The sequence below is a fragment of the Gordonia sp. NPDC003424 genome (genome assembly GCF_053588655.1).
The window spans coordinates 1-101,158 of the sequence record NZ_JBSFQJ010000020.1 but is presented as its reverse complement, the minus strand read 5'-3'; the positions used below and the strand labels follow the sequence as shown (position 1 = coordinate 101,158).

General features: G+C 68.0%; 91 protein-coding genes and 1 tRNA gene. 54 read left to right on the top strand and 38 right to left on the bottom strand.

Features of this window, described 5'->3' with window-relative positions; translation table 11 throughout:
* Positions 1-1,242, top strand: a 1,242-nt coding sequence (locus tag ACWDTI_RS22945) for a DUF222 domain-containing protein (protein WP_449740428.1), incomplete at its 5' end; no start/stop codon positions are given.
* A 14-nt stretch (positions 1,243-1,256) separates the two neighbouring features.
* Here the strand turns inward: ACWDTI_RS22945 and ACWDTI_RS22940 are convergent.
* The 6 genes from ACWDTI_RS22940 to ACWDTI_RS22915 all read right to left on the bottom strand — a co-directional run bounded on the left by ACWDTI_RS22940 (position 1,257) and on the right by ACWDTI_RS22915 (position 8,129).
* Entirely contained in the window at positions 1,257-2,222 is a 966-nt protein-coding gene (locus tag ACWDTI_RS22940; protein WP_449740427.1) for a PDR/VanB family oxidoreductase, read from the bottom strand.
* Complete coding sequence (locus tag ACWDTI_RS22935) at positions 2,215-3,243, bottom strand: Rieske 2Fe-2S domain-containing protein (RefSeq protein ID WP_449740426.1); 1,029 nt, start codon at positions 3,241-3,243, stop codon at positions 2,215-2,217. The genes ACWDTI_RS22940 and ACWDTI_RS22935 overlap by 8 nt, the downstream gene beginning before the upstream one ends.
* Positions 3,244-3,573: 330 nt before the next feature.
* Entirely contained in the window at positions 3,574-4,335 is a 762-nt protein-coding gene (locus ACWDTI_RS22930) for an SDR family NAD(P)-dependent oxidoreductase (protein ID WP_449740425.1), read from the bottom strand.
* A complete protein-coding gene (locus ACWDTI_RS22925) occupies positions 4,335-5,870 on the bottom strand; it encodes a C45 family autoproteolytic acyltransferase/hydolase (protein WP_449740424.1) in 1,536 nt (511 codons plus the stop codon). Before ACWDTI_RS22925 ends, ACWDTI_RS22930 begins: the two co-directional genes overlap by 1 nt.
* A complete protein-coding gene (locus tag ACWDTI_RS22920; RefSeq protein ID WP_449740423.1) occupies positions 5,867-6,664 on the bottom strand; it encodes a polysaccharide deacetylase family protein in 798 nt (265 codons plus the stop codon). The genes ACWDTI_RS22925 and ACWDTI_RS22920 overlap by 4 nt, the downstream gene beginning before the upstream one ends.
* Positions 6,657-8,129, bottom strand: coding sequence for an APC family permease (locus ACWDTI_RS22915; protein WP_449740422.1), 1,473 nt, complete (start codon positions 8,127-8,129; stop codon positions 6,657-6,659). The genes ACWDTI_RS22920 and ACWDTI_RS22915 overlap by 8 nt, the downstream gene beginning before the upstream one ends.
* A 240-nt stretch (positions 8,130-8,369) precedes the next feature.
* On the opposite strand from ACWDTI_RS22915, the gene ACWDTI_RS22910 reads away from it, so the two are divergent.
* Positions 8,370-8,825 (top strand): Lrp/AsnC family transcriptional regulator, encoded by a 456-nt coding sequence (locus ACWDTI_RS22910; RefSeq protein ID WP_449740421.1) that lies wholly within the window; start codon positions 8,370-8,372, stop codon positions 8,823-8,825.
* Between the two features lie 30 nt (positions 8,826-8,855).
* Here ACWDTI_RS22910 and uraH read toward each other — a convergent pair whose 3' ends face one another.
* Genes uraH through uraD (ACWDTI_RS22895) form a run of 3 tightly spaced genes read right to left on the bottom strand, consistent with a single transcriptional unit; the run spans position 8,856 to position 11,714 of the window.
* Entirely contained in the window at positions 8,856-9,182 is a 327-nt protein-coding gene (gene uraH, locus ACWDTI_RS22905; protein ID WP_449740420.1) for a hydroxyisourate hydrolase, read from the bottom strand.
* Positions 9,179-9,715 carry a 2-oxo-4-hydroxy-4-carboxy-5-ureidoimidazoline decarboxylase gene (gene uraD / locus ACWDTI_RS22900; protein WP_449740419.1) on the bottom strand — a complete coding sequence of 179 codons (537 nt, stop codon included), beginning with the start codon at positions 9,713-9,715 and terminating at the stop codon, positions 9,179-9,181. Before uraD (ACWDTI_RS22900) ends, uraH begins: the two co-directional genes overlap by 4 nt.
* 10 nt (positions 9,716-9,725) lie before the next feature.
* Positions 9,726-11,714 carry a 2-oxo-4-hydroxy-4-carboxy-5-ureidoimidazoline decarboxylase gene (uraD, locus tag ACWDTI_RS22895; protein ID WP_449740418.1) on the bottom strand — a complete coding sequence of 663 codons (1,989 nt, stop codon included), beginning with the start codon at positions 11,712-11,714 and terminating at the stop codon, positions 9,726-9,728.
* A 194-nt stretch (positions 11,715-11,908) separates the two neighbouring features.
* On the opposite strand from uraD (ACWDTI_RS22895), the gene ACWDTI_RS22890 reads away from it, so the two are divergent.
* Positions 11,909-12,475, top strand: coding sequence for a nucleotidyltransferase family protein (locus ACWDTI_RS22890; protein WP_449740417.1), 567 nt, complete (start codon positions 11,909-11,911; stop codon positions 12,473-12,475).
* 71 nt (positions 12,476-12,546) lie between these two features.
* Here the strand turns inward: ACWDTI_RS22890 and ACWDTI_RS22885 are convergent, their stop codons facing one another.
* The 9 genes from ACWDTI_RS22885 to ACWDTI_RS22845 all read right to left on the bottom strand — a co-directional run bounded on the left by ACWDTI_RS22885 (position 12,547) and on the right by ACWDTI_RS22845 (position 21,694).
* Entirely contained in the window at positions 12,547-12,915 is a 369-nt protein-coding gene (locus tag ACWDTI_RS22885; RefSeq protein WP_449740416.1) for a hypothetical protein, read from the bottom strand.
* 13 nt (positions 12,916-12,928) lie between these two features.
* Positions 12,929-14,731, bottom strand: a complete 1,803-nt coding sequence (locus tag ACWDTI_RS22880; protein ID WP_449740415.1) for an acetyl/propionyl/methylcrotonyl-CoA carboxylase subunit alpha — start codon at positions 14,729-14,731, stop codon at positions 12,929-12,931.
* Positions 14,732-14,836: 105 nt separating this feature from the next.
* Complete coding sequence (locus ACWDTI_RS22875) at positions 14,837-16,360, bottom strand: condensation domain-containing protein (protein ID WP_449740414.1); 1,524 nt, start codon at positions 16,358-16,360, stop codon at positions 14,837-14,839.
* A complete protein-coding gene (locus ACWDTI_RS22870; RefSeq protein WP_449740413.1) occupies positions 16,357-16,809 on the bottom strand; it encodes a SufE family protein in 453 nt (150 codons plus the stop codon). The genes ACWDTI_RS22875 and ACWDTI_RS22870 overlap by 4 nt, the downstream gene beginning before the upstream one ends.
* A gap of 10 nt (positions 16,810-16,819) precedes the next feature.
* Positions 16,820-17,716 carry a sulfurtransferase gene (locus ACWDTI_RS22865; RefSeq protein ID WP_449740412.1) on the bottom strand — a complete coding sequence of 299 codons (897 nt, stop codon included), beginning with the start codon at positions 17,714-17,716 and terminating at the stop codon, positions 16,820-16,822.
* A gap of 128 nt (positions 17,717-17,844) precedes the next feature.
* Positions 17,845-19,173: a condensation protein gene (locus ACWDTI_RS22860; RefSeq protein ID WP_449740411.1), complete on the bottom strand. Its 1,329-nt coding sequence runs from the start codon at positions 19,171-19,173 to the stop codon at positions 17,845-17,847.
* Between the two features lie 13 nt (positions 19,174-19,186).
* Entirely contained in the window at positions 19,187-19,804 is a 618-nt protein-coding gene (locus ACWDTI_RS22855; protein WP_449740438.1) for a Maf family protein, read from the bottom strand.
* Positions 19,805-19,811: 7 nt separating this feature from the next.
* Positions 19,812-20,048: an acyl-CoA carboxylase subunit epsilon gene (locus tag ACWDTI_RS22850; protein WP_449740410.1), complete on the bottom strand. Its 237-nt coding sequence runs from the start codon at positions 20,046-20,048 to the stop codon at positions 19,812-19,814.
* Between the two features lie 17 nt (positions 20,049-20,065).
* Positions 20,066-21,694 carry an acyl-CoA carboxylase subunit beta gene (locus ACWDTI_RS22845; protein ID WP_449740409.1) on the bottom strand — a complete coding sequence of 543 codons (1,629 nt, stop codon included), beginning with the start codon at positions 21,692-21,694 and terminating at the stop codon, positions 20,066-20,068.
* Positions 21,695-21,831: 137 nt separating this feature from the next.
* On the opposite strand from ACWDTI_RS22845, the gene ACWDTI_RS22840 reads away from it, so the two are divergent.
* Positions 21,832-22,611 (top strand): biotin--[acetyl-CoA-carboxylase] ligase, encoded by a 780-nt coding sequence (locus ACWDTI_RS22840; protein ID WP_449740408.1) that lies wholly within the window; start codon positions 21,832-21,834, stop codon positions 22,609-22,611.
* A 17-nt stretch (positions 22,612-22,628) separates the two neighbouring features.
* On the opposite strand, the gene ACWDTI_RS22835 is transcribed toward ACWDTI_RS22840, so the two are convergent.
* Complete coding sequence (locus tag ACWDTI_RS22835; RefSeq protein ID WP_449740407.1) at positions 22,629-23,180, bottom strand: DUF6069 family protein; 552 nt, start codon at positions 23,178-23,180, stop codon at positions 22,629-22,631.
* Between the two features lie 81 nt (positions 23,181-23,261).
* On the opposite strand from ACWDTI_RS22835, the gene ACWDTI_RS22830 reads away from it, so the two are divergent.
* From ACWDTI_RS22830 to ACWDTI_RS22820, 3 genes are read left to right on the top strand one after another with little or no spacing between them, the layout of a single operon-like run.
* Positions 23,262-23,846 (top strand): PH domain-containing protein, encoded by a 585-nt coding sequence (locus tag ACWDTI_RS22830; RefSeq protein WP_449740406.1) that lies wholly within the window; start codon positions 23,262-23,264, stop codon positions 23,844-23,846.
* A complete protein-coding gene (locus ACWDTI_RS22825) occupies positions 23,843-24,520 on the top strand; it encodes a response regulator transcription factor (protein WP_449740405.1) in 678 nt (225 codons plus the stop codon). The genes ACWDTI_RS22830 and ACWDTI_RS22825 overlap by 4 nt, the downstream gene beginning before the upstream one ends.
* Before the next feature lie 24 nt (positions 24,521-24,544).
* Entirely contained in the window at positions 24,545-25,879 is a 1,335-nt protein-coding gene (locus ACWDTI_RS22820; protein WP_449740404.1) for a sensor histidine kinase, read from the top strand.
* Here the strand turns inward: ACWDTI_RS22820 and ACWDTI_RS22815 are convergent.
* Complete coding sequence (locus ACWDTI_RS22815) at positions 25,851-26,411, bottom strand: GtrA family protein (RefSeq protein ID WP_449740403.1); 561 nt, start codon at positions 26,409-26,411, stop codon at positions 25,851-25,853. The two genes, ACWDTI_RS22820 and ACWDTI_RS22815, sit on opposite strands and share 29 nt — an antisense overlap.
* Before the next feature lie 138 nt (positions 26,412-26,549).
* On the opposite strand from ACWDTI_RS22815, the gene ACWDTI_RS22810 reads away from it, so the two are divergent.
* Together ACWDTI_RS22810 and purE are read left to right on the top strand one after the other, a co-directional pair.
* The gene (locus tag ACWDTI_RS22810) at positions 26,550-27,746 is read left to right on the top strand and encodes a 5-(carboxyamino)imidazole ribonucleotide synthase (RefSeq protein WP_449740437.1); all 1,197 of its coding nucleotides are present in this window, start codon (positions 26,550-26,552) and stop codon (positions 27,744-27,746) included.
* On the top strand, positions 27,743-28,282 hold the full coding sequence (gene purE / locus ACWDTI_RS22805) for a 5-(carboxyamino)imidazole ribonucleotide mutase (RefSeq protein ID WP_449740402.1): 540 nt from the start codon (positions 27,743-27,745) through the stop codon (positions 28,280-28,282). The genes ACWDTI_RS22810 and purE overlap by 4 nt, the downstream gene beginning before the upstream one ends.
* A gap of 21 nt (positions 28,283-28,303) precedes the next feature.
* Here the strand turns inward: purE and ACWDTI_RS22800 are convergent, their stop codons facing one another.
* Genes ACWDTI_RS22800 through ACWDTI_RS22785 form a run of 4 tightly spaced genes read right to left on the bottom strand, consistent with a single transcriptional unit; the run spans position 28,304 to position 32,286 of the window.
* On the bottom strand, positions 28,304-29,131 hold the full coding sequence (locus tag ACWDTI_RS22800; RefSeq protein WP_449740401.1) for a dienelactone hydrolase family protein: 828 nt from the start codon (positions 29,129-29,131) through the stop codon (positions 28,304-28,306).
* Between the two features lie 14 nt (positions 29,132-29,145).
* Complete coding sequence (locus ACWDTI_RS22795) at positions 29,146-29,520, bottom strand: nitroreductase family deazaflavin-dependent oxidoreductase (RefSeq protein WP_449740400.1); 375 nt, start codon at positions 29,518-29,520, stop codon at positions 29,146-29,148.
* 28 nt (positions 29,521-29,548) lie between these two features.
* Positions 29,549-30,295 (bottom strand): TIGR03089 family protein, encoded by a 747-nt coding sequence (locus tag ACWDTI_RS22790; protein ID WP_449740399.1) that lies wholly within the window; start codon positions 30,293-30,295, stop codon positions 29,549-29,551.
* A complete protein-coding gene (locus ACWDTI_RS22785; RefSeq protein ID WP_449740398.1) occupies positions 30,295-32,286 on the bottom strand; it encodes an LCP family glycopolymer transferase in 1,992 nt (663 codons plus the stop codon). The genes ACWDTI_RS22790 and ACWDTI_RS22785 overlap by 1 nt, the downstream gene beginning before the upstream one ends.
* A gap of 204 nt (positions 32,287-32,490) precedes the next feature.
* On the opposite strand from ACWDTI_RS22785, the gene rfbD reads away from it, so the two are divergent.
* Genes rfbD through ACWDTI_RS22770 form a run of 3 tightly spaced genes read left to right on the top strand, consistent with a single transcriptional unit; the run spans position 32,491 to position 35,435 of the window.
* Positions 32,491-33,402, top strand: coding sequence for a dTDP-4-dehydrorhamnose reductase (rfbD, locus tag ACWDTI_RS22780; protein ID WP_449740397.1), 912 nt, complete (start codon positions 32,491-32,493; stop codon positions 33,400-33,402).
* Positions 33,403-33,457: 55 nt separating this feature from the next.
* Positions 33,458-34,351, top strand: a complete 894-nt coding sequence (locus ACWDTI_RS22775) for a glycosyltransferase family 2 protein (RefSeq protein ID WP_449740396.1) — start codon at positions 33,458-33,460, stop codon at positions 34,349-34,351.
* On the top strand, positions 34,341-35,435 hold the full coding sequence (locus ACWDTI_RS22770; RefSeq protein WP_449740395.1) for a sugar phosphate nucleotidyltransferase: 1,095 nt from the start codon (positions 34,341-34,343) through the stop codon (positions 35,433-35,435). The genes ACWDTI_RS22775 and ACWDTI_RS22770 overlap by 11 nt, the downstream gene beginning before the upstream one ends.
* 22 nt (positions 35,436-35,457) lie before the next feature.
* Here ACWDTI_RS22770 and ACWDTI_RS22765 read toward each other — a convergent pair whose 3' ends face one another.
* Positions 35,458-36,117, bottom strand: a complete 660-nt coding sequence (locus ACWDTI_RS22765; RefSeq protein WP_449740394.1) for an O-methyltransferase — start codon at positions 36,115-36,117, stop codon at positions 35,458-35,460.
* A gap of 234 nt (positions 36,118-36,351) precedes the next feature.
* Here ACWDTI_RS22765 and sigE point away from each other — a divergent pair, with 234 nt between their 5' ends.
* The 4 genes from sigE (at position 36,352) to tatB (ending at position 39,724) form a co-directional block, all read left to right on the top strand.
* The gene (gene sigE / locus ACWDTI_RS22760) at positions 36,352-36,966 is read left to right on the top strand and encodes an RNA polymerase sigma factor SigE (RefSeq protein ID WP_449740393.1); all 615 of its coding nucleotides are present in this window, start codon (positions 36,352-36,354) and stop codon (positions 36,964-36,966) included.
* Positions 36,967-37,152: 186 nt separating this feature from the next.
* On the top strand, positions 37,153-37,722 hold the full coding sequence (locus ACWDTI_RS22755) for a hypothetical protein (protein WP_449740392.1): 570 nt from the start codon (positions 37,153-37,155) through the stop codon (positions 37,720-37,722).
* 111 nt (positions 37,723-37,833) lie between these two features.
* Positions 37,834-39,264, top strand: a complete 1,431-nt coding sequence (locus tag ACWDTI_RS22750; protein WP_449740436.1) for a S1C family serine protease — start codon at positions 37,834-37,836, stop codon at positions 39,262-39,264.
* Between the two features lie 46 nt (positions 39,265-39,310).
* A complete protein-coding gene (gene tatB, locus ACWDTI_RS22745; protein WP_449740391.1) occupies positions 39,311-39,724 on the top strand; it encodes a Sec-independent protein translocase protein TatB in 414 nt (137 codons plus the stop codon).
* A gap of 8 nt (positions 39,725-39,732) precedes the next feature.
* Here tatB and ACWDTI_RS22740 read toward each other — a convergent pair whose 3' ends face one another.
* The 4 genes from ACWDTI_RS22740 to ACWDTI_RS22725 all read right to left on the bottom strand — a co-directional run bounded on the left by ACWDTI_RS22740 (position 39,733) and on the right by ACWDTI_RS22725 (position 44,198).
* A complete protein-coding gene (locus tag ACWDTI_RS22740) occupies positions 39,733-40,878 on the bottom strand; it encodes an Mrp/NBP35 family ATP-binding protein (RefSeq protein WP_449740390.1) in 1,146 nt (381 codons plus the stop codon).
* 47 nt (positions 40,879-40,925) lie between these two features.
* Entirely contained in the window at positions 40,926-42,089 is a 1,164-nt protein-coding gene (locus tag ACWDTI_RS22735; RefSeq protein ID WP_449740435.1) for a lytic murein transglycosylase, read from the bottom strand.
* A 226-nt stretch (positions 42,090-42,315) separates the two neighbouring features.
* Positions 42,316-42,891: a DUF1003 domain-containing protein gene (locus ACWDTI_RS22730; protein ID WP_449740389.1), complete on the bottom strand. Its 576-nt coding sequence runs from the start codon at positions 42,889-42,891 to the stop codon at positions 42,316-42,318.
* Positions 42,888-44,198 (bottom strand): magnesium transporter MgtE N-terminal domain-containing protein, encoded by a 1,311-nt coding sequence (locus ACWDTI_RS22725; protein ID WP_449740388.1) that lies wholly within the window; start codon positions 44,196-44,198, stop codon positions 42,888-42,890. Before ACWDTI_RS22725 ends, ACWDTI_RS22730 begins: the two co-directional genes overlap by 4 nt.
* 69 nt (positions 44,199-44,267) lie before the next feature.
* Here ACWDTI_RS22725 and ACWDTI_RS22720 point away from each other — a divergent pair, with 69 nt between their 5' ends.
* The 5 genes from ACWDTI_RS22720 to ACWDTI_RS22700 all read left to right on the top strand — a co-directional run bounded on the left by ACWDTI_RS22720 (position 44,268) and on the right by ACWDTI_RS22700 (position 49,615).
* Positions 44,268-44,759 (top strand): general stress protein, encoded by a 492-nt coding sequence (locus ACWDTI_RS22720; protein ID WP_449740387.1) that lies wholly within the window; start codon positions 44,268-44,270, stop codon positions 44,757-44,759.
* A gap of 276 nt (positions 44,760-45,035) precedes the next feature.
* Entirely contained in the window at positions 45,036-46,439 is a 1,404-nt protein-coding gene (locus ACWDTI_RS22715; RefSeq protein WP_449740386.1) for an ABC transporter substrate-binding protein, read from the top strand.
* Positions 46,436-47,602 (top strand): carbohydrate ABC transporter permease, encoded by a 1,167-nt coding sequence (locus ACWDTI_RS22710; RefSeq protein WP_449740385.1) that lies wholly within the window; start codon positions 46,436-46,438, stop codon positions 47,600-47,602. Before ACWDTI_RS22715 ends, ACWDTI_RS22710 begins: the two co-directional genes overlap by 4 nt.
* A 3-nt stretch (positions 47,603-47,605) precedes the next feature.
* Positions 47,606-48,436, top strand: a complete 831-nt coding sequence (locus tag ACWDTI_RS22705; protein ID WP_449740384.1) for a carbohydrate ABC transporter permease — start codon at positions 47,606-47,608, stop codon at positions 48,434-48,436.
* A 3-nt stretch (positions 48,437-48,439) separates the two neighbouring features.
* Entirely contained in the window at positions 48,440-49,615 is a 1,176-nt protein-coding gene (locus tag ACWDTI_RS22700) for an ABC transporter ATP-binding protein (RefSeq protein WP_449740383.1), read from the top strand.
* A 4-nt stretch (positions 49,616-49,619) separates the two neighbouring features.
* Here ACWDTI_RS22700 and ACWDTI_RS22695 read toward each other — a convergent pair whose 3' ends face one another.
* Both ACWDTI_RS22695 and ACWDTI_RS22690 read right to left on the bottom strand, forming a co-directional pair.
* Positions 49,620-50,477 carry a chromosome partitioning protein ParB gene (locus tag ACWDTI_RS22695; protein WP_449740382.1) on the bottom strand — a complete coding sequence of 286 codons (858 nt, stop codon included), beginning with the start codon at positions 50,475-50,477 and terminating at the stop codon, positions 49,620-49,622.
* Positions 50,467-51,141, bottom strand: a complete 675-nt coding sequence (locus tag ACWDTI_RS22690; RefSeq protein ID WP_449740381.1) for a metallophosphoesterase family protein — start codon at positions 51,139-51,141, stop codon at positions 50,467-50,469. Before ACWDTI_RS22690 ends, ACWDTI_RS22695 begins: the two co-directional genes overlap by 11 nt.
* A gap of 40 nt (positions 51,142-51,181) precedes the next feature.
* Here ACWDTI_RS22690 and ACWDTI_RS22685 point away from each other — a divergent pair, with 40 nt between their 5' ends.
* Positions 51,182-51,757 carry a suppressor of fused domain protein gene (locus tag ACWDTI_RS22685; RefSeq protein ID WP_449740380.1) on the top strand — a complete coding sequence of 192 codons (576 nt, stop codon included), beginning with the start codon at positions 51,182-51,184 and terminating at the stop codon, positions 51,755-51,757.
* Between the two features lie 9 nt (positions 51,758-51,766).
* Here the strand turns inward: ACWDTI_RS22685 and ACWDTI_RS22680 are convergent, their stop codons facing one another.
* Positions 51,767-52,843 (bottom strand): magnesium and cobalt transport protein CorA, encoded by a 1,077-nt coding sequence (locus tag ACWDTI_RS22680; RefSeq protein ID WP_449740434.1) that lies wholly within the window; start codon positions 52,841-52,843, stop codon positions 51,767-51,769.
* Positions 52,844-53,009: 166 nt separating this feature from the next.
* On the opposite strand from ACWDTI_RS22680, the gene ACWDTI_RS22675 reads away from it, so the two are divergent.
* Positions 53,010-53,627 carry a MarC family protein gene (locus ACWDTI_RS22675; protein WP_449740379.1) on the top strand — a complete coding sequence of 206 codons (618 nt, stop codon included), beginning with the start codon at positions 53,010-53,012 and terminating at the stop codon, positions 53,625-53,627.
* A gap of 36 nt (positions 53,628-53,663) precedes the next feature.
* The gene (locus tag ACWDTI_RS22670) at positions 53,664-54,623 is read left to right on the top strand and encodes a glycine betaine ABC transporter substrate-binding protein (RefSeq protein ID WP_449740378.1); all 960 of its coding nucleotides are present in this window, start codon (positions 53,664-53,666) and stop codon (positions 54,621-54,623) included.
* Positions 54,624-54,626: 3 nt separating this feature from the next.
* On the opposite strand, the gene ACWDTI_RS22665 is transcribed toward ACWDTI_RS22670, so the two are convergent.
* Both ACWDTI_RS22665 and ACWDTI_RS22660 read right to left on the bottom strand, forming a co-directional pair.
* Positions 54,627-55,460: an SDR family NAD(P)-dependent oxidoreductase gene (locus ACWDTI_RS22665; RefSeq protein ID WP_449740377.1), complete on the bottom strand. Its 834-nt coding sequence runs from the start codon at positions 55,458-55,460 to the stop codon at positions 54,627-54,629.
* A 30-nt stretch (positions 55,461-55,490) separates the two neighbouring features.
* On the bottom strand, positions 55,491-57,020 hold the full coding sequence (locus ACWDTI_RS22660) for a flavin-containing monooxygenase (protein WP_449740376.1): 1,530 nt from the start codon (positions 57,018-57,020) through the stop codon (positions 55,491-55,493).
* A gap of 153 nt (positions 57,021-57,173) precedes the next feature.
* Between ACWDTI_RS22660 and ACWDTI_RS22655 the strand changes: the two genes are divergently transcribed.
* Complete coding sequence (locus tag ACWDTI_RS22655; RefSeq protein WP_449740433.1) at positions 57,174-57,752, top strand: TetR/AcrR family transcriptional regulator; 579 nt, start codon at positions 57,174-57,176, stop codon at positions 57,750-57,752.
* Between the two features lie 224 nt (positions 57,753-57,976).
* Here the strand turns inward: ACWDTI_RS22655 and ACWDTI_RS22650 are convergent, their stop codons facing one another.
* The 4 genes from ACWDTI_RS22650 to ACWDTI_RS22635 form a co-directional block, all read right to left on the bottom strand.
* On the bottom strand, positions 57,977-61,822 hold the full coding sequence (locus ACWDTI_RS22650; protein ID WP_449740432.1) for a multifunctional oxoglutarate decarboxylase/oxoglutarate dehydrogenase thiamine pyrophosphate-binding subunit/dihydrolipoyllysine-residue succinyltransferase subunit: 3,846 nt from the start codon (positions 61,820-61,822) through the stop codon (positions 57,977-57,979).
* Positions 61,823-62,079: 257 nt separating this feature from the next.
* Positions 62,080-65,931, bottom strand: a complete 3,852-nt coding sequence (locus ACWDTI_RS22645) for an ABC transporter ATP-binding protein (RefSeq protein WP_449740375.1) — start codon at positions 65,929-65,931, stop codon at positions 62,080-62,082.
* Entirely contained in the window at positions 65,928-66,689 is a 762-nt protein-coding gene (locus tag ACWDTI_RS22640) for a hypothetical protein (protein WP_449740431.1), read from the bottom strand. Before ACWDTI_RS22640 ends, ACWDTI_RS22645 begins: the two co-directional genes overlap by 4 nt.
* 1 nt (position 66,690) lies before the next feature.
* Positions 66,691-67,743, bottom strand: coding sequence for a glutathione S-transferase family protein (locus tag ACWDTI_RS22635; RefSeq protein ID WP_449740374.1), 1,053 nt, complete (start codon positions 67,741-67,743; stop codon positions 66,691-66,693).
* Positions 67,744-67,841: 98 nt separating this feature from the next.
* On the opposite strand from ACWDTI_RS22635, the gene ACWDTI_RS22630 reads away from it, so the two are divergent.
* The 29 genes from ACWDTI_RS22630 to ACWDTI_RS22490 all read left to right on the top strand — a co-directional run bounded on the left by ACWDTI_RS22630 (position 67,842) and on the right by ACWDTI_RS22490 (position 100,937).
* Complete coding sequence (locus tag ACWDTI_RS22630) at positions 67,842-68,486, top strand: PadR family transcriptional regulator (RefSeq protein ID WP_449740373.1); 645 nt, start codon at positions 67,842-67,844, stop codon at positions 68,484-68,486.
* The gene (locus tag ACWDTI_RS22625) at positions 68,483-70,009 is read left to right on the top strand and encodes an MFS transporter (protein WP_449740372.1); all 1,527 of its coding nucleotides are present in this window, start codon (positions 68,483-68,485) and stop codon (positions 70,007-70,009) included. The genes ACWDTI_RS22630 and ACWDTI_RS22625 overlap by 4 nt, the downstream gene beginning before the upstream one ends.
* A gap of 111 nt (positions 70,010-70,120) precedes the next feature.
* Positions 70,121-71,317, top strand: coding sequence for an exonuclease SbcCD subunit D (locus ACWDTI_RS22620; RefSeq protein ID WP_449740371.1), 1,197 nt, complete (start codon positions 70,121-70,123; stop codon positions 71,315-71,317).
* Entirely contained in the window at positions 71,314-74,286 is a 2,973-nt protein-coding gene (locus tag ACWDTI_RS22615) for an AAA family ATPase (RefSeq protein ID WP_449740370.1), read from the top strand. The genes ACWDTI_RS22620 and ACWDTI_RS22615 overlap by 4 nt, the downstream gene beginning before the upstream one ends.
* Before the next feature lie 55 nt (positions 74,287-74,341).
* Positions 74,342-74,417: transfer RNA gene (locus ACWDTI_RS22610), tRNA-Arg, on the top strand.
* A 133-nt stretch (positions 74,418-74,550) separates the two neighbouring features.
* Positions 74,551-75,207: a hypothetical protein gene (locus tag ACWDTI_RS22605; protein WP_449740369.1), complete on the top strand. Its 657-nt coding sequence runs from the start codon at positions 74,551-74,553 to the stop codon at positions 75,205-75,207.
* 228 nt (positions 75,208-75,435) lie between these two features.
* On the top strand, positions 75,436-77,268 hold the full coding sequence (locus tag ACWDTI_RS22600) for a hypothetical protein (RefSeq protein ID WP_449740368.1): 1,833 nt from the start codon (positions 75,436-75,438) through the stop codon (positions 77,266-77,268).
* 156 nt (positions 77,269-77,424) lie between these two features.
* Positions 77,425-79,077, top strand: coding sequence for an arginine--tRNA ligase (gene argS, locus ACWDTI_RS22595; protein WP_449740367.1), 1,653 nt, complete (start codon positions 77,425-77,427; stop codon positions 79,075-79,077).
* Positions 79,074-80,495, top strand: a complete 1,422-nt coding sequence (gene lysA, locus ACWDTI_RS22590; protein ID WP_449740366.1) for a diaminopimelate decarboxylase — start codon at positions 79,074-79,076, stop codon at positions 80,493-80,495. Before argS ends, lysA begins: the two co-directional genes overlap by 4 nt.
* On the top strand, positions 80,492-81,808 hold the full coding sequence (locus ACWDTI_RS22585) for a homoserine dehydrogenase (protein ID WP_449740365.1): 1,317 nt from the start codon (positions 80,492-80,494) through the stop codon (positions 81,806-81,808). The genes lysA and ACWDTI_RS22585 overlap by 4 nt, the downstream gene beginning before the upstream one ends.
* A complete protein-coding gene (gene thrC, locus ACWDTI_RS22580) occupies positions 81,801-82,880 on the top strand; it encodes a threonine synthase (RefSeq protein WP_449740364.1) in 1,080 nt (359 codons plus the stop codon). The genes ACWDTI_RS22585 and thrC overlap by 8 nt, the downstream gene beginning before the upstream one ends.
* 17 nt (positions 82,881-82,897) lie before the next feature.
* Complete coding sequence (gene thrB / locus ACWDTI_RS22575) at positions 82,898-83,863, top strand: homoserine kinase (protein WP_449740430.1); 966 nt, start codon at positions 82,898-82,900, stop codon at positions 83,861-83,863.
* A 389-nt stretch (positions 83,864-84,252) separates the two neighbouring features.
* Positions 84,253-86,181, top strand: coding sequence for a transcription termination factor Rho (gene rho, locus ACWDTI_RS22570; RefSeq protein ID WP_449740363.1), 1,929 nt, complete (start codon positions 84,253-84,255; stop codon positions 86,179-86,181).
* A gap of 191 nt (positions 86,182-86,372) precedes the next feature.
* A complete protein-coding gene (gene rpmE / locus ACWDTI_RS22565) occupies positions 86,373-86,600 on the top strand; it encodes a 50S ribosomal protein L31 (RefSeq protein WP_449740362.1) in 228 nt (75 codons plus the stop codon).
* A 183-nt stretch (positions 86,601-86,783) separates the two neighbouring features.
* Positions 86,784-87,860 (top strand): peptide chain release factor 1, encoded by a 1,077-nt coding sequence (gene prfA, locus ACWDTI_RS22560; RefSeq protein ID WP_449740361.1) that lies wholly within the window; start codon positions 86,784-86,786, stop codon positions 87,858-87,860.
* Positions 87,857-88,744, top strand: coding sequence for a peptide chain release factor N(5)-glutamine methyltransferase (gene prmC, locus ACWDTI_RS22555; protein WP_449740360.1), 888 nt, complete (start codon positions 87,857-87,859; stop codon positions 88,742-88,744). The genes prfA and prmC overlap by 4 nt, the downstream gene beginning before the upstream one ends.
* A 21-nt stretch (positions 88,745-88,765) precedes the next feature.
* The gene (locus ACWDTI_RS22550) at positions 88,766-89,425 is read left to right on the top strand and encodes an L-threonylcarbamoyladenylate synthase (RefSeq protein ID WP_449740359.1); all 660 of its coding nucleotides are present in this window, start codon (positions 88,766-88,768) and stop codon (positions 89,423-89,425) included.
* A complete protein-coding gene (locus ACWDTI_RS22545; protein WP_449740358.1) occupies positions 89,422-90,651 on the top strand; it encodes a serine hydroxymethyltransferase in 1,230 nt (409 codons plus the stop codon). The genes ACWDTI_RS22550 and ACWDTI_RS22545 overlap by 4 nt, the downstream gene beginning before the upstream one ends.
* Positions 90,652-90,712: 61 nt before the next feature.
* Positions 90,713-91,891 (top strand): glycosyltransferase family 4 protein, encoded by a 1,179-nt coding sequence (locus tag ACWDTI_RS22540; RefSeq protein ID WP_449740429.1) that lies wholly within the window; start codon positions 90,713-90,715, stop codon positions 91,889-91,891.
* Between the two features lie 344 nt (positions 91,892-92,235).
* Positions 92,236-92,652 (top strand): hypothetical protein, encoded by a 417-nt coding sequence (locus ACWDTI_RS22535; protein WP_449740357.1) that lies wholly within the window; start codon positions 92,236-92,238, stop codon positions 92,650-92,652.
* Entirely contained in the window at positions 92,649-93,431 is a 783-nt protein-coding gene (gene atpB / locus ACWDTI_RS22530; protein WP_449740356.1) for a F0F1 ATP synthase subunit A, read from the top strand. The genes ACWDTI_RS22535 and atpB overlap by 4 nt, the downstream gene beginning before the upstream one ends.
* Before the next feature lie 100 nt (positions 93,432-93,531).
* The gene (locus tag ACWDTI_RS22525) at positions 93,532-93,792 is read left to right on the top strand and encodes a F0F1 ATP synthase subunit C (protein WP_187589202.1); all 261 of its coding nucleotides are present in this window, start codon (positions 93,532-93,534) and stop codon (positions 93,790-93,792) included.
* A 46-nt stretch (positions 93,793-93,838) separates the two neighbouring features.
* Positions 93,839-94,321, top strand: a complete 483-nt coding sequence (locus ACWDTI_RS22520; RefSeq protein ID WP_449740355.1) for a F0F1 ATP synthase subunit B — start codon at positions 93,839-93,841, stop codon at positions 94,319-94,321.
* Positions 94,322-94,325: 4 nt separating this feature from the next.
* A complete protein-coding gene (locus ACWDTI_RS22515) occupies positions 94,326-95,678 on the top strand; it encodes a F0F1 ATP synthase subunit B/delta (RefSeq protein ID WP_449740354.1) in 1,353 nt (450 codons plus the stop codon).
* 62 nt (positions 95,679-95,740) lie between these two features.
* On the top strand, positions 95,741-97,369 hold the full coding sequence (gene atpA, locus ACWDTI_RS22510) for a F0F1 ATP synthase subunit alpha (RefSeq protein WP_449740353.1): 1,629 nt from the start codon (positions 95,741-95,743) through the stop codon (positions 97,367-97,369).
* Positions 97,370-97,411: 42 nt separating this feature from the next.
* On the top strand, positions 97,412-98,344 hold the full coding sequence (locus tag ACWDTI_RS22505; protein ID WP_449740352.1) for a F0F1 ATP synthase subunit gamma: 933 nt from the start codon (positions 97,412-97,414) through the stop codon (positions 98,342-98,344).
* A gap of 35 nt (positions 98,345-98,379) precedes the next feature.
* Positions 98,380-99,831: a F0F1 ATP synthase subunit beta gene (gene atpD / locus ACWDTI_RS22500; RefSeq protein WP_449740351.1), complete on the top strand. Its 1,452-nt coding sequence runs from the start codon at positions 98,380-98,382 to the stop codon at positions 99,829-99,831.
* Positions 99,832-99,840: 9 nt separating this feature from the next.
* Positions 99,841-100,221, top strand: a complete 381-nt coding sequence (locus ACWDTI_RS22495) for a F0F1 ATP synthase subunit epsilon (protein WP_449740350.1) — start codon at positions 99,841-99,843, stop codon at positions 100,219-100,221.
* Positions 100,222-100,493: 272 nt separating this feature from the next.
* Positions 100,494-100,937 (top strand): DUF2550 domain-containing protein, encoded by a 444-nt coding sequence (locus tag ACWDTI_RS22490; RefSeq protein WP_449740349.1) that lies wholly within the window; start codon positions 100,494-100,496, stop codon positions 100,935-100,937.
* Positions 100,938-101,158: the final 221 nt, after the last annotated feature.

Sequence of the window (101,158 nt, the reverse complement as noted above, 5' to 3'; positions counted from 1 at the left end):
CACGAGGCGGTAGCGCTGCGGGATCGTCTGCCGCGAGTCGCCGAACGGTTACGGCAGGGCCGGATCAGCGCCGAGCGGATCGGGAAGATCATCGCCCGTACCGACCTGATCGACGGCACCGACTGCGCAGCCTTGGTCGATGCCGAGATCGCCGCCGAACTCGACGCCCACCGCGGTGGGTGGTCGGCGCATCGGCTGCAGCTGATGGTGGACCGCATCGTGTTCCGCCACGACCCCGACGCGGTGCGCGAAGCCCGCCGCCGCGCCAAGAATGCGCGCCGGTTCTGGACCAAACCCACCGCCGACGGGATGGCGCAGGTCGCGGCGACCATGACCGCCGAGGACGCGCAGATCGCCGCCGCGGCGGTGACCGCCCTGGCCGCAACCGGGTGCGCACACGATCCCCGCACGATGCAGCAGCGCACCTCGGACGCGGCATTCGCCCTGCTGACCGGCAACGCGTTCGAGTGCCTGTGCGGCCTCGAGCAGTGCACCGCTCAGATTCCCGAGCCAGGCACCACGCCGCCGTCGACGGCGGTGGTCATCCACGTGGTCGCCGACGCATCCACCGTCGCCGGCACCGCCCGGCACGCCGGGTTTATCGCCGGAGGCGGCCTGATCTCCGATGAGCAGGTGCGCGACCTGGTGGCCCGCCCCGACGCGGTCATCCGGCCGCTGATCCCGCCGGGCACCCCGGAGAACCCCGACGGCAGTTTCACGCTGCACGCGCACTCGGCGGACAACCCGTACCGGCCCTCCACCGCGCTGGACACCTTCGTGCGCATCCGGGACGGCTACAGCGTGATCCCCGGTGACGCCACCTCGGCATTCGACGCCGACCTCGATCATGTCGACGAATTCGACCATATCGACCCGGCATTCGGCGGTCAGACCACCGCCGAAAACATCAATGCCAAAGGCAGATTCGGGCACCTGCTCAAAACGTTCGGGATGTGGGTCGACGACCAGATGCCCGGCCCCGACGGCACCACCATCACCGAGTTCACCACCCCAGAAGGCCTGATCATCCCCGGTGAGCCGGAAACCCTGGAGAACCTACTCCCCGGACTCCGGCGCATCAGGTTCAAAAGCCCACCGGCGAAAGAGGATTCGGAGGAACGCGGTACACCACCGGCGACGTCCCTACCGCCCGCTCGCAGGCAGAGCCGGGTGGCGAACAAACACGCCCGACGCCGCCAAGAACGAGAACGCAACCGGCGGCGCCGCGAAAACGGGGCATGAGCGGCGCGTTCTGCTCACACGTCGAGCACCAACCGCGCACAGGCGGCCCGGGAGACACAGGGCATCATCGTTGCGCCGGCGGCCTTTTCGTCGTCGGTGAGCAGGTCGTCGCGGTGATCGACGGTGCCGGCGAGCACCTTGACCTCGCAGGTCCCGCAGAAACCCATCTCGCACGACGACGGATGGTCGACACCGGCGGACCGAATCGCATCGAGGACGGAGACGCCGTCGTCAACTGTGACGGTCGTGCCGCTCTGGGCGAGTTCGATCTCGAAGGTCGAGGGATTCTCCGGGTTCGAGTCGGTGGGCACGGGTGCCGCGGCCGCGAATCGTTCGCAATGCAGGTGCGCCCCACGGCCAACGGCATCCAACTTGTCGGCCAGCGCATCCATCAGCGTCACCGGCCCGCAGCAGTAGACCTCGGATTCGGTTGCGGTCGAGACGATCTCGTCGAGGTCCAGCGGCCCCTGGACGAGGTGCGCCTCCCCGCCGGGCAGGATCGCGATCTCGTCCCGGAAGGCGAAATGGTCGCCGGACCGCGCCGCGTAGAACAGGCTCCACGACCGCCCGGCACGCGCGGCAGCGGCCATCATCGGCAGCAGGGGAGTGATCCCGATCCCGCCCGCGACGAAGACGTAGTCGGCGTGATCGGCGAATGGGAAGTTCTGCCGCGGACTGCCGACGTGAACAATGGTGCCACAGCGCAATTCGCGGTGTGCCTCGATCGACCCGCCGCGCCCGTCGGGCAGCTCGAGCACACCGATCCGGTAGCGGTCGATGCGCCCCGGATCGCCACACAGCGAGTACTGGCGGACGGTACCCGACGGTAGGTGCACGTCGATGTGCGCGCCGGGTTCCCACGGGGCAAGCGCCGAGCCGTCGGGGGAGGCCAGTTCGAAGGACGTGATGCCGGCGGCTTCGCGGCGGGTGGCCTCCACCCGGAGTGGGATGAGACCGTCCGGCCGCGGTCCGTCAGGCACTAGCGGCGACATCGGCCCGACCCTTCACGAGGTTCATCAGCTCCATGAACGAACGCCGGTAGTTCAGCGTGAACATGTCGGCGGGCACTGAGAACTCCTGCACCTCGGCGTCCCACGGGACCTCGCGGGGAACGACGTTCTCCACGATCGGCACATCCTCGAGGTAGACGATCTCCTCGAGGCGCAGATTCTCTTCCAGGGACGCGCCCTTGAAGCCGACCTCGTTGGCGACTCCCCAGAAGATCGTCACGTGTTCGTAGCTGATCGGCGACGGGAATCCGGCGACGACACGCTTGCCGAGTTTGTCGTAGTGATACGTGATGGAGGCGAAACCCGGTGCGCCGCAGTGGTAGCGCATCATGCAGTTGCCGTCGCCGGCCCACTCGCCGGTGCCCGCGTTCAGCGGCCGGTCCATCCAGACCTCCAGTCCGTCGCGCTGCACCTGCAGGGGCTCGACCACCTCGGGCGTCGGGCCCATGGAGACCTTGTGTACGAACGGGAAATGGGCGACGTCGCGGAAGTTCTCGATGGACACCGCCACGCCGACCGGCGAATCGATGGGCGAGGCCGCGGCCCACTCGAGGTCCACATCCTGCCACTCCTCGGGGTCGTAGAGGTCGCGGATCGGATCCTCGAGCACCGTCCAGACGTGGCCGAACCGTTCCACCGCAGGGTAATTGCGGATCGCGGCCTTCGGCGGAATCTTCGACTGGTCGGCCAGCGACGGCACCCGCACGCAGGCACCGTTCTCGCTCGCGAACTCCCAGCCGTGGTAAGGGCAGCCGATGGACCGCTCGTGCACCTCGCCCTGCGACAGGTCGGCACCCCGGTGGGGGCAGCGGCGATCGGATACGGCGACGCGACCACCCTTGTCGCGATACACGACGAGGTCGACGCCGAGCAGGGTGGCGCGCTGGGGAGTGTCCAGGTCGACGCTCCTCGCGACCGGAAACCAACTGTGGCGCATGGCCTCTTCGGCCAGTTCGCGTTTGGTGGCGGTGCGGATGTCGGTGATGGTCATGGTGGGCTCCTTGGGTCTGGGTGGGGTGTGCGGGGGTCTCGATGCGCGGCCTCGCAAGCTCGGTCGCTTACTCGACCAACGAGGGGTGGTGCGCCTGCGCTGGCCTGGTCGGTTGCTCGACCGGCGAGGAGGTGCGCCTTGCGGGGGTCTCGATGCGCGGCCTCGCAAGCTCGGTCGCTTTACTCGACCGGCGAGGGGTGGTGCGCCTGCGGGGTCTCGATGCGCGTCCTCGTAAGCTCGGGCGCTTACTCGACCGGCGAGGAACGTTCGCCCCCGCTGATCGAGTAAGTGAGGCGCGCTAGCGACGAACGCATCGAGATCAGAACATGTTCAGGCGGAAGGGATGTGGGCGCCGCCGTTGACGGCGAGGATCTGTCCGGTGATGAAGGACGCCGCGTCGGAGGCGAGAAAGACGACGGCGTCGGCGATCTCGTCGGACTCACCGAGGCGGCCGAGGGGGACCGCGGCGAGTTCGACCTCGTAGACATCGTCCGGAACCATCCGGGTGTGGATGGCTCCCGGCGCGATGGCGTTGACCAGGATGCCTTCGCCGACAAGCTCTTTGGACAGTGCCCGCATGAAGCCGAGCTGGGCCGACTTGGCGATCATGTAGCCGTAGGAGTGACCGTCGGGCTGCTGGCCCCACTGCGAATTGATGAAGATGATCCGGCCCGCGGTGCTGCGCTCGAGCGTCGGGAGCAGAGCGCGGGTCAGCCGATACGGTGCGAGCACGTTGACAGCCATGTACGGCTCCAGGCTCTCGACTCCGGTCTCGCGGAAACCCTTCCAGTCGTGCATGATTCCGGCGTTGTGCACGAGGATGTCGAGTGTGCCGCCGGCGCGCTCGACGATCTCGGTGACGCGGCCGTCGACAACCGGGTCGGTCAGATCCGCCACGAGCGTGGTCACGCTTCGGTTCGTCGCCTCCCGGATGTCCTTGGCGGTCGCCTCCAACTCTCCGCCGTCGAGGTCCGTGATGATCACGTCGGCACCCTGGGTGGCAAGGGCTTTCGCGTGTGCGGCGCCCATGCCGCGGGCAGCGCCGGTGATCAGCGCGAGCCGCCCGGTGAGATCGGCTCGCAGGGCACTCATCACGCCTCCCGCGCGACGTGCGAATCGGTCACGTGCGGTTCGGTGACGTAAAGCATGTTGCCGTCCGGGTCGAAGAACGGGCGGTAGCGGTACCACGTGCCGTTCGGGTGCTTCCACTCGATGCGCTCGGCAACCCACTCGACCTTGCCGTCGAGCGCCGCCTCGGCCGCGTCGAGATCCTCGACCTCGAACGCGAACGAGTCCATGCCGGGAGCATTCTCGGAGTTGATGGCCGTGCGCCGCGGCGCGTGCTCGCCGACAGTGGATTCGAAGATGTAGAGCGTCACGTTCCCCATGTCGATGGCGGCCCAGTTCTCGTCGCGCTCGTAGGGCAGGAAGAAGGGCAGGCCGAGGGTCTCGGTGTAGAAGCGGGCGAGGCGGTCGACGTTGTGGCTCAGGATGTCCATGTTGTCGATGCGTTTGAGGGCCAGGGGTGTGGTCATGATTGCGTTCTCCTGTGCTGTCGGGGTATCGGGGTGGATGAGTGGATGGGTGCAGGGGCCGCCGCGGTGGGTCGAGAGGGTTCCGGCTGCCACGTCGAGGCTGACGGTGGCCAGCGTCTCGAACTGCGCGGTGTCACCGAGGGTGGGATCGGAATGAGCGCAGGTCGCGCCGCCCCCGAGGAGATGGGAGTCGAGCGCATGCAGCGCACGATCCTCGGACAGGACACTCACATCGGCGAGGGCTCGGCGCACCATGTCGTATCGGACGACGGTGTCCGGTCCGGTGACCAGCTCGGTGTCGCCGAGATCTGCGGGTGCACTGAGGAAATGGTTGGTGTGCACCAGGATTCCGCGGGCATCCGGCAGGGCGTAACCGATCTTGGCCGGGTTGACCTCGACACTGATCGCGGCGGCCTCACCGCCGCGGTGACCGACAAGAGTCATGCTGGTGGACGCCGAGACCCGCGTGCCGGCGATGCGCAGCAGCGCCTGGTTGAGATCGGAGGCCTCGTCGAGCACCGACCGCGCCAGCACGTGCACCGGCACGCCGATCCCGTCGCCGTCGGCGCGGTGGTGAAGGATGTTGAACAGCAACCCGATTCCGCGGTCGTTGACGCCGATCTTGCCGACGATGCCGTACTCGGTCACGGTCGTGGTGCGCCGGCCGTCGGGATGCACGATCTCCCACGTCAGCCAACTGTCGGCGAGGGAGTCGTACCAGTCCCAGCACTGGATCGCGACGGGCGCGGCGCCAGGGCGCAGGCCGACCACCGTCGTGCATTCGGAGGTGCGGTGGCCCAGTGCGGCAAGGACTTCGGTGCGTGCGTTGATCGCGGCCACCGACTCGACCGGCAGGCCGGCCCCGTCGGCGATGCCTCGGATCTCGTCGGCCAGGCCCGGCGCGTGGCGCTCGATCTGGACCTGTGCTTGTCGGCCCCACGCCGTCATATCGACCGATGCGCCTGCTGCGGTGTCGAACAGCGACTGGTAGGCGGCGACCGTGCGGGTCACCTGGGGTGCGTGCGCGGTGCCGAAGACCAGGCCGCGCTCGTATGCGGTGGCCTCGGTCGAGCGAAAGACCCTGGCGCTCATGCCGCCTCCCGAAGTTCCGGGCCCGCCAGGGCCGCCACCTCGTCGAGCCGGGCGAACTGGACGTCACCGGCGGACACCATGTACTCGATGAACCGTTCGAGTTGGGCGAGGCGATACGGCCGACCGATCACCTCGGGGTGCATGGTGAACGACGTGTGCCGCGATTCGGCTTGCGCCGAGTCGAATTCGGCACTCCAACAACGGAACAGCTCTTCGGCGTCGGCGACGTTGCCGCCGCCGTCGATGTTCCAGCCGAACCGCGGCCAGTCGTCGAGCGACCAGTGCACCGGAAGTTCCAGGATCGACCGTCCGCCAAAGGTTTCCAGATACGGGCGGTCGTCACCCATGCAGCTCGAGTCGTACGCGAACCCGCGGTCGATCAGCAGATCGAAGGTCTCCGGGGTGAGTTCCCACGACGTGGAGCGATACCCGGTGGGCCGGGGTGCACCGAGCCGCTCGAGGGCGGCGAGGCCCTTGTCGATCTCCTCGGTCTGGACCTGCGCCGAGACGTGATCGCTGCGGACGTGCATGTGGCCGTGGTGGGCGATCTCGTGTCCGGCGGACAGCAAGACGTCGATCAGGTGCGGATGGAGTTCGGCGGTGTGACCCGGGACGAAGAACGTCGCCGGAATGTCGTGTCGGGAGAGCAGATTCAGAATGCGGGGGATGCCGCGGACCACACCGTAGCGCCCTTCGGAGAGGATGGTCAGGCGTCGGGCGTACTCGTCGCCCTCGCCGAGCCAGCCGGTTTCCGCGTCGACGTCGAAGGTGACGGAGACGGGGATCTCAGACATTGTCGGCTCCTTCCATCACGGCCGGCGCGGTGGCGGCGGGTGTCGCCGGAATGCGCCACTGAAACGTCTTCTTGTCCTGCACCACCTGGCGGTAGAAGTACGCGATCACCGAGAGTGAGAGCACGCCGACGCCGATGAAGATCTCCTTCGGCCCGCCGTACCCGGTGATCGAGGAGCTGAGCACCCCGACGACGAGGACCACGGCGTCGATGGCGGCAAGCACACCGGCGATATAGACCCACTGGCGGCCCAGCTTGATCGGTCGCGGCGCGTCGGGTTGATCGCGGCGCAGGTGGATGAAGCCGGTCAGCGACAGGATGTGGCAGATCAGATAGCCCATGATGCCGGCGACGATGACCGCCATGGCCTCGCCGACGAAGACGATCAGGATGACGTTGACGAGCAGGTCCAGCGACATGGCGCGCCCGGGCATCCGGAACCGGTTGAGCACACCGAGCTGCCGGATGGTGAGGCCGTCGATCGCGCTGCCGTGCAGGACGCGGCCACCCGTCGCGGTCGTCATGACCATCATCAGCATGAGACCCGCGATGAGGCAGATGGTCATGAACCAGTCGGAGCCGGGGATGATCGAGTCGAAGGCCTGCAGGTAGAAGGTGACCGGGTTGGCGGCGACGTCGGCCTGATGGGTGAGGCCGCCGACCCCGAGTGGGACGAGGAAGTAGACGGCGAGGACGAACATGCCCGCCAGGCGCAGCGCTCGGCGCGAGTCGGAGACGGTGTACTTGAACTCGGGGACGAACGCGGCGACCGCCTCGATGCCGTAGACCGACCACGCCATGACGAACATCCAGGCGAGGATCGTCTGCCAGCCCGGATGGCCGCTGGCGGCGAGATCCCAGTGCAGGTTCGACGCGTGCCACTGCCCGCTGAAGAACGGCACGATGGCGAACACCAGGATCGGGATCAGGATGACCACGCCGGTGACGTACATGATGCCCATCGCCGGACGCATGCCGAGGATGTTGAGGACCCAGCCGAGCAGCAGGACGCCGAGCGCGACCATGTGGGGGAAGCCCAGGGTCGCCAGGCCGGTGGAGAAGGTCCAGGTCTGATCGGGGAACCATTCGGCCTGGACCAGCGTGCCGATCTGCAGGCCGTAGATGGCCAGCGAGCTCGACCAGCTGAACCAGTAACCGAAGGTGGCCACCGGCCCGACGATGGTGCTCCTCGAGCGCCATCCCTCGTTGGCGTACATGGAGATACCGCCGACCTTGTCGCCGAACATGCCGGCCATCTCCGAGTAGATGAAGTTCTGCAGGCAGGCGATGACGGCGACGAGCACCGCGATGGCGATGGCCGTCCAGGCGCCGATCGCGCCCATCGCGTACCCGATCACGATGAACAGGGCGGCGGGGATGGACAGGCTGATGGTGAACCCGTCCCACCATCGCAGGTTCTTCTCGTACGCAGGCATTCCTGCGAGTTCGTCGTGGGCTGCGGTCACGTCGTGCTCCTTGACTGTGTGGATCGTGATGCCGTGGATCGTGCTGCGCATTGACAAAGCTCTTGATCGTTTCGTGTGCGCATTGTCACAACACAAGAAGGCTAGCGCTACGCAATGCGAGGCACAAGAGGGAATCGGCAACTTTTGCGAATGAAACACAGGGTTTACAGATCGCAACACGCAGGAAGGCGCTATGTCGGATTCGCATTGCGTGGACTCTGAGCCATTTATGCTTCGGGCATGTCCACCTACTCACTCGATAACCTCGACCGCGGCATCCTCCGGGAGCTCGAAGAAGACGGTCGCCGTGCGTTCCGCGAGATCGGTCGCATGCTCGGGACGTCCGAGGCCACGATCCGAGCCCGGGTGAAACGCCTGCAGGATCTCAACGTACTGCGGATCGTGGCGTTTGCGGACCCCAATTCACTCGGCACCACGCAGTTGGCGCTGGCCTTTCTCGACGTCGACCCGGCCGAGCACGAGAAGATCGTCGACGCGGTGTGCGCGCTGCCCGAGGCGACCTACGTGTCGACGATCATGGGACGGTTCGACATCTGCGTCGAGTTGATGGTCACCGACAACGCCGCGTTGTGGACGCTGATCAACGAGAAGATCGGCCGTATCCCGGGCGTGCGCAACGTGGAGACCAACGCGATCATGCGGGTGCACAAGCTGCGGTACGCGACGCCGGTGTGAGGGGTGCGGTGATCTCGATGCGGCCGGCGCTCAGCTACCCCGGTAGGTCGAGTAGGCGAACGGGCTGAGCAGCAGGGGCACGTGATAGTGCCGGTCCGGGTCGTCGACCTCGAAACAGATGTCGACCTCGGGGTAGAAGCCGTCGATGTCGTTGTCGGCGAACCAGTTTCCGGTGTCGAACACCAGGTGGTAGATGCCGGGCACGAGGGCCTCGGCGTTCACCTGACCGATCCGGCCGTCGACGTCGGTGGTCCCCGACGACACCTCGGTGCCGCTCGCATCCTGCAGCGACACGGCGACTCCCGTTGCCGGAGAACCGGTTACCGCGTCCAGGACATGGGTGGAGAGACCGGTCATGCCTGTGCGGCCCCCTCATCCTGGTAGATGCTCGCCGGGGTGAGCATGCGAATCAGCCTGCTGCGGTTGATCTTTCCCAGCTCCTCGCGCAGCACGCGACGTTCCGTCGCGGGGTCGTTGTCCATCCGGTCCTTGAGGATGCCGAGCAGCACGTCGGCCGGCCGCCCGTTGGCGAACACCAGATAGACGTGGCCGAAGCGGTCCTCGTAGGCGGCGTTGAGCTCCTTCAGCTCGGCGAGCACCGCGGCGTCCGCGCCGGCGACGCCGGACTGTTCCCGGGCCGACGACGGGTTGTCGGGTCGGTCCCCGATCCGCGGATGCCCCGCCAGTGCCTCGTCGAGATCGCGGTCGGTCAGCTCGGCGAGGATCGCATCCGCGTAGTCGAGCATGGCGTCGTCGTCGGAAAACGGACGCCCCTTGGCGACCCGCAGCGCCCAGATCGACGAACTGCAGCACTCGTAGAGCTGATGGATGGCCTGGCGCTCGGAGAGCCCGTTGAAACTGGGCAAACCTCGCCAATCGACTCGACGCATGCCACCTACCCTAGGAGAGTTCCGGCTGGCGGCTGAACCGGGCGGAGGTGATCGGATTGGCATCGGCGACCAGATCGTCGAAGCGGTAGTTGGCGATCTTGGCGATCTCGATGAGCGCGAACGACTTCTCGCTGGTCTCCGAATTGTCCATGCGCGCCCAGCCGTTGCGCAGGATGCGGTCGTAGCGCTCGGTTTCGCGCGCACAGATCACCAGGGGGAACCCGAACTGTTCGCGGTAGGCCGCCGACAGGTTGACCACGTTCTCGTGCTCGCTCTCCTCGAGATGCGAGAGCCCCTTGTGATCGACGGCGGTGAGCTCGCCCGTCTCCTCGTCCTCGGCCCCGAGGTTGGGGAACGCGCGGATCAACTCCAGTTGTTCGGCATCGCTGCCGGTGAGCATGGCCTCCTGGAACGCGCTGCGCAGGTCGTGCACATCCTCGAACGGGCGCTGGTCGAAGGCTCGGTCGACGACCCAGTCGACGTTCTGCACCAGACCGCCGAAAGTGTCGCGGAACTGCTCCTTGGTCATCGTGTTGACCTCGTCGAGTGTGATGGACCCACCGCCGGCCACCGCCGGGCCGCGTCCTCCGACGTGGAAGAACAAGAGATTCAACAGGATTGCGGTGATGGCGCCCATCGTGATGCCGGTGGAGAACGGGATCTGCAGGAAGATGTTGGGCATGGCCTCGTCGACGCCGGGCAGTGCCGGCACATCCACGTGGGCGCCCGACTTCTCGATCACGGTGGTCGGGGTCGCCGACTGCGAGAACTGCACGTAGAGCGCGACCGCGAGCGACGTCGCCGAGATGATCAGGTTTCGGTGATCGGTGAAGTCGACCGACGTCAGCGTCTGGATGCCGACGATCGCGACGGTCGCGAACATGATGAGGGCCGCACCGCCGAGCACCGGTGCCGGGATGGACTCGACGATCTTGGCCAGCTTGGGCAGCAGGCCCAGGAGGATCATGATGACGCCGGCGCAGGCAACCACCCAGCGGCTCTTCACACCGGTCAGGCGGACCAGACCCACATTCTCCGAGAACGCGGTGTAGGGGAAGGAGTTGAAGGAGCCGCCGATGACGGTGGCCAGACCGTCGGCGCGAACGGTCGCGGCGATGTCGTCCTTCTTGATGCGTCTGCCGACGATCTCACCGGTGGCGAACACCGACCCGGTGGATTCGACGGCGACCACCATGAGCACGACGATCAGGGAGACGATCGCGACGATGTCCCAGCGCGGCCAGCCGAATGCGAACGGGGGAGTGAAGCCCAGCCACGACGCCTCGCTCACCGAGGAGAAGCTTGCATCGCCCAGCAGCCACGCGACAAAGGTGCCGATGACCAGGCCGAGCAGCACGGCGATCGTCGCCATGAAGCCGCGGAAGAACCGCTGCATCAACACGATCAACAGGATGGTGCCCAGCACGTAGCAGACCCATCGCCAGTTGGCGGAGTCGTGCAGGTGACTCGCCGGATCGCTGACCGCGTCTCCGGCGCCGACCGGGATCAGGCAGATACCGATGATCGTGATCAGCGTCCCGGTGACCACCGGCGGCAGGAAACGGATGAGCTTGGCGAAGAACGGTGCGATGAGGAAGGTGAACACGCCGGCCGCGATGACCGCGCCGTACACCGTCTGCAGGCCCACGCGTCCGCCGCCGTGATTGTTGGCGATCTGGATGACCGGTGCGAGGGTGGCGAAGGTGATGCCCTGCAGCAGCGGCAGACGCACGCCGATCTTCCAGACGCCGACCGACTGCAGCAGCGACGCGATACCGCAGGTGAACAGGTCCGCGGTGATCAGCATCGTCAGCGCTTCGGAGTCGAGATCGATGGCGCGCGCGATCAGCAGCGGAACGAGCACGGCGCCGGCGTAGAACGCCACCACGTGCTGGGCGCCGAGCGCGATCAGTTTGCCGGTGGGCGGGACCTGGTCCACCGGAGGTACGCGTCGCCGCTTCTTGGGTACTTCGGCCGGAGCGGTCGATTCTGTCGCCATGTCCCTCTCACCTTTTTCTGCTCGCACGTCAGGGGTTCCGAGGCGATGACACGCCCACGGTGGCAGGTACATAGTGGACCTTGGTGCGGTCGTCTGCTGTGCGGCGGATCGTATATTTCAGTGGCGTAACAGGGACAAAGCGGACGGCGGGAGGTGCGGGTGAGAACGCGGGTGCCGGCGTGCGGGGGTTCCCGGTGAACGGTGATCGACGCACCGGCCCGGTCGGCGGGGTGGTCTTGGCCGCCGGCGCCGGGTCGCGCTACGGCGAGCCGAAAATCGTTGCGCACCAAGGGGAATGGTTGCAGACGGCAGTGCGCGCGCTGTCTCTCGGCGGGTGTGACGAGGTTGTCGTGGCGATGGGTGCGCGGGCGGTCGACCCGCCGCCGGGGTCGTCGGCGCTCCATGTCCCGGACTGGCATCGGGGACTGTCGGCCACGGTGCGCCGTGCCATCGGCCTCGGCATCGAGCAATCCTGGGCGGCAATGGTTTTACACGTTGTTGACACGCCCGACGTCGGGTCCGAGGTGGTGGCCAGGGTGCTCGCCGAGGCGAACGCGGATCCGGCCGCCGTCGTACGCGTGACCTATGGCGGGCGGCCCGGCCATCCGGTCTACATCGGCGCCGATCACTTCGCCGCGGTCGACGCGACACTGCGTGGTGACACCGGCGCCGGACGGTACCTCGCAACGCTCGGTGATGACGTGCGGATGGTCGAATGCGGTGATCTGGCCTCCGGCGTCGATCACGACCACCGCGACTGAACCGACGAGCCTGCTGATCCGGTTGTCCTGTTGCCCGGATTCCGGGCAACAGCACAACGTCGTGCCGCAGGTCAGATCGTCGGGATGCTGTCCGTCAGGCCGGAGGGTGCGGTGAGTCCGAGTGCGCCTTCGGCGAACCGTGTCACCGGGCCCACCGCGGCGTCGAGCGCGTCGTCGTGGCCGCGGCGGCAGCAACCGGAGAGGATCGCCTCGCCGTCGTCGGCGCGGACACCGATCACTGCGACGAGTTCACCGGTGGTGGGGATACAGACCGCCCAGACGAACAGCGTCTCCTCGGACCATCCGCGCGCGACGACCTCGGTGTAGCCGAGCGGATCGGCGACACCGAGGTCGGTGAGCGCGGGGACGTCGGAGATCCGGTCGTCGGCGCGCAGCGCACGCAGATACCAGGTGCCTGCGTTGATCTCGACCGGTTCCACGGCCGGTGACGGGCTACTTGATCTCGAGCAGGAGGGTGCCCTGGGTGACCGCGGCGCCGGCCTCGACGGCCAGGCCGGTGACCACACCGTCCTTGTGTGCGGTGACCGGGTTCTCCATCTTCATGGCCTCGAGCACCACCACCAGATCGCCCGTGGCGACCTGCTGGCCTTCTTCGACGGCGACCTTGACGACGGTGCCCTGCATCGGCGCCTGCACCGAATCGCCGGACGCCGCGGCGGCCGCACCCTTCTTCCGGGCACGGGCCTTCGGCTTCTTGCGGACGACACCGTTGCCGCCACCGCCGCCGAGTGCGAGATCGCCCGGCAGCGACACCTCGACCCGCCGACCGCCGACCTCGACGACGACGTTCTGCCGCGGCAGCGACTCGTCCTCCTCGATGGCCTCGCCGCCGGTGTAGGGCTCGATCGGGTTGTCCCACTCGGTTTCGATCCACTTGGTGTAGACGTCGAAGGTCTCCTCGCCGTTCTCGTCGGTGTGACCGATGAACGCCGGGTTGGACACGATGTGGCGGTGGAACGGCAAGACCGTCGCCAGCCCCTCGACCTGGTACTCGGAGAGGGCGCGCCGGGCCCGTTCGAGGGCCTGCTCGCGGGTCTCGCCGGTGACGATCAGCTTGGCCAGCATCGAGTCGAACTGGCCGCCGATGACATCACCCTGGACGACACCGGAGTCGACGCGCACACCGGGGCCGGTCGGCTCCTTGTAGACGGTGATCGGGCCGGGTGCGGGCAGGAAGTTGCGGCCGGCGTCCTCGCCGTTGATGCGGAACTCGAAGGAGTGGCCGCGCGGGGCCGGGTCCTCGGAGATCTCCAGCTTCTCGCCGTTGGCGATCCGGAACTGCTGGCGGACCAGGTCGATGCCGGCGGTCTCCTCGGTGACCGGGTGCTCGACCTGCAGTCGGGTGTTGACCTCCAGGAAGGAGACCAGTCCGTCGGCGGCGACCATGAACTCGACGGTGCCGGCGCCGTAGTAGCCGGCCTCGCGGCAGATGGCCTTGGCCGACGAGTGGATGCGGGCGCGCTGCTCGTCGGTCAGGAACGGCGCGGGCGCCTCCTCGACCAGCTTCTGGAAGCGACGCTGCAGCGAGCAGTCGCGGGTGCCGGCGACGATGACGTTGCCGTGCTGGTCGGCGATGACCTGCGCCTCGACATGGCGGGCCTTGTCCAGGTAGCGCTCGACGAAGCATTCGCCACGACCGAACGCGGAGACCGCCTCGCGGGTGGCCGACTCGAACAGGTGGGGGATCTCCTCGAGCGTGTAGGCGACCTTCATGCCGCGTCCGCCGCCGCCGAAGGCGGCCTTGATCGCGACCGGTACGCCGTGCTCCTTGGCGAATGCGACGACCTCGTCGGCGTCCTTCACCGGGTCCTTCGTGCCCGGCGCCATCGGGGCGTCGGCCTTGAGCGCGATGTGACGGGCGGTGACCTTGTCGCCGAGGTCGCGGATCGACTGCGGCGACGGTCCGATCCAGATCAGCCCGGCGTCGATGACGGCCTGGGCGAAGTCGGCGTTCTCCGAGAGGAAGCCGTATCCGGGGTGGATCGCGTCGGCGCCCGACTTGGCGGCCGCGTCGAGGATCTTGTCGAAGACCAGGTAGGACTCTGCGGAGGTCTGGCCACCCAGGGCGAAGGCCTCGTCGGCGAGCTTGACGAACAGCGCGTCGGCGTCTGGTTCCGCGTAGACCGCGACACTGGCGTAGCCGGCGTCCCGGGCGGCCCGGATCACGCGGACCGCGATCTCACCGCGATTGGCGATGAGGACCTTGGAAATGGTGTTCGCAGAGGTACTTGGCACTTGTTCTCCTGGGCGTCACTCGTCATCACGCGTCGTCAGACGTTTCAGGGCACTACCCTAGCCCACCGAGCAATTGTTCGGTTGACCCCACCTCGGTAAGTCCCGTTACTCGTGGGTACCAAAAGTGCTGGTGTCGCCGATCTTTCGGATGAGCTCGGCGAAATCCCGCAGGTAAGCGTGTACCGGCCCGATTTTGCCGCCGTTTGCGGTGACGACGGGATGGTCGTCAGTGGGATTGTTCACTGTGCTGTTGGCGGCGACGGGTTCGAGTTGCGGCGCGGCCGGCTCGGGTGGGAAGCGCGCGGAGACCCGGACCCCACCCGGTGTCCGATTGATCCAGATGTAGACCTCGTGCGGCGCGTAACTGTGGCTGCGCAGCACCTTCGCCCGTCCGGCGTCGGCCTCGGCCGCCCCGGGCGCATACCGGGTGTCGATGAACGAGATCACGAATCGTGGTTCGCCGTGCGCGCCGATGAGTTCGGCGACCCGCAGGAACGGCAGCGACGCGCCCTGCCTCGACCGTTTGAGCTCCACCGTCGCCCGGACCACCACCTGGTCGAAGGTGGGTGAGTCGGACATGTCGATGCAGAACGGGGCGACCGCGACGAACCAGCCCAGCGCGGTCAGCCACTGGGCGTCGTCGCGCGTGTGGCGGGGCAGCACACAGCGGAACTCCGGATCACCGGTGTGCTCGTGGTAGATGACGGCGAACGCGGCGAGCACGCCGGCGGTCATCGTGCCGCCGGCCGCCGAACACACTGCGGTGAACCGGTTGGCGGCGTCGTTGTCCATGATGAGCCCGTACAGCGAGTCCTGGGCGATCGCGGACTCCTCGCTGGGATCGGGCGCGGGCGCGTCGAGGTCGGGGACCGGGGCGGTCTCGTCGCGGCCGATATCGAAGCCCGGCATGCCGCCACGTCCGGCGCGCAGGAACCTCGACCAGGTCGCCACCGCCGGATGATCGGCACCCGTCTGATCGGCCAGACGACGTTCCTGGGCGCCGAAATCGACGTAGCTGCCCACCGGCGGCAATTCGGCCTCGGCGTGGTCGCGGGCGGCGCGATAGAGCGTCACCAGCTCGTGCTGGGCCATGATCAGCGAGTACCCGTCGACCAGCGAATGGTCGGCGGCGAACAGCAGCGTGAACGATTCCTCCCGGCCGACGGTCGCGAACATGTAGGCAGGCCAGTGCAGCGGGGCGGTCGCACGGTCGAAGGCTCCGGCGATCTGGTCGACCAACGGCCCGGGGGAGGTGTACCAGCCGATCCGGCCCATCTTGAGCTTCACTGTGCCCGGCTTGGTCGACAGCCGGTGCAGGCCGTCGCCCTTGATCACCACGTGGCTGCGCAGCACCTCGTGCCGGTCGATCCACCGCGTCAGCGCGGTGCGGACCGCCGGGATCGACAGTGGCTCGGCGAACTCGATGGAGACCCCGAGCCACGACTCCCGGCCACCCTCGCGGCGGGTTCGCAGGCGGTATTCGAACGCCGAGCGCACATGCTGCTCGTGGTTGTGCGACGTCAGCCGTGGGTCGGAACTCCACGTTCCCAGCCCGCCGGGCACATAGGGCATCCATTCGACGAGGCCACCGGGTTCGATCGGTTCGTCGCGGATCTGGATGAACTTCATGCGCCCGGCGGCGACGAGTCTTCGGGCGCGCTGGTCTGCGTCCGGACCTGACTCTTGATCCGTCCGAGCATGCCGGCCATGCCGCGCAGACGCAGCAGGCTCACCGCCGAGTCGAGGCCGAGATCGTGGTAGAAGTCGCCGGGCACCTCGAGGATCTGGCCGGCCGACGCTCCGTCGAGTCCCTGGTGCAGGATCGACGCGAACCCGCGGGTGGTCGGCGCCTCCTGCGGCGCGCTGAAGTAGAGCCGCACCGCTGCCGCATCGGTGGCGTCGACGGACAGGAACACGGGGGACTGGCACTCCGGTACCGGTTCCATCGCATCCTCGCGGAGGTGATCGGGCAGTTCGGGCAGTTCGCGGGAGAACTCCAGCAGCAACTGCACCTTGTCCGAATCACCAAGTGCGCCAAAATCTTCGACGATCTCGGCGAGTGCGGCAGGCAGGCTCATGCGGGTCGGGTCACTTCGTGGCGGGAGCCGCGCCGGGCTCGGGACCGATGGCGATGGGCACCCGCACCGCGTTGCCCCACTCGGTCCACGAGCCGTCGTAGTTGCGGACGTGGGAGTAACCGAGCAGGTGGGTCAACACGAACCAGGTGTGGCTCGAGCGCTCGCCGATGCGGCAATACGCGATCGTCGGGGTGTCGGGGTCGAGGCCGCCGTAGATCTCGTCGAGTTCGGCCCGGCTACGGAATCGGCTGTCCGGCGCGGCGGCCTTGGCCCACGGGATCGAGATCGCGGTCGGAATGTGTCCGCCGCGCAACGCACCTTCCTCCGGGTAGTCGGGCATGTGGGTGCGTTCGCCCGTGTACTCCTGCGGGGAGCGGACGTCGACGAGCGGCTCGGTGCCGAGTGTGCCGAGCACCTCCGCCGCGAACACGCGGATCCGGCTGTCGTCGCGCTCGACGACCGGATAGTTCGACCGCGGGTAGTCGGGCACGTCGAACGACGTCTCGCGGTCCTCCGACATCCACGCGTCCCGGCCGCCGTCGAGCAGTCGAACGTCCTCATGGCCGAAGAGGGTGAACACCCAGAGTGCGTACGCGGCCCACCAGTTGCTCTTGTCGCCGTAGACGACGATCGTGTCGTCGCGTTCGATGCCCTTGCTGCGCATCAGTTCGGCGAACTGCTCGCCGTCGATGTAGTCGCGGGTGACCGGATCGTTGAGGTGCAGATGCCAGTCGATCTTCTGGGCGGTCGGGATGTGGCCGACGTCGAAGAGCAGGACGTCCTCGTCGGATTCGACGATCTTGAGTCCCTTGGTGCCGAGGTGGGCCGACAACCACTCGGTGGTCACCAGCCGCTCCGGATGGGCGTATGCGGCGAACGCGGGGTTCGGGTCGGTCGGGGCGCTCAACGGTGGTCCCTCCAAGGGTGTCGCGGTCGTCGGCCCGCGGGCACGGCGACCGGGTTGTGGTGTCGCGAATGACACTACCGACTCGGCGGGTTGCGCGGTGTTCGGCGTGCCGCGTCGCCGCAGGTGGATCAGGACACGTGTCGTGCCCCACCGAGGCTGGTGGGGAGGTCGGTGATGAATTGCCCGAGCGCGTCGAGGACCGAGGTCATGGTCGCCGTGGCGACGGCGGTGTCGGGGAACCGGGTGCGCAGGTGGATGCCGTCGGCATCGCGCCAGAACCACCACTGCGCGGTGTCGGTGTGCCGGTTGCCGGAGATGTGGCGCATGCTCATCGTCGGGAGGTCGAGGCGGCGATAGTCGAGGTAGGACGCCATGAAGACGTCGTGCCGGACGGTGCGCATCCGTGGGCCGTACGCCGCGATGACCGGCACCAGCCCGATCTCGGCCAGCGGCAGCGCCTCGCCGAGACGGCGGGTGGTGGTCCGCAGCCCCTCGCCGATCGTCCCGTGACCGATCGTGGCGGTCATCGGCGCGTTGCCGACCAGCCAGCCGACCGTGCCGTCGGCGCCGGTGCGCCGCAGGTGCACCGGAATGATGACGGGCAGGTCGACGGGCCCGCCGCAGTCGCGCACCGCGACCGCGACACCCGTGAGCAGTGACGGGAAGGTGCGGGCGTCGGTGGCGTGCACGGCGCGCTCGAACGTCCGGCCCCCGGCGGCGCTGAGCAACGTGCGGACGTCGGTGCGTGCCGGTGCGGTGTCGCCGGGTTCCACACCCAGGTCGAGCGGGAATTCCGGGACCTGCCACGCGTTGTCGTCGAAGAATCGGCCCCAGGCGACCAGACGCGGATCGTCGGACGGAATCGGTGGCGCCGACTGTTCGGCGCGGCGGAGATCGAGGAAGCTGTCGGCCGTGCCGATGCGTCGGCGGCCGAAGGTGTCGACGATGGTCGACGCGATGATCGCGAGCGAATAGGCATCGACGTAGACGTGGTCGAAGGCGCACAGAACGGTCGTCGACGACGGGGTCCGGATCGCCGCGACATAGTGCGAAACCGACTCGAAAGGCGAACAGCCCGAGGATATTTCGGAGAACACGCGCGCCGACGGGGATAGGGTCGACTCGCCCGGCGCAGCGTCCACGGCGACCGAACCCGCCGGCAGCAAGACCCGTCGGTAGTCCTCACCGTCGACGAGAAAGTGGCTGCGCAGGATGTCGTGGCGGTCGAGCACGGCACGGACCCCGGCGGTGATCTCGGTGACCTCAACCCAACCCGGAACCTCGACGGCGATGGCGAGCCATCCGGATCGCCCGGTGCGCCGCACGGAGTCGAGATGGAACTTCTCGTTCTCCGACGGGGTCACGTCCGACGGGTGAGCGGCGGCCGTGGGCCGCAGCGTCCATCGGATCAGCTCACCGGACGGGAGGGTGACGTCGTCGACACTGCACAGTCTCATCGTCGCCCCCTGCTCAGCTCCACAGATCGCTCACGCACACGCCGACCTCGTCGAGCAGCGACCGCAGCAGGGGCAGGCCGATGCCGATCACCGACGACGGATCGCCGTCGATGCGGTCGACGAGCCATCCGCCGTAACCGTCGAGGGTGAACGCGCCCGCCACCTCCAACGGCTCGCCGGTGGCCACGTAAGCGTCGATGAGGTGATCCGGGGGATTACCGAAATAGATTGTGGTGGAAGATGTTCCACTGGATTCCCGGGTCGGGGCGCCCGGATGTGTGCGGATCACGTGATGGCCGGTCAGCAACTCGGCCGCCCGGCCGCGCATCTGCCGCCACTGCGCGGCCGCCACCTGCGCCGTGTGGGGTTTGCCGAGCAGCCGGCCGTCGAACAGCAGCATCGAATCGCAGGCCGCCACCACGGTGTCGACGGTGTCGTCGCGGACGGCCACCACGGCCCGGGCCTTCGCCTGGGCCAGCGCCCGCACGACCTCGGCGGGGGGCGTGTCGGCGGGCAGTGCGGCCGCGGCCGCATCCTCGTCGACGTCGGAGACGTGCACGACCGGGTCCACCCCGGCGGCGCGCAGCACCCGTCGACGGGCCGGTGACGCCGAGGCGAGCACCAGGCGCATGGTCACGTCAGAAACGCAGATTGGGGAAGCTGCCCGGACCGCCCCATTGCGGCCGGAACATGTCCTCGGGGCGGCCCCACTCGTTGCGTGGTTCCGCCGATGACGCGTGGTCGCCGCCCGGTCCCGACGCGGCGGCGACGAGCGTCACCAGCACGGCGATCTCCTCGTCGGACGGATTGCCCTTGACGATCCGCAGCAGCGGGGCCGTGCTCTCTGCGCCGATAGCGCTCTCTGCGTCGCTCACTGTGGTCTCCGCGTCGCTCACAGGGGGATGTTCCCATGCTTCTTGGGCGGCGTGTTGACCATCTTGCGTTCGAGCAGCTTGAGCGCCGTGGCGATCTGCCCGCGGGTGTGGCTCGGCGGGATGACCGCGTCGACGTAGCCGCGCTCGGCCGCGACGTACGGGTTGACCAGGGTGTCCTCGTACTCCTGCTGCAGTTGCAGCCGCAGTGCGTCGACGTCGTCCCCGTTGGCCTCCGCGTCCTTGAGCTGTCCGCGGTAGACGAACCCGACCGCACCCGAGGCGCCCATGACGGCGATCTGCGCCGTCGGCCACGCCAGGTTGACGTCGGCACCCATGTGCTTGGAACCCATGACGTCGTAGGCGCCGCCGTAGGCCTTGCGGGTGATGATGGTGATCTTGCCGACCGTGGCCTCGCCGTAGGCGTACAGTAGCTTCGCGCCGCGGCGGATGATGCCGTTGTATTCCTGGTCGGTGCCGGGCAGGAAGCCGGGCACGTCGACCAGCGTGATGATCGGGACGTTGAAGGCGTCGCAAGTGCGCACGAACCGCGCGGCCTTCTCCGATGCGTTGATGTCGAGGCAGCCCGCGAACTGCGTCGGCTGGTTGGCGACGATGCCGACGCTGCTGCCGTCGACCCGACCGAAACCGACGATCACGTTCGTCGCGTACTCGGCCTGCACCTCGAGGAACTCGTCGTCGTCGAGGATGCGACGGATGACCTCGTGCATGTCGTACGGCTGGTTGGGGGAGTCCGGGATCAGGGTGTCGAGTTCGAGGTCCTCCTCGGTGAGGGTGTCCTCGATCGAGCCCGCGGCGGGCTGCGCCACCGGCAGCTTCGGCGCCTCGGCGCGGTTGTTCGACGGCAGGTAGCTGAGCAGGTCCTTGACGAAGTCGAGGGCGTCCTCCTCGTCACCCGCGACGTAGTGGGCGGTGCCCGACTTCGCCATGTGCGTGTGCGCGCCGCCGAGTTCCTCCATCGTGACCTCTTCACCGGTGACGGTCTTGATGACGTCCGGACCGGTGATGAACATCTGGCTCGTCTGGTCGACCATGACGACGAAGTCGGTGAGAGCCGGCGAGTAGACGTGGCCGCCCGCGGCGGCACCCATGATGAGCGAGATCTGCGGGATCACGCCGGAGGCGCGGACGTTGCGGTAGAAGATCTCGCCGTAGAGGCCGAGGGAGACGACGCCCTCCTGGATGCGTGCGCCGGCACCCTCGTTGATGCCGATCAGCGGGCGACCGGTCTTGACCGCGAGGTCCATCACCTTGACGATCTTCTCGCCGTAGACCTCGCCGAGGCTGCCGCCGAAGACGGTGACGTCCTGGCTGAACACGCAGACCTCGCGGCCGTCGATGGTGCCGTAGCCGGTCACCACGCCGTCACCGAGAGGGCGGCGTTCGGCCAGGCCGAAGTTGGTGCTGCGATGGCGTGCGAGTGCGTCGAGTTCCACGAACGAACCCTCGTCGAGCAGGTGCGTGATGCGCTCGCGGGCGGTGAGCTTGCCCTTGGCGTGGGTCTTCTCGACGACCGCCTCGCCCATCGGGTGCTTCGCCTCGTCGAGTCGATTGCGCAGATCGGCGAGCTTGCCCGCCGTCGTGTGGATGTCGGGAGCAGCGTCGTCGTCACGCGAAGCAGTCGTCATGGTCATCGATGCTAACGACAGAACTGTGAGCCACGTCAACCGGATCAACGTGAGATTGGCCTCACGTTTCCGAGCGATCGGTCGGCGCTTCCGGATATCGCTCGCCAACCGACGCCGGAGCAGTAGCGTGATCGGACATGAGCATCGACGAGGACACCCTGCGCACCGGACTGGACGGCACCCGCTGGCACACGATCGAAGTGGTCGAGTCGACCGGATCGACCAACGCCGACCTGCTGAGTCGCGCGGCGGATGAACAGGTCGCCGGGACGGTGCGCCTGACCACCGACCAGACCGCGGGGCGCGGGCGCCACACGCGCGTGTGGGAGGCGCCCGCAGGAAGCCAGATCGCGATGTCGGCGGCGGTCGACGTGGGCGGCCGCACCGAACATCTCGGGTGGCTGTCGCTGATCGCCGGTCTGGCGGTGGCCGGGGCCGTCGAGTCGGTCGCCGGGGTCCGGCCGACGCTGAAGTGGCCGAACGACGTCCTGATCGACGATCGCAAGGTGTCGGGCATCCTGTCCGAGTATAGCGGCACCGGCACCGCGGGTGTCGCGGTGATCGGTGTCGGCGTCAACACCACGATGACCGCCGAGCAGCTGCCGGTGCCGACCGCGACGTCACTGCAGATCGTTATCGGCGGCGACGTGCCCGTCACCGAGTTGGCCGCGGCCTACCTGCGCGGGCTGTCCGACCTGTTGACGCGGTGGCCCGACGACATCGAGGGGCTCGCCGCGATGTACCGCGATCGCAGCGACACGGTGGGCCGTCGGGTGCGGCTCGCACTGCCCGGCGACCGGGAGATCGTCGGGACCGCGACGGGTATCGACGAGTCGGGCCGGATCGTCGTCGACGCCGACGGCCGTGGAATGGTCGTCGCGGCCGCCGACGTCACACATCTGCGGCCCGCCGACTGAGATCCGGCCGCGCCGGTTCAGGGCCGTCGAATGCTCTTGTGTCCCATGGCGGGGATCAGTGAGAAGATCGGCAGCCCGATGACGAGGTGCACGATCGCGGTGGCGATGCCGACCGAGAACTGCGCCGACAGCAGCAACGGGACCAGCACCGATGCGGTGATCAGCAGACCGACGATCCACCGGAAGAACTGATCCGGGGACGGCGTGACCAGTTGGAGCACGTACCAGAGAGCGGCTGCGGCGAGCGCGCAGAGGAAGCCGACGACGGCGAACCAGATCTCGTCGCGGGCCACCGGGTTCCAGACACCGAACCGGCCGGCCTCGTTGACGCGCTCGACGATGGTGCGCAGTACCCACGCCACCAGCCAGGCGGCGAGCCCGGTCACCACGCCGGTCATGACGACACCGCCGACGAACATGGTCGGGTTGATGTCGGGACCGGGACGCTGTCGTGGGGCCCGCTGCCGGTACGGCGCCGACCGGCTGTAGGCCTGGGCGTCGGCGTCGTATCCCGGCTCGTACCGCGCGGTCCGCGGATCGCGCGGGTCTCGGGGATCCTGGTAGCTCATGCTGCCTTCCTCGCATTGGTCTGCGAGCAGTCTACCGATCGCCGGAACCGGGACGCCCGGCACGAACGTAAGCTGACAGCCATGTCCTACCCACGGGAGAACCTCGCACCCGGCGAGGAGATCGTGCTGCATTCCCACCCCCACTGGAAGTGCCTGATCGGGCCGTTTCTGCTGTTCGTCGTGATCACCGCGATCGCCGGTGTGCTCGCGGGCATGGCCACCGGTTCGACGATCGGGCCGGGCGCGACGATGGTGCTGCTCATCATCATCGGTGTCCTCTGGCTCCTCGGGCTCGTGTGGTTCTTCGTGCGCCCGCTCGTGTCGTGGTCGTCGACGCACTTCGTGCTGACCGATCGGCGGGTCATCTTCCGCAACGGCATCCTCACGCGCTCGGGCATCGACATCCCGATCCGGCGGATCAACACCGTCGAGTTCCGGCACGGGCTGATCGACCGGATGCTGCGCACCGGGACGCTGATCATCGAGTCGGCGTCCGACGATCCGTTGACGTTCGACGACATCCCGCAGGTCGAGCGGGTGCATGCCCTGCTCTATCACGAGGTGCTCGACCTGCAGGACGACGACCTGGTATCGCATGACGAGAACGATTCGGTGATCCGGGACGGCCGCGATCACCGCCACGACGACGAGGGGCGACGACGGTGACCGATGTTCTGCTGGCCGAGGACGACTCCGCGATCGCGGAGCCGCTGGCGCGGGCATTGACCCGGGAGGGTTACGGGTGCGAAGTGGTGACCGACGGTGCCGCGGCGCTCGAACAGGCCCGTGACCACCGGTTCGAACTGCTGATCCTCGATCTCGGACTGCCGGAGATCGACGGGCTCGAGGTGTGCCGTCGCATCCGGACCGAACGGCCGCAGTTGTCGGTGCTGATGCTGACCGCTCGCACCGACGAGGTGGATTTCGTGGTGGGGCTCGACGCGGGCGCCGACGACTACGTCGGCAAACCGTTCCGGCTGGCCGAACTGCTGGCCCGCGTCCGGGCTCTGCTGCGCCGGCAGCAGAGCGTCGACGAAGTGCTCGACGGCGGTGACATCCAGCTCGACACGCGCGGGCGACGGGTGCTGGTCAACGGCACCGACCTGGTGCTCGCCAACCGGGAGTTCGACCTGCTGCGCTTCCTCATGGAACGGGCGGGCCAGGTGGTCAGCCGTGACGAGATCCTGACCGAGGTGTGGGGATCGGCGACCGACCTTCGGTCGTCGAAGACCCTCGACATGCACATCTCGTGGCTGCGCCGCAAGATCGGCGACGACCAGCGCGACCGCCCACGGCACATCGTCACCGTGCGCGGCGTCGGGTTCCGGTTCGATCCGTGATGCCGACCCGCTGATCCGCCCGTCATGCGCCGCCGGATTCTGAACACGATGATCGCCATGCTGTTGGCGGTCGGTCTGCTGCTGGGTGTGCCGCTGTCGGTGATCGCCTGGTGGTGGGTGGCCGACAACGCGCATCAGTCGCTCGACAGCCGCCTCAAGCTGATCTCCGCCCAGCTGATCCGGCAGGAGGGGGAGCAGGGCCGGATCGAGCCGGGGTCGCTGGATGCGGACGCGTTCCGGGTGCTTCTCCCCGAGGGCGGCCGGTTGATGATCCACTATCCGACCGCCGCCGGAGACGATGCGGTGACGGTGATCGGCGGGCCCATCGAGGGCCCCGCGATGGCCGACTCGCTCGGTCTCGGCAACGCGGGATCGCTGGTGCTGGAGATCCCGTTGTCGCAGGTGCGTGACGACCAGCTCGCCGCGGTCGGCATCGTCGTGCTGGTGGTGGCGAGTTCGATCGCGGCCGGCACGATCGTCGCCGCGGTGACCGCCGGGCGGGTCGCGGACCCGTTGATCGATCTCGCGGGCCGCGCGGCGGCGATGGCCAAGGGCGACTTCCGGTCGGAATGGAAGTCGTACGGGATCAGCGAACTCGACCGCTTGTCGACGGCCCTGGGCGACGCGAATGCGGAGATCGCGCTGCGCCTCGAGCGCGAGGGCGAGATCGTCGGCGACGTCTCGCATCAGCTGCGCAGCCGTCTGACCGCGATCCAGCTCCGCCTCGACGAGCTGTCGTTGCACGACGACCCGGCCGTCGTCGTGGAGGCCGAGGCAGCGCTGGAGCAGGTGGAGCGCCTGTCGCGGGAGCTCGACGAGATGGTCGCCGCCTCACGCAACGACCCGGGTGTACCCGCCGAGATCGACGTCGACGAGATGGTGCGGACACTGGTCGGCGATTTCCGGGCCGCGTTCGCCGCGGCCGGCCGCTCGATCACGGCACATTTCAGCGATCAGCCGACGGCACTGAGCGCACGGCCGGGCCGCCTGCGCGAGGCGGTGAGCGTGCTGGTGGACAACGCGCTACAACACGGTGGTGGCGAATGCCGGATCGCGGTCGACGGTCTGCCCTCGGCCGACATGCTGCGGATCACCGTCGCCGACGACGGTGCCGGTGTCGACGACGAATTGGTGGGGCTGATCTTCCGCCGCGGATTCTCCGCCGGACGGGGTAACGGGGTGGGCCTGTCGCTGGCGCGCGCGTTGGTGGAGGCCGACGGAGGCCGGCTCGAACTCACCTCTCGCCGGCCGGCGGTGTTCTCCATCGTCGTGCCGTCGGCGCACGCACCGGCTGCCGACGGGGTCGACGCCCGACCGACGCCGTCACCGGTCAGGCGTGACCGAGTTCCTCATCGTTGAGTTCCTGCAGGGTCGGATGCACGTCGGTGGACCCGGCCTCGGCGCCGCGCAGCTTTTCCTCGGGAAACGCGAACTTGCGCAGCGCCCAGAACCGGAAGGCCATCTGCAGCAGGTTGCCGATGACGAAGCCGAGGACGAAGTCGAGGACCGCGATCTCGAGCCGGTTCCCGGAGGTGCGCATGTCGAAGACGTTGTTCGCCAGCCACAGCGGGGCCGACGCGAGGACCACGCCGATGCCGCTGATCACGAAGAACAGCAGCGCCTCGTGGCTGCGTTCGCGGCCGCCCCGGTTGCGGAACGCCCATTCCCTGTTCAGAACGTAGCTGAGGATCATCGCCGCCGTGCCGGAGATGACGCGCGCCACCACCGGCTTGGCCTCCAGGATGGTGAAGGTCAGCAGGTAGAAGATCGCCAGGTCGAAGACGAAGGTGGTGCCGCCGACGAGCGCGAACTTGATGAGCTCGTTGTGTTTGAGAGCCAGCCGACGAACCGGCGCGGGCAGTCGAGCGACCAGCTCGTCGATGAAGGGCACAAGGTCCGAGTCTACGAAACCGAACCTGTGGGTAACTTCAACGGGCGGTCATGCGAATGATGTCCGTGTCGTGCCACGATGTGTCGCGTGAGCACCAGCGGCCGTGAACCCGGCGTACCCACCCGGTCGGAGACCGGCATGCCCACCGTGACCATGATCGGTGGCGGGCAGTTGGCGCGGATGACGCATCAGGCGGCGATCGCGCTGGGCCAGTGCCTGCGCGTGCTGGCGGCCGGTGAGAGGGATCCGGCGGCGCAGGTGAGCGCGGATGTGGTGCTGGGATCGCACGACGACCTCGACGATCTGCGACGCGCGGCGAGCGGTGCGGTGGCGTTGACTTTCGATCACGAGGGTGTGCCGTTGGCGCATCTGCAGGCGCTCGAGGCCGAAGGCGTCACGGTGCTGCCACCGTCGAAGGCATTGCATTTCGCCCAGGACAAACTGGCGATGCGGACTCGGCTGGCCGAACTCGGGCTACCGATACCGGACTTCGCCGACCTCACCGGCGATCGGGAGTCGGCGCGCGCGGCGCTGATCGAGTTCGGTGACGCGCACGGCTGGTCGATCGTCCTGAAGGCCATCCGCGGGGGATACGACGGTCGCGGCGTGTGGCTGCTCGACGACCGCGACGAGGCGCTGGCCGTCTTCGACGCGCAGCACCCGGCCGGTGTCGGGCTGATCGCCGAGCAGATGGTGCCGATGCGGCGGGAACTGTCCGCGATGATCGCGCGGTCTCCGTTCGGTCAGGGCGCCGCGTGGCCCGTGGTCGAGACGATCCAACGGAAGGGACAGTGCGCGGTCGTGCTCGCGCCGGCGCCGGGGTTGTTCGACGATGTCGCCGGCGACGCCCAGCAGATGGCGTTGCGGCTCGCCGACGCGCTGGGCGTCGTCGGGGTGATGGCGATGGAGTTGTTCGAGACCGTCGACGGCGGGCTGCTGGTGAACGAACTCGCGATGCGTCCCCACAACAGCGGTCACTGGACGATGGACGGCGCGGTGACCTCGCAGTTCGAACAACACCTGCGGGCCGTCCTCGACTATCCGCTCGGGGCGACCGCGCCGCGCGCACCGATCACGGTGATGGCCAACATCTTGGGGGCCGAGCAGGCGCCGTCGATGTCGATGGACGAGCGCTTGCACCACCTGATGGCCCGCATGCCGGACGCGAAGGTGCATCTGTACGGTAAGGGCGAGCGTCCCGATCGCAAGATCGGGCACGTGAACATTGTTGGCACGACCAGTGATTCGGTGGCCGACGTCCGGGAACGCGCGGAGCGTGCCGCGCACTGGATGTCGTGCGCCGAGTGGACCGACGGATGGGATGCACACGCATGAGCGACGCACCGACCGACATCGACCCCGTTCCGCACGTCGCCCCGCGCGTCGGATTGATCATGGGCAGCGACTCGGACTGGTCGACCATGGAGTCCGCGGCCGAGGCGCTCGCAGAGTTCGAGGTCGGCTTCGAGGTGGGGGTGGTGTCCGCGCACCGCACCCCCCAGCGCATGCTCGACTACGCCTCCGGCGCCGCCGATCGCGGTATCGAGGTGATCATCGCGGGTGCCGGTGGGGCCGCCCATCTTCCGGGTATGGTCGCCTCCGCGACGCCGCTGCCGGTGATCGGTGTGCCGGTGCAGTTGCGGACGCTCGACGGACTCGATTCGCTCCTCTCGATCGTCCAGATGCCCGCCGGTGTGCCGGTGGCGACGGTGTCGATCGGCGGCGCCCGCAATGCGGGACTGCTCGCGGTTCGCATCCTCGCGTCGTCGGACACCCGATTGCGTTCGCGCATGGTCGAATTCCAGCAGGGTCTGGAGGCAATGGTGATGGAGAAGGACGAGGCGTTGCGCAAGAAGCTGTTGGGGGACTGAGGCGCTCGGCAGATCCCGGGATCACGTCAGCTTGGTCACCAGAAATTCGAGCACCTGCTCGCGGACGTCGTAGGTGGGCTGGCCGGGCTCGTCGATGAGGTGTTCGGTGAGCACCGAGTGCGGCGGCATGTACGAATCGGGGTTGGCTGCGTCGTCGGGCAGTTCGACGGCGAGGAACGCATCACCGAGCTGCTCGCGGAGGAACTCGAAGCGTTGGCCGGGAGACAGCCGGTCGCCGGCGAAACGCAAACCCATGACCTGCAATCCGGCCGCACAGCGGGAACGGACGCGTGCCAGGTCGGCGTCGTTCAGATCGATCGAACGGCTGCGCGCGGGCACGATGCCGAACGGCAGCGACGGTTGGGAGAGGACCGGTGCGAGCAGACGGTCGTCGGTGGCCATCGCCAGCGCGAAACCGCCGGTGAAACACATCCCCACGGCGCCGACGCCCGGCCCGCCGCAGCGCTCGTGTTCTCGGGCGGCCAGGCCGCGCAACCAATCCGCGATCGGTGAGGTCTTTCCGGTTGCCAGCACGGTGAACTCGCGGCTGATGCAGGCGCGTGCGATGGTGCCCATCATGTTTCGGGTCGCGCCGAGCCGCCCGAGGTTGGCCGGGTCGGGGTCGCGGCCGTCGACGCCGAACAGCGACGGCATCACCGCGGTCAGGCCACGACCGGCGACCGCGCGGGCGAAGTCGGCGACTTTCGGTGAGATACCGGGCATCTCGGCGATCACGATCACCGCCGGGCCGGTGCCCTTGCGGTAGACACGATGTGTGACCGATCCCACCGGCTCTTCGTCGGTGGTGAAGTCATCGGTGGTGAAGTCGTCGAGGGAATCGTCGGCCATGATCTCCTCGCCACTCAGTCCGGGACGATCGTGCCGATGAGGACCGAGTCGAACAGCCGCGCCGGAAGCCGTGCGCCACGGGCGACATCCGGCGAGTCCGACGGAATGACTCGAGGCCGAACCACTGTGTGGTGCCGCGATTTTCGGATGACCCCGAACTGGCCGGCGGCAAGCACGTTCCGGACCCAGTCCGTGTGGCGACCGTAGACCAGGACGATGGAGAGTCGTTCGCCGTCCACCCATGCCATCACCGGGGTCGAGTACCGGCGACCGGATGTGCGTCCGACATGCTCGACCATCGCCCAGGGGGCGAGGCGCGGTGCCCACTGGCGCTGGATCGGATTGCTGACCGCCTTGTTGAACCGTGCGACGATCGGGGGCATCTTCATCTTCGGGTACCTCGTGTGTTTCGGGGGGTCAGGTGAGTGTGGTGGTCACGCGTTCGGTCTGCGCGAGATCGACCAGGCGCGCGGCGTCCGCATGGGACACCGTTACCAACGACGCCCCCACCACCAGTGGCGCAACGAGATTCGCGACGATGTCGTGAGCGGTTCTCCACGGGCGGGTCGACAACACACGTGCGCCCGCGGCCACTCCGTCGTCGGCGGCGGCCGCGCGTGCCGCCGCGACGACCTCCGCGGTGGATTCGCCGTCGAGAGCGGGGCCGTCGACGGCGGACCGCAATGTGTACTGGTCGCCGTGCACGCGCACCGCCGTGGCGAAGTCGGTGACCCCGACCGGGAGGTCGCGGACACCGAGGGCGAACGGATCGAGTGACGCGACAAGGAGTTCGGCCGCATCGGCGTAGGCGTCGATGTTGTCCGCCGAGGTCACCACCGCGGCCGCCGTCGTCGGGTCGGGGGCACTGGCCGCGGTACGGACGTGGGCCCCCGCCCACCACGCACCCAGCAGGATCGCGATGGTCTGCCAGTGCTCCGGCAGATCGACGGTCAGTTCGTCGCCGGGCGCGAGGCCGAGCTCGTCGACGAAGAAGTTCGCCGATTTCGCCGCCCAATTGCCCAGCGTCGCACCGGACAACTCCGTCCGCTCGCCGCTCGCGTGGTCGTAGTAGGTGACCAGTGGCTGAGACCAATCGCCGATCGCGTCGACGATGGCGGTGGTGACGGAGGCGGGTGTGGGTGAGGCGGGCGTGGCGGAGGTCATCAGTTCACGCACGTCGGTCCGTCGGTGCCGGCGGTGATCGGCGCGCGATTGTTGCCGACCTGCTCGGCCGGTGGCGTCGAATCCGCCTGTGCACCGGTGTCACTGATCGAACCGGGTCCCTCGTAGGTGTTGGTCAGGACCGCTCGCAGCCGCTTGTCCGGCAGGGTCGCATCGGCCCGCACCTCGGCGCCACCGAGTTCCTTGGCGAGCAGGTGGGCCCCGGCATCGTCGGCGGTCCGCGCATAGACCACCGAATCACGGTCGTCGGCGGGCGTGCTGGACGTCTTTCCGGTCTGGAAGCCCTTGTTGGTCAAGATGTTCGACACGTTGGTCGCCAACCCGTCGATGGTTCCGGCATTGTCGACGTCGACGGTGTAGTCGGCGCGCTCGATGCCGTCCGAGTTCTTCTTGCCGTTCAACAGGTTGTCGGTGAAGGCCTGCACCTGCTTCGGGTCGACCTCGACGACGCTCTGCTGCCCGTCGTCGCTCCATCCCTGATCGGTCACGACGGGAATCGTCGAGAACTTCACCCGACCTCCGGAGAGGTCCTTGAGTTGCTCTGCGAACTTCACGACGTCCCAATTGTCGTCGATGACCACCGACCGCGACACCGCGTCCTCCAGCTCCGACAGCTTGCCGGGGTCCGCGAGAACGTTGGCGGACAACATCTTCTGCGTCAACGACGCCATGAACACCTGCTGGCGCGTGATCCGGTCGAGGTCGCCGCGCGGGAGACCGTGCCGTTGCCGGACGAAGGACAGCGCCTGCGGACCGTTCAGTGTCTGGCGGCCGGCACGGAAGTGCGCTCCCGAAAATGGTTCGTCGACAGCATCTTTGAGGCACACGTCGACTCCGCCGACCGCCTTGGTGAGCAGCGCGAAGCCGAGCAGACCGATCTCGGCGTAGTGATCGACCTGGACGCCCGTCAGGTTCGCGACACTGTCGATCAAGGCCTTGCGGCCCGCCTGGACACCTTCGCGTTCGGCGTCGGTTTCCGATCGGCCCGCTTCCACGTCACGGCGCCGGACGCCTTCCTTGGTGGCGCCGTACGCCGCGTTGATCTTGGACATCCCGATACCCGGCACGTCGACGTAGGAGTCGCGGGGGATCGAGATGGCGGTGGCCGACGACCCGTCGTTGGGGATCCGGATCAGGATGATGGTGTCGGTGCTCGTCGACACGTCGTCGCCGGCCCGCAGCCAGTTGAGTTCCTGGGGAGAGAGCGGGTTGCCCTTGGCGTCGGTCCGGGAATCCATCCCCACCAGCAGGATGTCGGTCGCTCCGTCCGTGGGGCCGCCACCCGCGAGGTTGAGCCCGGTGAGTTGGGTGATGCTCGAGTTCAGGCCCTTGACGCTGCTCCATGCGTAGCCGGTGCACAGCAGCACCGCGGCCGACAGCAGCGCGATCAGTCCGCGACCGAGACCTCGGCGCGCGGTGGCCGACCGGAGCAATGGGCCGCGGGTGGCGGGAGCGGCGGCTGTGGCGGGTGCGGCCGTCTCGGAGACCTGCTGCGGTGCCTCGGAATCGGGACGGGGGCGGCTCTTCTGCTTCTTGTGGATCTCGCCGGATGAGCGTCGTGTGCCGGTCGAATTGTCCCGTGCCGAATTGCCCTTACCCGAATCGCCCCGAGCCGAATCGCCCTTGGCGGGCCGATCGGTGCGCCGCGGTGTCTCCGGAGGCGGTGTCCGACGCCGTGGTCGGGGCTCACCGGTGTCGGCCGGTCGTCGGCGCTCGCCGGCGTCGGCGGGACGGCGACGTTCGGCTGGGTCGGCGGTGCGGCGACGTTCGGCTGGATCGGACAGGCGGCGACGTTCGGCAGGGTCTGCGGTGCGGCGACGTTCGGCAGGGTCGGCGGGGCGGCGACGCACGGACCGTTCGGCCTGCTGGCCATCGCTGCGCGGCCGCGCACGCCGGGTCCGGTCCTCGGGAGGCCCGCCGGCCGGCGCGCGACCACCGGGACGTCCGGGTACACCATCGGGTCGAAACTCCACGGGCCGGTCAGTCCCTCTCGTCATCGCAGAACACCGGCGTGACGCATGTTCATGCCGTTATTCATGGTGTAGATGTTGCTGTTCTGACGCCAGGCTACTGAAGTGGCGCTCGAATATCGGGAACGCAACGCCGAGCGTCCCCGAGACGAATGCAACATCACGCCCGACATGTCCCGAGCGTGCGGGTACGGCACGATGTGTGCCATGAGTTCGACCACCTACATCGTCGGCGCCGGTGGCCAGCTGGGAACCGCGTTGCGGAACAACCCCGCGACGGACACGACCGTCCGTGCGCTCACATCGGCCGACATCGACATCACCGATTCCTCGTCGGTGCGCGCGGCCCTCGCCGCGTTGCAGGCCGACGACGTCGTGCTGAATTGCGCTGCGTACACCAATGTCGACGCCGCCGAATCCGACGTCGTGTCGGCCACCGCGGTCAATCGGGACGGGCCCGAGAACCTGGCCCGGATCGCTTCCGCGGCCGGTGCCCGGCTGATCCACGTCTCGACCGACTATGTCTTCGCCGGGGCGGCCGCCACCGACGACGCGCCGCGACGCACGCGGCCGTACGAACCCGGAGACGTCACCGGCGTGCCGGAGACGGTGTACGGCGCCACCAAACTCGACGGGGAGCGAGCCATGGCGGCCGCTGATCCGCGGGCGACGGTCGTGCGCACCGCCTGGGTCTATACCGGCCATCGCGACAGCCCGGATTTCGTCGGCACGATGCGGCGCCTCGAGGCCGACCGTGACCAGATCACCGTCGTCGACGACCAGACCGGGTCGCCGACCTACGCCGTCGATCTCGCCGCCGGACTCTGGGAACTCGCCGAACCCCGGTTTCGCGAGGTGACTGCGGGCGCGGTGTTGCACGCCACAAACGAGGGCAGCGTCACGTGGTACGAGGTGGCGCGCGCGGTCTTCGCCGAGGTCGGCGCCGACCCCGGACGCGTCCACCCGTGCACCACCGCCGAGTTCCCACGGCCGGCTCCGCGACCTGCGTATTCGGTGCTGTCCGGGGCGTCGTGGACGGCCGCCGGCCTGACGCCTCTGCGTGACTGGCGATCGGCTCTGCACGCCGCGGTTGTCACGGGCGCGACGGTGCATGGCTGACGGGCCCGGTGACGCGGCGCCGCGCACGGACCGCGGAGTTGGTTACCCTGACCCGGTGACCGCTCAGCTTGCCGTCGTGACGGTGACATATTCCTCGGGGGAACATCTCACGACGTTCTTGCGCAGCCTGGAGAAGGCGACCGAGACCCAGCCACGGGTGATCATCGCCGACAACGGGTCGACCGACGGTGCTCCCGAGGCCGCTGAGCAGGAGTTCGACAACGTCACGCTCATCCACACCGGGGGGAATCTCGGCTACGGCGGTGGCATCAACCGTGCGGTCGCCGAGGTCGATCCGGACGTCGAGTTCATCGCGATCGCCAACCCCGACGTCGACTGGGGGCCGGACTCGCTGGACGAACTCCTCGCCGCCGCACGACGCTGGCCGCGGGCCGGATCCCTGGGGCCGCTGATCCGTGAGCCCGACGGGTCGGTCTATCCGTCGGCACGCCGCGTCCCCGACCTGGTGTCCGGCGTGGGCCACGCGCTGTTCGGCACGATCTGGAAGTCGAATCCGTGGACGCGCGCCTACCGCGCCGACGACGCCCCGCCGAGCGAACGGCCGGTGGGCTGGCTCTCCGGCTCGTGTCTGCTGATGCGCCGCGCGGCGTTCGACGCGGTGGGTGGCTTCGACACGCGCTACTTCATGTATATGGAGGACGTCGATCTCGGCGACCGACTCGGCAAGGACGGCTGGCTCAACGTCTACGTGCCCAGCGCGGAGATCGTCCACACCAAAGGTCATGCGGCGGGACGCGATCCGGAGAAGATGCTGCCGGCGCACCACCGCAGCGCCTATCGATTCCAGGCGGACCGTAACCCCGGTCCGTGGCGGGCGCCCCTGCGCCTCGCCCTTCGCGTCGGCCTGGCCGCACGCTCTCGGGTCGCGGTCCTCGCGGCCCGCCGCAGTCGGGACAGCAATTCGGGAGGAACCCCCAATGACCAGTGAGAATCCGTCCGCCTCGCCGGCCGTGCAGGCGGTGGTGCTCGTCGGTGGCAAGGGCACGCGGCTGCGTCCGCTGACGCTCTCGGCCCCCAAACCGATGCTGCCGACCGCGGGGGTCCCGTTCCTCACGCACCTGCTGTCGCGGATCAAGGCGGCCGGCGTCGACGACGTGGTGCTCAGCACCTCGTTCCAGGCGCATGTGTTCTCCGAGTACTACGGCGACGGGTCCAAGCTCGGGCTGAAGCTGCGGTACGTGACCGAGACCGAACCCCTGGGCACCGGCGGCGGCATCCGCAACGTCCTCGACGACCTGACCGCCGACACCATCCTGGTGTTCAACGGAGACGTGTTGGGCGGCACCGATATTCGCGAGGTGCTGACCACGCACGCGGAGAGTGACGCGGACGTCACCATGCATCTGGTCCGCGTCAGCGATCCGCGCGCGTTCGGGTGCGTACCGACCGACGAGACCGGCCGGGTGACCGACTTCCTCGAGAAGACGCAGGACCCGCCGACCGATCAGATCAACGCCGGCACCTACGTGTTCAAGCGTTCGATCATCGAGCAGATCCCGCCCGGCCGGCCCGTGTCGGTGGAGCGCGAGGTCTTCCCGAGACTGCTCGCCGAGGGGCGACACATCCAGGGCCACGTCGACCACGCCTACTGGCGCGACATGGGTACCCCGGAGGACTTCGTCCGCGGTTCGGCGGACCTGGTGCGTGGTATCGCGCCCTCGCCGGCGCTCGGCGACCGGCACGGGGAGTCCCTGGTGCACGAGGGGGCCGGAGTGGGACCGGGCGCGGTGCTGATCGGCGGCACCGTCGTCGGCCGGGGCGCCGAGATCGGTCCGCGTGCCCGCCTCGACGGTGCGGTCGTCTTCGACGGCGCGGTGATCGAGGCCGGTGCGGTGGTGGAACGCTGCATCATCGGATTCGGTGCGCGGATCGGTCCGCGGGCGCTGCTGCGCGACACCGTGGTGGGCGACGGCGCCGACATCGGCGCACGCTGCGAGCTGCTGCGCGGGGCCCGGGTGTGGCCGGGAGTTCAGGTGCCGGACAACGGCATCCGCTTCTCCACCGACATCTGACGGTGTCCTCGGCGCGCCGGGGTCAGCGCGCCTTCGCCGCGGCCAGCACCCCGGCGCCGAGTGGGATGACGACCGGCAGCAGTCGCTCGTCGTCGGCGATGATCATCGCCGCCTCGCGGGCGGCGGCGGCCGGCGGATCCGTGCGTGACCGGTCGGCGACGGCGCCGTCGGCGGTCGCGTTGTGGACCACCACCACGCCGCCGGGCCGCAATATCCGGATCGCCTCGGACACGTAGGTCGGCAGATGGATCAACGGCCCGTCGACGAAGACGAGGTCGTAGGACTTGTCCGCAAGTCGCGGGAGTACGTCGCGAGGGGTGCCGTTGATGAGTCGGGTGCGGGTGGGCGCGATCTGCGCGCTCGCGAACGACTGCCGGGCCGCCCGATGGTGTTCGGGTTCCGGGTCGATCGTGGTGAGCACGCCGTCGGATGCCATCCCGTTGAGCAGCCACAGGCCGCTGACGCCGGCGCCGGTGCCGATCTCGACCACCGCATGCGCGTCACAGGATCGGGCCAACAATGCGAGCAACGCGCCGACCGAGGGTGCGATGGGCGTGGCACCGAGTTCGTCGGCGCGGGCCCGGGCGGCGACCAGGGCGTCGTCTTCGACGATCGCCGTCTCCGCGTAGTCGTTGAGCGCGGCCCGCCCCGCCGCCTGGGAATTCCCGGTTGATTCGGTCACCCCATGAGGTTATGACGCGACGGGCGGTTTGCGACGATCCCACGCCTGTGAGCAGGCGAAGTCGGGTCTGGCCCACATCCTCAGCGAAACCTCAGGACACTCATACGGCGACCACACGCCGGTGGGAGAGGGTTAGTCCATCGCCGCGGAATCAATCCGCGACCAGCGGTGTTGACCATCGTGAACATTCGTCGCCCGGGCGGATGCGCAGGGGAAGGGAACTGGCCACCCAACATGACTGATCCCATGGGGTCTGCAGACGTCGTCCCGGCCGGGACGGCCGGCTTCGATGCCACCGGCGACAACACGCTGATGCCATCGTGGGACGAGTTGGTGCGCGAGCACGCCGATCGGGTGTACCGCCTGGCCTATCGCCTGTCCGGCAATCAGCACGACGCCGAGGATCTCACCCAGGAGACGTTCATCCGTGTCTTCCGGTCGCTGTCGAACTACAAGCCCGGCACCTTCGAGGGCTGGCTGCACCGCATCACCACGAACCTGTTCCTCGACATGGTCCGCCGCCGCAGCAAGATCCGCATGGAGGCGCTCCCCGAGGAATACGACCGGGTCCCGGCCGACACGCCGAACCCGGAACAGATCTTCCACGACGCCAACCTGGATCCGGATCTGCAACAGGCGCTCGACGCGCTACCGCCCGAGTTCCGCGCGGCCGTCGTCCTGTGCGACATCGAAGGCCTGTCGTACGAGGAGATCGCCACCACCCTCGGTGTGAAGCTCGGCACGGTCCGTAGCCGCATCCACCGCGGCCGGCAGGCCATCCGCGACCATCTGGCCGCCAAGGGACACACCGGCAGCCGATCCGTCGCCATCGGTAGCGACCCGAACTAGTCCTGATCTGTCCCGGATGTCACGCCCGGGAACCCCGCGCCGTCCGGCGTCGTTGTCACACTCGGATAGGCTGAGTGGCCGTGTCGGGGACACGTGCGGCGGCACACTCGGCGTCAGCGCAGTAGCGTGGACGAACGTAGAGAGGCGACGGCGCACCCGGCCGCGTGCGTGGAAGGGGTGAGAGATGTGATGGAGAGCAACCGAGGAAATCCCACCTCGGGGGAGCGGGACGACAACCCGCTACCCACGTCGGATCTCCGTCGGCGACGGCGGTCGGCCTGGAATCCGGCCACCTGGACGCCGGTGACCACGTCGTTCTCTCCCAATCGCACCTACCGCGCCCCGGGCACACCCGGGGGACGCCGCTTCGCACCCACCGAACACCTGGCCGCCGAGGCGATCGCCGCATTCGTCGACGGCGAACTCGGTATGACCGCCCATATGCGGGCCGCGCAACACCTCGCGCTGTGCACCGAGTGCACGGCCGCCGTCGACGCCCAGATCGCCGCTCGTTCCCGCCTGCGTTCGGCCGGGGACGTCTCGTTGCCCGCCGGCCTGCTCGGACAGCTCAGTCAGATCCCGACCCGGGAGATCGATGTCACGCAGGCGCCCGACACCCGGTCACCGCTCACGCCCGACGGACCACTCGCACCCGGCTTCCCGGTCACCGAGACCAGCCGACCCGACGACGCGCACCGCGACACCGCCGCTCACCCCAACACGCGCGGCCGGATGAGTCGCTGGCGGGGCCGCTGACCCGTGGAGAACACCGGAGACAACGCGATCGAGAGCCCCGACGAGACCGCGCCCGATGACACAGCGCACTGGTCGGATGCCGCGCCGGGCGCTGACCCGACTCGGAATACCTTGACGGCCAACGCTTCTCGGCATGCTCCGGTGTCCCGTGAAACTGCTGCGGTGTTCGGCCGACCGAGCGGCGTCGAGGGGTCGTTCGCGCAGTCCGCACCCGGTGAACGACCCGAACCGACCGTCGCGCCGCCCGACCCGGTGCTCGCCGAGGCGTTCGGCCGCCCCACCGACGAAACCGAGACGCTCCAGCGCGATCCGCTGGCCTCCTACGGGCAGGACGAGAGCCCGCCGCCACCCGAGGATCCGTGGCGCGATCCGGAAAGCCCCGCGGCGCTCGACCGGCCGGCGCTCACCGCCCCCACTCCGGTCGAGCCCACCGACCCGGGGCCCAAACTCGGCATTCAGGACGTGCTGTTCGGCAAGCGGGTCAGCTGGGTGGCGCTGTCGACGCTGGCCGTCGTCGCACTGCTCATCGGGCTGTTCGGCGGTCTGGTCGGCCGGTGGACCGCCGAAGTCGTGTCGCCGTTGAACTCCGAGTCCGTGGAGCTGTCCCAGGGGGACGGCGATCGCGGTACCGCCCCACGGTCGGCGGTCGCGCGCGTCGCCCAGGCGGTGGAGAAGTCGGTGGTGGCCATCGACGTGCGGACCGCCAGCGCCTTCGGCACCGGATCGGGCTTCATCGTCGACAAAGACGGATACATCGTCACGAACAACCACGTCATCTCGATGGCAGCCAACGATCGCAACGCCAAACTCGAAGTGGTCTTCTTCGACCGCAAGAGGGTGCCGGCGCGCATCGTCGGGCGAGACACCAAGACGGATCTGGCCGTGATCAAGGTCGACAACATCGACAACCTGACGGTGTCCAAACTCGGCGACTCGGACAAGCTGCAGATCGGTGAGGAGGTCGTGGCCTTCGGCTCGCCGCTCGGCCTCGACCGCACCGTCACCAGCGGCATCGTCAGTGCGTTGCATCGACCGCAGGCGCTCCGGCCGGATGCCGAATCCGACACCGACGCGGTGATCGACGCCATCCAGACCGATGCCTCGATCAATCCCGGCAACTCGGGCGGACCGTTGGTCGACGACGCCGCCGCGGTGGTCGGCATCAACACCGCTGGTCTCCTGCCCGGCGGCGGTTCGGTCGGGCTCGGGTTCGCCATCCCGATCAACCAGGCCATCCCGATCGCCCAGACCCTGATCAAACAGGGCAAGGTCGACCATCCGCAGATCGGCGTGAACGCCGCGTCGGTCCGCAACGACCGGGTCCTCGGCGCCCAGGTGGTCAACGTGGTGGAAGGCGGTCCCGCCGATCAGGCCGGGGTGAAAGAGGGCGACGTCATCACCTCCTTCAACGGACGGCAGATCGACGGCGCCGACGAATTGACGGTGGCATACCGGACCGTGAAGATCGGTCAGACGGTGCCGTTCACGTACTGGCGCGACGGCCGGACATTCGACGGCACGATCACGCCGCAGAGCGATTGAGCGCGGACCGCACGGTCGGCGTACAGGCGGGTAGTAGGAGCGGTAGATGTTCAGCAGCATCGGTTGGGGCGAGATCCTGGTTCTGCTCGCGGCCGGATTGATCATTCTGGGTCCCGAACGCCTGCCCGACGCGGTGTCCTGGACCATGAAATCCGTCCGGCAGGTGCGCGACTACGCGACCGGTGCGACCAATCAGCTGAAGGACGAACTCGGGCCGGAATTCGACGAACTGCGCAAACCGTTGTCCGAGTTGAACGAATTGCGGGGAATGACCCCGCGCGCCATCGTGACCAAACACCTGCTCGACGGGGACGACTCGATCTTCACCGCCGGTCTCGACGCGACCACCGTCGACCGCTCCACCACCGAGACCCCGGAGATCAAGCCGGTGTCGGCGCCCATGCCGCAACCCGAACCCGAACGGCGGCGCCACGACGTCACGGATTGGGACGCTACCTAGGGCAGGCGTCAGCCGCGTCGCATGGTGTCGATGCCCAGACTCATGCCGGCCAATCCGCGACGCCGGACGGCGAGCTTGTCCGCCACGGCGCGCAAGGCCGACCCCGATACGGAGTCGGGGGCCGACAGCACCACCGGCTCGCCGGCGTCACCGCCCTCACGCAACGCCTGTTCGAGGGGGATCTGTCCGAGCAGTTCGACCGGCGCGCCGACCGCCCGGGTGAGGCGCTCGGCCACCCGGGCGCCGCCGCCCGAACCGAAGGGTTCCATCCGCGAGCCGTCCGGCAGCTCGAGCCAGGACATGTTCTCCACCACGCCGAGGATCTTCTGCCGTGTCTGCAGCGCGATCGCGCCGGCCCGCTCGGCCACTTCCGCCGCCGCCTGCTGGGGGGTGGTGACCACGAGGATCTCCGCCCCCGGGATCAGCTGTGCGATCGAGATCGCGACGTCGCCGGTGCCGGGGGGCAGGTCGAGCAGGAGGACGTCCAGATCGCCCCAGTACACGTCGGCCAGGAACTGTTGCAGCGCGCGGTGCAGCATGGGTCCGCGCCAGGTGACGGGGGTGTTGCCGTCGGTGAACTGACCGATCGAGATGAACTTCACCCCGTGGCTGATCGGCGGCATGATCATCCGCTCGACCTGCGTGGGTTTGGCGTCGCTGCCGAGCATGCGGGGCACCGAGTGACCGTAGATGTCCGCGTCGAGGACACCGACGGACAGTCCGCGCTGGGCCAGAGCGGTCGCCAGATTGACCGTCACGCTGGACTTGCCGACGCCACCCTTGCCGGATGCGACGGCGTACACGCGGGTCAGTGAGCCGGGCTGGGCGAACGGGATCACCGGTTCGGCCTTGTCGCCACGCAGCTTCTTGCGCAGCTCGGTGCGCTGCTCGTCGTCCATCACGTCGAGGTCGACGCGGATCGCGCCGACGCCGGGCACATCGGCGACCGCACGTTCGACCCGGCCGGAGATCTCGCTGCGCATCGGGCACCCGGACGTGGTCAGGTACACCACGACGTCGACGCTCGCGTCCGGTTTCACCACGATCGACTTCACCATGCCGAGGTCGGTGATGGGTTTGCCGATCTCGGGATCGTCGACCTTGGACAGGGCGGCGCGGACCGTGGCTTCGGTGGGTACAACTCCGGTAGTCATCACCGCCAGTTTATCGGGCGGTCGGCGGATGCCCGATCCGGACCGACTCAGCCCGCGGTGGCGGGGGTCGTCGTCGCCGCTGCTCCCGGGCGCGGCTTGGTCGTCGGCGCGGGCTTCGCCGGCGACTTGGGTGCCGGCGACTTGGGTGCCGGCGACTTGGGTGCCGCGGTGGTGGCAGGCGGTTTCGGTGCGGGAGCCGGTGCCGGCAGCAGCTGTGGTGGCAGGAGTTGCCGCGGGATCATGTTCGGTGGCAGACACAGCGCGCCGAGGCAGGTCGGTGGTGGCGGTGTCGTGGTCTCCGGCGTGGTCGTGGTGGTGCCGGGAGTGGTCGTCGTCGTGCTCGACGACGGCTTCTTCGGCTTTTTCTTCTTCTTGTCGACCGGGCGTTTGGGCTCGGGGATCGGGTTGGTCGGCATTACGCCGGTCGCATACGCGGCCGCCCACGCCAGCACGTTGGTCGCGTACTCGAGCGAGTGGTTGTAGCGCATGACCGCGGCGACCTTGTTGTTCGACGCCATGATGTCGGTGACGCCGGCGCACAGGTAGCGGCCCGCCGAGTACGTCGCATCGAAGATGTTGTTCGGGTCGGCCTTGCCGTCACCGTTGGCGTCGGACCCCCACGCCGCCCAGGTGCTCGGGATGAACTGCATCGGGCCCATCGCGCTGACATGGCCGCCGCGACCGTCGGTGATCACCGCGTTGCCCGGCAGCGACCCGTCGAGAACCGGGCCCAGGATGGGATTGATCGTCGTTCCGTACTGATCCACCGAACCGTTCGACGCGTGGTTGGACTCGATCCGGCCGATGCCGGCGAGCAGGAACCACGGCAGTTTGCACTGCGGTTCCTCGGCGCCGACCCGGTTGGCCGCGAGCTTGTAGGCCTGCAGTACGACGCCGGGAATGCCCAGCGGCCCGATCGGCAGGTCAGCGGCGATGCGGAACTGCGGTGTGACCGCGGGCTCGACGACCTTCTTCGGGGGCGGCGCGAAACCGAGCAGCGCGACCGGCGCACCCGGCACGACATCGACGGCGGCGGTCGGCGCAGCGGTCTCGACGGGCGCAGCCGCCACCGCATCGCCCTGGGCACTCGACGTCGCGGCGCCGAGCACCATGGCGCCGACCAGGATGCCTCCGGCCCCCACCGACAGCGCGCGCCGTGGCACCCGGTCACGGCGCGGACCCCGGGCGCGTCGGAACACGCGTGGACTCACCACTGCACGCTCCCCGCCACGGCTGTCGACCGTCCGCTCACACGTACTCCAAACTCGTCGCACAAGTGCATATCCCCGCCCCCGAGGTCAATCGTGGCCACCACGCCGCACCGTTACCGAGTCCGCACACCTCACCGAGGGCGGTGGGGACGTCTAAGACGGCCGACGTGACTCACGATACATATGGGTCGGTCGTCCCAGAGACCGAACCCGACAATTCTCAGTGTCAGCGTGATCCGGAGCCGTCGTGGTGGCGACGGCTGGGTTCGTGACGCGACGGGTGATCGTCGTCGTCGCCGATCGGCCGGGAGAGATCCGGCCGGCCGGTGACCAGGCGTTCGGTCAGCTCGTGGAGCAGATCGTCGAGTTCCCGACGCAGGTAATCGCGGCTGACCGTGTCGCCGACCGCCAGCCGCACCGCGGCGAGTTCCCGCGCCAGGAACTCGGTGTCGGCCTTGGTCTGCGCAGCACGCATCCGGTCCTCGTCGAGCGCGATCCGGTCCCGGTTCTCCTGCCGGTTCTGGGCGAGCAGGATCAGCGGGGCCGCGTAGGCGGCCTGCGTGGAGAACGCGAGGTTGAGCAGGATGAACGGGTAGGGGTCGAACCGCAGCGACACGGCAACCAGATTGATGGCGATCCAGACGACCACGATGACGGTCTGGATGAGCAGGTAGCGCCCGGTGCCGAGGAATCGCGCGATGCGTTCGGCGTACTTGCCGATCACGTCGTCGTCGAGGTTGAACGAGAATCCCCTACGCGGCCGTGGTGTGTCGAGTCGGCGCCCGGCCTGGTCGGTGCTCACGGACGTGCCCCCGCGGTTCCGGCCGGATCGGCCGACTCGTCGTCGGGTTCGGTTTCGCGCCAGTCGCGGGGCAGCAGATCGTCGAGCAGGTCGTCGACGGTGACAGCCCCCAACAGATGTCCTTCGTCGTCGACGACGGGCCCGCACACCAGGTTGTAGGTCGCGAAGTAGCGGGTCACGGTCTCCAGCGAATCCTCCGGACGCAGATGCGACAGGTCGGTGTCGACGATGCCGCCGACGATGTTCGCCGGTGGTTCACGCAGCAGCGCCTGCAGATGCGTGCATCCGAGGTACTTGCCGGTCGGGGTCGCGGTCGGTGGACGCACCACGAACACCAGGCTCGCCGCGGCCGGCGTCACATCCGGATCACGCACGCGCGCAAGGGCTTCCGCGATCGTCGTGGCCGGGGTCACGATGATCGGCTCGGAGGTCATCAGACCGCCGGCGGTGTCCGGGGAATGGGTGAGCAGCCGTCGGACCGGTTCGGACTCCTCGGGGTCCATCAACTCGAGCAGGGACTCGGCCTCGGCGTCGGGCAGCTCGCCGAGCAGGTCGGCCGCGTCGTCGGGGTCCATCGCCTCGAGGATGTCGGCCGCCCGATCGATGTCGAGATGGGCGAGCATGTCCGTCTGGTCGTCGGGCGGCAGTTCCTGGAGCACGTCGGCGAGGCGCTCGTCGTCGAGGGCGGCGGCGATCTCGTCGCGGCGTTTGGTCGGGAGCTCACGCAGTGCGTTGGCGACGTCGGCGGCGCGCATCCCCTCGAACTGCATCAGCGCCTGCGCCACACCCTGGCCCGGCAGGTCCAGCGCGGTCTGGGTGAGCCCGTGCACGTGGGTCCAGTCGACGACGTGGGTTTCCCCGCGCCGCCGGAACCCCTTGCGCCCGCTGCGGACCGCGACCCGCGCCACCACCCAGTCACGGGTGCGGGTGCGTTCGATCCCCAGATCGACGACGGTGACGTCGACGGCGGCGAGGTCGGCGAGGTCGGGATCGTCGACGCGGACCCGAGTGTCGAGGATCTGCCCGATGGCCAGCGCCTCACCCGGCCGCAGGTGCAGCCGGCGCAGGCTGACCGTTCCGGTGTTCAGCGTGACCGCCTGCGGTTCGATGGTGGTGACTCGCAGCATCGGGACGAAGATCCGCCGGCGCGTCGTCAGCTCGACCGCGAGGCCCAGCGCCCGCGGCTGCTGGCCGGGCAGGCGGACGGCGATCACCACATCGCGCACACGACCGATCGACTCGCCGTCGGGTCCGAGCACGGCGAGGCCGACCAATCTGGCCACGAAGACCTTGCTCACCGGCGCCATGGCAGTAAGGGTAGTGGCAATGCGACGATGGACTGTGTCTGCGCACCGACACGCCGGAAGGACCACGACATGACCAACCCCATGCGTCAGGGGCAACCCGGACAGGGCCTGCCGACCCCGCCGAAGGGCTGGCCGATCGGCTCCTACGGCACCTACGCCGAGGCGCAGCGGGTCGTCGACTACCTCTCCGACGAGAACTTCACCGTGCAGGACGTGACGATCGTCGGTGTCGACCTCATGCAGGTCGAGCGTGTCATCGGCCGGTTGACCTGGGGCAAGGTGATCGGGACCGGACTGGTGTCGGGGGCGTGGCTCGGCCTGTTCTTCGGCCTGCTCGTCTACCTGGTGGTGGGTGGATCGATCGCCGGGCCACTGCTGTTCGGCATCATCGGCGGCGTCATCTTCGGATTGATCTCCACCGCGATCCCTTACGCCGCGACCCGCGGACAGCGCGATTTCGCGTCGACGATGCAACTCGTGGCCGGCCGATACGACGTGATCTGCGATCCGAAGTCCGCCGAGCGGGCTCGCGACATGCTCAGCAAGCTCCCGCCGGGCTGACGCGCGGATCGACGGAGGTCACGAATTCGTCACCGACAAACAGCAATTCACTTCGTCGGAGATCACGATTCCGAACATTGTGGCACGCCCATGCCGAATGTGTTGCATGTCACGAACGTAGGCGGATAACGTTACGCAGCAGACGGCCACCGGTGCTGCCCGATCTTCCTGCACCGGGAACGACACCGAGGAGGCTGCGTGCGGTTCCGCTCTGGCAGTTCGGACAGTTCTCGACCATCGGGGGACCGATCGTCAAGGCGCGTAAGGCGAAAGCTGTTGGTGGCGACGGCGGCTCTGGCCACCGCGTTGCCGATCGTGACGGCGTGCGGCTCCGGCTACACGCCCCGTGTCATCAACATCTATCCGCCCGCCGACGGTGCGTCGTTCATCGACAAGGTCGGACAGAAGTGCTCGCAGGAGTCCAACGGCGCGTACACGATCGTGACGATCCCGCTACCGAAATCTGCCGACGACCAACGACTCCAGCTGGCCCGCCGCCTGGCCGGTAACGACCACGGACTCGACCTCATGGGTATGGACGTGGTCTGGACGGCCGAGTTCGCCGATGCCGGTTGGCTTGTCCCGGTGCCCGAGGACATGGCCAAGAAGGTCGCCTCGGTGACTCTCGGTGGTCCGCTCGAGACCGCCCTGTGGAAGACCGCCGATGACCCCACCGCGCGCCTCTACGCGATTCCCACCTGGACCAACACTCAATTGCTGTGGTACCGGCCCGATCTCATGCGTCAATATCTCGACGGGCGGCAGCCGCCGACCACCTGGGCGCGCATGATCGCCGACACCCAAGCGATCCGCGCAAAGGGCGGCCCGAGTTACATCATGGTGCAGGGCAAGCAATATGAGGGCTTGATGGTGTGGTTCAACTCGTTGCTCGTCAGTGCCGGCGGGGCCGTGTTGGATCCGAAAAACCCGGACAAGCAGACGCTCAACGACACCCCGGAGCACCGCCAGGCGACGGTCACCGCCCTGCGCACCATGAAAGCGGTCGCCACCGCGCCGGGACACGATCCGTCCCTGACGAACTCCGACGAGTCGTCGGCCCGGCTCGGAATGGAGAACGGAGACGCCGCATTCGAGGTCAACTGGCCGTTCGTGTTCTCCTCGATGCGGTCGAATGCCGCAGCCGGTGATGTGCCCTTCTTCCAGGAGATGACGCGGTACCAGGAGATGTTCGCCGACCCGGACAACCCGCCCGCCGACAGCGAACTCGGCCCGGTGAACGCGACGGTCCGCACGAAGTTCAATTTCGCCCGCTATCCCGGCATCCGCGAGGGCAAACCCTCGCGAACCACGCTGGGCGGCATCAACATCGCGGTGGCGAGCACCTCGCAGCAGAAGGACCTGGCGTTCCAGGCCGCGCAGTGTCTCACCAGCGAGGAAGCGCAGAAGGTCTACGCCATCGAAGGTGGCACCCCGCCGACCATCGCCTCGATCTACGACGACCCGGCGTTCAAGGCGGCCTATCCGATGGGTGACGACATCCGCACCCAACTCGAGGCGGAGAACGCCGCCATCCGACCGGCATCTCCGGTTTACCAGGCGATTTCGACTCTGATCACCGCGTCGTTGAGCCCGGTCGGCGCGTGGGATCCACAGACGAAGGTCGACGAACTCGCCGAGCAGGTACAGAAGGCGATCGATGGGGAAGGGCTGATCCCGTGACGACCGGAGACAACGACGACGCGCAGGCGCGCGCGGGTCGGCACTCACTGCCCAACGACCAGGGCGGCGGGACCCCGCGCGAACCGTCGGTGCGGCCACCCGCGTCGAGCCGGCCCGCCGAGGCCGGCTCCGGTGGGGGCGGTGCGGGAGAATGGATTCCGCCCGCCGAGACGGCTCGGCCCGCACGCACCGACGAGGCCGGGGTGGCCACGGCCGCGGGCACGACGGCGGTCGCGACCGCAACCAGGCCCGACGCCGAGAAGGCCGGGAAGGCCGGGAAGATCAGCGAGGGCCGCTCCGCCGACCGTCGCCTGGCGTTCTGGCTCGTCGCGCCGGCCGCGCTGATGATGCTGCTCGTCACCGGCTACCCGATCGTCTACGCGTTCTGGCTGTCCCTGAACAAGATGAGCCTGTCCGCGCCGGGCGAGCGAGAGTTCGTCTGGCTGGGCAACTATGCCACCGTGCTCACCGACAATTATTGGTGGACATCGCTTCTGATCACGCTGTTCATCACCGTCGTGTCCGTGGTCATCGAGTTGGTGCTCGGTATGGCGGTGGCGTTGGTGATGCACCGCACCATCTTCGGCCGGGGCACCATCCGAACCGTGGTGCTGATCCCGTACGGCATCGTGACCACGGCGGCCGCGTTCTCCTGGTACTACGCGTGGACGCCGGGCACCGGCTACCTGGCCAACCTGCTCCCCGACGGGAGCGCACCGCTCACCGAGCAGTGGCCGTCGCTGTTCATCATCATCCTCGCCGAGGTGTGGAAGACCACGCCGTTCATGGCGTTGCTGCTGCTGGCGGGACTCGCCCTGGTACCCGACGATCTGCTCAAGGCCGCCCAGGTCGACGGCGCGGGTGCGTGGACTCGCCTGTGGCGCATCATCATCCCGCTGATGAAACCGGCCATCCTGGTCGCGCTCCTGTTCCGCACGCTGGACGCGTTCCGCATCTTCGACAACATCTATGTGCTGACCCGCGGCTCCAACAACACCTACTCGGTGTCGATGTTGGGCTATGACAACCTTTTCAAGGCGTTCAACCTCGGTGTCGGGTCCGCGATCAGCATCCTGATCTTCCTGTGTGTGGCGCTCATCGCCTTCATCTTCATCAAGGGCTTCGGCACCGCGGCGCCCGGCTCCGAGAACGAGGGGAGGTAGATCGTGCGGCACAGTGCGAAGAGCCGGGTCTGGTGGACGATCGTCAACATCCTGGTGGTCCTCTACGCGATCATCCCGTTGCTGTGGATCGTCAGCTTGTCCTTCAAACCCCCGGGCAGCGTCAAGGACGGCAGTTTCATCCCGAAGGAATGGACCTGGGAGAACTACCAGGGCATCTTCGAGACCAGCGCGTTCACCAGCGCGCTGCGCAACTCCATCGGCATCGGCCTGATCACCACGGTCATCGCGGTGGTGCTCGGCACCATGGCTGCGTATGCGGTTGCGCGCCTGGACTTCCCGGGTAAGAAGCTGCTGATCGGCGCCGCCCTGCTGATCGCGATGTTCCCGCAGATCTCGCTCGTCACACCGTTGTTCAACATCGAGCGGCATCTCGGCCTGTTCGACACCTGGCCCGGCCTGATCCTCCCGTACATCACCTTCGCGTTGCCGCTGGCGATCTACACCCTGTCGGCGTTCTTCCGCGAGATCCCGTGGGAGTTGGAGAAAGCGGCCAAGATGGACGGCGCCACGCCGTACCAGGCGTTCACCAAGGTGATCGCGCCGCTGGCCGCACCGGGCGTGGTGACCGCGGCGATCCTGGTGTTCATCTTCGCCTGGAACGACCTGCTGCTCGCCTTGTCGTTGACCTCCACCGAACGGGCGATCACCGCACCGGTCGCGATCGCGAACTTCACCGGCAGCAGTCAGTTCGAGGAACCCACCGGATCGATCGCCGCGGCCGCGGTGGTCATCACCATCCCGATCATCATCTTCGTGCTCTTCTTCCAACGTCGAATCGTGGCCGGTCTGACCTCCGGCGCGGTGAAGGGATAACCCATGGCCGACATCGTTCTGGACAACGTGACCAAGCAATATCCGGATGGCTCGACGGCGGTGCACGGCGTCAACGTGGAGATCGCCGACGGCGAGTTCATCATCCTGGTCGGGCCGTCGGGCTGCGGGAAGTCCACCACTCTCAACATGATTGCCGGACTCGAGGACATCTCGTCCGGCGAGTTGCGGATCGGTGGGGAGCGGGTCAACGAGCGGGCCCCCAAGGACCGCGACATCGCGATGGTGTTCCAGAGCTACGCGCTCTACCCCCACATGTCGGTGCGCGAGAACATCGCGTTCCCACTGACTCTCGCGAAGATGAGCAAGACCGAGATCGCGGAGAAGGTCGACGAGGCGGCCCGGATCCTGGACCTGGAGCCGTATCTGGATCGCAAGCCCGCCAATCTCTCCGGTGGCCAACGGCAGCGGGTGGCGATGGGCCGGGCGATCGTCCGCAAGCCCAAGGCGTTCCTGATGGACGAGCCGCTGTCCAACCTCGACGCCAAGCTGCGTGTGCAGATGCGCGCCGAGATCGCGCGGCTGCAAAGCCGTCTGGGCACCACCACGGTCTACGTCACGCACGACCAAACCGAGGCGATGACCCTCGGCGACCGCGTCGTCGTGCTGCGCGGCGGTTACGTGCAACAGGTCGGCACCCCGCAGGAGCTCTACAACAGCCCGGCCAACCTGTTCGTGGCCGGGTTCATCGGATCACCGGCCATGAACTTCATCCCCGGGCGCCTCGGCGGCGACGGCATCGACACCGCCATCGGTCGCGTCACGGTACCCGACCACCAGCAGGTGGTGAGCAATGCCGAACGCGCACAGAGCGGTGGCGACGTGCTGATCGGCATCCGCCCCGAACATCTCGAGGACCCCGGGTTGCTCGATGACGCCACCCGTTCTGCCGGTGCGACATTCACGGCCAACATCGACGTCCTCGAATCGATGGGTTCGGACATCTACGCCTACTTCACGATCGACGCGCCCGCGGCGGCCAGCGATGCGCTCGCCGAGCTGTCGGCCGACTCGGGCGCGGAAATCGGTGGCGGACAGATGATCGCCCGACTCTCGCCGGAATCGAAGATCACCCGCGGGGACAACGTGGAACTGTGGTACGACCCGGCCAAGGTGGCGGTCTTCGACCAGTCCTCGGGGGCCAACCTGCGGCTGCCCTGACGGCTCAGCGCCGTCGCCGGCGGTTCTGGTCGGAGAGCTCCCGGAGGATCTCGTCGTCCCAGATGTGCTTGCGTACCAGGCGATATCGCTCGCCCGCCAGCCACATGTAGAGTTCGGCGTCGCTCTCGAGATCCGGTCGGATGCCCGCCCGACGTGCCATCCGGACCACCGGGACGAACTCCTCGCCGAACCAGCGTCGGGCCGCGTCGACCCGGCTGACGTATTCGCCGATCTCTTGGGAGAGCCGAAAGCCCCACGCCTCCACCGCCTCCGCGAGACCGGAGTAGTCATCGGGGTCGGCGAGGCGGATGGCCTCGGCCTGCGATCCGCGAAGCGGGATGCGGGAGAGGAACAATCGTCGATGGTCTTTGAGGAGCAGATCCGACGGGACGTTGATGCCGTCCGGTGAGATGGCCGTGTGGATCTCGGTGACGTAGGCGTCGATCGTGTGCAGGTGGCGGGCGATCGCGATCGACACGCGATGATGGCCGTCGATGACGAAATGCATTGTCCCGATTCGGTACAGCTGCACCGGCGGCATCGACTCGCCGCGTCGTTGCGCCGCCGCGAGTCGCTGCCACCGCGGCCGGATACGTCCCGATGTCGGGCGAAAGTACCTGTCGAAATCCTTTGTGCGGTCGACACTTCCGACGATGGTGTCGACCTCCACCTGTTGCAGCCCGAGACGTGTCTCGCCGAGCCGGCCGAGGGCGGCGACGACCTCGTCGAACGGGAGGATGGTGTTGACGTCGGCGGGTTGCCGCGTGAACCAGGCCTGCAGACGGGCGAGTTCGGCCTGCCGGCGCATCCGGGCGAAGTCGTTCTCCGCGTCCGCGTCCGGGAACCCGGTGTCACGCGCCATGACGTCGCCTCACGATCTGCAGATCGCGGCCACCGGGCTCGATGTCGAACTCGCAGTATCCGACGACGTTCATCGAGATCGTGTCCTCGCCGATGATCTTGTCGGTCGGATGGGCGCCGTGCGGATGCACGTGCCCGTGCACGAGCAGCGCCGGATGCAGCGACCGGACGAGGCCGTGGAAGCAGTCGAATCCGCGGTGGGGCAGGTCGTCGCCGTCGCCCACCCCGCGGGCCGGGCTGTGGGTGAGAAGGATGTCGGGTGCCGGACGGGTGCAGGTCAGGCGCCACGAGCGCAGGCGCTGCTGTATGTCGCTGTACTGATTGGGACCGCGGTTGTAGCGGCGGCAGCCGCCGAGCCCACTGATCCGTAGCCCGGCGACGGTGACCGTTCGCCGGTCGGCGTTGATGGCGCCCCGCGGGCCCGGATCGTCGACCGGCAGACCCGCTTGCGTCCAGCCGCCGTGCCCGTTGCGGTAGCCGCGCAGGTCCCGGTCGTGGTTACCCGGCACGAAGACACAGGGCGCGTCGCACAGCGTGGACAGCACCTCGAGATAGTCGAACGGCAGGTCACCGGCACCCAGGATCAGGTCGGGTCGCCCGCCGAGTCCGACGCCGTAGGTCAACGACTCGACGACCTCGTCGGCAACCGCCAGGACACGCACCACCCGTTCAGGCTAACGGCTCGCACCGCCTACGGTGGACTCCGTGAGCGACGCGGTTACCGATCGGATCGGCGAGTTCCTCGGCACGGCCTTCGGCGGGTCACCCCAGCGGGCGTCGGTGACCTTTCTCGGGGTCGAACCGATCGACGTGCTGCGGTTCGCCGTCGGTGGCGATGTCGTCTACGCCAGCGTCGGCTGTGCCCGTCACCCGATGTCGGACCCCGGTGACCTGCATCCCGATCCGGTGCGCGGCCCGCGCTGCGAGGTCGTGGTGCGCATGCATGCGGGCATCGCACTACCCGGCCTGCATCGTCGGATGGCCACGGTGGCGGCCGCCCCGGCGGTGGAGGGACTGATCCTGGCCGCCGACGCGCTCGTGGATCTCGGTGAACCGCTCTGGGACGGTGCGGCGTGCAGCGCCTTTCTTCTCGACGCCGACGAGGTGGGGGAGTGTGCCCTGCCCGCACCGATGGAGCCGGTCCGGTTCCTCCGCGCGATCCCGATCACCGCGAACGAAGCGGCATGGGTGCGACTCAAGGGCGCCACTGCGCTGCGGGAGGCCTGGCACGAGGCCGGCATCGACGTCGCCGACCCGGAACGGGCCGGAGCGCGCCTGTAGTCGCGCAGGTCAGAGCCAATGATGCCGTCGGAACACGACCCATAGCGACGTGCAGACGGTGACCATCGCCAGGAGTATGACGGGATAGCCCCACACCCAGTGCAGTTCCGGCATGTGATCGAAGTTCATGCCGTAGATGCCGGCCAGCATGGTGGGCACCGCGGCGATCGCGACCCACGCGGAGATCTTGCGCATGTCGGTGTTCTGCTGGATACCGACCTTGGCCGCGGCGGCATCGATCAGCGACGTCAGCAGTTCGTCGTACTCCACCACCCGCTCCACCACGGTGGACAGGTGGTCGGCGACGTCCCGGAAACGACGGCGGATTTCCTTGGGCACCAACGAGTTGTCCGAGGTCAACCGGGCCAGCGGACCGGTCAGCGGGGTGACCGCGCGACGCAGCTCGAGCACCTCACGTTTGAGCAGGTAGACCGGATCGATGTTCAGCCACCGCTTCTGTTTGCCGAACACCGACTGCTCGATCGCGACGATGTCGTCTTCCATCTCCTCGGTGACCGCGAGATAGCTGTCGACCACGAGGTCGGCGATAGCGTGCAGCACCGCCGTCGGACCCAGGGCCAGACGGGTCGGCCGTTGCTCCAGGCGACGTCGCAGTCCGGACAGATGAGTGTGGTCACCATGGCGCACCGTCACCACGAAATCCGGTCCGGCGAAGATCATGATCTCGCCGGTCTCCACCACCTCGCTGGCCTGCTCCATCGATTCGTGGTCGACGTACTTGACGGTGCGCAACACCAGGAACTGCGTCTCGTCGTAGATCTCGAGCTTCGGACGCTGATGGGCGTTCACCGCGTCCTCGACGACGAGTTCGTGCAGTCCGAACACCGCGCCCACATGGGCCATCTGGGCGTCGTCGGGCGCATGCAGCCCCAGCCACACAAAGCCCTCACCGGTCTCGCGTACCTGCTTCAGCGCATCGGTGTAGGTGATGCGCCCGCGCTGACGCTGGCCGTCGACGTAGACCGCACAGTCCACGATCGCCCGGGCCACCGGGACCGGGATCCGTGGTAGCGGGCGTTTTTCCCGTCGCGGCGGGACGAGGGCGCCGGGACGAAGGTGCGGCATCGAGGGCACGTGAAGTGATGCTACTCGCCGGGCATGTGTCTCGATTGCACTGCGAGGGATTGAGCTGCGAAGACCCGCAAGGGGAGTCGGGTGACATGCCCTGAGTGGTGCTGTTCGTAGATCCGACCCCCGGCGAAGTTGCGGACAGGACCACTAAGATCACCGCGTGCCCTTCGACGTGACCGTCTATACGACGACTGTGATCACACTGGTGGTGATCATGGATCCGCCGGGGCAGATCCCGCTGTTCCTCAGCCTCGTCGGACACCGCTCGCCCGAGTTCCGACGCCGCGCGGCATGGCAGGCGCCGATGGTGAGCCTGCTGGTCATCAGCACCTTCGCCATCGGCGGCAAGGCGATTCTGACCTACCTGCACATCGGCATCCCCGCCCTGCAGGGCGCCGGTGGCCTGCTGCTCCTGCTGGTGGCGCTGCAATTGCTGACCGGGCTCGGCAATGCGGGTTCGCCGCAGGCGAGCGAGGACGTCAACGTGGCGCTGGTGCCGCTCGGCACCCCGTTGCTCGCCGGGCCGGGTGCGATCGCCGCGGTCATCGTCGGGGTGAGCGCCGTGCACGGCGATGTCGCCGGATACGTCGCGATCGCGGCCGCGATCGTCACCGTGCACCTCATCGTGATGATCGTGCTGCGCTATTCGACGTTCCTGATCCGCGTGCTCGGCGTCGGCGGGATCACGCTGCTCGCCAAGATCGCCGGTCTGCTGCTCGCGTCCATCGCCGTCCAACTGATCGCCAATTCGATCGAGGGATTCATCGCGGCGGCGTGAACCGGGTGGGATCGCCCATGTCTTATCGTGGGTCGGGTGATCACACGCGCGTCGACGGCGATTCTGCTGATGCTGGCACTGGTCGCGGCGGTCGCCGGGTGCTCGGCATCGACACCGTCGGCCCACGCGTTGGTGATGGGGGCCTCCGACACGCCGACCATGCAGGTGATGGCGCAGATCTATGCCGGGGCGTTGCGCAATGCCGGCAGCGCCGTGTCGGGAGAGGTGCACGTGGGTGACGATCGCACGCTGCTCGACGAGATGGACTCCGCCGAGGTGGACCTGTTCCCGGTGCTCAGCGGCCGGCTGCTGTCCGAACTCGCCCCGCAGATGACGCCGGTGACCTCGACCGGGGTCTACGACGACCTGAACAAGGCACTCCCACAAGGGGTTTCGGTGGGGGACCCGACGATGGTGTCGGCCGGCAAGCAGGTTTTCATCGCGAGCAGGCTGGCCGAGCAGACGCACGTCACCGACCTCGGTGAGTGTGCGCGGCTGCCTGCGGGCCTGCCGGTCGTGGTGTCGGGCCGGCCCGACCCGGCGACCACCGAGGTGTTCGCCAAGGCCGGGTGCCGCTTCGGCCCGGTGGAATCGGTGGGGTCGACCTCGGCGGTGGTGGCGCGGGTGGCCGACGGTGGCGCGGTCGGCATCCTCACCCCGCTCGACGTGGCCGGCGACGACGCGCAGGGACCGGTGTCCGACATCCGGGCCCTGCGTGTGCCGGACGCGGCTGCCACCTCCACCGCTGCGTCATCGTCACCCGCCGCCTCAGCCGCCCCGGCTGCCGGCGCGGTGGTCGCCGTCGTGGGGCCCACCCCCCAGGATCTGGTGCCGGTCTATCGCACGGCGGCGTTCTCCCGCGACCAGGTGAAGACGATCAACAAGGTGGCCGGGGAACTCACCACGGCGGACCTGGCGTCGTTGACCCGCCGGGCCATGGCCGGCGAGAAGCCCGCAGACCTCGCCGCCGGCTGGCTCGCCGAGCACGGGCTGTAGGGCTCAGCCCTCCGCCTTCGACATCGCCCAACCGGTCACCCGTGCGGCGATCCCCTGGTAGCCCGACGCGACGAGTCGCACCCAGATGTCGAGGATCTTCGCGTCGGCGCCGACGAGGATCCGTGCGCGGTTCTTGCGGACACCGTCGATGATCGCGTCGGCCGCATCCGACGACGACATGCGGGCCAGGTACCGGTCGAAGAACTCCGCGCTCTTCTCCTGGTCGTGGTCCCCGGACGTCGTCGCGTTGCGGGCGATGGCCGTCTTGATCCCGCCCGGATGCACACACGTCACCTTCACCGGATGCTTGGCGACGATCATCTCCTGGTTCAGGGCCTCGGTGAACCCGCGCACCGCGAACTTCGCCGAGTTGTAGGCGGCCTGACCCGGCTCCGCGAGCAGACCGAACAACGACGACGTGTTGACGATGTGCCCGTCACCGGACGCGATGATGTGCGGCAGGAATGCCTTGGTGCCGTTGACCACACCCCAGTAGTCGACGTCCATGACCCGCTCGAAGTCCTTGAACTCGGTCCGCTCGATCTCGCCGTGGTGCGCGATGCCCGCGTTGTTGAAGATCACATTGACCGTTCCGTAATGTGCCACAACGGTTTCCGCGTAGTCGAGCACGGCTTCGCGCTCGGCGACGTTGAGGATCTGGGCATGGACCTCGGCGCCCGTCTCGGCCACCAGCTGCTCGGTGACCGCGAGTCCGTCCGGGTTCATGTCCGAGATGGCCAGCCGGGCGCCCAACTGCCCGAGCTTGACCGCCAGGTCGCGGCCCATTCCCGAACCGGCGCCGGTGATCACGACCACTTTGCCGCGAAAGTCCTTCATTCTCACTGTCCTTCGTTGTCGTGTGTCGGATCAGGCGGTTGCCATCGAGTCGGCCGTATCGGCCACGGGCATCGGGGAGACCGGTTGCCGCCGGATATCGTAGGCCGCGATGTCGAACCTCCGGGTGACCTTGCGGAAGTTGAACGTGAAGCCGGGCCACAGTGTCGTGATGTTGCCGTTGCGGTCGGCGTACCAGGACGCGCACCCGCCGTTGACCCACACGCTGTTGCGCAAGGTGTGCTGGATGCCCGCGTTGTAGGTGCGCTGTGCGTCGGGCGTTACCTCGGCGCGCGTGATGTTCTGGGCGCGTGCCGTTTTCAGGAAGTCGACGAGGTAGTTCAGCTGGGACTCGATCATGTAGACCATCGAGGTGTGGCCGAGCCCGGTCGAGGGGCCGACCATCAGTGCCAGGTTGGGGAAGCCGTTGATGAACGTGCCCTTGTAGCCCTGCATCCCGATCTCGTCCCACACTCCGGCGAGGCTGCGGCCGTCGGCACCGACGATCCGGCCGAAGACCGGCGAATCGGTGACGTGGAAGCCGGTCGCCACCACGATGACATCGACGTCGCGCTCGGTCCCGTCGGTGGTCACGATGCCTCGTTCGGTGATCGCGGAGATGCCGTCAGTGACCAGGTCGACGTCGGGGCGGGCGAGTGCGGGGTACCAGTCGTTGGAACGCAGGATGCGTTTGCAGCCGACCTGGAACGTCGGGGTGACCTTGGCGCGCAGATCGGACGATCCGATGCTCCGCGCGATGTTGGTGCGGCAGATCAGCTCGATCGGCTTGAGTGCCTTCGGGGAGTAGGTCAGGCCGAACGCCGTGGCCTCGTTGAGTCCGTAGACCACACCGCGCATCGCGGTCTGGTATCCGGGAACGTTGGCGAACGCCCACTTCTCGGCACCGGAGTACGGACGTTCGGTGCGCGGCACGATCCACGGGGCGGTCCGCTGGTAGACGTCGAGTCGGTCGGTGACCTTGGCGAGCTCCGGCACGATCTGGATCGCCGACGCGCCGGTGCCGATCACGGCGACGCGTTTGCCGGTGAAGTCGATGTCATGGTCCCACCGCGCGGAGTGGACGATGTGGCCGCCGAACGAGTCGAAGCCGGCGATGTCGGGCAGGTTGGGTTCGCACAGCGGCCCGACCGCGCCGACGAGGAACCGGGCGCGCACCTGTTCGGCGACGCCGTCACGGTCGGCGTCGAGGAGCCAGCGCTGCGATTCTTCGTCCCATTGCGCACGATTGACCTCCGTGCCGAACCGGGTGTGTGACCGCACGGCATACCGGTCGGCGACGCCGTTGATGTAGCGGTGGATCTCCGGCTGGTGGGAGTAGGTCCGCGACCACGCCGGATTCTGGGCGAACGAGTAGGAGTAGAGCCGTGACGGGACGTCGCACGCCGCACCGGGATAGGTGTTGTCCCGCCACGTGCCGCCGAAATCGGCGCCGCGGTCGAGGACGACGAAATCGTCGAAGCCGTTCTGCTTGAGCTTGATCGCCGCGCCGAGACCGGAGAAGCCTGCGCCGATGATGGCAATCTGAACATCGTTCGTTGTCATGGTCACCACCATAGGGACCTACTGAACAGCCGTCAATAGGTTGTTGAACGTCGGTCAATAGCCTTTAATGGTGGTTGGACTGGCTTCGGACGGCAGAAAGGACCCGCGGTGACGGCGACCGACGGTTCGGTGCGCACCGCCAAGCGCACCCGCATGAGTCCAGAGGCCCGCCGTGACCAGTTCATCGAGCTGGGCCTGACGATGCTGCACGAGCGTCCACTCGATCAGGTCTCGATCGACGCGATCGCCGAGGCCGCGGGGGTGTCGCGGGCGCTGCTGTTCCACTATTTCGCGTCCAAGCAGGACTTTCATGTCGCGATCGCGCGCGCGCAGGCGACCGAGATGCTCGAGTGCACCGCGCCCGATCCGATGCTCGCCGATCCGATCGCGATACTCAACGGATCCATGTCGGCGTTCGTCGACTATGTCAGCGAGAATCGGCGCGCCTACATCGCGTTCATGCGCGGTTCGTCGAGCGCCGACCCGGACATGCGGGAGGTCTTCGACGACACCCGCGCCGCGATGGCCGGCCGTGTCCTCGAGCACGCGCCCGCCCTCGGTATCGCCGTGACGCCGATCGTCGAGATGACCGTGCACGGCTGGATCGCGTTCGTCGAGGAGACCGCCATCAGCTGGCTCACCGATCCGGTGATCACCCGCGACGAGCTGCTCGCGCTCATCACCGCCGCGCTCCCCGCGTTGGCGTCCGCGGTGCCCACTGCCGCGACCTGATCCGCGTGTCGGTCTCGGTCTCGATACGCGACTCCTTCGTCGTCGCTACTCGACCAGCGGGATTGTCCTGCGGGTCTCGATACGCGACCAGAAGGCTTTCCCCGCTGATCGAGTAAGTGAGGAGCTTGCGACGAACGCATCGAGATCACTTGCCGCCCAATCGCAAACGGCGGGCACCCGGAATGGGTACCCGCCGTTGGTGGTCGGTTGCTATCGCCGGCCGACTACGCGAACGCCTCGTCGAGGATCTCCTGCTGCTCCACGGCGTGGACCTTGCTCGAGCCCGACGACGGGGCTGACATGGCCCGGCGCGAGATGCGCCGCAGAACCCTGAGCACATCCGGCAGCACCTCAGGCAGCCACAGGCCGAGGAACGGCCACGGACCCTGGTTGGCCGGCTCCTCCTGGACCCACGCGAAGTCCTCGGCGTTCGGGTACTGCTCGAGCGTCTTGCGCAGACGACGGTGCGGCACCGGGTAGAGCTGCTCGATGCGCACGACCGCGATGTCGTCGCGACCCTCCTTCTCGCGCCGGGTGGCGAGCTCGTAGTACAGCTTGCCGCTCACCAGCAGCACCCGCTTGACCTTGCTGCGGTCGCCGTCGCCCTTGAGGAAGTGCGGATCGTCGATGACCGACCGGAACTTGTCCTCGGTGAAGTCCTCGACCGGGCTCACCGCGAGCTTGTTGCGCAGCATCGACTTCGGCGTGAACACGATCAGCGGACGGCTGATGCCGTCGAGCACGTGGCGGCGCAGGAGGTGGAAGTAGCTGGCCGGGGTGGACGGTACGGCGACCGTCATCGAGCCCTCGGCGCACAGCTGCAGGAAGCGCTCGATGCGGCCCGACGTGTGGTCGGGACCCTGACCCTCGTGGCCGTGCGGCAGCAGCAGCACGACGTCGGAGAGCTGACCCCACTTGGCCTCACCCGACGAGATGAACTCGTCGATCACCGACTGGGCGCCGTTGATGAAGTCGCCGAACTGGCCCTCCCACAACACGAGTGCGTCGGGGTTGCCCACCGAGTAGCCGTACTCGAAGCCGACGACCGCGTACTCCGACAGCGGCGAGTCGTAGACCATGAAGCGGCCGCCGTTGTCCTCGCCGGTGGCCGGCTGCAGGTGGTTGAGCGGGGTGTACTCCGACCCGCTTTCACGGTCGATCAGGACCGAGTGACGCTGGGTGAAGGTGCCGCGGCGCGAGTCCTGACCGGACAGGCGAACCGTGCGGCCCTCCATGACGAGCGAACCGAAGGCCAGCAGCTCGGCGAAGGCCCAGTCGACGCCGCCGTCGCGGGACATCTCGTGACGACGCTGGAGCACCGGCTTGACGCGCGGGTGCGGCGTGAAGCCCTCGGGGACGTGCAGGAACGCGTCGCCGATGGTCTGCAGCGTGGCCTTGTCGACGGCGGTCACCAGCTTGGTGGGCAGCGCCTGATCGGCCTCGATCGGCTGGCTGGGTTCCGGCTTGTACTTCTCGAGTTCCTTGACCTCGTTGAAGACCCGCTCGAGCTGGCCCTGGTAGTCACGCAGGGCGTCCTCGGCCTCCTTGGTGGAGATGTCACCACGACCGATCAGCGCTTCGGTGTACGACTTGCGCACGCCACGCTTGGTGTCGATCACGTCGTACATGGCCGGCTGGGTCATCGACGGGTCGTCGCCCTCATTGTGACCGCGGCGACGGAAGCACACGAGGTCGATGACGACGTCCTTGTGGAAGGCCTCGCGGTAGTCGACGGCGAGCTTGGCGACCCACACGCACGCCTCGGGGTCGTCGCCATTGACGTGGAAGATCGGCGCGCCGATCATCTTCGCGACGTCGGTGCAGTACTCGGTGGAGCGTGAATGCTCGGGCGCGGTGGTGAAACCGACCTGGTTGTTGACGACGATGTGCACCGTGCCGCCGGTGCGGTACCCGGGCAGCATCGCCATGTTCAGGGTCTCGGCGACCACGCCCTGGCCGGCGAACGCGGCGTCACCGTGGAGCATCAACGGCAGGATGGAGAACTGCCCCTCCTCGTCGAGGAGATCCTGCTTGGCGCGGACGAGACCCTCCAGCACGGGGTCGACGGCCTCGAGGTGACTGGGGTTGGCGGTCAGCGAGACGGTGATCTCGTTGTCGCCGAACATCTGGTAGTACTTGCCCTCGGCGCCGAGGTGGTACTTCACGTCACCCGAACCGTGGGCCTGCGACGGATTGAGGTTGCCCTCGAACTCGGTGAAGATCTTGGAGTAGGGCTTGCCGACGATGTTGGCCAGCACGTTCAGGCGGCCGCGGTGCGGCATGCCGATGACGACCTCGTTCAGGTTGTGCTCGGCGCCCTGATCGATGACGGCGTCCATCATCGGGATCACGGACTCCGCACCCTCGAGCGAGAAGCGCTTCTGCCCAACGTATTTCGTCTGCAGGAAGGTCTCGAAGGCTTCGGCCGCGTTGAGCTTGGACAGGATGTACTTCTGCTCGGCGACAGGTGGTTTGACGTGCTTGAGCTCCACCCGCTCCTGGATCCAGCGTTGCTGCTCGGGCTCCATGATGTGGGTGTACTCGACACCGACGTGGCGGCAGTAGGCGTCGCGGAGGATCGCGAGGACCTCACGCAGGGTCATCTTGTCCTGGCCCCGGAAGCCGCCGACGTTGAAGGTCCGGTCCAGATCCCACAGGGTCAGACCGTAGGTGAGGACATCGAGGTCGGGATGGCTCGCGCGAGCGTCGCTGTCCATCATCAGCGGGTCGATGTCCGCCATCAGATGGCCCCGATTGCGGTATGCCGCAATCAGTTCCAGAACACGGGTGTTCTTGTCGACGAGGCCGGCGGGGATGTCGCGGCGCCAGCGGATCGGCTCGTAGGGGATGTGGAAGGCGGTGAAGATCTCGTCGTAGAACGCGTCGTCGAGGAGCAGCTCGTGGATGGTGCGCAGGAAATCGCCCGATTCCGCGCCCTGGATGATGCGGTGGTCGTAGGTCGAGGTCAGCGTCATGAGCTTGCCGACGCCGAGCTCGGCGATCTGCTCGTCGCTGGCGCCCTGGAACTCGGCCGGGTATTCCATCGCGCCGGCGCCGATGATGGCGCCCTGGCCCTTCATCAGGCGGGGCACCGAGTGCACGGTGCCGATGGTGCCCGGGTTGGTCAGCGAGATGGTGACCCCGGCGAAGTCCTCGGCACCCAGCTTGCCGTCACGCGCGCGGCGCACGATGTCCTGGTAGGCGGTGTAGAACTCGGCGAAGCCCATGGTCTCGCAGTTCTTGATGCCCGCGACCACTAGCGACCGCTGGCCGTTCTTGCCGACCAGGTCGATCGCCAGACCGAGGTTGGTGTGTGCCGGGGTGACGACGTTCGGCTTGCCGTCGACCTCGGCGAAGTGGTTGTTCATGTTCGGGAACGCCTTGATCGCCTGGACGATGGCGTAGCCGAGGATGTGGGTGAAGCTGATCTTGCCGCCGCGGGTGCGCGAGAGGTGATTGTTGACGACGACGCGGTTGTCGATCATCAGCTTCGCCGGGATGGCCCGCACGCTGGTGGCGGTGGGCACCTCCAGCGACGCGTTCATGTTCTTGACGATCGCGGCGGCCGGACCACGCAACACCTTGGATTCGTCGTCCGAGGTGGTGGCCGAGGCTGCGGCGGGCGACGCCATGGGCTTGTTCTGCGAGCGGGCCGAGCCGTCACGGCTGGCGTTGCTGTGGCCGGACGCCGCCTTGGTGGCGACCGACTCCTTGGCGGGGCCGGACTTGCGGGTCGGGGTCGGTGTCGCGGGCTGTTGGTCGAGGGTCACCGCACGGCTGGGCTTCGCCGGTGCCGGGGTGCTGGGCTTGGCGGACACCGACTTGGCGGGCGCCGACTTCGCGGGCGCAGACTTGGCGGGCTCGGACTTCTTGGACTCCGATGCGGCAGGTGCGGACTTCGCGGGCGCCGACTTCACGGGTGCGGCGGAGGTCGCCGCGGTGGCGGCGGGGGCGGCAGTCGTGGTTCCGTTTCCGGTCGAGGACCCCTGCGCGGCGGGGTTGTAGTTGGCGAGGAACTCGTGCCAACTAGGGTCCACCGACGCGGGATCCTCCTTGTACTGCTGGTACATCTCCTCGACCAGCCACGTATTTTGTCCGAAATCCGAAATCGAACTGCTCACAGCGGTATCTCGCCTCAATTCCCTCTGGTGTCGGGTCGCCTACTCACGGACAGGTCCCTCGTGAAGACAAGTCGTGAACCACCTGCCGATCGTACGCGGGCGAGCAACCTTCCGTGCGTCCGACCTCACGGTTTGGTGGTTCGAGAGGCGAATCTCACGGGGTGTCTGAGACGAATCTCACCGGACGACGCTGTCCGGCCCGGGGCTCAACGGAGATCTGCATCTCCGGCGGTGGCGATACCGTCCGCGTCGGGCGCGACACCGGCATCCCAGAACGCACGGTACCTACCAGCCAACGACAGCAACTCTCCGTGTGTTCCCTCCTCGACGACACGCCCGTCCTCGATCACGGCGATGCGATCGGCACGCGCGGCGGTGGCCAGTCGGTGCGCGACGATGACGGAGGTGCGGCGGTGTGTCACGGCCTCTCCCGCGGCGAGCACGAGCGACTCGGTCGCCTGGTCGAGGGTGGCGGTGGCCTCGTCGAGAAGGAGGAGGTCGGGCTCGACGAGTTCGGCCCGGGCCAGCGCGACCAACTGTCGCTGCCCGGACGACAGGCCCTGTCCCCGCTCGCCGATCGGATGGTTCATCCCGCCGGGCAGCGTCGCGATCATGCCGGCCGCGCCGACCGCGCGGGCGGCGTCGGCGATCGCGGCCCGGTCGGCGTCGGGTCGGCCGTAGGCGATGTTGTCGGCGACGGTCCCGGTGAACAGATGGGCCTCCTGCGGAACCACACCGAGCCGATGCCGGTAGTCGTCGAGTGCGAAGTCGCGGATGTCGGTGTCGTCGACGCGGACCGATCCGGCGGTCGGATCGTAGAACCGGGCCAGCAGTTTGACGATCGTCGACTTTCCCGCGCCGGTCCTGCCGACCAGCGCCAGCGAGGTGCCGGCCGGGATGGTGAGATTCACCGAGGTCAGCGCGTCGCGGTCGGCGCCGGAATAGCGGAAGGTGACGTCGTCGAGGTCGGCCCGGCCGTCGAATCCGTCGACCGGTACGCCGACGGGCTGCCGGCGAACCGCCAGCGAACTCGGGGTGCGCAGCAGCTCGGCGATACGGCGCAGACCGACGACCGCCTGCTGATAGCCGTCGAACACCTGGGAGAGCTGCTGGACCGGACCGAACAGCATGGACAGATACAGCACGAAGGCCACCAGTGTTCCGGCCGAGAGGGAACCGTGCGCGATCTGGTGGGCGCCGACCGCGATCGCGGCCGCGGTCGCCAGATCCGACATCAGGGTGATGAACGGGAAATAGACCGAGATCGCACGCTGTGAGGTCATGCGCGCATCGACCCAGTCGAGGGTGCGGCCGGTGAATCGGGTCGTCGCCGGTCCGGTATGCCGGTAGGTCTGCGTCGTCTTGATGCCGGCGATGTTCTCCTGGAAGTCGGCGTTGACGATGCTGACCAGTTCTCGCGATCGGGTGTAGGCGCGCGACGAGATCCGGCGGAATACCAGGGTCGCGACGATCAGGACGGGGAACACGGGCAGTATCAATGCGCCCAGCAGGGGATCGGTGAGGATCAGCGCGACCGACACCCCGGCCAGCGTCAGTGCCGCGACGACGGCCGTCGACAGTCCGGTCTGCAGGAACGTCGACAACGCGTCGACGTCGGTGGTCATCCGGGTCATGATGCGGCCGGACAACTCGCGTTCGTAATAGTCGAGGCCGAGTCGTTGCAGGTGGGCGTAGCTGCGGACCCGCAACCCGTAGAGCACACGCTCGCCGGCACGGGTGGAATACAGCGTCATGGCCGCGGCGGCGACCCAGCCGATCGCGACGAACGCCACGCCCAAGGCGGTCGCGCGCCACAGCGTCGTTTCGTCGTATCGGCCCGCGGCGTCGATGACCGCGCGGGCCAGGGTCGGGAAGACGAGTCCGGTGAGGGTGTCGACGGAGATCGCGACGATGGTCACCATGAGCAGCCAGCGGACCGGGGTGAGCAGACCGCGCAACGTGAACATCGGTTGTTCGGCGCGGGCGTCGGCGATGTCGACACGCGGGTCCTCGTCGGCGGGCGGCAGGGTGTCGACCATGGCCAGCAGTTCGGGCGTGGCGGGCATCGAACCGAGCGCGCTCGTCACGCCGCCGCCCCGGCCCGTCCGACCGGCGCCCGTCGCCGCTGCCGGCAGTCGCGCACTCATCGGGTCATCGGGGACCCGGACGTCTGGGGCGTCGGGCCAGAGTTCCTCGAGCGACGGAGCGACAGGCAACGCGGACACCGGCGCCCGACGTCCCGCTTGAGTCGGATCGGCCGACGCCATCAACGATCGGAACAGTGGGCAGCGGGCGTCGAGTTCGGCGACGGTGCCGACATCGATGATGCGGCCGCCGTCGAGCACCGCGACCCGGTCGGCGAGTGCGAGCGTCGACCGGCGGTGCGCGAGCACGAGCATCGTGTGTTGTTCGGTCCGCAGGTGTCGAAGGATGCTCATCTCGGTCGACGCGTCCACCGCCGAGGTCGCGTCGTCGAGGATCAGGATGCGGGACTCGGCGTAGAGGGCACGCGCCAACGCGACCCGCTGCCGCTGTCCCCCGGACAGGGTGAGGCCGCGCTCGCCGACCACGGTCATGAAGCCGTCGGGCAGCGCCGCGATGAACTCGAGCGCGTCGGCGGCCTCGGCGGCCGCGCGCAGGCGCGGATCGTCGGGCTCCGGAACGGAGTCGGCGGGCCCGAGTGCGATGTTGGCGGCGATGGTGTCGGAGTAGAGGAACGGTTCGTCGAACACCACGGATACCGCGCTGTGCAGTGAATCCGGTGCGAGGCGTTCGACGGGGTGGGCGCCGTCGGCCGACAGTAGTTCCACGACACCGGAGTCCGGCTGGTAATAGCAGCCGGTGAGGTCGGCGAGGGTGGATTTCCCCGACCCGGGCGGGCCGACGACCGCCACGCATTCGCCGGGTTCGACGGTGAGGTCGATGCCGTCGAGCACGGCCCGGTCGTCGAATCCGAACCGCACGTCCCGCAGCCGCACGCCCAGGGGGCCCTCGGGAACGGTTGCGGAGTTGTGTTCGGTCGGGTCGCGCGGATGGTCGACGACGTCGTAGACGCGCTCGACCGCGGCGCGGGCGAGTTGTCCGCTCACGATCAGATTGGTCAGCAGCCTGGCGAGTGCGGTCATCGATGCGACGTAGGTGGCGAATGCGAGGAAGGTTCCCGCGGTGATCTGGCCGTGCATCGTCAGCCACCCGCCGACCGCGATCACCGCGACCATGCCGAGCTGCGGGATCGCGGCCATCGTCGGAGTGAACCGGGCGTTGAGCTTCCCGGCGCGTAGGCGTAGCGCGTACAGGCGCCGGCCGAGCCCGACGAGTTCGTCGACGGCGCGATCCTCCTGGCCGAAACCCTTCACCACGCGGACGCCGGTGACGGTTTGCTCGACATGCTGCGCCACATCGGCCGCGGCCTGCTGGGCCGACCAGGTGGCAGCGAAAAGCCTTCGGCGCGTGCGAAATACGACGATCGCCACGAGCGGGAAGATGAGCAGCGCGATGCCGGTCAGCAACGGCGACAGGTAGGCCATGATGCCGATGGCGATGACCACCTGCACGGCCGCGCCGGCCGAGAGCGGCGCCATAGCCAGCAGGCCCTGCACGATCTGCAGATCGGAGATCGATCGGGACACGATCTGCCCGGTGCGGATCCGGCTCTGCGCATTGCCGTCGAGATGGAGCAGCGTGTCGAGCAGCCTCAGACGCAGTCCGTTCTGCACGTTGATCGACAACCGGCCCGCGGTCAGGCGTCGACCGAACTGGCACAGATATCGGACGACGGCGAGCGTCACGAGGGCGCCGACGATCAGCGGGATCGACGGGCCTCCGGTCACCGCGCCGGTGGCGTGGTCGATGGCGGATTTAGCCAGGAGCGGGGCGATCAGGTCGACCGCGACGGCGATGCCGGTCACCACGAGGGTGATGATCACCAGCCTGCGGTACTGCCAGCATTCGCCGCCCAGGCGGCGGATCCAGCGGCGCGGACGGCCGGGTGTGTCGGGTGCCCGGCCTCCGGGTGCCGTGCGGGCGGGGCCGGGCTCGGTCTGCAGCGTGGTCGTCACCGACCCCGTTGCCGGGGCAATGGTGGCAGGTCCTGGGCGAGTACCTCGCCGTCGATGGTCCACGTCGCCGGTGGCGGTCCGAACGCCTCGCGTGCGTTGGCGATGACCCGCTTGCCGAGGGCGCGGTTGCCGACGCCGCCGATCATCGCACCGATTCCCGCGGGCATCAGTTTGCCGATCAGCAATGGCGCTCGTTTGACCGCGTACTTCTTGGTGACCATGTTGATCAGCTTGGCGTTCAACGAGTTCAGGCCGCCGCCGGGGATGGCGGCACTGCCGAGGCGGCGCAGGGCGCCACCGCGCGTACCGACCAGACGGCCCAGCGCGATCACTCCCTCCTCGCCGAGGGCGACGGTCAGCACGAGTGCTTTGCGTCGCTCCGACTCGTGTACGGGAATCCCGTGCACCTCGGCGACCGAGAGGGCGAGTAGCGCCGATGCCTCGAGGAACAGCGCGGTCTCGGCGGTCATCGCGCCGAGCGCGGTCATCGTGCCCACGCCCGGTACCGACGCGGTGGCGCCGACCGCGCTGCCCGACCCGGTGACCGTGGTGAGGTAGCGCTTCTCGAGTCGCCGGATGATCTCGGCCGGGCTTTCGTCCGGATACTTGGCACGGACCTTCTGGACGTACCTCGCGACCGCGGGTGCCTGCAACTGTTGGGCGCGGTCGATCAGTCCGCCGGTCACCTCGACGGCCTTGCCCGGGGGCTTCTGCTCGGTGCCGGTCCGAGCCGGGCCTGCGGTGTTGCGTTTGAACATGTCAACCATGAGTGGGCACCCAATCTTCTGCCGGCACGATTTCGCCTTCTTTCGGTGGTCGCGGTGGTGTGCCGTCGCCGAACGGGCGGCCGCCGAGTTCCTCGCGATGATGCGGGGTCAGCCAGGTGGTCAGATCCGGTCCGGCCGGGACGATCTGCGTCGGATTGATGTCGGAGTGCACCACGTAGTAGTGGCGCTTGATCTGGGCGAAGTCGACGGTGTCGCCGAAACCGGGGGTCTGGAACAGGTCGCGGGCGTACGCCCACAGCACCGGCATCTCCGAGAGTTTCGACCGGTTGCACTTGAAGTGTCCGTGGTAGACGGGATCGAAGCGGGCCAGGGTGGTGAACAGGCGGACATCGGCCTCGGTGATGGTGTCGCCGACCAGATATCGCTGCGCCGACAATCGCTCGGACAGCTCGTCGAGCTTGGTGAAGAGTCGTCCGTAGGCCCTCTCGTAGCTCTCCTGACTGCCGGCGAAGCCGCAGCGATAGACGCCGTTGTTCACCTCGGTGTACACGCCTGCGTTGACCTCGTCGATCTCGTCGCGCAACCGTTCGGGGTAGAGATCCGGCGCGCCCGCGCGGTGGAAATCGGTCCATTCGAGCTCGAAATCGAGGGTGATCTGAGGGAAGTCGTTGGTGACCACCTCGCCGCTGGGTATGTCGACGATCGCGGGGACCGTGATGCCCTTGGGATAGCCGGGGAACCGCTTGTCGTAGGCGTCCTTGAGTCGCGGGATCCGCAGGACCGGGTCGAGGCCTCCCGGATCGAGATCGAAGGTCCACGAGTCCGCGTCGTGCGTGGGGCCGCACAAGGCCATCGGGATCGCGTCTTCGAGGCCGAGGAGGCGGCGCACGATGATCGTGCGATTGGCCCACGGGCAGGCCCGCGCGGCGACGAGCCGGTAGCGGCCCTCTTCGACGGGATAGCCGTCGCGCCCGTCGCGGGTGATGCGCGTCCCGATGTACTTGGTGTCGCGGACGAACTCCTGCCCGGTCATCACGTAGACGCCTTGGTCCTGCGCGCTGCCGGCAGTGGTGTCGCTGGTCATGACCCCCACAGTAGTGATCGGTTCCGACACTTGGCACAGATTGTCCGGCGGGGTATATTCCACCTGGAATATTTGGACCGGACCATCGGAGGGGTGCCGTGGGATCGAAGGACTGTGGGCCGCTGCCGCCGTTGGCGGTGCTGGTGCTCGGTCTGGTCGGGGAGCGGCCCATGCATCCGTACGAGATGTTCCAGACCACTGTCGAGCGACGGGAGGACCGTCTGGCCAAGTTCCGGCCGGGCACCATGTATCACACTGTCGACCGGCTGGCGGCGCAAGGACTGATCGAGGTGTACGACGTGCAGCGGGAGGGCAATCGGCCCGAACGTACCGTCTACTCGATCACCGATGCGGGTCGGCGGGCCCTCGACGAGAGTCTCGAACAGATTCTCGCGCGGCATCCCGTCGAGTACCCCGAGCTCTACCTGGCACTGTCCGAGGCGCACGGTCTGCCCCGCAGGCGCGTGATCGAACTGCTCGGCGAGCGTCTCGTCGCGATGCGGGCGTCGTTCAACGACGTCGTCGAGGCAGTCGATGCGTCGGCGGCCCTCGGGCAGCCCGAGATGTTCCGGCTCGACGCCGGGTGCCGGATCGCGACCCTGCGCGCTCAGATCGACTGGCTCGACGACCTCGTCGACCGGCTCGAAAACTCCACCATCGACTGGCTCGACGACCCGGACTTCCGCGAGAAGTACGGCAGGGCCAATCCCGTGACCACACTCGAGAAAGCACACGATCGATGACCACCCCTGGCACTTCCGCGGCACAGGTGACCAAGAATCCTTGGGCCGCACTGCTGGCGCTCTGCGTCGGCTTCTTCATGATCTTGGTCGACATGACCATCGTGGCGGTGGCCCAGCCGCAGATCCAGGCCGCACTCCACACCGACGTCAACGGCATCGTCTGGGTCTCCAGCGCGTACCTGCTCACCTACGCGGTACCCCTGCTGATCACCGGACGTCTCGGCGACAAGTTCGGTCCCAAGAAGGTCTACCAACTCGGCTTGCTCGTCTTCACCATCGCGAGCGTCTGGTGCGGTTTCTCCACCACCATCGGGATGCTGATCGCGGCCCGCGCGGTGCAGGGTGTCGGCGCCGCGCTGATCACCCCGCAGACCATGGCCCTGATCACCCGCATCTTCCCGCCAGAGAAGCGGGGCGCGGCGATGGGCGTCTGGGGCACCGTCGCCGGCGTCGCGACGCTGGTCGGCCCCCTGCTCGGCGGCGTGCTCACCGACAGCTTCGGCTGGGAGTGGATCTTCTTCGTCAACGTGCCGGTCGGCATCGTCGGCCTCGCCCTGGCCCAGACGCTCGTGCCGGATGTCGAGACCCACGACCACCAGTTCGACTGGCTGGGGGTCGCGCTCTCGGCAATCGGCCTGTCGGCCTTGGTGTTCGGTATCCAGGACGGCGAGAAGTACGACTGGAACGCCTGGATATGGACCCTCATCGGGGTGGGGCTGGTGCTGCTCGGGCTGTTCATCTTCTGGCAGTCGCGCATCAAGCGGGAGCCGCTGGTGCCGCTGTCGCTGTTCCGCGACCGGAACTTCTCCCTGTCCAACATCGGCATCGCGTCGATGGGGTTCGCGATGTCGGGCCTGATCATCCCGGTGATGTTCTTCCTGCAGCTGGTCGGCGGTATGTCGCCGACCCGTTCCGCGGTGATGATGGTGCCGATGGCGGTGCTCACCGGCATCCTGGCGCCCATCGTCGGACGCATCCTGGACAGGGTCCATCCGCGCACCATCATCGCCTCGGCGCTGCTGCTGATGGCCATCTCGGTGGCCTGGGCGGGCGTGATCATCCGGCCGGAGACGCCTGTCTGGCAGTTGATCATCCCGATGTCGCTGATGGGTGTCGCCTCGGCCGGCATCTGGGCCCCACTGGCCGCCACGGCGACCCGCAATCTGCCGTGGCAGCAGGCCGGCGCCGGCGCCGGCGTCTACAACACCACCCGGATGATCGGGTCGGTCCTCGGTTCGGCCGCCGTCGGCGCCCTCATGCAGACCCGGCTCGCCGCGGAACTGCCGGGGATGGCGAGCCGGGAACAGAGCGGCAGCCACGTCGAGCAGTTGCCGGAGTTCGTCCGCGACGGCTTCGCGACGGCGATGGGGCAGTCACTGTTCCTGCCGGCTGCAGCACTGCTGATCGGGGTGGTGGCCGCATTGTTCTTCGTCAAGCCGAGCCATCAGTCGCGACCGGGTGGTGCGCCCGCCGCGGCACCGCAGAGCGGTGTGACCACCGGCGGTCAGGTCTCGACCACCTGACGGTTGCGCCTGGTGTAATCGCTGGATCGGCGCCGTCTTCGGGTTGCGAAGACGGCGCCGATCCACGTCGCCTCCCACAGTCTGTCGGACCTCACTCGTACGGTGTTGTCCATGCGAATCCTGCACACCTCCGACTGGCATCTGGGACGGACGTTCCATGGTGTCGAGCTGCTCGCCGACCAGGCCCGAGCATTGTCGGACCTCGCCGAGGTCGTCGCCGAGGAATCCGTCGACGTGATCGTCGTCGCGGGTGACATCTATGACCGTTCGGTGCCGCCCGCCGACGCGGTCGCCGTCTACGACCGGGGCCTGGCCGAGATCGCCGCCACCGGCGCACAGATCGTCATCACCTCGGGCAACCACGATTCACCCACGCGACTCGGCGCCGGATCACGCTTCGCGGCCGCCGGTGGCCTGCATCTGCGCACCTCGATCGCGGCGATCGACGTGCCGGTGATCGTTTCCGACGAGTTCGGTGAGGTCGCGATCTACGGCATCCCGTACCTCGAACCCGACACGGCGCGAACCGAACTCGGCGTCGATGACGCGCGCAGCCACGCCGCGGTGCTGACCGCGGCGATGGATCGGGTACGTGCCGACGTGAGGTCCCGAGGCGTTCGCTCGGTGGTTGCCGCGCATGCGTTCGTGGTCGGCGCCCTCGCGTCCGGATCGGAGCGATCGATCACCGTCGGCGGTGTGGAAACCGTTGGTGCCGAGGTATTTTCCGGTGTCGACTACGTCGCGCTGGGACATCTGCACTCGCCTCAGCAATTGAGGGAATCGATCCGCTACAGCGGGTCGCTGCTCCCGTATTCGTTCGGTGAGCGCACCGACCACAAATCGGTCTGGATCGTCGACCTCGACGCCGATGGGCTCGCCGGGGTGCGGTCGCGGGAACTGCCGAGGGTGCGTGGGCTCTCGTCGCTTCGCGGCACCCTCGACGAGTTGCTCACCGACGCCGCGTATTCGGACGTCGAGGATCACTACGTCGAGGCCACTCTCACCGACGTCCGGCGTCCAGTCGATGCGATGCGCTCTCTGCGGCAACGGTTTCCGCATGCGGTCCACGTGCAGTGGGAGCGCCCGGCGACGATGGGCGCCGTCGACTACCGCGCCCGGGTGCACGGCCGGACCGACGACGAGATCGTGTGCGCGTTCATCGCCGACGTCCGTGACGAGCCGACCGCGAGCGAACGTCGTCTCGTCGACGCGGCGTTGCGGTCCGTGGTCGGCGAACCCGAAGCCGACGGAGTCGACTCGGAACTGACGCTCTTCGACATCGAGGCAAGGGTGGCGGAATCGGCATGAGACTCCATCGACTGCGGATGACCGCATTCGGGCCGTTCCCCGACGACGTCGAGATCGACGCCGACGCACTGGCCGCCGACGGGCTGTTCCTGCTGCACGGCCAGACCGGGGCGGGTAAGTCGACCGTGCTCGACGCGGTGGCGTTCGCGCTGTTCGGAAGGGTGCCCGGCGCACGGGACATCAACCGACGCCTGCATTCCGATCACGCGCCCGCCGACCGGGTGCCCGAGGTCGAACTCGAGGCGACCATCGGCGGCCGTCGCCTGCGCATCACCAGGTCGCCCGACCATGAGCGCCCCAAGAAGCGTGGCGACGGAACCAGAAAGGTCAACGCGCGCGCGACGCTGGTCTGGGTCGACGGGTCCGGGCCGAACCTGCAGCGGCTCAACGACATCGGTGACGCCGTCGAGCGCCTGCTCGGCATGAACGCGGAACAGTTCTTCCAGGTCGTGCTGCTGCCGCAAGGGGAGTTCGCGCGGTTCCTCCGCGCGTCTTCGGGTGACCGGCAAAAATTGCTGGAGAAGCTGTTCGACACCGAACGATTCGGCGATCTGGAGGAATGGTTTCGCGAACGGGGCCGCGCGAGCGCGAGCGAACTCAGCGGGCGGGCGTCGGCGGTTGATCGACTCGCCGCGCAGATCGCGGTGCTCGACGGGACCGGGCTCGCCGCGCCCGTCGATGCCGACATGGGTTGGGCACAGACATGTCTGGACTCGGTGCGCGCCGCCGAAGAACGGTCCCGTCTGGCGTCGGCCGCCGCTTCGGCGTCGTTCGATCGGGCGCGAGCCGAGCACGACGAGGCCACTCGGCACACCGAGCTGCATCGTCGTGGATCCGAGGCGGCGGCCCGTCTGGATCAACTGACGGCCGGTGCTGCCGAGTTGGAACTGGCGGTCACCACCGTGGCGGCGGCCCGCCGGGCCGCGCCGATCGCCCCCCTCGTCGAGGATCTCGACACGGCGCTGACCGCAGTGCGCGAGGCGGAAGCGGCCTGCGGCCGAGCCGAATCCGCATTGTCGGAGACGACGGACGGGATGTGCCTCGTCGCCGAGGGCGACGACGCGGTGCGCGAGGCGATCGATGCCGCCGCGACCGAGGCGGGACGGCTCGATCCGCTGGTCGTGCGGATCGGGCAACGGCCGGAGTTGGTGGCCGACATCGACCGAATCGGCGAGGAGACCGCGCAGGCCGGGCGTCGGGCCACCGAGCTCGACGGTCAGCTCGCCGGCGCACCCGAGCGGCGTGCGCAGGCGCAGACCGAGCTGAATCACGCGCTGGTGGCGCGAGCATCGGTGCCGCAGCTGACCTCTGACCGTCGACGTATCGAGGCGGTGGCTGCCGCCCTGCGGGCGCGAACCGAACTGGCCGAAGCGCAGGAGGCGGCCGGGCGGACGCTGCTGGACTCCCGGTCGGCCGAGGTGACCGCGCGGGAGCACCTGCTCGACATCCGGGAACGTCGGCTGGCCGGTATGGCCGGCGAGCTCGCTGCCGAACTCGTCGACGGACAACCGTGCGCCGTGTGCGGTGCCCTGGAGCATCCGATGCCGGCGATCACCGACGCCACACGGGTGGGTGAGGACGAGGAATCGGCGGCGGCCGAGGCAGCACAACTGGCCGGTGAGCGACGCTCGCAGGCCGAACAAGACATGGCGAAACTGGCCGAGCGCCGCGAACACCTCGATGAGACGATCGGCGACGCCACCGCCGAACAGAGTGCCCGCGAGCTCACCCGACTGGGCGACGAATTGGCCCGAGCCGTGAGTGCATCGGAGCGCATCGGTGAACTCGAGCGAGCGGTGTCGACCATCGACGCCCAAGTCGACGCCTGGCGCACGGAACGTGGCCAGATCGACACCGCGCAGGCGGCCCGTGATGAGCGGCGCGATGGACTCGCCGGCACGCTGGCAGCCCTGGATGCCGACGTTCTCGAGGCCACCGGCGGTCGGATGGACGTGCCGGAACGCCGCGCCGCACTGGCCGAGCTGCGGCGCCGGGCAACCCGGATGCTGGAGGCGCGCGCCGAGCGCGCGCGTGCCCGCGGTCGCCGCGACGACGTGGCCGACCGACTCGCCGGCCGTTGCGCCGACGCCGGATTCGCCGACCTGGCACGGGTGCGTGACGCGATGCTGACGCCCGGCGAGATCGCCGATCGGGAGAACCTGATCGCCGAGACCGCGCGCCTGCGGGCCGCGGCCGAGGAGACCCTCGCCGACCCCGACGTGGCGCTCGCGCGTGAAACCGACCCCGTCGATCTGCCGGCCGTGGCGGCGCGACTGGAGACGGCGCGGCAGGATGCGCAGCGTCAGGCGCAGGAACACGCCGTCATCGCCGATCGGGCACGCGGCCTGCAGGAGTGCGTTGCGTCGTTCTGGGCCGCGCTCGACGCCCTCGCGCCGGTCCAGGCCCGGCATGCCGAGATCACCGGGCTGGCCGACCTGTTGAGCGGTGGCGGACAGAATGCCCGCCGGATCTCGCTGCACTCGTATGTGCTGGCCGCGCGCCTGGAAGAGGTGCTCGTCGCCGCGTCCGAAAGGCTGCGCCAGATGTCCTCGGGGCGTTACGAGTTCGTGCATTCCGACGCGATCGGGCCGCACGGCAGCCGAGGTGGCCTGGGGATCGACGTCCGCGACGAGTACACCGGCGCGATACGCGCCTGCACCACGCTGTCCGGCGGGGAGACCTTCTTCGCCTCCCTGGCCCTCGCCCTGGGGCTGGCCGACGTGGTGGCCGCCGAGTCCGGTGGCCGTCTGCTCGACACCATGTTCATCGACGAGGGGTTCGGCACGCTCGACCCCGAGGCGCTCGATCTCGTGATGGGGGTCCTCGACGCGCTGCGTGCCGGCGGACGGGTGGTCGGCGTAGTCAGCCACGTCGACGAACTGCGCGCGCGGATCCCGTCGCAACTGCACGTCGTCCGCGGTGAAGACGGCTCGCGAATCCGGATGACCGAACCCGTCGGGGTGTCGTGACCTACCCGATTGGGTTCGCACCCGGCGGTACGCTACGCTGGCTCTCGCCCGTTGAGCCCCCGTAGCTCAGGGGATAGAGCGTCTGCCTCCGGAGCAGAAGGCCGCAGGTTCGAATCCTGCCGGGGGCACCATGACGTCCTTGCCGCCCTCCGGGCGGTGTGCGCCCACTGTGGCGTTGTCGGAGATTAGTGCGGGCGCACCGTTTTCGGGACACGCGCCCTGCCTTGCCCGGCAGATCTCATCCCCGCGTAAGAGTATTGGGGCGTGAACACGGAAGTCGCAGCAACCGGTCGGCCGCATCCCGTCTTCTCGGCGACCCTGGAGAAGCAGTGTTGGGGCTTCATGATCGGCTCGGCGCTCTTCGCTCTGGGCGCCGCACCCGGGTTCGTCGGCTGGGCCGGGGTCGAGGCGGCCAACGTGTCCTTCTTCATCGGTGCCTGGTTCTTCACCGCGGCCGGCCTGATCCAGTTGGTGCTCAGCGGCGACGCCACCGTCACCGACCTCGGCCGACGTCACTTTCGGCCCGAGTGGCTCTCTGCCGCAACGCAATCCGCTGGCACGCTGCTGTTCAATGTGAGTACCTCGGCCGCGTTGACCGCCACCACGATCACCGAGGACCGACGTCGCGTCTGGACCCCGGATGCCGCCGGCTCGGTCGCGTTCCTGGTGAGCGGGGTGCTCGGCGTCGTGGTCATCGCCCACACGATGCGATGGTGGTGGGCTCCCCGGAGCCGGGAGTGGTGGGCCACGCAGATCAACCTGCTCGGGTGCATCGCGTTCGGTTTCTCCGCGATCGGCGCGTTCGTCACGATCACCGGGGAGACGGTCAACAACACCGTGGCCACCATCGGCACCTTCGTCGGCGCCATCTGCTTCCTGCTCGCCTCGGCGATCTCGCTGCCGAGGTGGGATCGGAGCTGATCGCTTTTGCCGGTCGGCGCGCCGTGATCGCCTTATCATCGCAGGTAGGGGGCGAGGCAGGAGTGGCAGGAGATGAGCACGATACCCAGGCTCGCTCCGCGGCGCGGTCGCCCTCCTGCGGTCGCCGCGCCGAGTCGGCCGCCCGCGGCCACTGTCCCTTCGGGACCCGAAGTCGCTTATCGGGAGCTCGCCGCGCAGGCCGAGGCGGTGGCGAAGAGATATTCGGACATGTCCGATTCGCTGCGGACGCAGGCGGACGTCTGGGGTAAGGCGATCGGCGGGCTCGGGACGGCTGCAGTCGGTTGGGTCGGCCTGACCAAGGCCACCGACGTCTTTCCGTTGGTCGGCGTGAAGGGCTGGTGTGCGTTTATCGCGGCGGCGGTCTTCTTGGCGGCGATGGCGTTCTCGGCCTTCTACGTCGGCTATCTGCTCCAAGTCGCGACACGCCAGATCTACATGCTCCTGAATATTCAGGAGATGATCTTCAACGGCGACATCTCGGCGCCGACGGCGGCCGACAACGAGCGCGAGAACGACGACGATGAGCGGCGGAGACGGAAGTCGTGGCTGGGCGATGCACGTGCCGCCGAGAACGCCGCGATCGTCGCCGCCCGAGCTGCCCACGCGTCAGAATCCACGGCCGCACAACGCAATCACGCGCTCTCCGCGGCACGGGCCGCATTGGACATCGCGGCCGCCATGCCGACGACTCCTCGGCATCGCCTTCGACGACTGATCGACTGGGCGTCGGCCGGGCTTCGCCAGATCACGAGGAGATCGCCGGCACAGACCTCATCGACGGCTGTTGTTCGTTTGCGCGTGGCGGCGTTGACGGCGACCGCGGCCGTCGGTGCGCGTCGAGCGGCGATCATGACCACGCAGGCCGACGAAAGGTCCGGCAACACCGGTGTCGTGGCAGCCGTGGAAGATGCTGCCGCGTATGCCTCATCGGTCGTGACGGCTGCGGCAGAGGCCGCCGGGCTGGGCAGTCAGGATCTTTCGTCGAGTACCGAAACGCTGAACGGACGTGCCGAGACCGCAGATACACACGTCAAGTCGGTACGGAAACTGACCCGACGACTCGTCCGGGGACAAGAGATCGGTGACTCGGTGACCGTCGCGTCGCGGGCAATGGCCGATGCGTCTCGCGCGACAGTGGATGCAATGATCGCGCTCGCCGACACTCTCGCACCCGCCGAGATCGACCATGCGGTGGTTGACGACGCCACGCGGCGCCGGAGTTGGGCGGAGTGGCGCGCCGAGAACAAGAAGAATCGTCGTTACCAGCGACGGCGCAGCGAAGCGTCGATCATCGCGGACGCCTACTACCAATTCGGGCACCTCAACGTGAACGCGGTGGTGATCGAGGAGAACCCGCTACCCGCCGACATCACCACGATCGACAAAGACGAGCAACCCGATGAGCTGGCAGATCAGTTGGCCTACGTCGACGAGAACGGGCAGCGCTACGACTGGATCGACAAAGCGGCGAAGTCGATCACCAAGTACTCCAATATCGGCGTGGAGATGGAAATGCTTGCCGAGCGCAATCCGCATCATCGCCTTGTCCCGCAATGGCTCGCGCGCTCGGCACAGATCCGCGCCGAGGTCTACGCCACCCAGACGCGTGCGATGGCGATTGTCGTCCGCCGCCGCGTGGTGAGCATGGTGACCGGACCGAGAGCTGCGGCCGCGATCATCGTGTTCGCGATCGCACTCATCGGCGTGTCGTTCACCGCCGACTGGGCGGTTTCGCTTCGGACGGCGGAGTCGACCCACCTCGACACGCTCACGAAGTGCGCATCCGCCGTGGACGCCATGGCGAAGGCCCGGCTACCGATCGTCGATGGCAACGAGTCGCGGCTGCCTGCTGCGTGCGGCAACGTTTCCGCCGGAACCGTCGCTCACGACACGACGGTGAACGACGTGATCGCGGCGAACCTCGGAATGCTCGCGGCGCGTCTGAGCGAGTGTGAAGCGGCCGTCGGCACCCTCGACCGGAAGACCTGTGACCGGCTCGTCGACGCGATCAATGCACAGACCGCGATCATGCAGAAATGATGTTCACGACCGTCGATGATCGATTGCGCCGCGCGCTGTGGCCGAGGTCGAACCCTTCCCGGCGTGACGCCGCCCCCACCGATCGCCTCTCCGACCTAACGTGAGACCAGGAGGCGATTGTCCCCGGACCGGCCTCGGCCAATAGGATGGTGACCCGTGACTCCCGCCGACCTCGCCGCGCTGCTGGCAGCCGCGACGCTGACCGTTGTCCGAGACCATGGGCTCGACGAATCCCTGGTGCCCGAGACCGTCGTCGTCGAGCGTCCGCGCCATGCCGATCACGGCGATTACGCCACGAACGTCGCGCTGCAACTCGGCAAGAAACTCGGGGTCAACCCGCGCGAACTCGCCGGGTGGCTGGCAGACGCCTACACCGCGACCGACGGCATCGCGAAGGCGGAGGTCGCCGGACCGGGCTTCGTCAACATCTGGCTGGCCGCCGCTGCCCAGAACACCGTCGTCTCGACGGTGCTTGCCGCCGGTGCCGCCTACGGCCGGGGCGAGAACTTCGCCGGCCGCGCCATCAACCTGGAGTTCGTCTCGGCCAACCCGACCGGACCGATCCACCTCGGCGGGACGCGGTGGGCGGCGGTCGGCGACGCCCTCGGGCGGGTTCTCCAGGCGCGCGGAGCAGCGGTGACGCGCGAGTACTACTTCAACGACCACGGCACCCAGATCGACCGGTTCGCCCGATCGCTGCAGGCCGCCGCGCAGGGCGCACCCACCCCGGAGGACGGCTACGCCGGCGCCTACATCGACGACATCGCCACCGCGGTCCTCGCCAAGGCGCCGGACGTGCTCGATCAGCCGGAGGCCGAGCGCCTCGAGACGTTCCGGTCGATCGGCGTCGAGTTGATGTTCGACCACATCAAGACCAGCCTGCACGACTTCGGCACCGACTTCGACGTCTTCACCCACGAGAACTCCATGTTCACCTCCGGTCTCGTGGACGAATGCATCGCCGAACTGAAGGCCAACGGCAACCTGTACGAGAAGGACGGAGCCTGGTGGCTCCGGTCGACGAACTTCGGTGACGACAAGGATCGCGTCGTCATCAAGAGCGACGGCAACGCCGCCTACGTTGCCGGCGACATCGCCTACTACCGCGACAAGCGCAATCGCGGCTTCGATCTGTGCATCTACATGCTCGGCGCCGACCACCACGGGTACATCAAGCGGCTCAAGGCGTGTGCGGCGGCGCTCGGCGACGACCCGGACACCGTCGAGGTGCTGATCGGGCAGATGGTCAACCTGGTGCGCGACGGCGTCCCGGTCCGGATGAGCAAGCGGGCCGGCACCGTGATCACCCTCGACGACCTCGTCGACGCGGTCGGCACCGACGCCGCACGGTACGCCCTGATCCGGTCGTCGGTCGACGTGAACATGGACATCGACCTCGATCTGCTGCGCAAGCAGTCCAACGACAACCCCGTCTACTACGTCCAGTACGCGCACGCCAGACTGTCGGCGCTGTCGCGCAACGCCGTCGACCTCGGACTCGAGGCCGCCACCGACCATCTCGACCTGCTCGACGACCCGGCCGAAGGTGAATTGATCCGCACCATCGGCGATTTCGACGAGGTCGTGGAGACGGCGGCGGAACTGCGTGAGCCGCACCGGGTCTGCCGGTATCTGGAATCGTTGGCCGGGTCATATCACCGCTTCTACGCGCGGTGCCGGGTCCTGCCGCAGGGTGACGAGCAGGCCGCCGACATCCACCGGGCCCGTCTCGCGTTGTGCGCCGCCACCCGGCAGGTGCTCGCCAACGGACTCGAACTCGTCGGTGTCAGCGCCCCGGAGCGGATGTGAACGCGCATCCCGCCGGACCCCGGCACGCCGAACTGCTGGCCGCGCCGCACCTCGCGGAGCGGCCCAACGATCCGGCAGTACTCGCCGCGCTGCCGGCGAACGTCTGGCCGCGCAACGCTTCCCGCGATGACTCCGGCGAGGTCCGGCTCGCCGGGGTCGGGGTGACCGAACTGGCCGACACCTACGGCACACCGCTGTTCGTCGTCGACGAGGCCGACTTCCGGTCTCGTTGCGCCGACATGCTCGCCGCGTTCGGACCGTACGGGCGAGTTCACTACGCGTCCAAGGCATTCCTGAGCACCGAGATCGCCCGCTGGGTCGCCGCCGAGGGACTCTCGCTCGACGTGTGCACCGGCGGCGAGCTCGCAGTGGCACTGCGGGCCGGCTTCCCGCCGGAGCGAATCGCGCTGCACGGCAACAACAAGAGCGTCGACGAACTCGCGATGGCGCTCGACGCCGGCGTCGGGCACATCGTTCTCGACTCGATGACCGAGATCGAGCGCCTCGACGCGCTGGCCGGTGAACGCGGCATCGTCGCCGACGTCCTGGTCCGGGTGACCGTCGGCGTGGAGGCACACACGCACGAGTTCATCGCCACCGCGCACGAGGATCAGAAGTTCGGGTTCGCGCTGGCCGGCGGCGTGGCGATGGATGCGGTGCGGCGCGTGTTCGCGACCGACAACCTCCGACTCGTCGGACTGCACAGCCACATCGGCTCGCAGATCTTCGACATGGACGGCTTCGAGCTGGCCGCACATCGTGTCCTGGGTTTGCTCAAGGACGTCGTCGCCGAGTTCGGCGTCGACAAGACCTCCCAGCTTCACATCGTGGATCTCGGTGGGGGACTGGGCATCTCGTATCTTCCCGAGGACGATCCGCTGCCGATCGACGACGTGGCGAAAACCCTGGCCGGCATCGTGGAACGCGAGTCGGCGGCGGTCGGACTGCCGATGCCGCAGATCGCCGTCGAACCCGGACGGGCGATCGCGGGACCGGGCACGGTCACGCTCTACCGGGTCGGCACGGTCAAGGACGTGACGATCGGCAAGAATCTGACCCGCCGCTACATCTCCGTCGACGGCGGGATGAGCGACAACATCCGCACCGTCCTGTATCAGGCCGAGTACGACATCCGCTTGGTGTCGAGGGTTTCCGACGCTCCCGCGGTGGTCAGCCGTGTCGTCGGAAAGCATTGCGAGAGTGGTGACATCATCGTCAAGGACTGCTGGTTGCCGTCGGACCTGGGACCCGGCGACCTCGTCGCGGTGGCCGCCACCGGCGCGTACTGCTACTCGATGTCCTCGCGGTACAACCTCGCGACCCGGCCAGCGGTTGTGGCAGTTGCGGATTCGACATCGCGGCTGCTGCTTCGGCGCGAGACCATAGACGACTTCCTCACTCTGGAGGTGACCGAATGAACGACAAAGCGGACAGCGGCAAGACCATCGGTGTGGCCGTGCTCGGCATGGGCAACGTCGGTACCGAGGTGGTGCGCATCCTCGGTGACAACGCCGACGACCTGCGCGCCCGCGTCGGCGCGCCGGTCGAGCTGCGCGGCGTGGCGGTGCGCGACCTGGCCAAGCCGCGCAAGGTGTCCCAGGATCTGCTCACCGACGACCCGGCCGCGCTCGTCGCCCGCGACGACGTCGACATCGTGGTCGAGCTCATGGGTGGCATCGACCCCGCACGCGAACTGATCCGGACCGCGTTGCAGAGCGGGAAATCGGTGGTGACCGCCAACAAGGCGCTGCTGGCCGAATACACCGGGGAATTGGCCACCGCCGCAGCGCAGGCCAAGGTCGACCTGTACTTCGAGGCGGCGGTGGCCGGGGCGATCCCGGTGGTGCGGCCGTTGATGCAGTCGCTGGCCGGGGACACCGTCGACCGCGTCGCGGGCATCGTCAACGGCACCACCAACTTCATCCTGTCCGCGATGGACGAGACGGGCGCCGGCTACGACGAAACCCTCGCCGAGGCAGGGCGTCTCGGCTATGCCGAAGCCGACCCGACCGCCGACGTCGAGGGGTACGACGCCGCCGCCAAGGCCGCGATCCTCGCATCGATCGCCTTCCACACGCGGGTCACCGCCGCCGATGTACATCGCGAGGGCATCTCCTCGGTGACCTCGGCCGACCTCGTCGCGGCGAAGAAGTTCGACTGCACCGTGAAACTCTTGTCGATCTGCGAGCGCATCCGCGATGCCGAAGGGCGTGAACGGGTTTCGGCGCGCGTCTATCCCGCACTCATCCCGCTGGCGCATCCGCTCGCGACGGTCAACGGTGCCTTCAACGCCGTCGTCGTGGAGGCCGAGAACGCCGGCCGGTTGATGTTCTACGGGCAGGGCGCCGGTGGCGCGCCGACCGCGTCCGCGGTGTTGGGAGACATGGTCATGGCCGCACGCAACAAGGTGCACGGCGGGCGCGGTCCGCTCGAATCCACCTATGCCGCACTGCCGATCGCATCGATCGACGACGTGCCCACGCGGTACTACATCTCCATGCAGGTGGCCGACAAGCCCGGTGTTCTCGCGCAGGTCGCGGGGGAGTTCGCCAAACGGTCGGTGAGCCTGGCCGCGGTGCGGCAGGAGGGCGCGGGCGACGAGGCCCGGCTGATCGTGGTGACCCACCGCGCCCCCGATCGTGCACAGTCGGAATGTGTTGCCGCACTGGAAGACATGGACGCCGTGATCAAGGTTTCGAGTGTTCTGCGATTGGAAGGAACCAATGACTGAGCCCACCGTGGTCCACCGCCGGTGGCCGGGACTGATCGAAGCCTACCGGGACCGTCTGCCCGTGGGCGACGACTGGCAGGTCGTCACCCTCCTGGAGGGCGGAACACCGCTCATCTCGGCACCGTATCTGTCCGAGATCAGCGACTGCGAGGTCTATCTCAAGGTCGAGGGACTCAATCCGACGGGCTCGTTCAAAGACCGCGGGATGACGATGGCGGTGTCGACCGCGGTGAACAACGGCAAGACCGCTGTGCTATGCGCCTCGACCGGCAACACCTCGGCGTCGGCGGCGGCCTATGCCACGCGGGCCGGCATCACCTGCGCCGTGCTCATCCCCGAGGGCAAGATCGCCATGGGCAAGCTCGCCCAGGCGGTCATGCACGGCGCCAAGATCATCCAGGTGCAGGGCAACTTCGACGACTGCCTCGAACTCGCCCGCAAGGCCACCGCCGAGTTCACCGAGATCGAACTGGTCAACTCGGTGAATCCGTCCCGGATCGAGGGCCAGAAGACCGCGGCTTTCGAGATCGTCGACGTCCTCGGCCGCGCACCCGACGTCCATGCGCTCCCGGTGGGCAACGCGGGCAACATCACCGCGTACTGGAAGGGCTACACCGAGTACCACGCGGACGGCATCTCGTCGTCGTTGCCGCGCATGCTCGGTGTGCAGGCGGCCGGAGCCGCACCGCTGGTCAACGGGGCGCCCGTGCGCAATCCGGAGACCATCGCCACCGCGATCCGCATCGGATCGCCCGCCAGCTGGAATCAGGCGGTCGCGGCCAAGGAGCAGTCCGACGGCCAGTTCCGGGCAGCGACCGACGAGAAGCTGCTCGAGGCATATCGTCTCGTCGCCGCCAAGGAGGGTGTGTTCGTCGAGCCGGCGTCGGCGGCCAGTGTCGCGGGGCTCCTCGCGGCGCGCGCCGACAACTGGATCGCCGCCGGTTCCACCGTCGTGTGCACGGTCACCGGCAACGGGCTCAAGGACCCCGACACCGCTCTCGCAGGCATGCCCGAGGTCGAGGCGATCCCGGTCGACCCGGTCGCCGTCGCCGACGCGCTCGGCGTCCGCTGACCCGCGTGACCACCGCCATGACCGACTCGTCTGCCACCCCCGATATCGTCGATGCCGTTCTGCCCGAAGGGCTTTGCGTGCGGGTCAGGGTTCCCGCGTCGAGCGCCAATCTGGGGCCCGGCTTCGACTGCCTGGGCATCGCGCTGGGCATCTACGACGAACTCATCGTCGAGACCACGCTCGGCGGCATCGAGGTCGAGGTCTCCGGCGAGGCCGCAGACGAGGTGCCGCGCGACGGACGTCACCTCGTCGTGCGGGCCATCGGACGCGGGCTCGGTGTCGCGGGCGTGCGGGCGGGTGGTCTGAAACTGCGTTGCATCAACGCCATTCCCCATTCGCGTGGACTCGGTTCGTCGGCATCGGCGGCGGTGTCCGGGCTCGCGGCGGCCTCCGGGCTGCTCGTCGCGGCGGGCGTGCGGGATGCGTTCGACGACGCCGAACTCGTGCAGCTCTCCTCGGAGTTCGAAGGTCACCCGGACAACGCGGCGGCCAGTGTGCTCGGCTCGGCGGTCGTCACCTGGACCGAATCCGATCCCGGTGGTGACCGATATCACGCGCGACGTCTCGTCGTGCACCCGGACATCACCGCCACGGTCTTCGTGCCGGACACCGAATCGTCGACGTCGTACACCCGCGGGCTGCTCCCGGACACGGTTCCGCGCGTGGACGCGGTGTTCAACCTGAGCCGCGCCGCGCTGGCGGTGGTGGCGCTGACCGCCGACCCCTCGTCGTTGTCCGCCGCGACCGCCGATCGTCTCCATCAGGACTACCGCGCCGAAGCGATGCCGCAGACCGCGGAGCTCGTTGGCGCGCTGCGCAAACGCGGGTATGCGGCAACCGTGTCGGGGGCAGGCCCGACGGTGCTCGTCCTCGGCGTCGGACCGATGTCGGGCGAGGCCCGAGACGTCGCCGAAGGACTCGGATTCGTCCCGTCGACCGTCGCGATCGCCGGAGGCGTCGAGGTCACCCACGGTCGGGTCTGACCACCCCGGTTCGTGCCGCTGGGTGAGCCACATCGGGAACCGGTGCAGCAGCCGCAGACGGCGATTCGCGGCACCGGTGTGTTGCCCCTATCATGCGAACGGGTTAGCATATACTGGTCTGGCCGCGCAGGCATGTTCTGCCGTGCTCCTCACCGATTACCGATCTCGTCGTCCGGTTGTCCGGCCGCCTGATCTGCTGCCACCCGCCGGGTGTCGGCAGGGTGTCGAGCACAGACCCGCGAACACACCGCAACGGCCGCAATTTCTTCTGACCGTCCTTGACGAGGACCGACAGACCCTCAGAAGGGACGACGTCCCGCCTACCTGAGGCGGGGTGGCATAGACCTCCGGCGCAGTTCTCTCCGCTGCCGGGGAACGAAAGGAAATCCGTGACGGATACGGACCTCATCACCGCACCAGCGCCCACCGGGAGCGGCGGATCCACCCGCACGCGCACCGGCTTGGCCGCCATGGTGCTGCCCGAACTCCGCGCTCTGGCCGCCGAGTTGGGCATCAAGGGCATCTCCGGCATGCGTAAGGGCGACCTGATCGCCGCGATCAAGGAACGACAGGGCTCGGGCGGGCAGGCGAAGGCCTCCGCCGGTGGCCAGATGACCATCACCGACGCCGGTGACGGGTCGAGCACCCGCGACAACGGCTCGTCGCAACCCGCCGTCGACACCAAGTCGGGCGCCGAGACGGGCCGCGGACGCCGTCGTGCGGCGACGGCCGAGTCGGCCGCCACCGCGACCGCCGAATCGGCCCCCGACGCGAGCGCCGAATCGGCCCCCGACGCGAGCGCCGAGCCGGCCACCGACCGCGCGGCCACCGGTCGTCCGGCCTCTGACCGCGGGGATTCTGACCGCGGGGAGGGCGCCGAGGGCGGTGACCAGCGCAACCGTGGTCGCGGCCGCAACCAGAACCGCGACGACAACCAGAACCGCAACAATCGCGAGAACAACCAGGGCCGCGACAGCAACCAGAACCGCGACGCCGGACAGCAGGGCGGACAGAACAACCGCGGTCCCAACAACGGCGGCCAGAACAACAACCGCGACGACGACGAGGACGGCCGCGGTCGGCGAGGCCGTCGCTTCCGGGAGCGTCGTCGTGGACGTGACCGCGAGAACGCCGGCGGTGGCCAGAACGAACCGCAGGTCTCCGACGACGACGTCCTGCAGCCCGTCGCCGGCATCCTCGACGTGCTCGACAACTACGCGTTCGTGCGGACCTCCGGCTACCTCGCCGGACCCAACGACGTGTACGTGTCGATGAACATGGTGCGTAAGAACGGGCTGCGACGCGGCGACGCGATCACCGGCGCGGTCAAGGTGCCGCGCGAGGGCGAGCAGCCCAACCAGCGGCAGAAGTTCAATCCGCTCGTGCGCCTCGACACGGTCAACGGCACCGACATCGAGACCGCCCGCAAGCGTCCCGAGTTCAACAAACTCACGCCGCTCTACCCGAACCAGCGGCTGCGTCTGGAGACCACTCCGGAGCGGCTGTCGACCCGGGTCATCGACCTGATCATGCCGATCGGCAAGGGGCAGCGTGCGCTGATCGTGTCGCCGCCCAAGGCCGGTAAGACCACGATCCTGCAGGACATCGCCAACGCGATCACCACCAACAACCCCGAGTGTCACCTGATGGTGGTGTTGGTCGACGAGCGTCCCGAAGAGGTCACCGACATGCAGCGCTCGGTGAAGGGCGAGGTCATCGCGTCCACGTTCGACCGGCCGCCGTCAGACCACACCTCGGTCGCCGAACTCGGCATCGAGCGTGCCAAGCGTCTGGTGGAGAACGGCAAGGACGTCGTCGTGCTGCTCGACTCGATCACCCGCCTCGGCCGTGCGTACAACAACGCGTCGCCGGCGTCGGGCCGCATCCTGTCCGGTGGTGTGGACTCCACCGCCCTGTACCCGCCGAAGCGTTTCCTTGGTGCGGCGCGCAACATCGAGAACGGCGGATCGTTGACGATCATCGCGTCCGCGCTGGTCGAGACCGGTTCCACCGGTGACACCGTCATCTTCGAGGAGTTCAAGGGCACCGGCAACGCCGAGCTCAAACTCGACCGCAAGATCGCCGAGCGGCGCGTCTTCCCGGCCGTCGACGTCAACCTGTCGAGCACCCGCAAGGACGAACTGCTGCTGTCGCCCGAGGAGTTCGCGATCGTGCACAAGCTGCGGCGCGTCCTCTCGGGGCTCGATTCGCAGCAGGCGATCGACCTGCTGGTCAGTCAGCTGAAGAAGACCCCGAACAATATCCAGTTCCTCATGCAAGTGCAGAAGAATGCGCCGGGAGTGATGCACGACGACTGATCGTCGGGAATGAAACCTCCGCAACCGCCGTTGCGGACCATGGACCGTGGAAAAGATGCCCTGCAGGGCGCCGCTCCTGGAGGATTTCCAGGTGTGCGACCTCGCGTGGCATACTGAGCGGTCGAGTCCGGTTCCGGTTCACACCATCGACCTCCGACGGTGACCCGGCGACCACAGAAAGGGACAACCAGATGAAGCAGGGCATTCACCCCGAATACGCAGTGACCACCGTGGTCTGCGGTTGCGGGAACACATTCGAGACGCGGAGCACCGCGGACAACGGACGGATCAACGTCGAAGTCTGCTCGCAGTGCCACCCGTTCTACACCGGCAAGCAGAAGATCCTCGACACCGGCGGCCGCGTCGCCAAGTTCGAGAAGCGCTACGGCAAGCGGACCAAGAGCGCCGACGCCAAGTAGCCGGATCGACGACGCCCGATCGGCGCGCCTCGTGCGCGTTGGATCGGGCGTCGTTTTTCTTGTCCGCCGCCTGCCCCGATCCCTGAGGAGCCCGCGAGCGCAGCGCCTTTCGACGCGCTCGTTCCTCGCTCGCTCAGGAACCGTGAGCGTCCCACAGAAACACAGTCAGAAGGTGAGTGCAAGGTGAGCACACAGAGTCCGTCGGCGATCGACGACATCCTCGCCGAACACGCCGGCCTCGAGGCGCAGCTCGCCGACCCGTCCCTGCACGACGATCCGTCCGCCGCGCGCCGCGTCGGCAAACGCTTCGCCGAGCTCGCGCCGATCATGGCGACCCACCAGCGACTGCAGTCCGCCCGCGACGATCTCGCCGCCGCAACCGAACTCGCCGCCGACGACCCGGCGTTCGCCGAGGAGATCCCCGCCCTCGAGGCGACGGTGGCCGAACTCGACGCGACGCTCACCGATCTGCTGGCACCTCGCGACCCGCACGACGCCGACGACGTCGTGCTGGAGATCAAATCCGGTGCGGGCGGCGAGGAATCGGCACTCTTCGCCGCCGACCTCGCCCGCATGTACCTCAAATACTGTGAGCGACACGGCTTCAAGGCGCAGATCCTGGGCGTCACCGAATCCGACCTCGGCGGATACAAGGACGCGACCTTGTCGATCAAGTCGAAAGAAGCGCAGCGCGACGGTGTCTGGTCACGGTTGAAGTTCGAGGGCGGCGTGCACCGCGTCCAGCGGGTGCCGGTCACCGAATCGCAGGGCCGGATTCACACGTCGGCCGCGGGCGTCCTCGTCTACCCCGAACCCGAAGAGGTCGAGCAGGTCGAGATCGACGAGTCCGACCTGCGCATCGACGTGTACCGGTCGTCGGGCAAGGGCGGACAGGGTGTCAACACCACCGACTCCGCCGTCCGCATCACCCACCTGCCCACCGGCATCGTCGTGACCTGCCAGAACGAGCGCTCGCAGTTGCAGAACAAGGCGCGAGCCATGCAGGTGCTCGCCGCGCGCCTGCAGTCCGCGGCCGAAGAAGAGGCCGAGGCCGCCGCCGCACAGGGCCGGGCCGCGCAGATCCGCACCGTCGACCGATCCGAACGCATCCGCACCTACAACTTCCCGGAGAACCGGATCACCGATCACCGAATCGGTTACAAGGCCAACAATCTCGACGCGGTCCTGAACGGCGAGATGGACGCGCTGCTCGATGCGCTGGTCGCCGCCGATCGCGCGGCCCGGCTCGCCGCCGAGTGACCACGCCTGACCCGTCCGCGGGCGGCCGGGTCGACGTCGAATTATCCTGGGCGACAACGGTCTTGGCCGAGGCCGGGGTCGAGTCCGCGCGGGTGGACGCCGAATGGCTGCTCGCCGCGGTGCTCGAGGTCGATCGCGGGCGTCTGCTGATCCTCGACGATCTCGACCCCGACGCGGTGGAACGGTTCCGTGCGGCAGTGCGACGGCGCGCGCAGCGAATCCCGTTGCAGCACATCATCGGGACGGCATCGTTCGGGCCCGCGGAACTCGCCGTCGGGCCGGGTGTGTTCACGCCGCGCCCGGAAACCGAAGTCCTCCTCGAGTGGGCGGTGCGCGAGATGGCCGACACCGCCGAACCCTGCGTCGCCGACCTCTGTGGCGGCAGTGGCGCGCTCGCCATCGGGATCGCGCTCGCCGTGCCGACCGCTCGTGTCTGGGTGGTGGAGCGTTCGGCCGATGCCCTGACGTGGTTGCGGCGCAACGTCGATCACGCGCTGGGCGCCGGCACCGACCGGATCACCGTGGTCGCCGCCGACGTCACCGACGCCGTGGCGGTGACCCGGGCGATCCCCGCGCACTCCCTCGACGTCGTGGTCAGCAATCCGCCGTATGTCCCCCTCGGAACCGCGGTGCCGCCGGAGGTGGACCACGATCCGCCCGAGGCGGTGTTCGCCGGCGACGACGGTATGTCGGTGATCGGTCCGATGGCCTCGGTGATCGCCCGAATCCTGCGGCCGGGCGGGGCGATGGGCATCGAGCACGACGAGTCGACCTCGGCCGCGGTGCTCGCCGCCGTCGAGGCGACACACGCGTTCAGCGACATCCGGGCCCGCGACGACCTGACCGGCCGCCCGCGGTTCGTGACCGGACGCCGACGCCGATGACGGCCATGGAAGGATGGCGACGTGAGCACGGTATTCGACTGCGGTGATCCGCAGAGTCGGGCAGCGGGCATACGTACGGCCGTCGGGGCGGCGAAAGCCGGTCGGCTGGTGGTACTTCCGACGGACACCCTGTACGGGATCGGCTGCGACGCCTTCGATTCGGAGGCGGTCACCGATCTGCTGGCCGCCAAGGGACGCGGCCGGGACATGCCGGTCCCGGTGCTCGTCGGTTCCTGGCACACCATCGACGGCCTCGTCCGAACGGTGTCGAGCGCGGCCCGCGACCTCGTCGAGGCGTTCTGGCCGGGTGGACTGAGCCTGGTCGTCGAGCAGGCCCCGTCACTGTCCTGGGATCTCGGTGACACCGACGGCACGGTGATGCTGCGCATGCCGTTGCACCCGGTGGCGATCGAGGTGCTGCGCGAGGTGGGCCCGATGGCCGTGTCCAGCGCCAACGTGTCCGGCCGCCCGCCCGCGACCACCGTCGACGAGGCCCGCGAACAGCTGGGGGAGAAGGTGACGGTCTACCTCGATGGCGGCCCGGCGGCGGCCGCGCAGGCCTCGACCATCGTCGACCTCACCGACGCGACGCCCCGCATCCTCCGCGTCGGAGCGGTGTCCAGCGAGGCCATCGCCGAAGTGCTCGACGTCGATCCCGCCACCCTGATCGCCACGACGTGAACGCCGTGCAGAACCTCTCGCAGACCGATCCGCAGGTGGCCGCGCTGATCGAGCGCGAGGAGCGCCGCCGGGCGACGACCCTGCAACTCATCGCGAGCGAGACACCCGCGAGTCCCGCGGTCCGCGCCGCGCTGGCGAGCGATCTGGGCGCCAAGTACGCCGAAGGCTATCCCGGGGCGCGCTATCACGGCGGCTGCGAAGTGGTCGACGAGGTGGAGCGGCTGGCCGTCGACCGCGCCGCCGATCTGTTCGGCGTCGACTACGTCAATGTGCAGCCGCTGTCGGGGTCGATCGCCAACCTCGCCGTGTACGCCGCCTTTGCGCAGCAAGGTGATCCGGTGGTGGCGCTGCGCCTCGACCACGGCGGTCATCAGACCCACGGCTCCCGCGCCAACTTCTCCGGACGCTGGTTCTCGCCCGTCCACTACGGCGTGCGCGAATCCGACGAACGCATCGACTACGACGAACTGCGTGACCTCGCCCTGCTGCACCGGCCGCGGATCATCGCCGCCGGTGCCGCCGCCTACTCCCGCCTGATCGACGTCGCCGCCCTGCGCGCCATCGCCGACGAGGCAGAGGCCATCCTGTGGTTGGACGCCGCGCATCTCGCCGGCCTGGTCGCGGGGGGCGCGATACCGTCTCCGATCCCGCACGCCGACGTCGTCACCGTCGCCACCCACAAGGTGCTACGCGGTCCGCGCGGCGGGATGATCCTCGCGCGCGGCGCGTACGCGGAGGTGCTGCAGAAGGCCGTGCATCCGTTTGTCCAGGGCGGGCCGTCGATGAATTCCATTGCCGCCAAAGCGGTGTGCATGCGCGAATCGGCCACCGCGGAGTTCGCGGACCACACCGCGACGCTGATCGCCGCGGCCCGGCGACTCGCCGACGAGCTGGCCGAATCCGGCCTGCGGATCGTCAGCGGCGGCACCGACATCCACCTGGCCGTGGTCGACGTCTCCGGCGTCGGACTGACCGGCCTCGAGGCCCAGCGGCGGCTCGCGGCATCGGGGATCGTCGTCGACAAGGCGGTCTTGCCGTTCGACCGGCAGCCGCCGGCCACCGGGTCGGCGATCCGGGTCGGCACTTCGTCGGCGGTGCTCGCGGGCCTCGGGGTCGACGACATGCCGGCGGTCGCCGCGTGCATCCGCCGCGCCCTGGCCGAGCCCGTCGACGGACCCCAACACGCCGCGATCCGCCGCGAAATCGAGGAGATGCTCGGCGGGTAGCCTTGTCCGGGTGTTCGATCCTCCCGCAGCCGGTTTCCCCGGCGCCCCGCACGTCGCCGCGCTGTCGGTGGTCGGCGACGGGGGAGCGGGTGTACCGATCCGGGAGCTCGCGCTGGTCGGTCTGACCGCCGCCGCGGTCACCTTCATCCTGACCTCGGCCGTCCGGGTGTTCGCGATCCGGGTCGGTGCGGTGGCGGTGCCCCGGGTGCGTGACGTCCACGTCATCCCGACACCACGGCTCGGCGGGCTGGGCATGTTCGCCGGCATCGTGGCGGCGATCGCGCTGGCCGCCAACCTTCCGGCGCTCACGCGCGGCTTCGCCTACACCAACGACATGAGCGCGGTGATCGTCGCGGGCACGGTCATCGTGCTCGTCGGCGTGATCGACGATCGGTGGGGCCTGGATGCGCTGACGAAGTTCGTCGGACAACTCACCGCTGCCGGCGTACTCGTCATCATGGGCGTCAGCTGGTATCTGCTGTACGTCCCGTTCGCCGACATCGGCACCGTCGTGCTCGACCCGCTGCAAGCCGGTTTGCTGACCGTCGCGATCACCGTCGCAACCATCAACGCCGTCAACTTCGTCGACGGACTCGACGGGCTCGCCGCCGGACTGGGGCTGATCGCGGCCCTGGCCATCTGCATGTTCTCGATCGGGTTGCTCCACGATCAGGGCGGTGACGTCAGTTACTACCCGCCGGCACTGATCTCCACCGCCCTCGCGGGGGCGTGTCTCGGCTTCCTTCCGCACAATTTCTCGCCCGCGCGCATCTTCATGGGTGACTCGGGCGCGATGCTGATCGGCCTCATGCTCGCCGCCGCGTCGACCAGCGCGTCGGGCCGCATCGCGATGAACGCCTACGGCCCGGCCGACGTGTTCACCCTGCTGTCACCGCTGCTCCTGGTCGCCGCGGTGGTGTTCGTGCCGATGCTCGACATGTTGATGGCGGTGGTGCGACGGACTCGTGCGGGTGTCGGGTTCTACACCCCGGACAAGATGCACCTGCATCATCGGTTGCTCGAACTCGGCCATTCACAGCGCCGGGTCGCCGTCATCATCTATCTCTGGGTCGGGGTGCTGGCCTTCTCGGCCGCCGCCAGCACGTTGCTGCCCGTGTCGGTCGTCGCGCCGCTGTTCGGGGCCGGACTCATCGTCGCGCTGCTGGTGACGATGGCACCCCGGCTGCAGCGCCGGATCGCGGAGATCCGCACGAGCGGGCGTGCCGAGCCGGTCGACTGACACCCCGTCCATCGGGGCGCTGATCGCCTGCCCGGTCGGAGAGTTCGTCACCCCTTGGTAAGGCGAGGGTAAAAACCCGTGTACTATTCCCCGTAGTAGGTCGGCGCGGATGACACCGCGACGGTTCCGGAGTCCGGACGACGCGTGTGTCACGCCGCGTCGCATCCCATAAGCCGGACCAGGCGTCCAACCCGCTGGGTGACGCATGGACGGCTGTTGGTAGGGTCACAGAAAACTGCGAGCTTACGCCCGGTGACGCCAGTCACCGATCGCACGCGCGCTGCTTTGTGCCGGTGGCATGGGTCCACCGCGCGGGGCAGGGGAAAGAGTTAGAGGAGAGGCGCATGACGGCATCTGCCACGGACTCGAGCCCCGTTTATTATCCGGCTGCACCCACCGGACTTCGACGCCCGGGAATCATCGCCGGCGTCATCACGGTGATCGTCGGGGCGATCGCCATCGCACTCGGACATCCCTGGTTCGCGGTGTTCTTCCTCGCGGGCGTGGTGCTGGTCTTCGTCAACACCAAACTGGTCATCCGCTCGGTCGAGAATGTCGCCTCGGCGGAGAACCCACGCAAGAAACTGCTCGCCCTCAACTCTGCCTACCGCCTCGGGACCATCACGGTTCTCGCATTGGCGGCGGCCTTCCTGGTCCGGCCCGACGGGCTGGGCGCGATGTTCGGACTTGCCGTCGGCCAGGTTGTCCTGGTGCTGAACACGGTGATTCCGGTGATGAAAGGACTTCGTAAGCAGCTATGACCGTATTCACTGACGGCGCGGACACGATGAACCTGGCCGAGACGTCCATCGAGGTCGGCCATCACACCACGGCCACCTGGTTCGGGTTCACGGTCAACACGGACACGATCCTGGCGACCACCATCGCCGCAGTGGTCGTCATCCTGCTGGCGTTCCTGCTCCGATGGAGGATCACCTCCAAGAAGCCCAACTCGGTGCAGCTGTACTGGGAGGTGCTGACCGTCCAGATGCGCGGTCAGATCGAGAGCGGCATCGGCATGAAGATCGCCGGGTTCGTGCTGCCGCTGGCGGTCACCCTGTTCACCTTCATCCTGATCGCGAACTGGATCGGCGTCATCCCGACGCAGTACGGCACCAGCGATCACGAGGGCAACGTGATCACCAGCGAACTTCTCAAGACCCCGTCGAGCGACGTCAACTTCGTCTACGCGCTGGCCCTGTTCGTCTTCGTCTGGTACCACGCGGCCGGTGTCCGACGCCGCGGCGTCCTCGGCCACCCGTGGCGCCTCGTCAAGGGCCACGCGATCGGTCTGGCCCCGATCAACATCATCGAGGAGATCGCCAAGCCGGTCTCGCTCTCACTCCGACTTTTCGGCAACATGTTCGCCGGCGGCACCATGCTCGCGGTGATCGCGCTGTTCCCCGCCTACATCCTGTGGGCGCCCAACGCCCTGTGGAAGTCCTTCGACCTCTTCGTCGGACTCATCCAGGCATTCATCTTCGCGCTGCTGACGATTCTCTACTTCAGCCAGGCGATGGAGATGGACGATGACCACTGACAAGCATCTCTAACCGGTTCGACCCTGGCCGGCACCGCGCCGGCCGGGCCCCAAGACCTGGCAATCCGATTGCCAGTATCACCCGAAAGGAAAGTTCTCAATGGATCCCAATCTGATTGGTCTGGGCGCGTTGATCGGCGGCGGCCTCATCATGGGTGGCGGCGCCATCGGTGCCGGTATCGGTGACGGTCTGGCCGGTGCCCAGTTGATCGCCGGCATCGCACGTCAGCCGGAGGCCCAGGGACGTCTGTTCACCCCGTTCTTCATCACCGTCGGCCTGGTCGAGGCGGCTTACTTCATCAACCTGGCCTTCATGGCGCTGTTCGTCTTCGCCACCCCGATCTCCGGTCAGACTTCCTGATCTCGACCGCTGATCTGAGACCACAGACCAAGGGAACACCCGAATCATGAATCTCGCCGCAGAGAACTTCCTCATCCCCAACGCCACGTTCTTCGTGTGTCTGTTGATCTTCGTGATCGTCTTCCTCGTCATCCGCATCATGGTCGTGCCGCCGATTGTCAAGGTGCTCGACGAGCGTGATGCGCGGGTCGCGAAGACCCTGGAGGACAACAAGGCTGCTGCGGCAAGTTATGACGACGCCGAGACCGACTACCGGGCCGCGATGAAGGAAGCGCGCGGAGATGCCACCGGTATCCGGGACGAGGCGCGGGCCAAGGGGAACGAGGAACTGGCCGAGGCGAAGCGGCGCGCGACCGAAGAGTCGGACGCCGCTCTCGCCGACACCACGGCCGAGTTGAAGGTCGAGGCCGACAACGCCTCGACAACCGCACGCCGCGACGTCGGCCGCCTGGCCGAGACGCTGGCGGGGCGTGTGCTCGGAACGACAGTCACGGCCGACAAGGCCGAGCAGACGGAGACGGTGAACTAACACAGTGGAAGTTTTTATCGCACAGCTGGTCGGCTTTGCCGTCATCGTCCTCGGGTTCTGGAAGTGGGTGCTACCGCCGCTGAAGCGCGCGGTGGCCAAGCAGCAGGACACGATCAATCAGCAGGTCGTCGACAGCGAGGATGCCGCGGCCAAGGTGATCGACGCGCAGGCGGCCCACGAGCGTGCACTGAGCGAGGCCAAGGACGAGTCCGCCCGCCTGCATGCGAGCGCGCTCGAGGACGCCCAGGCGATCGCCGACGACATCGACGCGCAGCGTCAGGCCGAACTCAAGCGCATCTCCGAGCACGGCAAGGCGCAGTCCGAACTCGTCCGCGCCAACCTCGTGCGGCAACTGCGCGCCGATCTCGGTGTCGCGGCGGTCGACGAGGCGGACGCACTGGTCCGCTCGCGTCTGGCCGATCCGGCAGCACAGTCGGCGAGCATCGACAAGGCGATCGACGAGCTCGAGTCCATGGCCGCCGGTGGACCGGCCGCCGACCTGGTGGCACACCGCGCCGACCTCATCGGTCTGCACTCCATGCGGGCCACGAGCCGGGACTCGGCCCGTGCGGTGGCGAAGGACTTCGACGCCAAGGGTGCCGACCTCGACAGCGCGGCGCTCACCACCGCGAGCGAAGAGATGACCGCGGTCATCGGGGTTCTCCACGCCAACCCGGTGCTGCGCAAGAAACTCACCGACGACGACGACAACCCCGGCGGCAAGGAACAGGTGATCCGAAACCTGTTCGGCGGCAAGGTCTCGCCGATCGTCGTCGAGGTGCTGGTGTCGGCAGTCCGGCGGCGCTGGTCGGCGACCGCGGACTTCGTGACCGCGCTGCGCCGGCAGAACGCACTGATCGTGCTCACCGCGGCCGAGCGTGACGGAACCATCGAGCAGACCGAGGACGAGCTGTTCGCGGTCGCCCGTCTGCTGGAGCAGAATCCGCGTCTGGCATCGGTGCTGGCCGATCACACACATCCGGCAGACAAGCGTGTCGACCTGTTGCGCACCGTTCTGCGGGGCAACATCGGCCCCCATGCCTGGTATCTGCTGTCGCACGGTGTCGCGTTGCTGCACGGGCAGCCGGCCGACGTCGCCGTCGATCAGCTGGCCGAACTCGCGGCCGCCCGTAGAGGCGAGTCGGTGGCGCACGTCATCTCGGCCTCCGCGATGTCCGACGCGCAGCAGGCGCGGCTCGCCTCGGTGCTCGGCACCATCTACGCCCGAACCATCTCGGTGCAGACCGAGATCGATCCGGCACTCGTCGGCGGCCTGCGTGTCGCCGTCGGTGACGAGATCATCGAAGCCGATGTAGCCACCCGACTGGCGAAGGCGTCGGCGAGCCTGCCGCGCTGACGCGCACCACCCACCCGAACCACCCGAACCCAGACGTAGACGAGCAAGAAAGACGAAAACCCATGGCGGAGTTGACGATCTCACCAGACGAAATCAAGGGAGCGATCGAGCAGTATGTCTCGTCGTTCGAAGCCGATGCCTCCCGTGACGAGGTGGGCATCGTCACCGACACCTCGGACGGTATCGCGCACGTCAGCGGTCTGCCCGGCGCGATGGCCAACGAACTGCTGAAGTTCTCCGGCGGCGTGCTCGGCGTGGCCCTGAACCTCGACGAGGACGAGATCGGCGCCGTCATCCTGGGTGACTTCGAGGAACTCGAAGAAGGCCAGGAGGTCGCCCGCACTGGTGAGGTGCTGTCGGTCCCCGTCGGCGACAAGTTCCTCGGCCGCGTCGTCGACCCGCTCGGCGCCCCGATCGACGGCCTCGGCGACATCGAGGCCGAGGAGCAGCGCGTCCTCGAGCTGCAGGCCGCCACGGTGCTCGAGCGTCAGCCGGTCGAGGAGTCGCTGGCCACCGGCATCAAGGCCATCGACGCGATGACCGCCATCGGGCGTGGTCAGCGTCAGCTCATCATCGGCGACCGCAAGACCGGGAAGACCGCGGTCTGCATCGACGCGATCCTGAACCAGAAGGCCAACTGGGACAGCGGCGACCCGCAGAAGCAGGTGCGCTGCATCTACGTCGCGATCGGCCAGAAGGGCTCGACCATCGCCGGCGTCAAGACCGCCCTCGAAGAGGCCGGCGCGATGGAGTACACCACCATCGTCGCGGCGCCCGCATCCGACTCGGCCGGCTTCAAGTGGCTCGCCCCCTACACCGGCTCGGCCATCGGCCAGCACTGGATGTACCAGGGCAAGCACGTCCTGATCGTGTTCGACGACCTGACCAAGCAGGCCGAGGCCTACCGCGCGATCTCGCTGCTGCTGCGTCGCCCGCCGGGCCGCGAGGCCTACCCCGGCGACGTCTTCTACCTGCACTCCCGCCTCCTGGAGCGTTGCGCGAAGCTGTCCGACGAGATGGGCGGCGGTTCGATGACGGGTCTGCCGATCATCGAGACCCAGGCCAACGACGTCTCGGCGTTCATCCCGACCAACGTCATCTCGATCACCGACGGCCAGGTGTTCCTCGAGTCGGACCTGTTCAACAAGGGTGTCCGCCCGGCGATCAACGTCGGTACCTCGGTGTCGCGCGTCGGTGGCGCCGCGCAGACCAAGGGCCTCAAGAAGGTGTCCGGCTCGCTGCGTTTGGAGCTCGCCCAGTTCCGTGAGCTCGAGGCGTTCTCGGCGTTCGCATCCGACCTCGATGATGCGTCGAAGGCGCAGCTCGAGCGCGGTGCCCGCTGGGTCGAGATGCTCAAGCAGAACCAGTACAGCCCGTACTCCGTCGAGGACGAGATCGTGTCGATCTACCTCTGCGGTGAGGGCCACTACGACTCGGTGCCCGTCGAGGACGTCCGCAACTTCGAGACGCAGCTGCTGAGCCACCTGCATCACGAGGCCAAGGGTGTCTACGAGTCGATCGCCGGCGGCAAGGTGCTCTCCGACGACGAGGCCGAGGCGCTGGTCGCCGAGACCGAGAAGTTCAAGAACAGCTACCTGACGCACGACGGCAAGCGCGTCGTCAATGAGGCCGACACCCCGGCCATGGATGCCGAGAACGTCGCGCACGAAGAGATCACGGTCCGCAAGTGATCGCAGCGCGCAACCGTCGTCGTAAGGAAGGGGTGAGGGCTCATGGCCAGCATTCGTGAGCTGCGCTCACGCATCCGGTCGGTCAACTCCACCAAGAAGATCACCAAGGCGCAGGAACTGATCGCCACCTCGCGGATCACCCGTGCGCAGGCCCGGGTCGCGGCGGCGAAGCCGTACGCCCACGAGATGACCGAGGTCCTCTCGGAGCTGGCGAGCAACGCGGGGTCGCTCGACCACCCGCTGCTGCAGGAGCGGGAAGAGCCGAAGCGTGCCGGCATCCTCGTCGTCACCAGTGACCGCGGTATGTGCGGCGGCTACAACGCCAACGTGCTGCGCGCCACCCGCGAATTGATCTCGCTGGTCAAGGAAGAGGGCAAGGATCCCGTTCTGTTCGTGATGGGCCAGAAGGGTGTCGGCTACTTCACGTTCCGCAGCACCGCGTTCGCCGACTCGTGGACCGGATTCTCCCAGGCGCCCGTGTACTCCGATGCCGCACAGGCGACCGACTTCCTGGTCGACCTGTTCGTGGCGGGTTCGGGGGAGGAAGTCGAGCGGCCGGACGGCTCGGGGAAGTTGGAGGGCATCGACGAACTGCACCTCGTGTACACGCGGTTCGTCAGCATGCTCACCCAGGAGCCCGAGGTGCGCCGGATCGCACCGCTTGTGGTGACCGAGGAGGACGACCCGGAAGAGGCCGAGATCCACAAGGCCTCGCGCAATTACTCGTTCGAGCCCAGCGCCGAGACGCTGCTCGAAGCGCTGTTGCCGAAATACCTTGCGACACGCGTGTATTCGGCCCTGCTGGATTCGTCGGCCTCTGAGTCGGCGGCACGGCGCACCGCGATGAAGGCCGCCACCGACAACGCCGAGGACCTGGCGACCAACCTGTCCCGCGAGGCCAACAAGCTCCGCCAGGCGCAGATCACCCAGGAGATCAGCGAAATCGTCGGCGGCTCGAGCGCCCTGGCCAACTAGACTCATCGATCCAAAGAGGAAGTGACCCAACCACAATGACCGCAGCAGTTACCACCCAAGAGGGGCAGAGCTCGGCGGGTTCGGCCGAGGGCCGCGTCGTCCGCATCATCGGCCCCGTCGTCGACGTCGAGTTCCCGCGCGGCTCGATCCCAGACCTGTTCAACGCGCTGCACGCTGAGGTCACCCTCGACGTGGTGGCCAAGACGCTGACCCTCGAGGTCGCGCAGCACCTCGGTGACAACCTGGTGCGCACCATCTCGATGCAGCCCACCGACGGCCTGGTGCGTGGCGCCACCGTCTCCGACACCGGGTACTCCATCCGTGTGCCGGTCGGCGACGTGGTCAAGGGTCACGTGTTCAACGCGCTCGGCGACTGCCTCGACACCCCCGGCCTCGGACGCGACGGCGAGCAGTGGAGCATCCACCGCAAGCCGCCGGCCTTCGACGAACTCGAGGGCAAGACCGAGATCCTCGAGACCGGCATCAAGGTCATCGACCTGCTGACCCCGTACGTGAAGGGCGGCAAGATCGGCCTGTTCGGCGGCGCGGGCGTGGGCAAGACCGTGCTCATCCAGGAGATGATCACCCGTATCGCGCGTGAGTTCTCCGGTACGTCGGTGTTCGCCGGCGTCGGCGAGCGCACCCGTGAGGGCACCGACCTCCATCTCGAGATGGAGGAGATGGGCGTGCTGCAGGACACCGCCCTGGTGTTCGGCCAGATGGACGAGCCGCCGGGCACGCGTATGCGCGTGGCCCTCTCGGCGCTGACCATGGCGGAGTACTTCCGCGATGTGAAGCACCAGGACGTGCTGCTGTTCATCGACAACATCTTCCGGTTCACCCAGGCCGGTTCGGAGGTCTCCACCCTGCTCGGCCGTATGCCGTCCGCGGTGGGTTACCAGCCGACCCTGGCCGACGAGATGGGTGAGCTGCAGGAGCGGATCACCTCGACCAAGGGTCGTTCGATCACCTCGCTGCAGGCCATCTACGTGCCCGCCGACGACTACACCGACCCGGCGCCGGCGACCACCTTCGCCCACCTCGATGCGACCACCGAGCTCTCGCGTCCGATCTCGCAGCTGGGTATCTACCCGGCCGTGGACCCGCTGACCTCGACCTCGCGCATCCTGGAGGCGTCGATCGTCGGTGACGAGCACTTCCGCGTCGCCAACGAGGTCAAGCGCATCCTGCAGAAGTACAAGGAACTGCAGGACATCATCGCCATCCTCGGTATGGACGAGCTGTCCGAAGAGGACAAGGTCACCGTCCAGCGTGCCCGTCGTATCCAGAAGTTCCTCGGCCAGAACTTCCTCGTCGCGGAGAAGTTCACCGGTCAGCCGGGCTCGGTCGTGCCGCTCAACGACACCATCGAGGCGTTCGACCGCGTGTGCAAGGGCGAGTTCGATCACCTGCCCGAGCAGGCGTTCAACAGCTGCGGTGGACTCGACGACGTGGAGGCCGCCGCCGCCAAGATCACCGGAAAGTAGCGGATCACCATGGCAGACAAGTCCTTCCACGTCGAGGTCGTTGCCGCCGACGAGAAGCTGTACTCGGGTGAGGCCACCTTCGTGATCGCCCAGACCACCTCCGGTGAGCTGGGTGTGCTGGCCCACCACGAGCCGCTGCTCGGCCAGCTGGTGCCCGGCGGCTTCGTCGTGATCGTCGAGGAGAGCGGCAACCGTCTCTCCGCGGCGGTCCAGGGTGGCTTCCTGTCGGTGACCGGTGAAGCGGTGACGGTGCTCGCCGAATCGGCCCAGTGGTCCGACGGCATCGACGCGGCCGCCGAGAAGGCCGCGATGGAGGCCGCCGAACCCGGCAGCGACGACTACAACCGCGCCCACTCCCGCCTCGCCGCCGTCGAGCACGCGAGCAAGTAGGCGAACACCAGCAGCGTCATCACGAGGCCGGTCACCGCACATCGCGGTGACCGGCCTCGTGTCTGTGGTGCGTCTCACGCCGGTCGTGCCGTCGAGTGTGATCTCCGTCGGAGTCGCCCGCCGGATCGGCCATGATGACGGCCGACCCGATGTCGTCTGGCATGCTGGAGTCAGGAAGGCCGTGTCTCATGGAGTCGTCGACTTCAGATGTGTGACCTCGTCGCACATCGCCCACAGCCCACCGCACGGCCACTTCCGGAGAGGTACCCCGGGTGTCGTTGGTTGCCGTGTTGCTCGGCGTTCTACTGGTCGTCGCGCTGATCGTGTGTGCCCTGCTGGGTTACCGGCTCAGTCAGCTCCGTCGAATGGGCACGCCAGTGCTGTTGCGCGAACTCCCGGCGGCCGACGATCAGGGCTGGCGGCACGGCACCGTCCACTACAGCGATGATGCCCTGCGGTACTTCCGGCTGACCGCGCTGCGGCCCGGGCCCACCCGCACCCTCGAGCGGCGGTCGCTCGAGATCGTGCGCCGACGGCGCCCGTTCGGCACCGAGTCCGACATCCTCGAAGGCATGATCATCGTCGAACTGGCGCCCGGCGCCGACGCCGACGGACACCCCTACGAGCTCGCGATGGCGCCCGGCGCGGTCACCGCGTTCCAGTCGTGGTTGGAGTCGCGACAGTCGGATCGCTCACGCCGTGGCAGAAATGTCTGAGCGGCAACCGATTTCGCGGAAAGTCAACGGGTCGGCGGTGACGTCCCGAGAATCGGATCGGACTCCGGATCGTCCGTGGGTGACGTGACCACCCCAACGGAAATCCGCCCAAGTGACGACCCGCCAAGGGGATATCGGGCTGTTGGGATTTGCGGCTGGCCTTGCTGGCGTGTGTCGCGCCGGGTTTATGGGGTTTGACCTGGGATGATGGGTGCATGGCG

Excerpts from the sequence above, each read along its gene's own strand:
- ACWDTI_RS22935 (WP_449740426.1), bottom strand. The coding sequence starts at position 3,243 with ATGACCATCACCGACATCCGCACCGCCACCAAACGCGAACTGGCCGAA.
- ACWDTI_RS22930 (WP_449740425.1), bottom strand. The coding sequence starts at position 4,335 with ATGAGTGCCCTGCGAGCCGATCTCACCGGGCGGCTCGCGCTGATCACC.
- ACWDTI_RS22925 (WP_449740424.1), bottom strand. The coding sequence starts at position 5,870 with ATGAGCGCCAGGGTCTTTCGCTCGACCGAGGCCACCGCATACGAGCGC.
- ACWDTI_RS22920 (WP_449740423.1), bottom strand. The coding sequence starts at position 6,664 with ATGTCTGAGATCCCCGTCTCCGTCACCTTCGACGTCGACGCGGAAACC.
- ACWDTI_RS22910 (WP_449740421.1), top strand. The coding sequence starts at position 8,370 with ATGTCCACCTACTCACTCGATAACCTCGACCGCGGCATCCTCCGGGAG.
- uraH (WP_449740420.1), bottom strand. The coding sequence starts at position 9,182 with ATGACCGGTCTCTCCACCCATGTCCTGGACGCGGTAACCGGTTCTCCG.
- uraD (WP_449740419.1), bottom strand. The coding sequence starts at position 9,715 with ATGCGTCGAGTCGATTGGCGAGGTTTGCCCAGTTTCAACGGGCTCTCC.
- uraD (WP_449740418.1), bottom strand. The coding sequence starts at position 11,714 with ATGGCGACAGAATCGACCGCTCCGGCCGAAGTACCCAAGAAGCGGCGA.
- ACWDTI_RS22875 (WP_449740414.1), bottom strand. The coding sequence starts at position 16,360 with ATGAAGTTCATCCAGATCCGCGACGAACCGATCGAACCCGGTGGCCTC.
- ACWDTI_RS22870 (WP_449740413.1), bottom strand. The coding sequence starts at position 16,809 with ATGAGCCTGCCTGCCGCACTCGCCGAGATCGTCGAAGATTTTGGCGCA.
- ACWDTI_RS22860 (WP_449740411.1), bottom strand. The coding sequence starts at position 19,173 with ATGAGACTGTGCAGTGTCGACGACGTCACCCTCCCGTCCGGTGAGCTG.
- ACWDTI_RS22855 (WP_449740438.1), bottom strand. The coding sequence starts at position 19,804 with ATGCGCCTGGTGCTCGCCTCGGCGTCACCGGCCCGTCGACGGGTGCTG.
- ACWDTI_RS22845 (WP_449740409.1), bottom strand. The coding sequence starts at position 21,694 with ATGACGACTGCTTCGCGTGACGACGACGCTGCTCCCGACATCCACACG.
- ACWDTI_RS22840 (WP_449740408.1), top strand. The coding sequence starts at position 21,832 with ATGAGCATCGACGAGGACACCCTGCGCACCGGACTGGACGGCACCCGC.
- ACWDTI_RS22835 (WP_449740407.1), bottom strand. The coding sequence starts at position 23,180 with ATGAGCTACCAGGATCCCCGAGACCCGCGCGATCCGCGGACCGCGCGG.
- ACWDTI_RS22830 (WP_449740406.1), top strand. The coding sequence starts at position 23,262 with ATGTCCTACCCACGGGAGAACCTCGCACCCGGCGAGGAGATCGTGCTG.
- ACWDTI_RS22820 (WP_449740404.1), top strand. The coding sequence starts at position 24,545 with ATGCGCCGCCGGATTCTGAACACGATGATCGCCATGCTGTTGGCGGTC.
- ACWDTI_RS22810 (WP_449740437.1), top strand. The coding sequence starts at position 26,550 with ATGCCCACCGTGACCATGATCGGTGGCGGGCAGTTGGCGCGGATGACG.
- purE (WP_449740402.1), top strand. The coding sequence starts at position 27,743 with ATGAGCGACGCACCGACCGACATCGACCCCGTTCCGCACGTCGCCCCG.
- ACWDTI_RS22800 (WP_449740401.1), bottom strand. The coding sequence starts at position 29,131 with ATGGCCGACGATTCCCTCGACGACTTCACCACCGATGACTTCACCACC.
- ACWDTI_RS22795 (WP_449740400.1), bottom strand. The coding sequence starts at position 29,520 with ATGAAGATGCCCCCGATCGTCGCACGGTTCAACAAGGCGGTCAGCAAT.
- ACWDTI_RS22790 (WP_449740399.1), bottom strand. The coding sequence starts at position 30,295 with ATGACCTCCGCCACGCCCGCCTCACCCACACCCGCCTCCGTCACCACC.
- rfbD (WP_449740397.1), top strand. The coding sequence starts at position 32,491 with ATGAGTTCGACCACCTACATCGTCGGCGCCGGTGGCCAGCTGGGAACC.
- ACWDTI_RS22770 (WP_449740395.1), top strand. The coding sequence starts at position 34,341 with ATGACCAGTGAGAATCCGTCCGCCTCGCCGGCCGTGCAGGCGGTGGTG.
- sigE (WP_449740393.1), top strand. The coding sequence starts at position 36,352 with ATGACTGATCCCATGGGGTCTGCAGACGTCGTCCCGGCCGGGACGGCC.
- tatB (WP_449740391.1), top strand. The coding sequence starts at position 39,311 with ATGTTCAGCAGCATCGGTTGGGGCGAGATCCTGGTTCTGCTCGCGGCC.
- ACWDTI_RS22740 (WP_449740390.1), bottom strand. The coding sequence starts at position 40,878 with ATGACTACCGGAGTTGTACCCACCGAAGCCACGGTCCGCGCCGCCCTG.
- ACWDTI_RS22725 (WP_449740388.1), bottom strand. The coding sequence starts at position 44,198 with ATGGCGCCGGTGAGCAAGGTCTTCGTGGCCAGATTGGTCGGCCTCGCC.
- ACWDTI_RS22720 (WP_449740387.1), top strand. The coding sequence starts at position 44,268 with ATGACCAACCCCATGCGTCAGGGGCAACCCGGACAGGGCCTGCCGACC.
- ACWDTI_RS22700 (WP_449740383.1), top strand. The coding sequence starts at position 48,440 with ATGGCCGACATCGTTCTGGACAACGTGACCAAGCAATATCCGGATGGC.
- ACWDTI_RS22695 (WP_449740382.1), bottom strand. The coding sequence starts at position 50,477 with ATGGCGCGTGACACCGGGTTCCCGGACGCGGACGCGGAGAACGACTTC.
- ACWDTI_RS22680 (WP_449740434.1), bottom strand. The coding sequence starts at position 52,843 with ATGCCGCACCTTCGTCCCGGCGCCCTCGTCCCGCCGCGACGGGAAAAA.
- ACWDTI_RS22665 (WP_449740377.1), bottom strand. The coding sequence starts at position 55,460 with ATGAAGGACTTTCGCGGCAAAGTGGTCGTGATCACCGGCGCCGGTTCG.
- ACWDTI_RS22660 (WP_449740376.1), bottom strand. The coding sequence starts at position 57,020 with ATGACAACGAACGATGTTCAGATTGCCATCATCGGCGCAGGCTTCTCC.
- ACWDTI_RS22655 (WP_449740433.1), top strand. The coding sequence starts at position 57,174 with ATGAGTCCAGAGGCCCGCCGTGACCAGTTCATCGAGCTGGGCCTGACG.
- ACWDTI_RS22650 (WP_449740432.1), bottom strand. The coding sequence starts at position 61,822 with ATGTACCAGCAGTACAAGGAGGATCCCGCGTCGGTGGACCCTAGTTGG.
- ACWDTI_RS22640 (WP_449740431.1), bottom strand. The coding sequence starts at position 66,689 with ATGTTCAAACGCAACACCGCAGGCCCGGCTCGGACCGGCACCGAGCAG.
- ACWDTI_RS22635 (WP_449740374.1), bottom strand. The coding sequence starts at position 67,743 with ATGACCAGCGACACCACTGCCGGCAGCGCGCAGGACCAAGGCGTCTAC.
- ACWDTI_RS22625 (WP_449740372.1), top strand. The coding sequence starts at position 68,483 with ATGACCACCCCTGGCACTTCCGCGGCACAGGTGACCAAGAATCCTTGG.
- ACWDTI_RS22620 (WP_449740371.1), top strand. The coding sequence starts at position 70,121 with ATGCGAATCCTGCACACCTCCGACTGGCATCTGGGACGGACGTTCCAT.
- ACWDTI_RS22615 (WP_449740370.1), top strand. The coding sequence starts at position 71,314 with ATGAGACTCCATCGACTGCGGATGACCGCATTCGGGCCGTTCCCCGAC.
- ACWDTI_RS22600 (WP_449740368.1), top strand. The coding sequence starts at position 75,436 with ATGTCCGATTCGCTGCGGACGCAGGCGGACGTCTGGGGTAAGGCGATC.
- ACWDTI_RS22585 (WP_449740365.1), top strand. The coding sequence starts at position 80,492 with ATGAACGACAAAGCGGACAGCGGCAAGACCATCGGTGTGGCCGTGCTC.
- thrC (WP_449740364.1), top strand. The coding sequence starts at position 81,801 with ATGACTGAGCCCACCGTGGTCCACCGCCGGTGGCCGGGACTGATCGAA.
- thrB (WP_449740430.1), top strand. The coding sequence starts at position 82,898 with ATGACCGACTCGTCTGCCACCCCCGATATCGTCGATGCCGTTCTGCCC.
- rpmE (WP_449740362.1), top strand. The coding sequence starts at position 86,373 with ATGAAGCAGGGCATTCACCCCGAATACGCAGTGACCACCGTGGTCTGC.
- ACWDTI_RS22535 (WP_449740357.1), top strand. The coding sequence starts at position 92,236 with ATGACGGCATCTGCCACGGACTCGAGCCCCGTTTATTATCCGGCTGCA.
- atpB (WP_449740356.1), top strand. The coding sequence starts at position 92,649 with ATGACCGTATTCACTGACGGCGCGGACACGATGAACCTGGCCGAGACG.
- ACWDTI_RS22525 (WP_187589202.1), top strand. The coding sequence starts at position 93,532 with ATGGATCCCAATCTGATTGGTCTGGGCGCGTTGATCGGCGGCGGCCTC.
- ACWDTI_RS22520 (WP_449740355.1), top strand. The coding sequence starts at position 93,839 with ATGAATCTCGCCGCAGAGAACTTCCTCATCCCCAACGCCACGTTCTTC.
- atpA (WP_449740353.1), top strand. The coding sequence starts at position 95,741 with ATGGCGGAGTTGACGATCTCACCAGACGAAATCAAGGGAGCGATCGAG.
- ACWDTI_RS22505 (WP_449740352.1), top strand. The coding sequence starts at position 97,412 with ATGGCCAGCATTCGTGAGCTGCGCTCACGCATCCGGTCGGTCAACTCC.
- atpD (WP_449740351.1), top strand. The coding sequence starts at position 98,380 with ATGACCGCAGCAGTTACCACCCAAGAGGGGCAGAGCTCGGCGGGTTCG.
- ACWDTI_RS22495 (WP_449740350.1), top strand. The coding sequence starts at position 99,841 with ATGGCAGACAAGTCCTTCCACGTCGAGGTCGTTGCCGCCGACGAGAAG.